General features: G+C 59.9%; 94 protein-coding genes and 6 pseudogenes (1 of these 100 cut by a window edge). 50 read left to right on the top strand and 50 right to left on the bottom strand.

Translation table 11 applies throughout. From position 1 onward, the window contains the following. On the top strand, positions 1-105 hold the 3' portion of the coding sequence (locus EX00_RS31660; protein ID WP_202903672.1) for a hypothetical protein. Its footprint begins 39 nt before the window's first position; only the last 105 of its 144 coding nucleotides appear in the window; the start codon falls outside the window, past its left edge; it ends in the stop codon at positions 103-105. Between the two features lie 72 nt (positions 106-177). Here the strand turns inward: EX00_RS31660 and EX00_RS00785 are convergent, their stop codons facing one another. From EX00_RS00785 to EX00_RS00815, 7 genes are read right to left on the bottom strand one after another with little or no spacing between them, the layout of a single operon-like run. Continuing rightward, positions 178-1,587 carry a M20 family metallopeptidase gene (locus tag EX00_RS00785; RefSeq protein ID WP_047453159.1) on the bottom strand — a complete coding sequence of 470 codons (1,410 nt, stop codon included), beginning with the start codon at positions 1,585-1,587 and terminating at the stop codon, positions 178-180. Between the two features lie 42 nt (positions 1,588-1,629). Further along, on the bottom strand, positions 1,630-2,640 hold the full coding sequence (locus EX00_RS00790; protein WP_047453161.1) for an ABC transporter ATP-binding protein: 1,011 nt from the start codon (positions 2,638-2,640) through the stop codon (positions 1,630-1,632). Further along, on the bottom strand, positions 2,637-3,623 hold the full coding sequence (locus EX00_RS00795) for an ABC transporter ATP-binding protein (RefSeq protein ID WP_047453163.1): 987 nt from the start codon (positions 3,621-3,623) through the stop codon (positions 2,637-2,639). Before EX00_RS00795 ends, EX00_RS00790 begins: the two co-directional genes overlap by 4 nt. Further along, entirely contained in the window at positions 3,620-4,549 is a 930-nt protein-coding gene (locus tag EX00_RS00800; protein ID WP_052210611.1) for an ABC transporter permease, read from the bottom strand. The genes EX00_RS00795 and EX00_RS00800 overlap by 4 nt, the downstream gene beginning before the upstream one ends. Continuing rightward, on the bottom strand, positions 4,549-5,520 hold the full coding sequence (locus tag EX00_RS00805; protein ID WP_047453166.1) for an ABC transporter permease: 972 nt from the start codon (positions 5,518-5,520) through the stop codon (positions 4,549-4,551). Before EX00_RS00805 ends, EX00_RS00800 begins: the two co-directional genes overlap by 1 nt. Positions 5,521-5,532: 12 nt before the next feature. Next, positions 5,533-6,684, bottom strand: coding sequence for an acetylornithine deacetylase (gene argE, locus EX00_RS00810; protein ID WP_052210612.1), 1,152 nt, complete (start codon positions 6,682-6,684; stop codon positions 5,533-5,535). After that, positions 6,684-8,276, bottom strand: coding sequence for an ABC transporter substrate-binding protein (locus EX00_RS00815; RefSeq protein WP_052210613.1), 1,593 nt, complete (start codon positions 8,274-8,276; stop codon positions 6,684-6,686). Before EX00_RS00815 ends, argE begins: the two co-directional genes overlap by 1 nt. A gap of 334 nt (positions 8,277-8,610) precedes the next feature. Between EX00_RS00815 and EX00_RS00820 the strand changes: the two genes are divergently transcribed. Beyond that, a complete protein-coding gene (locus tag EX00_RS00820) occupies positions 8,611-9,543 on the top strand; it encodes an alpha/beta hydrolase (protein ID WP_047453170.1) in 933 nt (310 codons plus the stop codon). A 30-nt stretch (positions 9,544-9,573) separates the two neighbouring features. Here the strand turns inward: EX00_RS00820 and EX00_RS00825 are convergent, their stop codons facing one another. Genes EX00_RS00825 through EX00_RS00835 form a run of 3 tightly spaced genes read right to left on the bottom strand, consistent with a single transcriptional unit; the run spans position 9,574 to position 12,830 of the window. Then, entirely contained in the window at positions 9,574-10,800 is a 1,227-nt protein-coding gene (locus EX00_RS00825; protein ID WP_047453172.1) for an amidohydrolase family protein, read from the bottom strand. A 55-nt stretch (positions 10,801-10,855) separates the two neighbouring features. Next, the gene (locus EX00_RS00830) at positions 10,856-12,058 is read right to left on the bottom strand and encodes an amidohydrolase family protein (RefSeq protein ID WP_080761177.1); all 1,203 of its coding nucleotides are present in this window, start codon (positions 12,056-12,058) and stop codon (positions 10,856-10,858) included. 58 nt (positions 12,059-12,116) lie between these two features. Then, positions 12,117-12,830, bottom strand: coding sequence for a GntR family transcriptional regulator (locus EX00_RS00835; protein WP_047453175.1), 714 nt, complete (start codon positions 12,828-12,830; stop codon positions 12,117-12,119). A gap of 267 nt (positions 12,831-13,097) precedes the next feature. Between EX00_RS00835 and EX00_RS00845 the strand changes: the two genes are divergently transcribed. The 5 genes from EX00_RS00845 to EX00_RS00865 all read left to right on the top strand — a co-directional run bounded on the left by EX00_RS00845 (position 13,098) and on the right by EX00_RS00865 (position 18,068). Further along, entirely contained in the window at positions 13,098-14,186 is a 1,089-nt protein-coding gene (locus EX00_RS00845; RefSeq protein ID WP_047453179.1) for an ABC transporter ATP-binding protein, read from the top strand. Between the two features lie 36 nt (positions 14,187-14,222). After that, complete coding sequence (locus EX00_RS00850) at positions 14,223-15,521, top strand: ABC transporter substrate-binding protein (RefSeq protein ID WP_047453180.1); 1,299 nt, start codon at positions 14,223-14,225, stop codon at positions 15,519-15,521. Between the two features lie 76 nt (positions 15,522-15,597). Beyond that, positions 15,598-16,509, top strand: coding sequence for an ABC transporter permease (locus EX00_RS00855; RefSeq protein WP_047453182.1), 912 nt, complete (start codon positions 15,598-15,600; stop codon positions 16,507-16,509). A 1-nt stretch (position 16,510) separates the two neighbouring features. Beyond that, on the top strand, positions 16,511-17,332 hold the full coding sequence (locus EX00_RS00860) for an ABC transporter permease (protein WP_047453184.1): 822 nt from the start codon (positions 16,511-16,513) through the stop codon (positions 17,330-17,332). 4 nt (positions 17,333-17,336) lie between these two features. Beyond that, complete coding sequence (locus EX00_RS00865) at positions 17,337-18,068, top strand: aspartate/glutamate racemase family protein (RefSeq protein WP_047453186.1); 732 nt, start codon at positions 17,337-17,339, stop codon at positions 18,066-18,068. Positions 18,069-18,090: 22 nt separating this feature from the next. On the opposite strand, the gene EX00_RS00870 is transcribed toward EX00_RS00865, so the two are convergent. Beyond that, positions 18,091-18,426: a DUF6665 family protein gene (locus EX00_RS00870; RefSeq protein ID WP_047453188.1), complete on the bottom strand. Its 336-nt coding sequence runs from the start codon at positions 18,424-18,426 to the stop codon at positions 18,091-18,093. 17 nt (positions 18,427-18,443) lie between these two features. Further along, positions 18,444-18,596 carry a hypothetical protein gene (locus EX00_RS31665; RefSeq protein ID WP_202903673.1) on the bottom strand — a complete coding sequence of 51 codons (153 nt, stop codon included), beginning with the start codon at positions 18,594-18,596 and terminating at the stop codon, positions 18,444-18,446. 277 nt (positions 18,597-18,873) lie between these two features. On the opposite strand from EX00_RS31665, the gene EX00_RS00875 reads away from it, so the two are divergent. The 8 genes from EX00_RS00875 to EX00_RS00915 all read left to right on the top strand — a co-directional run bounded on the left by EX00_RS00875 (position 18,874) and on the right by EX00_RS00915 (position 27,940). Next, entirely contained in the window at positions 18,874-19,866 is a 993-nt protein-coding gene (locus EX00_RS00875; protein WP_047453190.1) for an LLM class flavin-dependent oxidoreductase, read from the top strand. 26 nt (positions 19,867-19,892) lie between these two features. Beyond that, positions 19,893-21,242 carry an LLM class flavin-dependent oxidoreductase gene (locus EX00_RS00880; RefSeq protein ID WP_047453192.1) on the top strand — a complete coding sequence of 450 codons (1,350 nt, stop codon included), beginning with the start codon at positions 19,893-19,895 and terminating at the stop codon, positions 21,240-21,242. Between the two features lie 18 nt (positions 21,243-21,260). Next, positions 21,261-22,448, top strand: coding sequence for a M20 aminoacylase family protein (locus EX00_RS00885; protein ID WP_047453194.1), 1,188 nt, complete (start codon positions 21,261-21,263; stop codon positions 22,446-22,448). Between the two features lie 22 nt (positions 22,449-22,470). After that, positions 22,471-22,995 (top strand): GNAT family N-acetyltransferase, encoded by a 525-nt coding sequence (locus EX00_RS00890; protein ID WP_047453196.1) that lies wholly within the window; start codon positions 22,471-22,473, stop codon positions 22,993-22,995. A gap of 39 nt (positions 22,996-23,034) precedes the next feature. Then, positions 23,035-24,813, top strand: coding sequence for an amino acid ABC transporter permease/ATP-binding protein (locus EX00_RS32200; protein ID WP_080761178.1), 1,779 nt, complete (start codon positions 23,035-23,037; stop codon positions 24,811-24,813). Between the two features lie 76 nt (positions 24,814-24,889). Next, positions 24,890-25,834 carry an ABC transporter substrate-binding protein gene (locus tag EX00_RS00905; protein WP_047453198.1) on the top strand — a complete coding sequence of 315 codons (945 nt, stop codon included), beginning with the start codon at positions 24,890-24,892 and terminating at the stop codon, positions 25,832-25,834. A 78-nt stretch (positions 25,835-25,912) separates the two neighbouring features. Then, positions 25,913-26,854, top strand: coding sequence for an ABC transporter substrate-binding protein (locus EX00_RS00910; protein WP_047453326.1), 942 nt, complete (start codon positions 25,913-25,915; stop codon positions 26,852-26,854). Between the two features lie 30 nt (positions 26,855-26,884). Next, positions 26,885-27,940: an LLM class flavin-dependent oxidoreductase gene (locus tag EX00_RS00915; RefSeq protein ID WP_047453199.1), complete on the top strand. Its 1,056-nt coding sequence runs from the start codon at positions 26,885-26,887 to the stop codon at positions 27,938-27,940. 36 nt (positions 27,941-27,976) lie between these two features. Here the strand turns inward: EX00_RS00915 and EX00_RS00920 are convergent, their stop codons facing one another. After that, complete coding sequence (locus EX00_RS00920; protein ID WP_047453201.1) at positions 27,977-28,660, bottom strand: helix-turn-helix transcriptional regulator; 684 nt, start codon at positions 28,658-28,660, stop codon at positions 27,977-27,979. Between the two features lie 134 nt (positions 28,661-28,794). On the opposite strand from EX00_RS00920, the gene EX00_RS00925 reads away from it, so the two are divergent. After that, positions 28,795-29,931, top strand: coding sequence for an aminotransferase class I/II-fold pyridoxal phosphate-dependent enzyme (locus tag EX00_RS00925; protein WP_047453203.1), 1,137 nt, complete (start codon positions 28,795-28,797; stop codon positions 29,929-29,931). A 255-nt stretch (positions 29,932-30,186) separates the two neighbouring features. Next, the gene (locus EX00_RS00930; RefSeq protein ID WP_047453329.1) at positions 30,187-31,251 is read left to right on the top strand and encodes a glycosyltransferase family 2 protein; all 1,065 of its coding nucleotides are present in this window, start codon (positions 30,187-30,189) and stop codon (positions 31,249-31,251) included. A gap of 27 nt (positions 31,252-31,278) precedes the next feature. Here EX00_RS00930 and EX00_RS00935 read toward each other — a convergent pair whose 3' ends face one another. The 3 genes from EX00_RS00935 to EX00_RS00945 are packed head-to-tail and all read right to left on the bottom strand — an operon-like array spanning position 31,279 to position 35,258. After that, a complete protein-coding gene (locus EX00_RS00935) occupies positions 31,279-32,676 on the bottom strand; it encodes an LLM class flavin-dependent oxidoreductase (RefSeq protein ID WP_047453205.1) in 1,398 nt (465 codons plus the stop codon). 36 nt (positions 32,677-32,712) lie between these two features. Beyond that, positions 32,713-33,780, bottom strand: a complete 1,068-nt coding sequence (locus EX00_RS00940) for an ABC transporter permease (protein WP_047453207.1) — start codon at positions 33,778-33,780, stop codon at positions 32,713-32,715. Then, positions 33,777-35,258 (bottom strand): sugar ABC transporter ATP-binding protein, encoded by a 1,482-nt coding sequence (locus EX00_RS00945; protein WP_047453209.1) that lies wholly within the window; start codon positions 35,256-35,258, stop codon positions 33,777-33,779. Before EX00_RS00945 ends, EX00_RS00940 begins: the two co-directional genes overlap by 4 nt. A 225-nt stretch (positions 35,259-35,483) precedes the next feature. Between EX00_RS00945 and EX00_RS00950 the strand changes: the two genes are divergently transcribed. Next, complete coding sequence (locus EX00_RS00950) at positions 35,484-36,530, top strand: substrate-binding domain-containing protein (RefSeq protein WP_047453332.1); 1,047 nt, start codon at positions 35,484-35,486, stop codon at positions 36,528-36,530. 86 nt (positions 36,531-36,616) lie between these two features. Continuing rightward, a complete protein-coding gene (locus tag EX00_RS00955; protein WP_047453211.1) occupies positions 36,617-37,828 on the top strand; it encodes an acyl-CoA dehydrogenase family protein in 1,212 nt (403 codons plus the stop codon). Positions 37,829-37,962: 134 nt separating this feature from the next. Here EX00_RS00955 and EX00_RS00960 read toward each other — a convergent pair whose 3' ends face one another. Together EX00_RS00960 and EX00_RS00965 are read right to left on the bottom strand one after the other, a co-directional pair. Next, a complete protein-coding gene (locus EX00_RS00960; RefSeq protein ID WP_047453213.1) occupies positions 37,963-39,180 on the bottom strand; it encodes an SfnB family sulfur acquisition oxidoreductase in 1,218 nt (405 codons plus the stop codon). Positions 39,181-39,390: 210 nt separating this feature from the next. After that, entirely contained in the window at positions 39,391-41,724 is a 2,334-nt protein-coding gene (locus EX00_RS00965) for a glucose/quinate/shikimate family membrane-bound PQQ-dependent dehydrogenase (RefSeq protein WP_047453215.1), read from the bottom strand. Positions 41,725-42,080: 356 nt separating this feature from the next. Here EX00_RS00965 and EX00_RS00970 point away from each other — a divergent pair, with 356 nt between their 5' ends. Continuing rightward, positions 42,081-42,269, top strand: coding sequence for a hypothetical protein (locus tag EX00_RS00970; RefSeq protein ID WP_047453217.1), 189 nt, complete (start codon positions 42,081-42,083; stop codon positions 42,267-42,269). Positions 42,270-42,326: 57 nt separating this feature from the next. Here the strand turns inward: EX00_RS00970 and EX00_RS00975 are convergent, their stop codons facing one another. The 3 genes from EX00_RS00975 to EX00_RS00985 are packed head-to-tail and all read right to left on the bottom strand — an operon-like array spanning position 42,327 to position 45,277. Beyond that, entirely contained in the window at positions 42,327-43,055 is a 729-nt protein-coding gene (locus EX00_RS00975) for an esterase family protein (RefSeq protein WP_047453218.1), read from the bottom strand. Further along, a complete protein-coding gene (locus tag EX00_RS00980; RefSeq protein WP_047453220.1) occupies positions 43,052-44,011 on the bottom strand; it encodes an acetylxylan esterase in 960 nt (319 codons plus the stop codon). Before EX00_RS00980 ends, EX00_RS00975 begins: the two co-directional genes overlap by 4 nt. Positions 44,012-44,071: 60 nt before the next feature. After that, positions 44,072-45,277, bottom strand: coding sequence for an ROK family transcriptional regulator (locus EX00_RS00985; RefSeq protein ID WP_047453222.1), 1,206 nt, complete (start codon positions 45,275-45,277; stop codon positions 44,072-44,074). A 276-nt stretch (positions 45,278-45,553) separates the two neighbouring features. Between EX00_RS00985 and EX00_RS00990 the strand changes: the two genes are divergently transcribed. The 5 genes from EX00_RS00990 to EX00_RS01010 all read left to right on the top strand — a co-directional run bounded on the left by EX00_RS00990 (position 45,554) and on the right by EX00_RS01010 (position 52,001). Beyond that, positions 45,554-46,825, top strand: a complete 1,272-nt coding sequence (locus EX00_RS00990) for an ABC transporter substrate-binding protein (RefSeq protein WP_047453223.1) — start codon at positions 45,554-45,556, stop codon at positions 46,823-46,825. Positions 46,826-46,890: 65 nt separating this feature from the next. Further along, positions 46,891-47,775: a carbohydrate ABC transporter permease gene (locus tag EX00_RS00995; protein ID WP_047453224.1), complete on the top strand. Its 885-nt coding sequence runs from the start codon at positions 46,891-46,893 to the stop codon at positions 47,773-47,775. Next, entirely contained in the window at positions 47,775-48,626 is an 852-nt protein-coding gene (locus tag EX00_RS01000) for a carbohydrate ABC transporter permease (protein ID WP_047453225.1), read from the top strand. Before EX00_RS00995 ends, EX00_RS01000 begins: the two co-directional genes overlap by 1 nt. Before the next feature lie 67 nt (positions 48,627-48,693). Then, the gene (locus EX00_RS01005; RefSeq protein ID WP_047453226.1) at positions 48,694-49,839 is read left to right on the top strand and encodes an ABC transporter ATP-binding protein; all 1,146 of its coding nucleotides are present in this window, start codon (positions 48,694-48,696) and stop codon (positions 49,837-49,839) included. Next, positions 49,836-52,001 (top strand): beta-galactosidase, encoded by a 2,166-nt coding sequence (locus tag EX00_RS01010; RefSeq protein ID WP_052210614.1) that lies wholly within the window; start codon positions 49,836-49,838, stop codon positions 51,999-52,001. Before EX00_RS01005 ends, EX00_RS01010 begins: the two co-directional genes overlap by 4 nt. Before the next feature lie 67 nt (positions 52,002-52,068). On the opposite strand, the gene EX00_RS01015 is transcribed toward EX00_RS01010, so the two are convergent. Continuing rightward, positions 52,069-52,548, bottom strand: a complete 480-nt coding sequence (locus EX00_RS01015) for a GNAT family N-acetyltransferase (RefSeq protein WP_047453228.1) — start codon at positions 52,546-52,548, stop codon at positions 52,069-52,071. A 272-nt stretch (positions 52,549-52,820) separates the two neighbouring features. Here EX00_RS01015 and ftsZ point away from each other — a divergent pair, with 272 nt between their 5' ends. Continuing rightward, positions 52,821-53,831 carry a cell division protein FtsZ gene (gene ftsZ, locus EX00_RS01020; RefSeq protein ID WP_047453336.1) on the top strand — a complete coding sequence of 337 codons (1,011 nt, stop codon included), beginning with the start codon at positions 52,821-52,823 and terminating at the stop codon, positions 53,829-53,831. A gap of 249 nt (positions 53,832-54,080) precedes the next feature. Here ftsZ and EX00_RS01025 read toward each other — a convergent pair whose 3' ends face one another. Then, on the bottom strand, positions 54,081-55,139 hold the full coding sequence (locus EX00_RS01025; RefSeq protein WP_234708941.1) for a LacI family DNA-binding transcriptional regulator: 1,059 nt from the start codon (positions 55,137-55,139) through the stop codon (positions 54,081-54,083). A gap of 157 nt (positions 55,140-55,296) precedes the next feature. Here EX00_RS01025 and EX00_RS01030 point away from each other — a divergent pair, with 157 nt between their 5' ends. The 5 genes from EX00_RS01030 to EX00_RS01050 are packed head-to-tail and all read left to right on the top strand — an operon-like array spanning position 55,297 to position 59,980. Beyond that, complete coding sequence (locus EX00_RS01030; protein WP_047453340.1) at positions 55,297-56,340, top strand: ABC transporter substrate-binding protein; 1,044 nt, start codon at positions 55,297-55,299, stop codon at positions 56,338-56,340. A gap of 24 nt (positions 56,341-56,364) precedes the next feature. Next, positions 56,365-57,414: an ABC transporter ATP-binding protein gene (locus EX00_RS01035; RefSeq protein WP_047453230.1), complete on the top strand. Its 1,050-nt coding sequence runs from the start codon at positions 56,365-56,367 to the stop codon at positions 57,412-57,414. Beyond that, complete coding sequence (locus EX00_RS01040; RefSeq protein WP_047453232.1) at positions 57,411-58,280, top strand: ABC transporter permease; 870 nt, start codon at positions 57,411-57,413, stop codon at positions 58,278-58,280. The genes EX00_RS01035 and EX00_RS01040 overlap by 4 nt, the downstream gene beginning before the upstream one ends. Continuing rightward, on the top strand, positions 58,273-59,073 hold the full coding sequence (locus EX00_RS01045; RefSeq protein WP_047453234.1) for an ABC transporter permease: 801 nt from the start codon (positions 58,273-58,275) through the stop codon (positions 59,071-59,073). The genes EX00_RS01040 and EX00_RS01045 overlap by 8 nt, the downstream gene beginning before the upstream one ends. Before the next feature lie 10 nt (positions 59,074-59,083). Further along, positions 59,084-59,980, top strand: coding sequence for a phosphorylase family protein (locus tag EX00_RS01050; RefSeq protein WP_047453235.1), 897 nt, complete (start codon positions 59,084-59,086; stop codon positions 59,978-59,980). A gap of 221 nt (positions 59,981-60,201) precedes the next feature. Here EX00_RS01050 and EX00_RS01055 read toward each other — a convergent pair. After that, positions 60,202-61,398, bottom strand: a pseudogene (locus EX00_RS01055) (carboxylesterase family protein); the annotation flags it as partial. Positions 61,399-61,816: 418 nt separating this feature from the next. On the opposite strand from EX00_RS01055, the gene EX00_RS01060 reads away from it, so the two are divergent. The 11 genes and pseudogenes from EX00_RS01060 (at position 61,817) to EX00_RS01110 (ending at position 73,928) form a co-directional block, all read left to right on the top strand. Further along, on the top strand, positions 61,817-62,809 hold the full coding sequence (locus EX00_RS01060) for a LysR family transcriptional regulator (RefSeq protein ID WP_052210615.1): 993 nt from the start codon (positions 61,817-61,819) through the stop codon (positions 62,807-62,809). Between the two features lie 137 nt (positions 62,810-62,946). Beyond that, positions 62,947-64,032, top strand: a complete 1,086-nt coding sequence (locus tag EX00_RS01065; protein ID WP_234708943.1) for an ABC transporter substrate-binding protein — start codon at positions 62,947-62,949, stop codon at positions 64,030-64,032. 2 nt (positions 64,033-64,034) lie between these two features. Further along, positions 64,035-65,120 (top strand): ABC transporter ATP-binding protein, encoded by a 1,086-nt coding sequence (locus EX00_RS01070; RefSeq protein WP_047453239.1) that lies wholly within the window; start codon positions 64,035-64,037, stop codon positions 65,118-65,120. Continuing rightward, positions 65,120-65,998, top strand: a complete 879-nt coding sequence (locus EX00_RS01075; protein ID WP_047453241.1) for an ABC transporter permease — start codon at positions 65,120-65,122, stop codon at positions 65,996-65,998. The genes EX00_RS01070 and EX00_RS01075 overlap by 1 nt, the downstream gene beginning before the upstream one ends. Further along, complete coding sequence (locus EX00_RS01080; RefSeq protein WP_047453243.1) at positions 65,995-66,792, top strand: ABC transporter permease; 798 nt, start codon at positions 65,995-65,997, stop codon at positions 66,790-66,792. Before EX00_RS01075 ends, EX00_RS01080 begins: the two co-directional genes overlap by 4 nt. Beyond that, positions 66,789-68,303 (top strand): NAD(P)-binding domain-containing protein, encoded by a 1,515-nt coding sequence (locus EX00_RS01085; protein ID WP_047453244.1) that lies wholly within the window; start codon positions 66,789-66,791, stop codon positions 68,301-68,303. The genes EX00_RS01080 and EX00_RS01085 overlap by 4 nt, the downstream gene beginning before the upstream one ends. Then, a complete protein-coding gene (locus EX00_RS01090; protein WP_047453246.1) occupies positions 68,300-69,118 on the top strand; it encodes a creatininase family protein in 819 nt (272 codons plus the stop codon). Before EX00_RS01085 ends, EX00_RS01090 begins: the two co-directional genes overlap by 4 nt. Positions 69,119-69,120: 2 nt before the next feature. Beyond that, positions 69,121-70,785, top strand: coding sequence for a CocE/NonD family hydrolase (locus EX00_RS01095; RefSeq protein WP_047453248.1), 1,665 nt, complete (start codon positions 69,121-69,123; stop codon positions 70,783-70,785). After that, positions 70,775-71,241 (top strand): annotated as a pseudogene (locus EX00_RS01100) (tRNA-specific adenosine deaminase). The gene EX00_RS01095 and the pseudogene EX00_RS01100 overlap by 11 nt, the downstream one beginning before the upstream one ends. Before the next feature lie 69 nt (positions 71,242-71,310). Further along, positions 71,311-72,360, top strand: coding sequence for a questin oxidase family protein (locus EX00_RS01105; protein ID WP_047453250.1), 1,050 nt, complete (start codon positions 71,311-71,313; stop codon positions 72,358-72,360). Then, positions 72,357-73,928, top strand: a complete 1,572-nt coding sequence (locus EX00_RS01110; RefSeq protein WP_047453252.1) for an amidohydrolase family protein — start codon at positions 72,357-72,359, stop codon at positions 73,926-73,928. The genes EX00_RS01105 and EX00_RS01110 overlap by 4 nt, the downstream gene beginning before the upstream one ends. Positions 73,929-74,390: 462 nt before the next feature. Here the strand turns inward: EX00_RS01110 and EX00_RS01115 are convergent, their stop codons facing one another. Both EX00_RS01115 and EX00_RS01120 read right to left on the bottom strand, forming a co-directional pair. Further along, positions 74,391-74,909, bottom strand: coding sequence for an NUDIX hydrolase (locus tag EX00_RS01115; RefSeq protein WP_047453254.1), 519 nt, complete (start codon positions 74,907-74,909; stop codon positions 74,391-74,393). 75 nt (positions 74,910-74,984) lie between these two features. Beyond that, positions 74,985-75,992: a LacI family DNA-binding transcriptional regulator gene (locus EX00_RS01120; RefSeq protein WP_047453256.1), complete on the bottom strand. Its 1,008-nt coding sequence runs from the start codon at positions 75,990-75,992 to the stop codon at positions 74,985-74,987. A gap of 183 nt (positions 75,993-76,175) precedes the next feature. On the opposite strand from EX00_RS01120, the gene EX00_RS01125 reads away from it, so the two are divergent. From EX00_RS01125 to EX00_RS01145, 5 genes are all read left to right on the top strand, one after another. Next, the gene (locus EX00_RS01125; protein ID WP_047453258.1) at positions 76,176-77,204 is read left to right on the top strand and encodes an ABC transporter substrate-binding protein; all 1,029 of its coding nucleotides are present in this window, start codon (positions 76,176-76,178) and stop codon (positions 77,202-77,204) included. 91 nt (positions 77,205-77,295) lie between these two features. Further along, entirely contained in the window at positions 77,296-79,533 is a 2,238-nt protein-coding gene (locus EX00_RS01130; RefSeq protein WP_047453259.1) for an ABC transporter permease, read from the top strand. Then, positions 79,530-80,594 carry an ABC transporter ATP-binding protein gene (locus tag EX00_RS01135; protein WP_047453261.1) on the top strand — a complete coding sequence of 355 codons (1,065 nt, stop codon included), beginning with the start codon at positions 79,530-79,532 and terminating at the stop codon, positions 80,592-80,594. The genes EX00_RS01130 and EX00_RS01135 overlap by 4 nt, the downstream gene beginning before the upstream one ends. Before the next feature lie 28 nt (positions 80,595-80,622). Then, positions 80,623-81,423: an inositol monophosphatase family protein gene (locus EX00_RS01140; protein ID WP_047453262.1), complete on the top strand. Its 801-nt coding sequence runs from the start codon at positions 80,623-80,625 to the stop codon at positions 81,421-81,423. A 100-nt stretch (positions 81,424-81,523) separates the two neighbouring features. Beyond that, the gene (locus EX00_RS01145) at positions 81,524-81,829 is read left to right on the top strand and encodes a hypothetical protein (protein WP_047453264.1); all 306 of its coding nucleotides are present in this window, start codon (positions 81,524-81,526) and stop codon (positions 81,827-81,829) included. Between the two features lie 445 nt (positions 81,830-82,274). Here the strand turns inward: EX00_RS01145 and chrA are convergent. The 10 genes and pseudogenes from chrA to EX00_RS01190 all read right to left on the bottom strand — a co-directional run bounded on the left by chrA (position 82,275) and on the right by EX00_RS01190 (position 92,595). Then, positions 82,275-83,436, bottom strand: a pseudogene (gene chrA / locus EX00_RS01150) (chromate efflux transporter). 288 nt (positions 83,437-83,724) lie between these two features. Further along, the gene (locus EX00_RS01155) at positions 83,725-84,981 is read right to left on the bottom strand and encodes an arsenic transporter (RefSeq protein ID WP_047453266.1); all 1,257 of its coding nucleotides are present in this window, start codon (positions 84,979-84,981) and stop codon (positions 83,725-83,727) included. Between the two features lie 45 nt (positions 84,982-85,026). Beyond that, positions 85,027-85,365: pseudogene (locus EX00_RS30895) on the bottom strand (MFS transporter); the annotation flags it as partial. 77 nt (positions 85,366-85,442) lie between these two features. Further along, positions 85,443-86,175, bottom strand: a pseudogene (locus EX00_RS01165) (type II toxin-antitoxin system HipA family toxin); the annotation flags it as partial. A gap of 319 nt (positions 86,176-86,494) precedes the next feature. Further along, complete coding sequence (locus EX00_RS01170; protein ID WP_047453270.1) at positions 86,495-88,120, bottom strand: ABC transporter ATP-binding protein; 1,626 nt, start codon at positions 88,118-88,120, stop codon at positions 86,495-86,497. After that, positions 88,117-89,034 (bottom strand): ABC transporter permease, encoded by a 918-nt coding sequence (locus EX00_RS01175; protein ID WP_047453272.1) that lies wholly within the window; start codon positions 89,032-89,034, stop codon positions 88,117-88,119. The genes EX00_RS01170 and EX00_RS01175 overlap by 4 nt, the downstream gene beginning before the upstream one ends. 11 nt (positions 89,035-89,045) lie before the next feature. Continuing rightward, positions 89,046-89,960 (bottom strand): ABC transporter permease, encoded by a 915-nt coding sequence (locus EX00_RS01180; RefSeq protein ID WP_047453346.1) that lies wholly within the window; start codon positions 89,958-89,960, stop codon positions 89,046-89,048. A 77-nt stretch (positions 89,961-90,037) separates the two neighbouring features. Next, positions 90,038-91,546 carry an ABC transporter substrate-binding protein gene (locus EX00_RS01185; protein WP_052210616.1) on the bottom strand — a complete coding sequence of 503 codons (1,509 nt, stop codon included), beginning with the start codon at positions 91,544-91,546 and terminating at the stop codon, positions 90,038-90,040. 87 nt (positions 91,547-91,633) lie between these two features. Next, positions 91,634-91,783: a hypothetical protein gene (locus EX00_RS31375; RefSeq protein WP_155293994.1), complete on the bottom strand. Its 150-nt coding sequence runs from the start codon at positions 91,781-91,783 to the stop codon at positions 91,634-91,636. Between the two features lie 92 nt (positions 91,784-91,875). After that, positions 91,876-92,595: a FadR/GntR family transcriptional regulator gene (locus EX00_RS01190; RefSeq protein WP_047453350.1), complete on the bottom strand. Its 720-nt coding sequence runs from the start codon at positions 92,593-92,595 to the stop codon at positions 91,876-91,878. Between the two features lie 213 nt (positions 92,596-92,808). Between EX00_RS01190 and EX00_RS30900 the strand changes: the two are divergent. Then, positions 92,809-94,321: pseudogene (locus EX00_RS30900) on the top strand (ISL3 family transposase). Between the two features lie 46 nt (positions 94,322-94,367). Here EX00_RS30900 and atzF read toward each other — a convergent pair. From atzF to EX00_RS01235, 7 genes are all read right to left on the bottom strand, one after another. Next, complete coding sequence (gene atzF, locus EX00_RS01205; RefSeq protein ID WP_047453276.1) at positions 94,368-96,200, bottom strand: allophanate hydrolase; 1,833 nt, start codon at positions 96,198-96,200, stop codon at positions 94,368-94,370. Between the two features lie 9 nt (positions 96,201-96,209). Next, a complete protein-coding gene (locus tag EX00_RS01210; protein ID WP_047453278.1) occupies positions 96,210-96,845 on the bottom strand; it encodes a cysteine hydrolase family protein in 636 nt (211 codons plus the stop codon). Next, positions 96,838-97,464, bottom strand: coding sequence for a cysteine hydrolase family protein (locus EX00_RS01215; protein WP_080761181.1), 627 nt, complete (start codon positions 97,462-97,464; stop codon positions 96,838-96,840). The genes EX00_RS01210 and EX00_RS01215 overlap by 8 nt, the downstream gene beginning before the upstream one ends. A gap of 56 nt (positions 97,465-97,520) precedes the next feature. Next, positions 97,521-98,669: an ABC transporter ATP-binding protein gene (locus tag EX00_RS01220; protein WP_047453282.1), complete on the bottom strand. Its 1,149-nt coding sequence runs from the start codon at positions 98,667-98,669 to the stop codon at positions 97,521-97,523. 10 nt (positions 98,670-98,679) lie between these two features. Further along, positions 98,680-99,501 carry a carbohydrate ABC transporter permease gene (locus EX00_RS01225; RefSeq protein ID WP_047453284.1) on the bottom strand — a complete coding sequence of 274 codons (822 nt, stop codon included), beginning with the start codon at positions 99,499-99,501 and terminating at the stop codon, positions 98,680-98,682. A gap of 4 nt (positions 99,502-99,505) precedes the next feature. Then, positions 99,506-100,405, bottom strand: coding sequence for a carbohydrate ABC transporter permease (locus EX00_RS01230; RefSeq protein ID WP_047453352.1), 900 nt, complete (start codon positions 100,403-100,405; stop codon positions 99,506-99,508). Between the two features lie 140 nt (positions 100,406-100,545). Further along, a complete protein-coding gene (locus EX00_RS01235) occupies positions 100,546-101,844 on the bottom strand; it encodes an extracellular solute-binding protein (RefSeq protein ID WP_047453286.1) in 1,299 nt (432 codons plus the stop codon). A 185-nt stretch (positions 101,845-102,029) separates the two neighbouring features. Between EX00_RS01235 and EX00_RS01240 the strand changes: the two genes are divergently transcribed. Continuing rightward, a complete protein-coding gene (locus tag EX00_RS01240) occupies positions 102,030-103,712 on the top strand; it encodes an FAD-dependent oxidoreductase (RefSeq protein ID WP_234708945.1) in 1,683 nt (560 codons plus the stop codon). An 18-nt stretch (positions 103,713-103,730) separates the two neighbouring features. Here the strand turns inward: EX00_RS01240 and EX00_RS01245 are convergent, their stop codons facing one another. The 5 genes from EX00_RS01245 to EX00_RS01265 all read right to left on the bottom strand — a co-directional run bounded on the left by EX00_RS01245 (position 103,731) and on the right by EX00_RS01265 (position 108,981). Continuing rightward, positions 103,731-104,792, bottom strand: a complete 1,062-nt coding sequence (locus EX00_RS01245; RefSeq protein ID WP_052210617.1) for a questin oxidase family protein — start codon at positions 104,790-104,792, stop codon at positions 103,731-103,733. Positions 104,793-105,008: 216 nt separating this feature from the next. Then, positions 105,009-105,842 carry a DeoR/GlpR family DNA-binding transcription regulator gene (locus EX00_RS01250; RefSeq protein WP_047453288.1) on the bottom strand — a complete coding sequence of 278 codons (834 nt, stop codon included), beginning with the start codon at positions 105,840-105,842 and terminating at the stop codon, positions 105,009-105,011. A 141-nt stretch (positions 105,843-105,983) separates the two neighbouring features. After that, complete coding sequence (locus EX00_RS01255; RefSeq protein WP_052210618.1) at positions 105,984-106,661, bottom strand: HAD family hydrolase; 678 nt, start codon at positions 106,659-106,661, stop codon at positions 105,984-105,986. Further along, positions 106,658-108,166, bottom strand: a complete 1,509-nt coding sequence (locus tag EX00_RS01260) for an FGGY-family carbohydrate kinase (RefSeq protein ID WP_047453290.1) — start codon at positions 108,164-108,166, stop codon at positions 106,658-106,660. The genes EX00_RS01255 and EX00_RS01260 overlap by 4 nt, the downstream gene beginning before the upstream one ends. Positions 108,167-108,180: 14 nt before the next feature. Further along, entirely contained in the window at positions 108,181-108,981 is an 801-nt protein-coding gene (locus EX00_RS01265; protein ID WP_047453359.1) for a BtpA family protein, read from the bottom strand. Positions 108,982-109,224: 243 nt separating this feature from the next. Between EX00_RS01265 and EX00_RS01270 the strand changes: the two genes are divergently transcribed. After that, positions 109,225-110,010 carry an SDR family NAD(P)-dependent oxidoreductase gene (locus tag EX00_RS01270; protein ID WP_047453292.1) on the top strand — a complete coding sequence of 262 codons (786 nt, stop codon included), beginning with the start codon at positions 109,225-109,227 and terminating at the stop codon, positions 110,008-110,010. Positions 110,011-110,175: 165 nt separating this feature from the next. Here the strand turns inward: EX00_RS01270 and EX00_RS31380 are convergent, their stop codons facing one another. Together EX00_RS31380 and rsgA are read right to left on the bottom strand one after the other, a co-directional pair. Then, the gene (locus EX00_RS31380) at positions 110,176-110,544 is read right to left on the bottom strand and encodes a hypothetical protein (protein WP_155293995.1); all 369 of its coding nucleotides are present in this window, start codon (positions 110,542-110,544) and stop codon (positions 110,176-110,178) included. A 56-nt stretch (positions 110,545-110,600) separates the two neighbouring features. Next, the coding region (gene rsgA / locus EX00_RS01275) for a ribosome small subunit-dependent GTPase A (protein ID WP_047453361.1) at positions 110,601-111,266 on the bottom strand (666 nt) is incomplete at its 5' end.

A 111,266-nucleotide genomic window follows, 5' to 3' on the forward strand; every position in this document is an offset into this window, starting at 1 on the left:
CGTCGCCGGCAGCGGGCGGATCGCGAGGCTATTCAGTATTCCGCTGACGACCCATGGGTCCTTCAGCAGATCGAGGAATTCGAGCGGGAACTGAAGAAGAAGTAAGCCCGCCCTTGGTGGGACCTCGCCATGAACCGCGCTTCAGCCACTTGTCGAGCCCACATTCTGGGCATGCTTTCAATCCGCCGGTGCCAGCGCTTTATTGCCTAGATCAGAATAGAGTCCGGCCATGATCGCAAGGCCTTCGCGGGCGATGTTGATCGGCAGATGCTCGTTGGCGGCATGTTGCAGGCAGCCAGGATAGGAATGCGGTATCCAGATCGTGGGAAGGCCGAGCAAATCGGAGAAGATATTGTTCGGCAGTGAGCCGCCGAGATTGGGGAGAATCGCCGGTGGCCTACCGAGCGTCTTTTCGATCGAGGCCGCAACCATGCGTACCCAGGGATGATCCGGGTCAAGACGGCTGGCGAGAAAGGTCGCATCGGTCGGGTCTTTTACCTTCACGCGTTCGAAGCCCGCATCCCGCAGAGCGACCCTTACGGCCGGAATCACAGCCTTCGGATCGACGCCGACCGGAAAGCGAAGCTGGACGCGAGCGCGGGCGCGTGGGGGAATGGCGTAGAGCGGCTGGGCAAGATTGCCGCATTCCATCTCCATGATATCGAAAGAACTCCAGGCGAACACTTTTTCTTCGGGAGTAAGGCCCGGCTCGCCCCACCATTCCTCGACCGCCGGATCGCCGGCTGTCGGTACGATCTTGCACTCCTTGAGCGCGGTGCGGACATTGTCCGGAATACGTCCCGGTGTCATCTCCGGCACCTTGATGCGGCCCGCGCGGTCGACCAGCGCTGTTATGGCGTGGCACAACTCTATACCCGGATTGGAAAGGATACCGCCCCAGTTTCCCGAGTGCTGAAAATTCTCGCGGGCTTCGATCTCCAACTCAAAGGACATGCCGCCGCGCGCGCCGAGAAAAATCGTCGGCCGCTCGAGCGCAAGGCGAGGGCCATCGGAAGCGATGAAGACATCTGCCTTCAGGTCCTCCCGATGGACCACACAAACCTCTTCCAGGCCCAACGAACCGGATTCCTCGCCCATCTCGATCAGGTATTTCAAGTTGAAGCCGAGCGAGCCGCGCACCGCAAGCAGGGCCTCGATCGCCATGATGTTGACGGCGTGCTGCCCCTTGTTGTCCGCAGTGCCGCGGCCATACCATCGGCCGTCCTTCTCCGTCGTGGCGAAAGGCGATAGGCCTTCATGCCACTGCTCATCGAGACCAGCGACGACATCGCCGTGGCCATATTGCAGGATCGTCGTGAAGCCGGGATCCTCGATCCGCTCGGCAAGGAGGAAAGGACCGGGTGCAAGCTCGTTCTCAAGGATGCGCGTCTTGAAACCGAGACGCTCGAACAACGGCTGCATCTCTTCGGTGATGTAGCGCCAAAGATCCGGCCTGTTGGCCGCCACACGGCTCGCGGATGGAATGGCCACCCACCGACGAAGTGTTTCTTCGAACACGCCGCTAAGCAGGAAACCCACGGCCTCCTCAATCGCGGCATCGCGGGAAGCGGAGAGGGTAACGGACATATGTGGACCTTTCGGAACAAAAACGGATGACGAGGCAGACGGTCAGGCCGTCTTTCGTCTCTCCGGCAAAGACGGCTTGATAGTGGTGCCGGCAAGATCGAGATCGAAATGGCAGCGGAACATCCCGCCCGTCGGCGTGTGGCGCTGCGGCGGCGCAGTGCCACGACAGATGTCCTTGGCGAAGGGACAGCGTGTGTTGAACCGACATCCCGCCGGCGGGTGAGCGGGATTCGGCAGCTCGCCGGCGATCGGATGAAGCGACCGGTCGCTGACATCGAGATCCGGCGCCGCGTCGATCAGCAAGCGGGTATAGGGGTGGTGCGGCGTGGTGAAGAGCTCTTCCGAACCTGCTTCTTCGACCAGCTCTCCGAGATACATGACGCCGATGCGATCGGCCATGATGCGGACAACGGAAAGATTATGGGTGATGAACAGGCTCGTTAGATGAAGATTAGCCTGCAAGTCACGAAGAAGGTTGAGGATTTGTGCTTGCACGGAGACATCAAGCGCGCTTGTCGGTTCATCCAGAATAAGGAATTCCGGTTCTCCGGCCAAAGCGCGGGCAATCGAGATGCGCTGGCGCTGACCGCCCGAAAACTCCTGCGGATACTTCTCGCCGTCGACGCTCGAGAGCCCGACCTGTTGCAGGAGTTCATCGACGCGGGTGCGAATGGCGCTCCGGCCATGTCGGAGTTTGTGCACGACGATCGGCTCAGCGATGATATCGGCAATCTTCCAACGCCCATTGAGGGAGGAGTAAGGATCCTGGAAGATCATTTGCAGGCGCGGTTTTGCGCCGTTTGCGGAGCGGAAATCGATCGTGCCATCCGTTGGCTTCATTAGGCCGGAGACAAGCCGCGCCAGCGTCGACTTCCCGCAACCGCTTTCGCCGACAAGTCCCATTGTTTCGCCGCGATGGATGGTGAGGCTGACCTCGCTCACGGCCTTGGTGCCCTCTTGGCCGGGACTTTTCTTCAGGCGTTCGAAAACGCCCTGCTGGCGTCGGTAGACCTTGCTCAGGCGATCGAGAACCAGAAACTCCGGGGTATTCATTGGACAACCTGCCTTTCCAGTGGGTGGAAACAGGAATAGGCGCTGCTGCCATCGCTCGACAGGGAAGGCACCCCCGCGCGACAGTCCGCCTCCGCCTTGAAACAGCGTGGATGGAAGGCGCAGCCGGCCGGAACCGCGCCAAGACCGGGCATCGCGCCGGGGATCTGATCAAGCCGGATAGCACCGCCCGCCGCCGGCATCGGCGTCGCATTGATCAGTCCGCGCGTATAGGGATGGCGCGGTGAATGGAAGAGTTCGGCCACCGGGCCTATTTCCGCAATACGGCCCGCATAGAAGACGGCGACGCGATCCGCCATCTTGGCGACGACGCCGAGATCATGGGTGATCAGCAGCATGCTGCCCTTGCTTTCGCGATGCAGGTCACGCAGCAATTGCAGGATATGCGCCTGCACCGAGACATCGAGCGCCGTCGTCGGCTCATCGGCGATCACAAGGGCCGGATCGGCGCAGAGCGCGAGCGCGATCACCACGCGCTGCCGCATCCCACCCGAGAGCTGATGCGGATAGCGTTTGAAATTCAATTGGGGGTCAGGCAGGCCCACCCTATCCAACCATTCAAGTGCTTTCGCCTTGGCCCTGTCGTTGCCGATCGTCGCATGCGAACGGATCGTATCACAAAGCTGGCGACCGATCGGGATGACGGGGTTGAGGCTGGTCATCGGGTCCTGAAAGACGAAACCGATGCGGCCACCGCGAATATTGCGGAGCGCCTTGCCGCTCAATTGATCGATCCGCTGCCCCTGCAGCGTGATGGTACCGCCCGTTCTTTTCAGCGGCGGAACGAGCAGATCGATGATCGCGGCACCTGTGATCGATTTGCCGGCGCCGGATTCCCCGACAATGCCGAGCACCTCGCCGGGCGCGACTGAAAAGGAGACATTATCGAGCGCGGTAATCTCGTTGCCGTCCCGATTGATCTTGACGGTGAGATCGCGAACATCCAGCAGCGGCGTGTCGATCATGAGCGACCTCTCAGGCGCGGATTATAGACGTCGCGCAGATGGTCTCCGAGGATATTGACGGAGACGACGAAGAAAACGAGGAACAGGCACGGCCAGACGGATATCCACCATTCACCCGATTGCAGGAAATTGTTGCCGTTGCGGATCAGCGTGCCGAGCGAGGGAGTGATGATCGGAATGCCGATCCCAAGGAAGCTCAGGGTCGCCTCGGTGATGATGGCGATGCCGAGGTTGATCGTTGCGATGACCAGCACCGGCGCCATGACATTGGGCAGGATGTGCAGCAGAATGATACTGAAATTGCTCCTGCCGGTGATCCTTGCGGCGGAAACGTAATCCTGATCCCTCTCCACCATCACGGAAGAGCGGATAGTGCGGGCATACTGGACCCAGAAGGCGATGCCGATGGACAACACGATGATGGCGATCGCCGTGAAGACATCGCGGTCCTGGCCGAGCACCGCGCGTGCCGCGCCATCGATGATCATGGCCAGCAGCAGGGCCGGATAGGCAAGCTGCACGTCCGCCGCCCGCATGATGAAGGCATCGACCTTGCCGCCCGCAAAGCCCGCGATCAGACCAAGGCCACCGCCGACGACAAGCCCGATCAGCACGGAAAGGATGCCGACGATGATGGAGGTGCGCAGGCCATAGGCAATTGCGGTCAGAAGATTGCGGCCCTGGTCATCGGTTCCGAGCGGAAAGGCGGGGTTGCCATCCGGCGTCCAGACCGGCGGCGTGAAGGAATCCATCACCGACATGCCCTCGAACTCGAAGGGATTGACGGAAAACAGCGGGACGACGAAGGCATAGGCGAAAAGGGCGAGGATGATGGCGGCGCAGAAGGTCGGCCCCGGAGAAGTGCGCATGGCGCGCAGCAGCGCACTGCGTCTTTTGGGGGTGACTGGGGTGTTCACGACGGACATCAGGATTGCCTCCTCAGTACGCGCGGATCGATCAGCGGATAACAGAGTTCGACGGCGAGATTGATGATCATGAACACGACGCCGACAAAGATCAGATAGACCGCGATCACGGGAATATCGGCGGACTGGATCGATTGCAGGAAAAGCGAGCCGAGGCCGGGCCAGGCAAAGACATTTTCCGTGACCACCGAAAAGGCGATGATGTTGCCGAGTTGCAAACCAAGCATGGTGATGACCGGCAACAGCGTGTTCTTGATGGCATAGACATACCAGATGCGTGCTTCCGAAAGGCCGCGCGCCCGTGCAAACCGGATGTGCTCGCTCTGGCCGACCTCCATGAGCTGCGTGCGCAGGATGCGAATGACGAAGGCGACCTGGAAGGTGGCGAGCGTTGTCGCGGGAAGGATGACGGCGCGCCAGCCCGAGGTGGTCAGAAGCCCGGTCGTCCAGAAACCGAGATCGACCGTCGTGCCGCGACCGAAGGAGGGAAACAGACCGAACCGGACTGCGAAAATCGCGATCAGCACGATCCCCACCACGAAATTAGGCAGGGTGATGCCGGCAGTCGACACGACCATGATCAGCCGTCCAAGGACAGACTTAGGATGAACGCCGCAATAGATACCGGCGGGTATGCCGACGGCCAGCGTGATCAGCAGGCTGACGACGGCAAGCTCCATGGTCGCCGGCAGCCGTTCGGCAATCAGATGGGCAACGGGATCCTGCGTGCGATAGGAGAGACCGAAATCGCCCCGCAGGAAATTGCCGATGAAATGCAGGAAGCGTACCGGCAGCGGCTGGTCGAGACCGAGCCGGGCAATGAGATCCGCTCGCTCGGCCACGGTCGAATCCGCGCTCAGCAGCGCCGCCAGCGGATCGCCGATATTGGCGACCAGCAGGAAGGCGATGAAGCTGATCACCAGCAGGACGATAATGGTCTGGGCGACCCGAGAGGCGGCATAGGCAAACAATGCGGATCCCCCTCAGCAGCAGCTATCACCAAGTTTGTCGAGGAAGACGACGCAACGCTCGAGCTCGTCGGTAGCGATCGATTCATCCGGTTGATGCGCGTCGGCGATGTCGCCCGGGCCGATAACCACCGAAGGGATGCCGGCATTCTGGAAGATGCCGGCCTCGGTTCCGTAGGGCACGTAGTGCGGCTCCGTGCGGCCGAGAAGCGCGAGCAACTCTGCTTCAAGCGCGGCATCACCGGTTGGCTTTAGCCCCGGTATGCGCGCCTGCACTTCGAAACTGATGCCGCATGCCGGATCGATGGCTTTCATCGCCGGTTCAAGCGATGCGGCGAAACGCTTCATCCGCTCCAGAACGGCCATGTCGCTTTCGCCGGGGATGATGCGCATCTCCCAGAAGAAGTCGCAATTTTCGGAGACGATGTTGCCGTGCAGGCCGCCCTTGATGACATTCACCTGGGTGGTGGAATAGGGCGGATCAAAGCCCTCGAACTGCGGGCCGTTGCGCATATCCTCGCGGATACGATTGATCTCCAAAATCACTTCGGCCGCGATCATGACCGCGTTGACGTACCGATCGGGCTGCGATGAATGGCCGGGCTTGCCCTTGACGCGCGTCCAGCCGATCAGCCCGCCCTTGTGTGCGGATATTAGGCCCATGTTCGTGGGTTCGCCGATCACCGCCAGCCTTGGCTTCAATCCGCTGGCTCCGATCCACTCCGCCATCGATCCGACGCCGGTGCAGCCGACTTCCTCGTCATAGGAGAAGGCGAGATGAATCGGCTTCTTAAGCGGCTTGGCGATAAGGCCCGGCAGTGCCTCGAGACAGCAGGCGAGAAAGCCCTTCATGTCCGTCGCGCCGCGACCGATTACGCGGTCGGCTTTCTTTCGCAAGGTCCAGGGATCGGCGCTCCAGGCTTGGCCCTCTACCGGCACCACGTCCGTGTGACCGCTGAAGATAATGCCACCCGGTTCCTCCGGCCCGATGCTGACCAGAAGATTGGCTTTGTCGCCTTCCGGACTGGCAAATCGGCGGACGCGCCCACCGAAAGGAGCAGTCTGCGTCTCGATATAGTCGAGCAGGGCTAGATTGGAGGCCGCGCTGACGGTCGGGAAGGACACCAGTTTCGCAAGTTGGCCGGTAATATCAGCAGCAAGAGTCATCATTTCACCGTGAAATAGCGCAGCGGATAGGCAAGGTCGGCGGGCTGCACGACAGCGATGTTGTTCTTCACGCCCCAGAGAATGTTCAGCTGGTGGAGCGGAATGAACGCCACGTCGTCCTTGATGATTTTGAAAGCCTGCTGGATGAGACCCTTGCGTTTTTCCTGATCCTTCTCCCTGGCAATCTCGCCGATCAGGCGATCCACATCGGGATTGGAGTAGCCGCCGATATTGAAGGCACCACGTCCGCTTTTCGGGTCGCGCGTGGCCGCGATCGAGGTCAGGAAGAGTTGCGCGTCATAGGTCGCTGGCGAATAGCCGAGCAACGCCAGGCTGGTATTGTATTCCGGCGGATTGATCTGTGTCGCCCAACGACTGGTGGCCTGCGCACGGGGCTCGACCTTGATGCCGATCTTCGCTAGTGAGCCGGCAATGGCAATGCAAGTGGCTTCGTCGTTCATGAAGCGATCGTTGGTGCAGTCGAGCGTTACAGAGAAGCCTTTGTCATAGCCGGCTTCCTTCATGAGCCCCTTGGCCTTGTCGAGATCCGGTTTCACCGGCTCCCCGATTGCCGGATCAAAGCCGTTGACCTCGCGCCCGATCGGCAGGCCGACGGGTACGGAGAAATTGCGCATGATGCGCTTCTTGATCGCCTCCGTATCGATCGAAAGCTGCATCGCCTGGCGAACCCGGACATCCTGGAAAGGATTCTTGTCCTTCTGGCTGCCGAAGATCAGAGCGTTGCGCGCTACGTCTGGCTGCAGGTAGATCGTGCGCAGATCCGGCCCCGCCTGAACACGAAGGCCATCGGTCTTGCCGACCCGGTCGGCGTCCTGCGGCGGAAGGCCGTCGATCATATCGACCTCGCCGGATATCAGCGCCGAGACGCGGGTGGAGGGGTTGGGAATGACGAAGAAGGTGGCACTATCGACATTGCCGCTTCTCTTGTCCCACCAGCCAGGATTGGCCGCGAAAACGGTTTTCACACCGGGGTCGCGCGCCTTGATGACATAGGGGCCCGTGCCATTGGTGTTACGGTTGGCGAAGGTTTCCGTGGTGTTGTTGGCGCTTCCCGGCTGCACCGCGCCGTTCGCCTCGGCCCATTTCTTGTCCATGATCAGCCAGTTGACGATCTCGTTCGGCAGGATCGGATCGGCGGCGACAGTCTTCAGGCGGATCTTATGGTCGTCGATCTTTTCGATCGAGGCGATGGAGGCAAGGTTGGCCTTGACGCCGCCGGCCTTGGCGCGCGTGAGCGAGAAGACCACGTCATCGGCGCCAAAATCATCGCCATTGGAAAATTTCACGCCCTGCCGAAGTGTGAACTCCCAGGTCGTGTCATCAACCTGCGACCAAGCCGTTGCAAGAGCCGGTTGCAGCGAAAGATCGGGGCCTCGGCGTACCAGCGGCTCGTAGACGTTGCTGAGCACCGCGAAAATCAGTGTGTTGGAGACCGCGTGAGGATCGAGCGTATAGGCATCGAGAGGGCCGGCAAACTTGAAATCCGCCGCCTGTGCGGCACTCGCGACAGAGATAAAGGCGGCGCTGGCAATAAACAATTTTCTTCTGAATGCACGAAACGACAGGGACATCTAAGCCTCCAGGAATCTGCCTCGGGAAGTGGCCGCCAAGTTTCACGTGGATGGCGGAAAATACTTTAAATCTAAAATATATTTGTCCGCGGAATTCCTCGGAGTCAATTCCATGTTTTCGTTCCCGGTGATTTTTCTGAGGATTGAGCGCCCGTTCCTTGGGCGTCGATCAAAAATTAGGCACGATCATATGAGATGCAAGTGATTTTGAAAGCTGATTTTCCCGCGCGCCATGCGTTCGTTAGAGGGGCGGATGTTGCGAGCATTTGCTTTTGAAACGTTGCTATAAGGCCTGGACCATTGCGAATGGCGAAGGCTCTTGCGAGGATTGCGAATGTTGACACGCCGATCGATACTGACAGCACTCGGTGCCGCAGCCCTTTCCGGTAAGGTACTGGCTGCCCCCGCGCCCGTTCCTGCCACCGCTTCGCTCCCGCTTTGGCCCGGACCACCGCCCGGCGGCGGCGGCCCGGTCGGTCCGACCTCGGAAAATGCCTGGGGAGCGCTCACCGATATCGCGATCCCGTCCATCCACGTCTACACGCCGACGCGTCCAAACGGAGATGCCGTGCTAGTCGCGGCGGGGGGCGGCTACAAGCGGATCGAAGAGGGCCAGGAAGGACTCCCGGCGGTTTCATGGCTGAACGATCGGAGTATCACGGCCTTCGTCTTGCGCTATCGGCTTCCAGGCGAGGGATGGACCAACGGTCCTTTCGCACCGCTGCAGGACGCCCAGCGCGCCATCCGCCTCATTCGAGCCAATGCGAAGAGCTTTCGCGTCAATCCGAAAAGGCTCGGCCTTCTCGGTTTCTCGGCGGGCGGTCATCTGTTCGGCCTCGCGGCGACCTGGTCGGCTGTTGCTTCCTATCCCGCCGTCGATAAAAGTGATGCTCTTTCGGCGCGCCCGGATTTTGCGGCCTTGATCTATCCGGTGATCACGCTGGAGCCGCCCTACGATCGCACGTCGACCCGGCGCATCTTCGTCGGAGACCACCCGAGCCCCGAGATGAGTGCGATGTGGTCGGTCCAAACGCATGTTGTCCGCGATTGCCCGCCAATGTTTCTCGTTCAGGCGGAGAATGATCCGGTTTCCAATCCGGCCAACACGCTGATCATGCAGGCCGCGTGCGAACGAGCCGACGTGCCTGTCGAACTGCACCGTCTCGCAAGCGGCGGGCATGGGTTCGCCATGGGCAAGAAAGGAACGCCTTCCGGCGAATGGCCGGACTTCTTTGACACATGGCTGCGCAAGACTCTCCGAAGCTAACGGGCGAGACTATTGTCCATGCGTTGCTCCTCAGGCCGATGGATGAAGCAGGCGCGCCCGTGGACGGCTGAAGGTTTGCAGACCGTTTTTCCAGCCGGCGATCGGAAGGCGGACTTCGCGGATGGCGGAAAGCGGATCGGCGGCATCGAGTATGACGATGTCCGCCGACGCTCCCTGCTGGAGAGCATATTCGCGGCGCATGAGCCGGGCGGCATTGCCGGTGACCATATCAAATGCGGTGGCGATGTCTTCATTGCGTGAAAGCTGTGCCGCATTGGCAAAGAGATTGGCCATACGGCCGAGCGACGCATCGCCGTATGGCGTAAACGGATTGAGCACATTGTTGGTTGCGGCCGTCACCGTGACGCCATGGGCGGCGAGAAAGAGTGCGGGAGCTATTCCGCGCGGCACGAGATGATCCCGGTCCCGGCCAAGCAGAAACATGTCGGTCGCCGGAAGAACCGTCACGGCGATGCCAGCGTCGGCGAGGCGCGTGGCGACCTCGACGACCTCGTTTCTTGGCATTGCGGACAGCTTGGTGACATGGCCTATTGATACGCGCCCGCCATAGCCGTGCCGCTGTGTTTCGGCGATGACGGCCGGAATGGCCGAGTTCGCCGGATTGAGATCGAAATCCAGATGGAAATCGACATCGACGCCATGGCGCTCGGCGAGATCGAAAATCCCCCGGATATGTGCCTGCGGGTCGGGATCGGTATAAGGGCAGCCGCCGATCAGATCGGCGCCGTTGCTGAGCGCCCGATCCAGCATCGATGCCGTCTCCGGCTCGTTGGTCAGTCCTTCCTGCGCGAAAGCGCAGATCTGGATATCGATTGCCCAGCGATAATCGTGTCTGATCTGCTGGATGGCCTCGAACGACCGAAAGCCGGCGCGCGGATCGACTTCCACGAAGGTCCGCATCGCCGTCGTGCCGTTGACGATGGCGCTTTGCACGACACGCGCGGCTCGCGCATAGACATCCTCGACCGTGAAGGCGGATTTGGCCTTGGCGGTCTCGCGCACGGCCTCTTCCAGCGTGCCTTCGCAGATAAGGCAACGATCGAGAATGCATGCCTTGTCGAGGTGGATATGGCTGTCGATGAAGCCGCCGAATGCGAAGCAGCCGCACATGTCCTCGCGCGGCGCCTCGGAAACCACACCGGTTTCAAGCGCGGCGATCCTGCCATCCTTGATGCCGATGTCGAGCGACTGATCGCGGCCGGCGATACGCACGTTCGAAATCACCAGATCAAGCATTATGACACCTTTTCAATCATCTATGAGGAAGTTTGAATTCTAAAAATGAGGCATGTCACGCCCGAATGACGGCACTGTTCCTGGCGACGAGCCGGCCGGACTTATAGACCGAGCGCTCCCTGGGAATAGAGACGACCGCTTCGGGTACATGCTCCGCCTTCAATGTAACAAAATCCGCCTTCGCGCCGATCTTCAATCCATAGCCGTCGAGACGCAACGCCTTGGCGCCGCTGTCGGTAACGACGTCGAAGGCTGCCTTCAATTCATCGTCGGTATAAAAGCCCGAGCGATAGCCGATCATCATCGCGCGACCCAGCATGTCGCCATCGCCATAGGGCCACCAGGAATCCCGAATATTGTCGCTGCCGCTGAAGACCGTGACGCCCGCCGCGCGAAGCAGGGCGACCGGCGGGAAGGCATGATTGCCGGGTGCGTTGGTCATGATGGAAACGCCGCTGGCCGCGATGATCTCGGCGGCGCGCTTGGCTGCATCTACGGGGAGATCACCCAGCCCATAGGCATGGCTGATGGCGACATGTCCGTTCATGGATAGGGCGCGCGTGCGGGCGCAGATTTGTTCGATGGTGAAAAGGCCGAGTGTACCGCCGTCGTGAAGGTGGATATCGACATCGACGCCGTGCTTTTCGGCAATGCCGAAGACGACATTCAGATGCCCCTCCACATCGCGGTCGAAGCTGGCCGGGTCGAGTCCGCCGACGAGATCGGCACCCATCGATATGGCCTCGTCCATCAATTGCGGCGTACCGGCGCTTTTCAGGATGCCACTCTGCGGGAAGGCGACAAGCTGGATGTCGATATAGTCGCGATAGTCCTCGCGGACGGCGAGAATGGTTTCCAGCGATTTCAGCCCGACCGATCCGTCGACCATGACATGGCTGCGCATCTCAGTGCTGCCATTGGCGATGCAGAGATCCAGCTGATGGCGGGCGCGCGCATCCATGGGGGCAGCCTGTGCCATGTTCTGCGCCTGGAATGCGACGCGCTCATGCACATCGAAGCCGTTGGTGCAGGGCTTGTGCGGTATCCAGGCATCGCCGAAAAAGCTGGTGTCGAGATGGATATGACCTTCGACGAAGCCGGGTACAACGAGCGCGCCGCCAAGATCGACGCTTTCGGCAAGCGGGGCTTCCGCACTTGATGGCTCGATCGAGATGATACGGCCGCCGGATACGCCGATGTCCTTGAGGGAGCCATCGGCGAGCTTTGCTCGGGTGAAAAGGGTTTCAATCGGGCTCAAATCTATCTCCATGGCATGTGATGAGGAGGAAATCCCGAGACGCGAACCATTGGTCGGCCTATTGCTCGAAGGCTTCTCTCAGGCCGACGCTCTTGCGCTCGCGCAGATCGAGATCGGCTTCAATATGGGAAATATGGTGGAGCATCAGATGGCAGGCCGTCTCGATGTCCTTGCGCTCGATGGCGGCGATGACATCGCCATGCTCCGCATGACCGCAGCTCGACACGCTCGATTGGCCATAAAGCGCGATCACCAGGGATGAACGGGCGACGAGTTCTTCCATGAAGCGCTGCATGATCAGGTTGCCGGAGATCGAGGCAAGCATGAGATGAAAGTCGCCGGAGGCCTTGATCTCGGCGCGGCGCGCGGTCTGTCCACGCTCCGCCATGAGCCGGCCTTCTTCGAGCAGAAGCTGCTTCAGGTATTGAATCTGCGAGGGCGTGATCCGTTCGGCCGCTTCCTTAAGAATGCCCGGCTCCACCAGACGGCGGGCGGCGAAGATCTGCCGGGCTTCCTCGGGCGAGGGATAGGCAACGAATGCGCCGCGGTTCTTCTCGACGCTGACAAGCCCTTCATAGGACAGGGCCTGCAGGGCGGCACGCGCCAGCGTTCGGCTGACATTGAACAGATTGCCGACATCGCTCTCGGAGAGCTTCGTGCCGGGAGAAAGCCTGCGCTCGACGATCGCCTCACGAATGGCGTCGCGGATCTGCTGCGCGCCGGTTTCAGTGGAATCGCTGGTCGTCTGGAGCGCGTCGGCTGTGGAGTTCATGAGATGGGATACCTGACAATCGACGGAATGATATCCGCGTTCATCGCAAAAGTTAAACGGAATTTGTCGCAAAAGGAAAGCATAATTGTATACGATCTAGTGCACATATTGCAGACAAAAGCCTATTTCATGTGCAAACACCCGTTTGCCTTATATAAGGCAACTTGTTCAAGCGGCGCCGAAACTCCATGATTCACAAAAGGTTAGCCCCGCGCAACGGACTTGGCACGCCAGATGCATCGTCCTTCCCAAACAGAGGGAGATACGATGTCGAAAGCGGCAGAGATCGATATAGCATCCGTTTCGAAGGTCTATGGCACGACGACCGCGGTCCACGCCATAAGCCTGAAGATACCGGCCGGCTCCTATTGCTGCTTTCTAGGCCCTTCCGGCTGCGGCAAGACCTCCACGCTCCGCATGATTGCCGGGCATGAGAGCATTTCGTTGGGTGATATCCGGCTCGGGAACGTCGTCGTCACCGATTTTCCGCCGGCCAAGCGCGGCACGGCGATGATGTTCCAGTCCTACGCGCTCTTTCCGCATCTCGACCTCATCGACAACGTCGCTTTCAGCCTGAAGATGAAGGGCGTGGACAAGGACGAGCGCCGCGCCAAGGCGCTTGAGATGCTGAAGCTGATGCAGATGGAAGCCTATGCCACGCGACGTCCGGCACAGCTTTCCGGCGGCCAGCAGCAGCGTGTGGCGCTTGCCCGCGCGCTGATCACCGATCCCGAGGCGTTGCTGCTGGACGAGCCGCTGTCGGCGCTCGATCCGTTCCTGAAGATCCGCATGCGCGCGGAGCTGAAGAAGCTGCAAAAGACGCTTGGCATCACCTTCGTGCATGTCACGCACAGTCAGGAAGAAGCGATGGCGCTCGCCGATATCATGGTCATCATGAATGACGGCAAGATCGAGCAGGCGGCAGCACCACGCGAAGTTTTCGAGCGTCCGGCAACGGCCTTCGTCGCCCGCTTCATGGGAGACCACAACGTGCTCTCCGGCCGGGTGACATCCAGCGAGGACGGCGTGCTGACATTGACCGTACCGGAAGGGCAGAGTTTTTCCGTGCGCGGCACCGGCAGGGAAGTCGGTGAGGCCATTGATATCGGCATCCGCACCGATCGCGTACGCCTTGCGGCGACATCCGACAAAGGGCTCGGTTTCAACGGCATCGTTTCCAACGTCGAATATCGGGGTGCCTCGGTGAAGATCACCGTCATCGGCGCGGGCAGCGACGACTTCACGGTTATCGCAAGCGACAGCGATTACTTCGTCAAACTCGTATCAGTCGGCGATGCGGTGTCTCTGAGCTGGGCTCTGGGAGACGCCGTCCTTCTCGGCCGTGTTTCCGCATGAATCTTTAACACCACACATCAAAAAAGGGGAACTGACATGACGACTGAGAAGAAGACAACCAAGGCAGCAAAGGGCATCTCCCGCCGCTCACTGCTGAAGACCGGAGCCGCCGCCGCTGGCGCCATCGCCGGCTCCGGCCTGATCACCGGCTTTCCGACCGTCTGGGCGCAAACGAAGATCACGCTCCGCCAGTTCGGCACCGGCGTTTCGAACATCAACGCGATCGCCGAGAAGTGCAAGGCCGATCTCGGCATCACGCTGGAGATGACGGCGACCGATTCCGACGCCGCCGCCCAGCGCGCGGTCACCCAGCCGAACAGCTACGACATCGCCGACATCGAGTACTGGATCGCCAAGAAGGTGTTCCCGTCCGGCGTCCTGCAGCCGATGGACGTCAAGAAGCTGAAATATTATGACAAGATCGTGCCGCTGTTCATCAACGGCAAGCTGAAGCCGGACAGCGTTATCGCCCAGGGCACGGCGCCGCACACGGTCGGATTCGTCGAAGCACAGGGCTCGAAGAAGTTCGCCAAGGAGCCGACGCAGTGGATGACGATGGTTCCGACCATCTACAACGCCGATACGCTCGGCATTCGTCCCGACCTCACCGGCCGTCCGATCACCAGCTGGGCCGACATTCTCGATCCGGCCTTCAAGGGCAAGACCGCCATCCTCAACATCCCGTCGATCGGCATTATGGATGCCGCGATGATCATGGAAGCCACCGGCAAGATCAAATATGCCGACAAGGGCAACATGACGAAGGCGGAAATCGACAAGACGATCGACTTCCTGATCAAGACCAAGGGCGAGGGCCAGTTCCGCGCCTTCTGGAAGTCCTTCGACGAAAGCGTCAACCTGATGGCGTCTGGAGAAGTCGTCATCCAGTCGATGTGGTCGCCGGCCGTCGCTGCCGTCCGCTCGAAGGGCATCGCCTGCACCTTCCAGCCGCTGAAGGAAGGCTATCGCGCCTGGGGCGGCGGTCTCGGTCTTGCCTCGCACCTTAAGGGCGCGCAGCTCGACGCCGCCTATGAATACATCAATTGGTACACCTCCGGCTGGGTTGGCGGCTACCTCAACCGCCAGGGCTACTATTCCGCCTGCATGGATACCGCCAAGGGCTTCATGTCGGCCGACGAATGGGGCTACTGGATCGAAGGCAAGCCGGCGCAGGGCGATATCCTGTCTCCGGAAGGCAAAGTCATGGAGAAGGCCGGCGCCGTTCGCGACGGTGGCTCCTTCGAAGCCCGCATGGGTGCTGTCGCTTGCTGGAACTCGGTGATGGACGAAGACCGCTACATGGTCCGCCGCTGGAACGAGTTCATCGCTGCCTAATCGGTATCGCCTCTATCCATCAAATCCTCTCCCCGCCCAAGTGGGGGGAGGAAGCCGCTAACGGAGAAACCGGACCATGGCGACGATCGCTTCATCAGAAACGGACCAGGCAACAGCAAAATCAGGGCGTGGCTTTCGCGTGCCCCTGGGGCTCGTGTCCTATCTTCAGGCGGCACCGCTGTTTCTGATTCTTGGCTTCTTCTTCCTGCTGCCGATCGCGATGATCGGTGTCGTCAGCTTCTGGGACTATGATTTCGCGAGCCTCTATCCCGCTTTCCTGACCACGAACTATACCGACACGCTGGGTTCATGGGTTACCTGGAAAACCTATCTCAACACATTGAAATTCACCGCGATTGTCTGGTCATTAACACTGTTCATCGGCTTCTGGGTCGCCTATTTTCTTGCCTTCCACATCCGCCGCACGTCGATGCAGATGATCCTCTTTCTCGTTTGCACCGTGCCGTTCATGACGTCGAACATCATCCGCATGATCTCCTGGATTCCGGTGCTCGGACGCAACGGTCTCGTCAATTCGACGCTGATCGAGATGGGTCTCATTCCAAAGCCGATCGAATGGCTGCTCTATTCGGACTTCGCTGTCGTTCTGGCGATGGTGCATCTCTATACGCTGTTCATGGTGACGCCGATCTTTAACACGCTGATGCGCATCGACCGCTCGCTGTTTGAAGCGGCGCGCGATGCTGGCGCCAGCGGGTGGCAGGTTCTCTGGAATGTAGTGATCCCGCTTGCCAAGCCCGGCATCGCGATCGGCTCGATCTTCGTCGTCACCCTGGTCATGGCGGATTTCTCCACCGTGCAGGTCATGTCCGGCGGACAGAGCGCCTCGATCGCGCTGCTGATGAAAAACCAGATGTCGCTGTTGCAATATCCTGCGGCCGCCGCCAACGCCGTCGTGCTGCTGGTCCTCGTTCTCCTGATGGTCTCCGCTATCCTGCGGGTCGTCGATATCCGCAAGGAGCTTTGAGATGAACCACGAGAAACGCGGCCTGGAATTCTACGTCCTGGCGATCTTTTTCATTGTCTTCGTGCTGTTTCTTTATGGTCCACTTTCGGCAATCGTCATCCTTTCGTTCCAAGGGCCTGACGGTGGCCTGACCTTCCCGCTGAACGGCGTCTCAGTGCATTGGTTTGCAAACCTATTCGAGAAACAGGCGGTCGGCGATTTCGGCGCCTCGTTCCAGCGGTCCTTCATCCTTGGCCTGATGGTCATGGTTGTCACGGTCGTCGTTTCACTGCTGGCGGGCCTGGCCTTTCGCCGCCGCTTCCGCGGATCGTCGCTACTGTTCTACGCGACCGTTGCCAGCCTCGTGGTGCCGTCCATCATCATTTCGCTCGGCATCGGTGTCGTCTTCCAGCAGGGCGGCCTGCCTCCGGCCTGGTATTCCTCGGCCTTCGGCGCTCACTTGACCTGGACGTTGCCCTTCGGAGTGCTGATCATGTTCGCCGTCTTCAACCGTTTCTCGCCGGCCTATGAGGAAGCTGCGCGCGATCTGGGTGCCAGCTCATGGCAGACCTTTCGCCACGTCGTGCTACCGATGATCGCGCCGAGCCTGATCGGCGTCGGCCTGTTCGGCTTCACGCTGTCCTATGACGAGTTCGCGCGCACCTTGATGACCTCGGGCACCTACAACACGCTTCCCCTGGAAATCTATGGGATGACCACCAACGTCACCACGCCGGTGCTCTATGCGCTCGGAACGGTGACGACACTCTTCTCCTTCACCATCATTCTGGTGGCGCTCGGTATCATGACCATGCTCGGTCGCCGGCAGGCCAAGAAAAGCTGAGAACATGCGCTTATTGCTGATCAATCCAAACACCACCGCATCGATGACGGAAAAGGCGGCGGTTGCCGCACGCGCCGTCGCGGCCACTGGGACGGACATCATTGCTGCCACGTCACAGATGGGGCCGCCTTCCATCGAGGGATATTATGACGGCGCTCTTGCCGTCCCTGGCTTGCTGAGCGAACTCAAGGAACAACGTACGGCGGGCTACGATGCAGCTATCATCGCCTGTTTTGACGATACGGGACTGGAAGCGGCGCGTGCCTTTTCGGATGTGCCAGTTCTTGGGCTCTGCGAATCCGCCGTCGTGACGGCCGGCTTTCTCGCCCAGCGCTTTACGGTCGTGACGACGCTGGAGCGCTCCCGTGTGCTGATCGATAATCTTGTCCAACGCTATGGCATGGGCGGGCGGGCGAAGGTGCGGGCGTCTGATATCGCGGTGCTGGAGCTTGAGGATGCCGCATCGGGCGCCATCGGCAAGCTACGGGCGGAAATCGACCGGGCGCTCACTGAAGACGGAGCGGAGGCGATTGTACTCGGCTGTGCCGGCATGACCGATCTGGCGCGCGAGCTGCAGCAGATCTACGGCGTGCCGGTGATCGACGGCGTTGCGGCGGCGGTCAAACAGGCCGAGGCGCTGGTGTCTCTGGGCCTTACCACCAGCAAGCGCGGCTCCTACGCCGCGCCGCTGCCCAAGTCCTTTATCGGCGCGATGAGCGCTTTCTCGCCGGCTTGAACCCTATTTGACAGGGAGCACTTCACTCCTGACGACGCACCACGCCGACTTTCGCAAGCACCTCGTTGGGGATCCCATAACGCTGGATGACATCGCGGCCGTTTTTCAGGCCGCAGATTTCAAGCTGAATGAAGAAGGCCCAGACGGCGTCTGCAGCCTTGTTCACTAGGCTTTCGCGTTCTGTTGCGCTGTGACGTTCCGGGCTCCACGCCTGCAATTCCGCCAGCGCGGTTTCCACCTTCAACCCGTGGCGTCCAAGAGAACTGGCGCGCTCGGCCATCAGTTCATATTCGAGAACGTTGAAACCGCTATCGGTTGAATGAAACTGCCTGAGAGATTGCGGTGGGCGAACGCTCATCGGAATTATCCTCAGCCTTAGCGGGCCGGTGAACCAACGATCTGAAAATATCCCCAGGCAGCGGCGAACACCGCAAGCACGACAATGACGACAAGCAATTTGCGCAGCCCGGGACGCGGTGCCTTGGGCGGCGGCTTCGGCTTTCGAAACTTGATGACGTTGTCGTTCATGGGTCCTCGGCTATCGAATATGTTCCAATGCCTAATTCGCCCGAATCCCTTTGAGGATCAAGAGAGTTTCCCGGCAATTCAACGTGTATCAAACATGCCGTCGACTGGCGACTTTTGATCAGGAATCTCACGTTCGCCTCGTGTGCATGCTTTGCAACTTATTTCCTCACTTGGGCGCAGGAAGAGAAAGTCGTTTCTTATAATATAAGCAATCTATGTATTTTATAGACTATTGAAGCGGTGCTGTAGCGCCGATGCGATAATCGGATGACCCCACATGTCCTATCTCCTGAGCCTTCTCGACAAAAGCCCCATCGAAGCCGGTAAGAATGCCACGGATGCGCTGCGGGCAACCGCCAAGCTGGCCATCCGCGCCGAAGAGCTTGGCTATCACCGTTTCTGGGTGGCCGAGCATCATAATATGGCGAACCTGGCGAGTTCCGCACCCGAGGCTTTGATTGCCTATCTGCTTGCCAAGACATCGAAGATCCGCATCGGTTCCGGCGGCGTGATGCTGCAGCATTACAGCGCCTACAAGGTGGCGGAGACCTTCAATCTCCTGTCTTCGCTGGCGCCCGGCCGCGTCGATCTTGGCGTCGGCAAGGCGCCGGGCGGCTTTCCGCTATCCACACGGGCATTGCAGATAGCGGTCGACCCGGCGCGGAAGCCAAATTTTGCCGACCAGCTTGCCGACATCAACAGCTATCTTTCGACCGAACCCCAGGCGGATGCGGCCATCGCGACACCGCTCCCCTCGATTGCGCCCGATCGCTTTCTGCTGGGCGCTTCCGTGGAGAGTGCGGAGCTGGCGGCAGAGAAGGGCTGGGAGCTGGTCTTTGCCGGTCATCTGAACGGTGATCCAGAGAACCTGCGCAAGACCTTCGAGGTCTATGAGAAGGCCAGCGGTGGCAAGAGTCCGATCCTGGCACTGGCGGCCTTTGCCGCGGAGAGCGAGGAGCAGGCGCGCGAGCGTGTCGGCGATCTGCGCATCGTCAAGCTTTTCCTTCCGAACGGCCAGACCGTCAATGTCGGCAATGAGGAGCAGGCGGCCGAATTCGCCCGCCAGGCCGGCGTCAGGGACTACCGGACCGAAGAGAAGGTGCCGAGCGTGCTGCACGGCACGGCACAACAGATCCGCAAGGAACTTGACGAGCTGCATCGCCGCTACGGCGTCAAGGAATTCATTCTCGACACACCGGCACTGCCGGCCGCCGAGCGTCTCGCCTCCATCGAGCTGCTCGCCAAGGAGCGGCTATCGCTCGCCGCCTGACATTTGCTTTGAAAAGGACTGATCCCATGGCTCAGAAACACGTCACATTTGGCATCATGCTGCAAGGCCCCGGCGGCCACATGAACGCCTGGAAACATCCGAGCGGCCCGGCCGACGCCAGTGTCAACTTCGGTTTTTTCGTCGATACGGCGCGCAAGGCGGAGGAGGCGGGCATCGCTTTCGCCTTCGTTGCCGACGGGCTTTATATCAACGAGCAGTCGATCCCGCATTTCCTCAACCGTTTCGAACCGATCACGATCCTGTCGGCGCTTGCCGCCTCGACCTCGAAGATCGGGTTGGTCGGCACGCTCTCGACCTCGTACAGCGATCCCTTCACCGTCGCCCGGCAATTCGCCTCGATCGACCTGATCAGCGGCGGCAGGGCCGGCTGGAATGCGGTGACGTCGCCGCTCGAAGGGTCTGGCCGTAACTACAGCCGCGAACATCCCGAACATGAGCTGCGCTACGAGATTGCCGAGGAGTATATCGACGCGATCAAGGGGCTTTGGGACTCCTGGGATGACGATGCCTTTGTCCGCGACCGTGAGACCGGCGTCTATGCCGACAAGACCAAGATGCATCGCCTCGATCATAAGGGTCGTTTCTTCCGCATCGAGGGGCCGCTGAATATCGGCCGTTCCAAGCAGGGCCAGCCGGTCGTCTTCCAGGCGGGCGCCTCGGATTCGGGCATCCGGCTCGCCGGTAAGCATGCCGACGCCGTCTTCACCAATGGCGGGCCGATCAAGGATGCACAGGTCTTTTACCGCCAGCTCAAGGATAGTGTGATTGCACAGGGTCGCAGCGCTGCGGAAGTGGGCATCTATCCGGGCATCGGGCCGATCGTCGGCGCGACGAAGGAAGAGGCGGAAGCGAAGTATCAGGCGATCCGCAATCTCGTCACCATAGAGGAGGCGCTGCTCTATCTCGGCCGCTTCTTCGATCATCATGATTTCAGCGTCTATCCGCTGGATGAGCCGTTCCCCGACCTTGGCGATATCGGCCGCAATAATTTCCGAGCTACTACCGACCGCATCAAGAAGACCGCGCTCGAGAAGGGGCTGACACTGCGCCAGGTCGCGCTGGATTCCGCAACGCCGCGCACCGCCTTCATCGGCACGGCGGAGCATATCGCCGACGAGATCATCCGCTGGGTGGATCAGGATGCCGCTGATGGCTTCATCCTCGGCTTCCCGGTGATCGCCGAAGGCTTCGACGACTTCGCCAAGCATGTCCTGCCGATCCTCACTGAGCGCGGCTATTTCGATCCGGTGCTGAAGGGCTCGACGCTGCGGGATCATCTGGGGCTGCCCTATCGCGAAAGCCGCTATGCGGGCGCGAAAGACGAAGCAGAACAGGGAAGGGCGATCCGCGCCTGAGGCGCGGACGATCAAGCCATGAACGTCATTTCCCAGCACCATCGACCGGCGGATGACATCGAAAAGGGGATCGCCTCCTTTATCGACGAGATCATCGAGCTTCGCCATGATCTGCACCGCTATCCGGAACTTGCCTTCCAGGAACTGCGGACCAGCAAGATCGTCGCCTCTCTCCTTACCTCCTGGGGTTACGAGGTGACGACTGGTGTCGGTGGCACCGGCGTCGTCGCTACCCTTCGGGGCGGCGACGGCGAAAAACGCATCGGCATCCGGGCGGATATGGACGCCCTGCCGATAGAGGAGGCGACGGATCTTCCCTATGCCAGCGATAATCCGGGTGTCATGCATGCCTGCGGCCATGACGGGCATACATCGATCCTGCTGGCAGCGGCACGCTATCTCGGCGAGACCCGGCATTTCTCCGGCGTGCTGACGCTGATCTTCCAGCCAGCCGAGGAGATCGGCGCCGGTGCGCGCAAGATGATCGCCGACGGGCTTTTCGAACGCTTTCCGGTCGACGCCGTCTTCGGCCTGCACAATTGGCCAGGCGTGCCAACAGGCCAATTCGGTTTCGTCGCCGGCCCGGCCATGGCTTCGGTGGACCAGGCCGTGATCCGCATCGTCGGCAAGGGCGGCCATGGGGCCGAGCCGCACAAATCGGTCGATCCGATCCTGGCGTCTGCGTCCTTCATCACAGCGCTGCAGAGTGTGGTGTCGCGCAATGTCGACCCTCAGGACATGGCGGTCGCCACCGTCGGTTCGATCCATGCCGGCTCGGCATCGAACGTGATCCCGGAAAGCGTCGAGCTGAAGTTGACCATGCGCGCCTTCAACGAGACGGTCCGCCAGCAATTGCAGGAGCGTATTCCGGCTCTTGCCCGCGCCCAGGCCGAAAGCTTCGGCGCGCAGGCGGATGTGAACTACCGCCTCGGCTTTCCGGCCCTCATCAACCATCGCGACGAGACGGCTTTTGCTCGCTCGGTCGCACTGGAGGCCTTCGGTGAGGCGCAGGTCGCCGAGGATTTTCGGCCGCGCACGGCAAGCGAGGATTTCGCCTTCATGCTGCTGGAGCAACCGGGCAGCTACCTCTTCGTCGGCAATGGCGACAGCGCCCCTCTGCACAGCGCCCATTACAATTTCGACGACACGATCATCGCGCCCGCCGCCCGTTACTGGGTGCGGCTGGTCGAAACCTTTCTTTCATGATGACGATAACAGGACGGATGAGATGAGTGACAGCTTTCTCTACACGACCCCTCTCGACCCACGCGCCAAGCCGCTGATCGATGAGCTAATCCATGAATATGACAGCCGCTACGGCAATTATTTCAGTGCCGAAGGCGCGGCGGCCGAGCTTAATCGCTATCCGCCAGAGTATTTTGCGCCGCCGAATGGCAATTTCGTGCTCCTGATCCGCGACGGCGAAACCATCGGCGGCGGTGCCTTCAAGCGCTACGACGAGCGCACTGCCGAGTTCAAGCGCATCTGGACCCGTCACGATCTGCGCCGGCAGGGACTGGCGCGCAAGGTTCTGGTCGAGCTGGAATCGCAGGCGGCCCGTCAGGGCTATTCCCGCATTTATCTCACCACCGGCTTTCGCCAGCCGGAGGCCGTCGGTCTCTATCTCGGCTACGGCTACACCGCGCTTTTCGATCAGACCGTCGATCCGGAAATCCACAAGACGCTGCCCTTCGAGAAGGATGTCAGCCATCTGGCAGAACCGGAACTGCGCGTGGCCGGCGGCAACAGGTGAAAGCGGCAACAGACCGATAATCCATAAAAGGGAAATATCATGGCACTGACGACAGATTTCGCCGGGATCGATCCCGGCAGCCGGATCGCCGATCAAAAGCAGGATCATTCTCGCTACCGGATCGTGCCGGCGCGTCATCCCGCCCGGTTGGCGGGGACCATTTTTGCTGCTGTCGTCATCGCCACCGTGCTTTATTCCACCTTCACCAATCCGCGCTGGGGTTGGGACGTCTTTGCCGAATGGTTCTTCGCCGAGCCAGTTCTCGTCGGCCTCGGCAGGACGCTGCTCTTGACGGTGCTGGCCGCCATTTCCGGCTCCATACTCGGTACGGCACTGGCGCTTGCTCGCGTCTCCAAGTCGCCGCTGCTGTCGGGCCTCTCCTGGGGCTACATCTGGCTGTTGCGCTCGATCCCAATGATCGTATTGCTGTTGGTGCTGAACAATCTCGGTTATCTCTATGAGACTATCAAGATCGGCATCCCCTTCACCGATGTGGTCTTTCTCGACTATCCGACGGTGCAGTTGCTGACACCTTTCGCCGCCGCCTTCCTGGGGCTGACGCTCAATCAGTCGGCCTTCTTCGCCGAGATCGTGCGCGGCGGCATTCTCTCCGTGGATCAAGGGCAATTGGAGGCGGCCTCCGCGCTTGGCTTGTCGCGCCGCCGCCAGGCTTTCCGTATCGTCTTGCCGCAGGCCATGCGCTCGATCCTGCCGACCGGCTTCAACGAGATCATCGGATTGGCGAAGAGCACGTCAATGGTCTACGTGCTCGCCCTGCCGGAACTCTTCTACACCGTCCAGGTCATCTATCGCCGCAACCTCGAAGTCATCCCGCTGCTGATGGTCGCGACCGTCTGGTATCTGATCATCATGACGGTACTGTCGATCGCGCAATACTATATCGAACGCTATTTCTCCAAAGGCGCATTGCGCAATCCGACGCCGCTCCCGTTCCAGGCCTTCTTCACCAGCTTCCGGCGCCCGCTGCCCGCGCTTGAGGCAACGACCGATATCGCGCGCAAAACCGGCTTCAGCGATGTCGCAAGCCTCAGAGCGTCCGGCGGTGCCGTTCGAATTCACGGCATTTCTAAGAGCTTCGGCGCGCTGAAGGTGCTCGATAATGTCGAGCTAAACCTGCCGCCCGGCAGCGTCACCGCCATCCTCGGCCCCTCCGGCTCCGGCAAGTCGACGCTGTTGCGCGCTATCAACCATCTGGAGCGAGTCGACAGTGGGTTCATCTCCATCGACGGCAGCTTTATCGGCTATAGCCAAAAGGGCGACACGCTCTATGAGCTGAAGGAGAAGGACATTCTCAAAAGCCGCGCCGATATCGGCATGGTCTTCCAGAGCTTCAATCTCTTTCCCCATCTGACCGTGCTCGAAAACCTTATCGAGGCACCGATCCAGGTCCGTGGCGTCAGCCGCGAGGAAGCCGTGCAACTGGCGCAGGAACTGCTCGCCCGCGTCGGCCTCAGCGACAAGATCAACGCCTATCCGCGCCAATTGTCCGGCGGCCAGCAGCAGCGCGTCGCCATCGCCCGCGCATTGGCGCTCCGCCCCAAGGTGCTGCTCTTCGACGAGCCGACCTCGGCGCTCGATCCGGAACTGGTCGGCGAAGTGCTCGACGTCATCAAGGAGCTGGCCCGCACCGGCACGACGCTCGTCATCGTCACTCACGAGGTCGGCTTTGCCCGTGAGGTCGCCGACACGGTGGTCTTCATCGAAGGCGGCCACATTCTCGAGGTCGGCCCACCATCCAGAATCTTCAATGACGCCGAACATCCGCGCACCCGCGAGTTCCTGGCAAAAGTTCTCTAGCGAAAACCGGCCCCACTTCGCGAAAGGAAGAAAGCATGCGCAACCACAACCCTGGAATGAAAAGAAGGTAAGCTACATGACTGTCTTCAAGAAAACGACATCCCTGGTGGCCGGCGTGATTGCCGTGGCCGTTCTTGGGCTCGGCTCCGCCTATGCGGCGGAAAAGTTCAATCTCAGCCCTGATACATCGAATCGGATCCGTACCGAAAAAGACGAGACCGCGATCAAGGCGATCGCGCCGGGCTTCAAGTTCGTCAGTCCCGGCAAGTTCACCGTGGCTATCAGCCCGTGGGATCCGCCGGTCGCGACCTATGCCACGGACGCCAAGACCGTGGTCGGCACCGATCCTGAAATTGCGCAGTTGGTCGCGGATTCGCTCGGACTGCAGCTGGACCTTGTCCCGGTTGCCTGGGAGGATTGGCCGCTCGGCGTCTCCTCCGGCAAATATGATGCCGTGATCAGCAATGTGACCGTCACCGAGGAGCGCAAGCTGAAGTTCGATTTCTCCACATACCGCAAGGATGTTCTCGGCTTCTACGTCAAGGCCGACAGCAAGATCACCGCGATCAAGGAGCCGAAGGACGTCGCCGGCCTGAAGGTCATCACCGGCGCCGGCACCAACCAGGAGAAGATCATCCTGGAGTGGGATCGGCAGAATGTCGCCGCTGGTCTGAAGCCGGTTGAGGTACAGTATTACGACGATCGCGCCGCCGCCAACCTGGCGATCCAGTCCGGCCGTGCTGATGTCGAATTCAACCCGAATGCCACGCTTGCCTACAGCGCTTCCATCAAGGGCAGCACCAAGCTGGTCGGCACGGTCAGCGGCGGCTGGCCGCTGACGGCCGAGATCGCGGTGACGACGCGCAAGGGAGCCGGTCTTGCCGATGCGGTCACCATCGCGCTCAACGACCTGATCAAGGACGGCAAATACGGCGAGGTGCTGAAGCACTGGAGCCTTACCTCTGAGGCCATCGACAAGTCTCAGACCAACCCGCCCGGTCTGCCAAAGAGCGGTTCCTGATCGGTTCTGACACAACTAGCGGCCGGCTCCGCGAAAGTGTGAGCCGGCTATTCATGAAGACGGGATATGGAGACTTTCATGACAGGCATACCGGCCATCCGGGCATGTTCATTCGTTCTGATGATGACGGCGCTGACATCTGTCGGCGTGGCCCATGCCAATGATCTGAGTTTCGACCTGAGCCCGGAGCAGCCGGGCCGCATTCGTGTCGAGCAAGATGCGAAGGCCATCGCCGCCATTCCCAAGGGCTTCAAGTTCGTGACGCCAGGCACCCTTACGGTCGCCGTCGCGCCTGGCGGTCCGCCGCTCGCCACCTATGCGACGGATGCCAGGACCGTGGTCGGCGCCGATCCGGATATCGCCACCGCCATCGCTGGCAGCCTCGGGCTGAAGCTCGAGCTCGTGCCGGTCGCCTGGATCGATTGGCCGTTGGGCCTCACCTCGGGCAAATATGATGCCGTTATCTCCAATGTCGGCGTCACCGAACAGCGCAAGGAGAAGTTCGATTTCTCCACCTACCGTCAGGGCCTGCACGGCATCTATGTCAAGTCGGACAGCAAGATCGGGCCGATTAAGGAGCCAAAGGATGCGGCGGGTCTTCGCTTCATCGTCGGTGCCGGCACCAATCAGGAGCGCATCCTGCTCGAATGGAGCAAGGAGAATGTCGCCGCCGGGCTGAAGCCGCTGGAGCTGCAATATTACGACGATGATGCCGCGAGCCTGCTGGCGCTGGCGTCGGGCCGCGCTGACGTGATCGTCCAGCCGCATGCGCAGCTCGTCTACATCGCTGCCCGCGACAAGAACATCAGGAGCGTCGGCACGCTGAGCGCCGGCTGGCCGGATCGCTCGGATGTAGCCGTCACCACACGCAAGGGAAGCGGTCTCGCCGATGCCCTGACAGTCGCCACCAACGATCTCATCGCCACCGGCACCTACGGCAAGATCCTCGACCACTGGCATCTGGCGGAGGAAGCCTTGCCGAAGTCGGAAACCAATCCGCCCGGCTTGCCGAAATACTGATCGCCAGAAGGCGTAAATGGGAGTGATGACATGAGCGGCCGCAAGATCTCGATTAACCATATCGGTTTCCTGACCCCCGGCAATTATCCCGACGATGATCCGCTGGCGGGATTGGAGCAGACGCTGCAACAGCTGCGGTATGGTGAGGAACTAGGCTTCGACAGCGCCTGGGTCCGGCAGCGGCATCTGGAGCCCGGTATTTCGTCGGGCAGCGCCTTCCTGGCGGCGGCAACTCAGCGCACCAGCCGCATCCAGCTGGGAACGGCGGTCATTCCTATCGGCTATGAAAGCCCTTATAGACTGGCCGAGGACCTCGCCACTGTCGATGTCCTGTCGCGTGGACGGCTGAATATTGGGGTCAGCGCCGGCCGGCCGCTGCATGCCGACCTCATCGCACCACTGGTTTTCGACGGTGATTGGGAGAGCAACGATTTCTCCCATGATCGCGTCTTGCGTTTTGCCGACAATCTGCGCGGCACTCCTCTCGGTGACGACCAGACCTTCATCAAGACGCCCTTCGGCCCGATCCGCCCGCGCCTACAACCCTATGCCAAGGGGCTAATCGACAGGATCTGGTATGGCGGTGGATCGCAGCGCTCGGCCGAATGGGCCGGCCGCAATGGCTTCAACCTGCTGACCGGCAATGTGATAACGGGCGAGGGAACCGATGACTTCCTCGTTGCCCAATCGCGGCTGATCGAGACCTATCGTGCAGCCGCCGGAACCCGGGGCCGTGTCGCGCTGGGGCGCGTCATCGTGCCGTTCGACAGTGCCGATGCCGCCACGCGTCGCCGATATCAGGACTATGCCGCCGGCCGCAATGAGCGGACGCTGACGCCACAAGGCGAGCGGAGGACCCTGTTTGCCCGTGACATCATTGGTACCTCGGAGGAGATTTTGGAGCAGCTTTTCGCCGATCCGATCCTGCCCAAGGTCAGCGAGTTGCGGCTGGAGCTGCCTTATGAGTTCGAGCACGAGCAATACCGCCAGATCCTCCATGACTTCGTCACGCGGATTGCGCCGAAACTGGGCTGGTCAGGCGCGGGTTGGGCTGCATCTGGCAAAGACGAAAAACGCTACGCCTGAGCAAGACGCTCCCCCGAGGTTCTCGTTCCGGCATGTTCACGACGGGCCAGGGTCGAGTCGCCCTGCCTCAGTTTTCTTCTGCCTGGCCTCTCGCAGATGCTTGTAGACGGTCGCTCGCGAGATTCCGAGCAACCGCGCCAGATAAGGCACGAGATTGCGGATGGCGAAATAACCCTCCTGTTCCAGCGCTTCCACCAGACCGACGTGATCTTCCTTCGCAAGCGCCGATGCCGCTAGCCCGCGCTCGGCGAGGAAGCCGGCGATCGCGGCGTTGACCGTCTCCTGCCAATCCGATTGAAAAAGCGCTGCCGGCTGTGCGCCATTCCCTTGAAAAGCCGTCAGCAGGCTGAGCGCCTCGCGCGCTGATTCCATCGGATCGATATCGAAATTGATGCAGAGCAACCCGATGGGGAACCCGTCCTGCCCACGCAGGACCGAGGTGACGGATTTGAGCCGCCGCCCGTCGAAATTGGTTTTCCGATAGGGGCCGATCACATCGTCGTCGAGCGAGCCTATGTCCTTGAGGTCGGTCAGTGACGAACCGCCGATCTGCCGCCGCGAAATATTGTTGGCGATATAGGCGATTTTTTCCGTCTTCAGGTCGTGAATAACGACTTCAGCATGCGGCTTGAGCAGTATTGCGATCGCCTCCGCGACCGGAACGTAACGCGACAGTTCTTCGGTCAGTGCTGGCACGGCAATCGCAGCCTTCTTTGACATGGCCTCGCATTCCTATCCTCGGCGGAAATGACAAATTCTCTGTATTTGACAAAATGTCAACATACTTTTACCCTGACTTTCCCGAATGCAAAACGCGCATGAGCGCGTGATTGTCTATGCTGGAGACACCAATCATGCCGGTACTGCCCGATTTCAAGCTCGAGACCTATTTCTCGAAATGGGAATTCACGGCGCGCTATCACATGACGGCGTCCGATGTGCAGAGCATGACGATGGCCGAGCTTCTGGCGATGGGCTCGGAAGAGCAGCGGGCGGCGTTCCAAAACCTATGGCTCGGCTATACCGAAACCTTCGGCGACCCGGCGCTACGGGAAATTATCGCCGGCCTTTATGAAGGGATGCAAAGCGCGGATGTTCTCTGCTTTGCCGGCGCGGGCGAGGGGATCTACATCGCCATGCATGTGCTGCTCGAAAAGGGCGATCATGCGATCGTCGTGACACCGAACTACCAGTCGGCCGAGACGGTCCCACTCAGCATCTGCGAGGTCTCCGGGGTGGCGCTCGATCCCGCTGATGGTTGGTCGCTGGACATTGACGCGGTGCGGGCGGCGGTCCGGCCGAACACCAAGCTGATCTCCATCAATTTCCCCCACAATCCGACCGGCAAGGTCCTCGAAAGAGGCCGCTTCGACGCTCTGGTGGGTCTATGCCGTCAGCATGGCATCTGGCTCTTCAGCGACGAGGTCTATCGCGGTCTCAGCGTCGACGGCAAACCGCAATTGCCCGCGGTTGCCGATGTCTACGAGCGTGGTCTTTCGCTCGCGGTAATGTCCAAGGCCTACGGGCTCCCCGGCCTGCGCATCGGCTGGATCGCTTGCCAGGATCGCACCGTTCTTTCGCGGATGGAGCGAATGAAGCACTATATTTCGATCTGCAACTCCGCTCCGAGCGAAAGCCTGGCAAAGATCGCATTGCTGAATGGCGGGCGGATACTTGAACGCAACAACCGACTGATCACCGCCAACCTCGGCAAGCTGAAGGCGCTCTTCAACGAATTCGAGGACCTGTTCGAATGGTACACGCCCGACGGCGGATGTGTCGGCTATCCGCGCTACAAGGGCGCTGATGGAGTGGAGAATTTCGCGCGCGATCTCGTGGAGAGCGCCGGCGTGCTGCTGCTGCCGGCCAGTCTTTATCGCTCCGAGCTCAACCCGACGCCCGACAATCGGTTCCGCATCGGCTTCGGCCGCGCCAATATCGAAGAAGGGATCGCTGCGATGCGGTCCTATCTGCTGAGGAACCATCGCTAAGACATCCCCGGAACGCAATTCGAGCGAAGTCAGATCATGGCATTTTCGAAGCCAAGGCCATTCAAAAGCCACAAAGCTGCCGAGGCTGGCAATGGTACAGACAAGTTTAAATTTCGTCTTCGCCACCCGTTGGGCAGCACGTCTGTGACAGCAGTTTCTCCATATTGAGGGGCTGTGCTTCCCGACACGGGTTTCCCCCAGGACCTGAATGAGAAGGTTCGCCGCGACCAAAGCAGAATTGCGAGGTTCAATGCGATGCACTCCATCCCAGACTGTGCTTCCGTTTCCATCATCATCTCGAACTACAATTACGCACGCTTCCTCCGCCGCGCTGTCGGCAGCGCACTGGAGCAGGATTACGACAATGTGGAAGTTATCGTCGTCGACGATGCGTCCACCGATGACTCAGCCGATGTCATTACCTCCTACGGATCACGCATCAAGGCGCGCCTGAAAGAGGCCAATGGCGGGCACGGCGCGGCGTTCAATACCGGTTTTGCCGCAAGCAGCGGTGAGATCGTCCTTTTTCTCGATGCCGACGACTATCTATACCCGAATGCGGTGTCCGAAATCGTCGATGCCTGGGAGGACGACACGGTCCAGGCGCAATTCCGATTGCACCTCGTCGATGAGGATCAGCAGGTAAAGGATGTCTTTCCGCCCCCTGAGCTACCGTTCGATTCCGGCGACGTCACTTCGAAACTGCTGCATAGTGGGCGCTATCAGACCACTGTTACCAGCGGCCTGGCCTTCAGGCGCGCGGTTCTGGAAACGGTGATGCCGGTTCCGGAAACGGATTTCCGGCAGGGTGCCGATGGCTATCTAGTCACCGTTGCGCCTCTCCACGGAAAGGTAACGTCGATCGAGACCTGTCTCGGCGCCTACCGCATTCATGGCGCCAATCATTCCGTCTTCGCCGAGAAGCTCGGTCAGCGCGCGCGCTGGCGCATGGAGCATGATTTTCACCGAATGGATGCCCTGTCGGATCGGGCCGCTGAAGTCGGCCTGACCGTACCACAGGATGTCAATCTTCATGACCCTGTCCATCTGGAAGAGCGCCTGGCATCGCTCTGCATAGACAGTTCAAGGCATCCCATGGTCAGCGATTCCAGATTTACCCTAGGAACCGCCGGTGCCGTGGCCAGTCTGGAAATGAATGCATCGCTCAGACGCCGCGCAATGCTGGCGGCATGGTTCCTGTCCGTCGGCGTCCTTCCCCGGCGCATGGCGAAGGCGATCCTGTCGTGGAAGCTCGTCGCCTCATCAAGGCCCGCCTTCCTGCTGCGCATTTCGAAAACCATCCGCCATGCGGTTGGGTAGACCAGAGATAGCGGTGCGCTTGCGCCGCTATCTCGCCACGGCCCTGGCGATCCGTTCCTCGTTCAAGTTCCGATAGCTGGCGCCGGGGTGCGGCGCTTGCAATCGAGGCCCCTTGCCACCGAGCTTTTCCCGCAAGGTTCCCTGACGATAATCCGTCTTATAGACGCCGCGCTTTTGCAGTTCCGGCACGAGCAGGTCGACAGCGTCCTCGAAGCTCTCCGGTGTGACGGCGTAGGCGAGATTGAAGCCGTCCACATCCGTATCCTCGACCCACTCCTGCAGGAGATCGGCGACTGTTTGCGGCGAACCGACGAAGACCGGACCGAAGCCGCCGATGCCAACCCAATCCGCCATCTCGCGCACGGTCCAGACCTTGTCGGGGTCGATGGTGGTGAAGGTTTCGACGGCGGATTGCACGGCGTTGGTATAGCGATGCCTGAGCGGTTCGTCGGGCGAGAACTGACCGAAATCGATGCCCGTCCAACCGGAAATCAACGCCTGCGCGCCTTCGTAGGAGACGTACTTTCGGTATTCGTCGAACTTCTTTTTCGCCTCAGCATCGGTCTCGCCGAGGATCACAGTCTGCAGGTTGAAGGCTAAGATCTCGCGCGGATTGCGGCCGGCTTTGGCTGCCGCCTCGCGGACATTGGCGACATAACGCTTCAGCACCGGCTTCGATGGCGCAGCGACGAAGATGCATTCGGCATGCGCGCCGGCGAAATCCTTGCCACGGCTTGAGGCGCCAGCCTGATAGAGCACCGGCGTCCGCTGCGGCGACGGCTCGCTCAGATGAATGCCCGGCACGGTGAACTGCTTGCCGGAGTGATGGATCGGATGAACCTTTTCCGGATGGGTGAAGATGCCGGCCTCGCGATCGCGCACCACGGCATCGTCCTCCCAGCTGCCTTCCCAGAGCTTGTAGCAGACCTCGAGATATTCCTCGGCGAGATCATAGCGATCGTCATGCTTCGTCTGTGCCGCCTGGCCGACATTCAGCGCGCCACTGTTCAGATAGGAGGTGACGATGTTCCAGCCGACGCGACCTTTGGTCAGGTGGTCGAGCGTCGAGATGCGGCGGGCGAAGGTATAGGGATGCTCGAAGGACAGCGACGCCGTCAGTCCAAAGCCGAGATGCTCGGTGACATAGGCCATGGTTGGAATGAGCTGCAGGGGATCGTTGACCGGTACTTGTGCCGAATGGCGAAGGGCCGCATCGACATTGCCGTTCAGCACATCGTAGACGCCGAGCACATCGGCGATGAACAGACCGTCGAACTTGCCACGTTCCAGCGTCTTGGCGAGATGGACCCAGTAGTCGAGATCCTTGTACTTCCACGACTGATCGCGCGGATGCCGCCAGAGGCCGGGCGACTGGTGACCGACACAGTTCATATCGAAGGCGTTCAGCCTGATTTCGCGGCTCATTTTCAGCTCCTTGTGGGGTCGGAGGTAGGCAGGATGTCAGGAGTTGGCGCGGCCGAGGCCGTAGGTCAGGGCGAGCGCTCCGACGAGCACGGCGCCCTTGACGAAATCCTGGGTGTAATAGGGGGCGTTCAGCATGGTCAGCCCGTTGAGCAGTACGCCGACGAAGACCGCGCCGACGAGCGTACCGAGGACATTCGGACGGCGCAGGCCCAATACGGCAAAGCCGATCAGCGAGGCGGCGACTGCGTCCATCAACAGCGACCCACCGGAAGAGACATCGCCGCGGCCGACGCGCGCGGCAATGACGATGCCGCCGAGCGAAGCGAGCGTGCCAGATATGACATAGGCCAGCGTCTTCAGCCGTGTCGTGGAGGCGCCTGCTAGCCGCGTCGCCACCTCGTTGCCGCCGGTGGCAAACAGCAGGCGGCCAATGCGGGTCCGCTCTGTCAATACGAAGAGCACTAACGCCACTAGGATCATCAGAACGACGGAAACCGGCACGATGCCGAACAGGCTGTAGCGTCCGATCAGCAGAAATTGCGGATCGTAGCTGCCGGCGGCCTTGGAACCATCGGGCAGGATCAGTCCGGAGGAGATCGAGCGGCCGGCGGTCGGGATGAGCTGTAGGCCGGAGAGCAGGAACATCATCGACAGCGTCGCCAGCAGGTCCGGCACGCGCAGCCGGACAATGATGAAGGCATTGATCAGCCCGATCGCGGCGCCGAAGGCGAGCACCAGCGGTACGGTGGTATAGACATCGAGCTGCCAGACGATCATCGCATAACTTGCGGCCATGACGCTTGAGGCGGCGACCGCGCCGATAGAGAGATCGAAGCCTCCGACGGCAAGCGTCACCGTGACACCCGCGCCAAGGATGGCGACGACGGAGACCGCCTGCAGGATGCTCATGAGGTTGTTGATGTTGATGAAGGCCGGCTGGGCGGCGGTGAAGCCGATGATAAGTGCCACTAGCAGGATGAAGACCGCGCCGGAACGCAGGATGGTGCTGGCGCTGGTGAGCCAGCCGATTATCGGATGGGCGATTGCCGCCGTCTCGGTCCGTTCCGCCGGCTGTGGGAAGCTCTCATTGTCAACGGATGTCATGCGGGGATGTCCTCAAGGGCGTCTGGGGTTGTCGCGCTGGCGACAGGGCTCAGGCTATGCCGGTCGATCACGAGAATGCGGTCGGCCACTTCGTAGGCTTCCTCCGGGTCGGAGGTGGCAATCAGCGTGGCGCGATCGCTGCGGCTGCGTATGGCCTGGATGATGTCGTGCCGGGCGCCGACATCGACGCCCTGAAAGGGTTCATCGAGTAGCAGCAACCGGCTCTGCTCCGCTTCCCAGCGCGCCAAAACCACCTTCTGCTGGTTGCCGCCCGAGAGCGTCCAGACGGAGGCGAGGGGACCCGGGGCCTTGATCCGCAGACGGTCAATCGCCTTTTCCGCCTCCTGCCGCTCGCGATTGCCGAAGAGGAGACCATTGGGGTACCAGCGGCTGAGATGCGGCAGGCTGATGGTGGCGGCGACCGAATTGCCGGGCCAGGCGGCAGGCATCAGCGAAGAGCGGTGACGGTCCTCCGCTGCCATGGCGACACCAGCGGCGATGGCCTGCGCCGGATTTTTTGGCCGATAAGGCTTGCCGTCGAGGTGCATCTCGCCTTCGGCAAGCTGGTTGAGGCCGAAGATTGCCGAGAGCAGGCGGCTCTTGCCCGCGCCGAGCACACCGGTAATGGCGACGACCTCACCCTCCCTAAGCGAGAGATCGAATGGAATGGCGTTCGGCACCAGGCGTGCATTGCGTATTTCGAAGACCGGCTTCCCGCCGATATCGCGTGCGCCCGGCCGCGCCGATTCCAGTTTACGGCCGATCATGGTCTCGATGGCGGCGGGAAAATCGATCGGGCGCGTGAAGGAGCCGACAACGCGGCCACCGCGCATGACCAGTGCACGATCGGCGATCGCATCAAGATCCGCCGTACGATGGGAGATATAGAGGATAGCCAGCCCCTGGCTTTTCAACCGCAGCAAAATATCGAACAGCCGACGGCTTTCCTGCCCCGAAAGGCTTGCTGTGGGTTCATCGAGGATCAGCAGGTCGGCTTGATCGGCCAGTGCACGCGCAACCGCCACCAATTGCCGATCTGCTGCCGGCAGGTCGCCGAAGTCCCGGTCGAGTGGCAGGGAAAAGCCCGCGACGTCCAATATGGCTTGCGCTCTGGCGCGGATGCCGGCGCGCGAAACGAAGAACGGCATCCGGCGATCCGCGTAGCGCGGTAGCAGCAATGCGTCCGCCACCGTGAGACCGGGAGCGCCGACAAGGTCGGTCGACTGATGGACGGTGACAACACCGGCTTTGGTCGCCTCTGCGGGGGTCGCCGGCGCGAAGCCATGTCCCTTGAACCGGATATTGCCTCCGTCAGCGGCCAGCGAGCCAGCCAGTATCTTCACCAGCGTCGATTTGCCGGCGCCGTTTGCGCCCATCAAGGCGACAATCTCACCGCGATCGATGGACAGCGTCGCATCGGCAAGCGCACGCGTCGAACCAAAGTTGCGCGTCAGATTTTCGACTTGGAGCAGGGGCATGCAGTCTTTCCGGTTTCACCCGATAATGCCCCGGGGCGCCACCGAACTTCCAGGCACGCCATTTCCGGGACAAAGCCGAAGATGGAACAAAGAATCTCCGGAAGCGGCAAAATTCAGATCATTTACTCTACTAAAAACATAGAGATTATTTCTAATAGATTGACGCGTCGCCGGGAACACGTTGCCCATCAGACGATGCTTTCGATCGACCAAAGGAACACGACGATGAAATCTCTCGCACGGCTCGCTCTGTCTGCTGCCGTCATTCCATTCGTCTTCTTGCAGCCGGCCCATGCCGATGGCATCGCTGGCGCACCGGCCCCCTTCGACAAGGGCGGCGTCAAGCTGGCGCTGATCAGCTATATCTCCGCCGGTGACTTCTTCCAGGCCTATCAGGCGGGCGCGGAAGCGCAGGCCAAGGCGCTCGGCATCGATCTGCGCGTGTTCCCCGGCCGCCAGGATGCAGCCGAACAGCGCGAGCAGATCCTCCAGGCCGTCAATCTTGGCGTCAGCGGCATCGTCATCGATCATGGCCTGCCGGAATCGCTTGGTGACGTCGTGCAGCAGGCGCTCGACAAGGGCATCAAGGTCGTCGCCTTCGACGTCAACCTCAACAATCCGAAGATCCCGCAAGTCGAGCAGAGCGACCATGAGCTGGCGCAGCAGGCGCTCGATCAGGTGGTGAAGGACAACGGCAAGAGCTTTGCTGCCGGCTATGTCTATGTGGCAGGATTCGCGCCACTCGACCGTCGCAACGAGGTCTGGGACAAGTTCAAGGCCGCCAATCCCGGTGTCGTCGAAAAGGCGCGCTTCGGCAATGTCAGCGACACGACCGCCACCAGCACCGCCGATCAGGCCAAGGCCGTATTGACCGCCAATCCGGATATCAAGGTGGTGTTCGCGCCCTATGACGAATTCGCTCGCGGCGTGAAGCTTGCCGCGGGCGACCTCGGCATCTCCGACAAGATCAAGATCTATTCCGCCGACGTTTCGACGGCCGATATCCAGGAAATCGTCGAGCCGGGTAGCCCCTGGGTCGCGACGGCCGCCACCAATCCCGCCGTCGTCGGCGCGGTTTCCATCCGTGCGGCAGCCCTGCAGATTGCCGGACAGGATGTTCCGCACCAGATCACCGTCAAGCCGACGCTCCTGACGCAGGAAAGCCTGCGCGCGGCCGGCGTGAAGACCATCGAGGATCTGGCTACCAAGATTCCGGCCTTCAGCACCAGCGACGCGGTAACGGCAAGCTGGATTCCAGCCAAGCTGTTCTAAGCACGGCAACAGGACTTATGCGGCGGGTCATTTTCGGTTCCGCCGCATCCATCACTTCAAGCGATCGATGGATCGGGAGTTCCCACATGAGCAAATCCAATGTCGTCTTCGCCACCAGCCATGGCACCGGACGGGACGCACTATTTTCAACCGCAACGGAGATTTCCGCCGATTTCGCCAAGCGTGCGGCCGAACTCGATCGCGAAGGGCTGCCGCCGCTGAAGGAGATCATCCGGCTCAAGAACTCCGGCCTCCTCAACGCGCTGCATGCGCCGCAGATCGGCGGCGGCGGACTGAACTGGGTCGACGCGCTGAAGCTGGTGCGCATCATCTCGCGCGGCGAAAGCTCGCTCGGCCAGCTTCTCGGCTACCACTTCGTCAATAGCCAATATATCTATTGGGCGCTCGACGATGCCGAACGCGCTCATGCGCTCGGCGCCGAGACAGTGGCGAAGAATTACTATTGGGGTGCCGCCGTCAATCCGCGTGATCCGGGCCTCGAGCTTACGCGGCGTGGCAGCGCCTATGTGCTCAACGGCCGCAAGTCCTTCTCGACGGCGGCCCATATCTCCGACTACATCAACGCCAATGCAGCACTTGACGGCAAGGTCGCCAGCTTCGCCGTGCCGACCAATCGGCCGGGCTATATCGCCAATGACGATTGGGACAATATCGGCCAGCGGCTGTCCGACAGCGGCACCGTCGAGTTTCGCGATTTCCCTGTTTATGAAGAGGACTTCATCGCGCCGCCCGCCGCACCGGATGCACCGCCGCCGGTGTTGTCGACCTTCAACACCCCGCTGATCCAGCTCGTCTTCGTCAATTTCTATCTCGGCACGGCCGAAGGTGCGCTCGAAGCCGCACTCGACTATGTACGCACGACGACGCGGCCCTGGATCACCTCCGGCGTCGAGAGGGCTTCCGATGATCCTTATATTCTTGAGCGGGTCGGAGAGTTCGCTGCGGCGCTGAAAGCTTCGGCCGCCCTTGCCGACAGCGCTGCCGAAGCCGTCCAGGCGGCTCTTTCTCGGGGCTGGGATGTCACAGCTCGGGAACGTGGTGAAGCGGCGGCGGAAGCCTATGCGGCAAAGGTGCATGCCACCAATGTTTCGCTCGACATCACCTCGCGTGTCTTCGAACTGACCGGCGCCCGGTCCACCGCGTCGAGCTACCGGTTCGACCGCTTCTGGCGCAACGTCCGCACCCACACGCTGCACGATCCAGTGTTCTACAAGGCCAAGGAGGTCGGTGAGTTCGTCTTGAATGGCAAGATCCCGACCGTCAGCCTCTATAGCTGATCAGCATCCTCCCAAGATGCATGAAGAAAGGCCCGTTCCGGTTTCCGGAGCGGGCCTTTTCGTTGGGAGCTTAGAAGAAATTCCAGGAAAAGTGCGTAGCGGTTTTCCGTCCGGAATTGCGTAAAAACAAAAGGCTAGAGCGCACCGTTCTTCGGCGGTGTCACGCCGTTCAGGTGATAATTGCCGACCACATGATATTTCCAGCGCACGGGATCGTGCAGCGTGTGAGTGCGCGCATTGCGCCAATGGCGATCGAGATTGAGACCGACGCGGACGGACGACGTACCGGCGAGCTCGAACAGTGTGTTCGATGCCTCCAGCGCAATCTCCGTCGTCAACACCTTGGCGGTCGCAACAGCAAGCGTCGCCGCCACCACATTCGCTTCGCTCGGGTCGATCTGGGCGATGTCGACCTTCCGTCCGGCGCGTTCGACGACAGCCGTGGCCGCCTCGAGGCGAATGGCGATCTGCCCGACCTTCGCGATAGTCAGTGGATCGTCGGAGGCACGCTCGACACCGCTATTCATCCAGGGACGTGCGTTCGTCTTCACGAATTCGACCGTCTCTGCAAAGGCGGCGCGGGCGATACCGAGATCGATGCCGGCATGAATAATCTGCCCGACGGAACCAATCGTTGTGGGACGTTCGAAGCCCTTGTGATGGGAGACGACCGCGTCGGCTCGCACATAGACATTGTTGAGGATCGTGGTGCCGCTGCCGGTTGTCCGCTGGCCGAAGCCATCCCAATCGTCGACGATCTCAATACCCTCGGTGCTGCGAGGCACGAAGGACATGGTCAGCCGCTCCTCATCGTCCAGCGCGAATACCGTGATCCAATCGGCGAAGATGACGCCGGTTGAATAATATTTGCGGCCATTGATCCTGTAGCCAAGCCCCTCGCGGGTAATGCGGGTATTGTAGTGGCCGACGGTCTTGGTCCCCTTTTCGGACAGGGCATTGCCAAAGCGGTCGCCCGCAAGCGCCCGACCGAAGAAGAAGCGCTTCTGCTCCTCGCTGCCGTCCACTCGCAGGGCTTCCAGAATATAGAAATGATTTTGCGGTATCTGCCCGATCGAACCGTCGGCTTCGGCGAGAATGGCAGTCACCTCGGCCAGGATCGCGTTGGAGACATCGAGCCCGCCATATTCGGAGGGGACGGTGATCGAAAGCAGGCCAGATTGCGATAGCGCGTCGAGCTCGGCATGCGGCAGCAGCCGGTCGATATCGCGGCTGGAGGCGGATTCGGCGAATTGTTTCGCCAGCACGCGCGCCGTCGCGATCGCCTCTTCCTCGCTCGCCAGTCGGACTGCCACGGGGCGAATTCGATCCGTCTGTTGCACCGCTAGATCCATCTGAGCTCTCCTAATTTCAGCGGCCTATGGGTGCAGGATGTCAGCGCCGAAGATAAGGGCGTAAATTCTATAGATATACTGCATTATGAAAAGTTTTTCGGCCGACAGCGCCGAGAATCATCTGCACGCATTGACGGCGGTGGATTGCTGAAAAATGGCTCGTAGCGTTGGCAGCTGGAGAGCAAACGATGTTTGCCCTCCAGTTACAATTTAAGGCAAGCGATAGGCGATGACATAGTCGCCGGGCTTGGTGCCGACCGAACCATGACCGCCCGCCACCATGAGGACATATTGCTTGTCGCCAGCCGTATACGTCATTGGCGTCGACTGGCCGCCGGCCGGCAGACGGGCCTCCCAGAGCTGTCGTCCGGTCGTGACGTCATAGGCGCGCAGATAATTGTCGACTGCGGCCCCTAAGAAGGCGACGCCGCCCTTGGTGACGATCGGCCCGCCGATGCCGGGCACACCGACCTTGAAGGGCAGTGGCAGCGGCGTCATGTCATGCACCGTGCCGTTCTTGTGCTTGTAGGCGATCTTGCCGGTCTTGAGATCGGCGCCGGCGACATAGCCCCATGGCGGTGCCTGGCAGGGAATGCCGAGCGGTCCGAGGAACGGACCCATAAAGACCCCGTACGGCGCGCCATCGTTCCGGTTCAGGCCCTGTTCGCTGCCTTTCTGGTCCTGACCTCTCGGCGGAATATCCGCGCGGGGAACGAGCCTCGAGGTGAAGGCGAGGTAGGTCGGCATGCCGAACATGATCTGGCGCTCGGGGTCGACGGCGACACTGCCCCAGTTGAAGGTGCCGAAATTGCCGGGATAGATGATCGAGCCTTCAAGCGACGGTGGCGTATAGCGGCCCTCATATTTGTAGCGGTGGAAGGCGATGCGGCAAGCGAGCTGATCGAACAGCGAGACGCCCCACATGTCCTTTTCCTGCAGCGGCGGCGGCGAGAAGGTGAGGTCCGAGATCGGCTGCGTCGGAGCGGTGTGATCCTCGGGGATGGCGCCGCCCGGAGCCGGTATCTCCTTGAAGGGGATGAGCGGCTCGCCGGTACGCCTATCGAGCACATAGATGTCGCCCTGCTTGGTGGAGGCGACGAGTGCCGGCACCACCGAACCATCCGATTTGGTCATGTCGAAGAGCACGGGCTGGGCCGGCACGTCCATGTCCCAGAGATCATGGTGCACGAATTGCTGTACCCATTTGAGCTGGCCGGTGTTGATATCCAGCGCCACCACGGAGGAGGAGAAGCGCTCGACATTCGCGCTGCGGCCCATGCCCAGCTGATCGGGAACCTGGTTGCCGAGCGGGATATAGATCAGGCCCAGCGCCTCATCGACGCTCGATACCGACCAGCTGTTCGGCGAATTGGTGGTGTATGTCTGTCCTGCCGGCAGGGGCGTGGTTTGATCCGGGTTACCGGAGTCCCAGTTCCAGACACGCGCGCCGGTCTTGATATCGAAAGCGCGAATGACGCCGGATTGCTCCTGGGTGGAGTAATTGTCGTTGACGGCCCCGCCGACGATAATCTTGCCCGCCACGGCGACAGGCGGCGAGGTCGAGTAGTAGTAGCCGGCCGGATTATACTTCATCCCGGTTTCGAGATGGAGCACGCCCTGATCGGCGAAGCTCGTGCAGACCTTGCCATCGGCCGCGTCCAGCGCGATCAGCCGCGCGTCTGAGGTCGGCAGGTAGACGCGGTCGGCGCAGGGCGCACCGGCTGCGGCGGCCTGATCATGATAGTATGTGACCCCTCGGCATGTCTGATGCTGGCGATCCGGGTTCATTCCGGAATTGGAGTCAAACCGCCATTTTTCCTTGCCGCTGACCGCATCGAGCGCGATCGCCAGATTATGCGGCGTGCACAGGTAAAGCGTATCACCCACCTTGAGCGGCGTCACCTGATAGGTCGTCTCGCCGATATCGTCGGGGCGCTTCACGTCACCGGTTTGATATCGCCAGACCTCCTGCAGGTTGGCGACATTCTGGACATTGATCTGGTCGAGCGGCGAGTAGCGCTGGCCGTAAGGCGTGCGGCCATATTGGTGCCATTCGCCATTCGGCACATCGCCGCCCATGGGTGCGTTGGCCGCGACAGTGGTCGGCAGATCTCCGGAAAGATCGTGCGGATCGGTGGTCATCGAGTAACCGGCGACGACGATAGCCGCAAGCAGAGGTATCGCAAGCGGCCAGGGACTGGAGGCATATTGCACGCCGTCGAGGCTGCGGAAGCCGAGCGGGCGCCGGATCCAAGGCGTCAACAGCCAAAGACCGATCAGAATGACCAGGCCGCCGCGCGGGCCGAGCTGCCACCAATCGAAACCAACTTCCCAGATCGCCCAGCCAAGTGCCGCCAGTACAAAGATCGCATAGAGCCAAAGAGCGGCAGCCTTGCGCATGAACAGCAATATCGCTGTCAGGAGGAATATGACGCCGGCAAAGAGATAAAAGAAACTGCCGCCAAGCAGGACGAGCCACAGCCCGCCGCCGCCGAGCGCCAGTCCGATAAGCGCCAGAACTAACGATGTGATTCCGATGGCCATGATCTACTCCAGTCTATCCGCCGAATTGACAGTGATTGATCGAGGGTAAGCGGCAACGATTGATCATGATCCCTGTCGGGATCGAATGTCCGGCGTAGCCGAAGGTCGCAAGGCAATGAAGGCGTTGATTCGAGTGTGACGGCCCTCAGCGATTTCGAATCGATCCATCGAATTCCCCAAAACGGAGTTTGAACGCCACGAGTGCAGAAATGTTCCATCCCAGCGGGTAATTCAAGCGCGACGAGCCACGCTCGAATCTATTAACAGACGTAGTTAAATTTTTAACAACTTTTGCGAATACTAATGGAAGCAGAGGCAGGATCAAGGGGTTCTGCGTCACTGCTGGAGGAAACGCGATGAATTTGAAGATCGTCACCGCTCAGTCGGAAGTGGAAACCGATGATACCGGAACCTATCCGGACGGTCTGGTCGAGGAAAATCGTGTTGACCTGTCTTTGAGCCGCGAAAGACTGCACCGCAGATCCCATGAGCGCGACTACGGCGCTGGCAAACGAACCGCGCCGCTTCCGGTCGGCCTGGTATAGAAAGATACGCGAGGGAACTCCGCCGCCTGCGCGCATAAGTCCGGCAAAGTCTCTTCGTCATATATACAGCGGCATCATCTTGCGCCAGGCGCCCGCCCGATGGGCACGTCCATCCCAGATATGCAGGTGATGATCGATCCGTTTGTCGGCCAGAAGCCGGCTGAGATGACGATTGTTGTCGAGAAATGGATCGGCGTCGCCGATGACAAGCACGATGTCGATCTCGCGCAGCTTCCGCAGCCGCCATTCGCAGGTAAGGCCTGGTAGAAAATGCGTCGGAGTGTGGAAATAGACCGCATCATCGTAATAGCCGTCGAACAGATCTCCAAAGGATTCGACCTTCATCGTCAGATCGTAGCGGCCGGAAAAGGCGACGAGCTTGCGAAAGAGGTGAGGGTGACGAAAGACGAGGCTGGCGGCCTGGAATGCGCCAAGGCTGCAGCCGTGCACGATGATGCAATCATTAGGATTTTTCTCTGCCATCAGCGGCAGCACTTCGTGCAGGATATAGTCCTCGAAGGCAGCGTGCCGGCGAATGCGTTCAGCCGGATGGCGTTGGAACCCATAGAAGGTCTCGGTAGCCAGGCCCTCGATACAGTAGAGCTGCAGATCTCCGGCTTCCAGTTTGTCGGCAAGGCTGGCGACGATGCCCAGCTGTTCATATTCCCAGAACCGCCCATCCCGAGTCGGAAACATCAGCACCTTGGCGCCGGCGTGACCAAACACCAGCAGTTCCATCTCTCGATGCAGTCGCTGGCTGTGCCAGCGCAGATATTCGCGGTTCATGGCACCTTGAAAAATTGCCCCACCTTTTCGCGGAGATGCAGGCTTTGCTCAGCGCTGTCAGGATAATCGAAATGGCCGGCCTCGAGAATGAAGATTTCATTAAATTTCGGCGACGCGTTTGCCACGGCGAACTGACAGGGCGGCGCCACAGCCGGATCGAAGAGGGCGGGCGCAATGAGCATAGGCACCTTGATGCGGGTCGCCGCGCTTGCCGCATCGAACAGGCGCAAGCTCTCGAGCATGCTTCCGTGTTCTTTTTGGTAAGCCTGGACGGAATCGGCGCTGCCGACCGTCGGCAAACTCAGCCATAAGGGCCGGTGCCCGAAGGTCGGGACGACCAGGTGCCCGCGATCGATCCGGTCATCGAACGGGATCGCCAGCGCCCCGATGCCGCCGCCGAAGCTGATGCCGCTATAGCCGATATGCCCCGCGAGCCACGGATAGAGATCGACAAGCGTCGAGACGGCAATACACAGATCATCGACGCAGCCGCCGATAATATAGCGATCGGGCTTGTCGATATCGTAGAGCACATGCCCGGCCGGGTCCGACGGTATCGGCGGACGGGCGCTGCGAGACAGGCCGCGACAGCAGGGAAACAATATGGCCGTCTCTTTCACCGGCAGATCGAAGTCGGGCAGATCCCTCCCACCATAGCCATGGCCAACGACAAGGCCGCGCCGCACCTGTCCCTTGCGAGGAAGCAGCAGCCAGCCACCGATCGGAAACGAGCCGGTCGACGAATAGGTGATGTCGAAAACATGCCAGTCGGGATGATGGGTCTTGCTGCGGCGAAGCTGCGGCTGCGGGTCGACGGCGATCGCACGACGATACCGCTCCTTCCAGAAATCATCAAAGCCCGGCGGCGCCTTCGGCGGCTTGATGGCAAGAAGCTGCTCAAGCTGCATGCCGTAGGTGGGGTCGAAGGCAAAAGGATGGGTTATCGGAACGCTCATGCGACGGTTGTCTCGTGAAAGGGCAGGCGGTGCAAGGCCGAAGCTGCACCCCTCCGGTTTCTACGCCGCCGTCGTATTGGCCAGCGCCTCGGTATTTCCCGTCGTGCCGCTTGATGTCTCGAAGTCGAAGAATTTCTGCGTAACGAGGGCGGCCGCTCCCCGCGCCCAGGAATTGTCCTCCCAGTCCGGAAGCAGAGGTGGCGATGTGCGAAAAGTGTGGGCGGCCAGGGTCGACCTCAGTGGTCCTAAAAACCCCTCACCAAACGACACAGCTTCACCGCCGACGACGATCACTTCGGGATCGGTGACATTGACGAGGTTTGCCAGGGCCTTTCCGATCCCGACGCCCGCTTCCCTAAGAATATTACCAACGGCTGGCTCACCCTCTTCAATCGCCTTAAGCATCTCCGGTAAGCCACCGCTATCGTTGCGATTTGTCGATTCACGCCATGTCCTCAGCATCGACGTCTGAGAATGATAGGCCATGAGACAGCCGCGCTTACCGCATTCGCAAACACGGCCATTTTCTTCATGCAGCGTATGGCCGAACTTACCGGCGGCGCCATTGGCGCCGCGATAGAGCTTGCCCTCGATGATCAGCGCACAGCTGATGCCGACGCCGATGGCAAGCACGGCCATATTGCGATGCTGCCGCCCCACGCCGAAGAGCTGCTGGGCGATGGCATAGGCGTTCGTGTCGTCCTCCAGCCAGACAGGCACCTTGACCTTCTGCGCCAATATCGAGGCGAGGGGAACGTTGTTCCAGTTGAAGCGATGGCTGCGCACGCAGGTTGCCTGATCATTGCCGATGACGCCGGGCATGGAAATTCCGATGCCCGCGAGCTGTGCACTTGGCCGGGCGGCATATTGCACGAGCAAGGGAACCGCCGCGGCAAGTGTTTTCGCGACGTTTTCCGGATCATGGTCTGCGAGCGTCAGCCGCATCGATCCGAGGGGGTTGGTGGCAAGGTCGGTGATAACGCATTCGACCGAGCCAACCATTAGTTTAAAACCAATCGCCAACCCATTGGTATAATTGATTTCGACAGGGATAGGGCGACGCCCTGAGAACCCCGCTACGGCCTTGCCTTCGGTGACATGGCCCTCCTCTATCAGGTCGGCGATGACGAAGGTCACGGCTGCCGGGCTGAGGCCGGTAATCGTCGCGATCTCCGCGCGGCTCCTCGGTCCCTCCTGCCTCAACAGGTTGAGAATGAGCCGCCGGTTCATGGCGCGCGAAGTGCTTTGGTCGCCTTTCAGCTTCACGGTTTCTCTTTCTTAATTTTGTAAATTAATTATTGCGTCTGTTTCAGACTTATGCATAACTTCACCCGTCGATCAACATCCGGCCGTGTGCAAGCACGAAGAAGTCAGAAAAAGGGACTCACAGCTTCACGAACCCAAATATCCGGGCAGCACATTCGCTGCCTCGGCGGGTTTATTGCGGCCATGCGTCCGGAGGTAAACGGAAAACGCTCGGAGGGCGTCCCGCTGGCTCATCGGCTGAGGGTGGAGACAGGCGTTAAAACGGGAGGAATTCACATGACTTTCAATTTGCTTGGAAGGCCGTCGAGCCGACGCACCTTTTTAATGGGGGCAGGGGCGGTTTCCGCCACGGCTCTGGCAGGCTTTCCCATGCCGGCGATTGCGCAGGCGCAGGATATCAATATCATTTCCGACGAGAACAATGCCGACGCGCTGGCGATCCTGCGCAAGATCGGCGATGACTTCGGTAAGCAGGCCGGCGTCAAGGTCGTGATCAACAATATGGACCACGAGGCTCATAAGACCGCGATCCGCAACTATCTGGTCGCCGGCGCGCCGGATATCTGCTTCTGGTTTTCCGGAAACCGCATGCGGGCCTTCGTCAAGCGTGGCCTTTTCGACGACATTTCCGATCTCTTTGAGAAAGAGAAATACAAGGATGTCCTCGGCCCGACGGCAGGTTCCGTCACCGTCGACGGCAAGCAATATGGCCTGCCGACCGGCGGCACGCTCTGGGGCATGTTCTATCGCAAGGATGTCTTTGGCCAACTCGGCGCAACGGCGCCGGCGAACTGGGATGACTTCCTGGCATACGGCGCCAAATGCAAAAGCGCGAACCTGACGCCGATCGCCATGGGTACCAAGGAATTGTGGCCAGCGGCCGGCTGGTTTGACCAGATGAACCTGCGCATCAACGGCCTCGACAAGCATATGGCGCTGATGAACGGCGAGATGAGCTATCTCGATCCGGCGCTGAAGCCCGTCTTCGACCAGTGGGAAACATTGATCAAGCAGGGCTTCTTCACACCGGACAATACCTCCTTCGGCTGGCAGGAGGCGGGCGCGCTTCTGGCACAGAAAAAGGCGGGGATGATGAACCTCGGTGCCTTCGTCCGCTACGCCTTCCCGAAAGAGGATCTCGAACAGCTTGCTTTCGCGCCGTTCCCGACGATCGACCCGAAGGTCGGCCGTTTCGAGGAGTTTTCGCTGAATTCGGTTCATATTCCGGCAAACGCGAAGAACAAGCAGGGCGCGCGCGAGTTCCTGGCCTACTTCTACCGCCCGGAAAATCTCGGCCCCTATCTGGAACCCGGCGGCAACGTCCCGCCGCGCAATGACCTGCCGCCGAGCAAGGACCCGCTGGTCAACGCCGCCGTCGATGTACTGAAGACGCTGCAGGGCACCTCGCAATATTACGACCGCGACAGCGATCCCGACATGGCGCAAGCCGGCCTCTCCGGCTTCCAGGAATTCATGGCGAAGCCGGAACGGCGCAACGCCATCCTGCAGCGGCTCGAAGGTACGCGCAAGCGTATCTACAAGCTCTAGCTTTTCCTCCCAGCGACCGAGAGGCGGGGCCGCGGCTCCGCCTCCCCATATCGATAGAGGATAAAATGACGACATTTTGGCGCTACCATCGCTGGTGGCTCACCCCGACTTTGCTGATTTTACCGGCCGCCATTCTCTTTTCCGTCGTGATCCTGTGGTCGGCGATCGAGAGTATCTGGATCAGCTTTCACGATTGGGATGGCTTCAGCCCGATGGTCTGGATCGGCCTCGGCAATTACGCCGAGCTGTTCAACGACCCTCAATTCTACGTTTCCCTGAAGAACAATGTCATCTGGCTGGTCATGTTCATGGCAGCACCACCCTTGGGGCTGGCGATCGCGCTTCTCGTCAACCAGAAGATCCGCGGCATGCGGCTGATGAAGTCTCTATTCTTCATCCCGCTGGTGCTGGCCTCCGTTGCCGTCGGCGTCGTTTTCACCTGGGTTTATACTCCGCAACTGGGGCTGCTCGCCCTGATCTTCGGCTTCTTCGGTGCGACGGCACCGGCGCTGCTCTCCAATGAGCATCTCGTGACCTTCGCGATCGTCATCGCCGCCCTCTGGCCACAGATCGCCTTCTGCATGGTTCTCTACCTCGCCGGCCTCAACAATCTCAGCGAAGAGCTGATCGGCGCGGGCAGGGTGGATGGGGCGAGGGGCTGGAACATGCTGCGGCATATCGTTCTGCCGCAGCTGACACAGGTCACCTTCATCGCCATTGCCGTCACAGTCGTAGGGGCTCTCCGGTCCTTCGACATGGTCTCGGTCATGACCCAGGGCGGACCGTTCGGCTCCTCCGAAGTGCTCGCCTATCAGATGTTCGAACAATCGATCTTCTCCTACCGCTTCGGCTATGGCGCAGCGATCGCTTCGGTTCTGTTCGTGATCATGGCGGTGTTCATCGTCTGGTACCTCACGCGGATCATCCGCATCGAAGAAAGAGGGGCCTGATGTATCCGCGCCCGATCCCCGAAGATGCCATCTGGCAGCGCCGCTTCTATTTCACCGCCGTCCTCGCCATCCTGATCCTGTGGCTGTGCCCGCTGTTTGCCGTCATCCTCACCTCGTTCCGCTCGACGCAGGACGTCATGGGCGGCAATCTCTGGGGCTGGCCGACGCAGTTCGGCCTGATCGACAACTACACCTCCGTCTTCACCCAGACGCCGATGGCGCGCTATTTCCTCAACAGTTTGATGATCACCATTCCCTCGGTCATCGGTGTGCTGATCATGAGCACGCTCGCCGGTTTCGTTCTGGCGCGCTACCGCTTTCGCGGCAATATGCTGGTTTTCGCGCTCTTCGTCGGCGGCAATTTCCTGCCCTATCAAATCATGATGATACCGGTGCGCGATCTGATGGTGCGGATCGGCCTTTATGACACACCGGCAGCGCTGATCATCTTCCATATCGCCTTTCAGACCGGCTTTGCGACGCTGTTCATGCGCAACTTCATCGCAGCCTTGCCGGATGAATTGTTCCAGGCGGCAAGGGCGGAGGGAGCGTCGCCGTTTCAGACGCTCGTGCATGTGGTGATCCCGCTGGTTCGCCCGGCGCTGGCAGCACTTGCGATCCTGATCTTCACCTTCGTCTGGAACGACTATTTCTGGGCGGTGGTGCTGACGGTGAGCGATACGGTCAAGCCGGTGACCGCCGGGCTTGCCAATCTGCGCGGCGAATGGGTCTCCGCCTGGAACCTGATCTCGGCCGGCACGATTATCGTCGCTGTGCCGCCCGTCATCATGTTCTTCCTGATGCAGCGGCACTTTATCGCCGGGCTCACCATGGGGGCGGTGAAGGGATGATGATCTTGTCCGACGCAATCGCCCATCTCGCCCTTTGTGCCAATCCTTTCTTTGCGAGCCGAAAAGCATGACCAGTCTCGAACTTCGACACGTCAACAAGAATTACGGCGCCTATCATGCATTGCGCGGTATCGATCTTTCCGTCGAGCAGGGCGAGTTTATCGTCATGGTCGGCCCCTCCGGCTGTGGCAAGTCCACGCTGCTGAAGTCGATCGCCGGTCTTGAAACGATCTCCTCCGGCCAGATCATGATCAACGGCCGCGATGTCACTACGGCGGAACCGGGTGATCGCGGCATCGCCATGGTGTTCCAGTCCTACGCGCTCTATCCGCATATGACAGTCGGCGAAAACATGGGTTTCGGCCTGCGCATGGCCAAGCGGCCGAAGGCAGAGATCGACGCGGCCGTGGCGCGCGCCGCCAAGATTCTCAGGATCACCGACCAGCTCGACAAGCGACCGAAGCAGCTTTCCGGCGGCCAGCGCCAGCGCGTCGCCATCGGCCGTGCCATTACCCGATCACCGGAAGTCTTTCTGTTCGACGAGCCTCTATCCAACCTCGACGCCGCGCTGCGGACCCAGATGCGCGTCGAGCTGAGCGGCCTGCATGCCGAACTCGGCGCGACCATGGTCTATGTCACGCACGACCAGGTCGAGGCGATGACGATGGCAAGCCGGATCGTGGTTCTCAATCGCGGCATCATTGAGCAGGTTGGTTCGCCGCTGGAACTCTACCGCAACCCGGACAATCTCTTCGTCGCCGGCTTTCTCGGTGCGCCGCGAATGAATTTCTTTCCGGTGACGGTCGATCAGGTCTCTGGAAACAGCGTTACCGTCTCTGCTCCGGGCCTTGCACCGATCGCTGTGGATCTGGCAGCCGGCGCCTCGGTCCAGAAGGGCGCGCCCCTTATCCTCGGAATCCGGCCGGAAAACATCGCCGTTTCGGACGCTGCATCCGCAGGTGCTGCGATCTCCGGCCAGGTTCGTCTCGTCGAGCATCTCGGACGAGAGACCATCCTCTATGTCGATGCCGGAGAGCTGCAATGCGTCAGCTCCGAAAGCGGCACCGGCAACATCACCGTGCAAATCGGCCATGTCACCGGCGTAGCCGCCGACGCACCGATCAGCCTGCGCATCGATCCGCGCGAGGTCTACCTGTTTTCTGCCAATGACGAGCGGACCATCACCGTCCGCAAGCCAATTCTCGACAAATGATCCTTCAGGAGCCTGATACCGTGTCAGTCAATACCAGCACCAAAGACCTTTCCGTATGGCGCACCATCAAGACCGACAGGTTTCTCGTCGGCACGCCGCATTATCCGGAACATGTCGATGAAAGCTATTGGGAGCGTGATGCCAAACGCATGGCCGAAGCCGGCTTCAATGTCGTGCGTCTCGGCGAATTCGCCTGGCATATCTTCGAGCCGAAGCTCGGAACCTTCGACTTCGATCTCTTCGATCGCGCCATCGCGATCCTGGCGCGTCACGGCATCAGCACCATCATGTGCACGCCGACGGCCACACCGCCGCGCTGGCTGACGGTTGCCCATCCGGAAGTCCTCCGTGTCGACGGCAACGGCCGGACGATGAGCCATGGTTCACGCCAACATGCCGATACGGCAAGCCCGGTTTTCCGCGAGCACAGCAAGCGTATCACCAAGGCTATGGCTGAACACTATCGCGACAATCCCGATGTCATCGGCTGGCAGACGGACAACGAGCTCAACACCAGCATGCCGGAATCCTTCTCTGCCGCCACGCTGAAGGAATTTCAGTCCTATCTTGCAGATAAATACGACACGATCGACAAGCTCAATTTCGCCTGGGGCGGCGATTTCTGGGCGACTGCCTATGACGATTTCGGCCAGGTCGTGCTTCCCATCGATTTCGGCCCGACCTTCCCGAGCCCGGGACATGTGCAGGACTACCACCGCTTCCTGGCCTTCTCGACGGCACGGTTCCAGCATGATCAGGTGGAAATCCTGCGGGCGACCAAGGCCGACTGGTTCATCTTCCACAATCTCGGTGGCTTGCGCGATATCGACTTTCGCGGCCAATTCTCCACCGATCTCGATTTCGTCGGCTATGATATCTATCCGATGCTCTATGACGAGTTCCAGCGCATCGGCAACCACGCCAAGGTGCAGGCGCTGCATCTCGACATCTGCCGCGGCTTCTCGGGCAATTACATCATCCCCGAACAGCAATCCGGCTTCGGCAGCCAACCCGGCTTCTGCACGCTGACGCCGGAGCCCGGCGAGATGCGCCGCATGGCAATGTCCTCGGTCGCACGCGGCGCCGATGGCTTGATGTTCTTCCGCTGGCGGCCGGCGCATTTCGGTGCTGAAATCTACTGGATGGGTATTATCGACCACGACGACGTGCCGCGTCATCGCTATGACGAGGCAAAGCGGTTTGCCATCGAGATGACGGCGCTGAAGAACAAGATCCTCGGCACTCATGTCCGCATGGATGTCGGCATTGCCGGCTCCGATTTCGACAACCAGGAGGCGCACAAGACCTATTCGATCGGCCTGCCAAGCCCGCAGGACGACGCCGTGCTGCTGCACCAATATTGCTACGACCGCGGCATCGCCTGCGGCTTTATCCATCCCGAAGACGATCTTTCGCGGCTAAAGCTGCTCTATGTCCCGCATTGGGTGATGTGGAAGGATGGCTGGACCGAGCGGCTGGAGGCATTTGCGCGGGGCGGGGGCACCGTGATTATCGGCGCGCGTACCGGCACGCGCGATGAAAACAACCACGTCATCCGCGAGGCCGCGCCGGGTTCGTCGCTGACGCGACTGACCGGCGTCACGGTCGAGGATTTCGGACGGCTGGCGGCACCTGGTGCCAATGGTCTCTTCGATGTCATGTCGCGCTCCGGCGGATTGGTGATGCCCCCCAACCGCCCTGCCGAATCCCATAACCGCGTTCGCCGTTTCACGATCGGCAACCGCGAGCTGGAAGGTGCTCACTTCTATGAGAACCTGGCAGTTGCCGACGATGTCGAGATAGTGGCGACCTGGTCGAACCGCTATGCCGAAGGCGTGCCGATGGCAACGTCGCGCCGCGTCGGCAAGGGCAGGGTGCTCTATCTCGGCACGTACCTGACAGCCGAGCTGACGGCAGCACTGTCCGACCGCACCTTCGCGGATGCAGGCGTCGAACCGTTGATTGCCAATCTGCCGGATGGCGTCGAAGTGACGATGCGCCAGAACGATGAAAGGCATCTTCTGTTTATTCAGAACTACACGGACCAGCACGCGGAACTGATCAGCGTCCCGCGCGGCGTCAATCTCCTCGACGACGGCAAATCGGTGACCGGTGCACTGTCGCTCGAAGCCTATGGTTGCGCGATCGTCGAGTTGAGCTGACAAGGAGCCGGCGAAGCGAGCGGCTGGTTCGTGGAGCCTGCCGCTCGCTTCGTGACGTCATAAGCATTTAGCTATCGGCAAAGGCCTTCAGCGTGTCGCCGGTGAGCCGATAGCGTATCCATTCGTCCTGCGGCTCGGCGCCGATGGAACGATAGACGCGGATGGCCGGTTCGTTCCAGTCGAGCACGCTCCATTCGAACCGGCCGCAACCTTTCTCGACCGCGAGCTTTGCCAGATATTTCAGCAGGGCCTTGCCCGCGCCCGATCCCCGCTTTTGCGGGGTGACGTAAAGATCCTCGAGATAGAGGCCATTGCGGGCAAGCCAGGTGGAATAGGTATAGAACCACACCGCGAAACCCACCGGCTCGCCATCGACCTCGCAAATGGCTGCATGGGTCACGGATTGAGGACCAAACAAGGATTGCTCAATGGAGGCCGTCGTCGCCTCGACCTCGTGAGCCGCCTTTTCATATTCCGCCAGTTCGCGAATAAATCGCAGGATGAGCTCTGAATCGGATAGCTGCGCCGGGCGTATTGTTATCGTCATTTTCGTTCATCTATCAGTTCGTGAATATAGTGAATTGCGTCTAAGTCTTCCGACTGCTGAAGGCAAGCCCGTGAGGCTGGGGCCGGAGAGGGCCGTCCAACATCGAGATGACCACCGTGCGCCAAACTCATTATCTTGTGGAAGGCGGCCAGAGCATGCCGCAATACTGACGTGTTACCCACTAGGATCGCTATGTTCACGCGAATCGCACTAATGTCGGTTCCAACAAACGGCAGTTGACTGCGACTGAGATTGATTCAATGGAGACCTTCATGACCGATATCCACACGCCGCTTTCCGGAGTGATACCGAGGATTTCCGTCGTCGGTGTTGGAGGCGGTGGCGGCAACGCAATCAACAATATGATCGCAGAAGAGCTTCAGGGCGTTGAATTCATTGCGGCAAACACGGATGCACAGGCGCTCGCGACCTCGAAGGCCGCTCGGCGCATTCAGCTCGGTACTCAGGTGACTGAAGGTCTCGGCGCGGGCTCCTTGCCAGAAATCGGACGAGCGGCCGCTGAGGAATCCATTGATGAAATCATGGACCACCTCCGGGGCACACACATGTGCTTCATCACAGCCGGAATGGGTGGTGGCACCGGCACCGGCGCTGCCCCGATCATTGCTCAGGCGGCACGACAGGCGGGGATCCTTACGGTGGGCGTCGTCACCAAGCCCTTTACGTTTGAAGGCAATCGACGCATGCGCACTGCCGACGAGGGCATCGAGCGGCTTCGCGAAAGTGCCGACACTGTTATCGTCATTCCAAATCAGAACCTGTTTCGCATTGCGGATGCCACGACCACCTTCGCGAATGCTTTTGTGACTGCGGACCGGGTCCTGTTTGCAGGCGTCAGCTGCATCACGGATCTGATCGTCAAGGAAGGTCTGATCAACCTCGACTTCGCCGACGTCAAATCCGTCATGCGTGGAATGGGTCGAGCCATGATGGGAACGGGCGAGGCGACTGGACCGGGTCGTGCGCTGAGGGCCGCAGAGGCCGCCGTTGCCAACCCGCTTCTTGACGACATGAGCATGAAGGGCGCGCGGGGCGTGCTGATCTCCATTTCGGGCGGGATGGACATGACACTGTTCGAGGTCGATGAGGCCGCCAGCCGCATACGCGACGAAGTCTTCGATGATGCCGATATCGTTGTCGGCGCGATCTTTGACAGAAGCCTCGATGGCGTGTTCAGGGTATCGGTCGTTGCAACGGGTCTGGACGGGTTCTCGGGGTCCGGCAGTCTGTTGGGAGGCGTGAATGACCAAGCCGCTCAGTAGAGATTATTATCGCCTGCGTCCCAGTCGCTTATAACGCGGGGACTGCAACATTCCTATTTTGCAGAAGCAGGACACTTCAACTTTGTGGCTACAGCAAATTGTTTCATAAGGTTTATTATGGAACTAAAACCGACATCCGAAAAGCCAATGCAATCTGAAGCTGCCACAACAGCTTCAGCGTTTCGTCTCAATCCGTAGTTGATAACGGTACAGTGCCCGAGGCACAGCACTGAGAAGCCAAGCACGGTGTCATAGGCTGGCGATGATCTCGACCTTGCCTTCAACGACATGCTGCATTCGCGGCGCTTCAGGTTCCGTGATCTGCTGGATCAAACCTTCGACCAGACTGCGGCCGACCACGACCATATCGACGGTGTGAGCGGCCAGCGGAACCGAGAGATAGCGACATATGTGCGTGCTGTCGCGCACAACGATGTGGAAGTCGCGTCCGACGACAAGGCCCTTTCTGCGTGTCGCGCTGAGCGCGCCGAGCAGGCCAAGCTCGTTCGCACAGACAAGACCAGTGGGCGGGTCCGGCAGATCGAGCAGACGAGAAATCCAGCCTTCGCTGGCTTCCATGGTGAAATCTTCCTGGCCTATCAATTGTAGATCGATTGGTAGGCCCGCTTCTTCGGTCGCCTTGGTGTAACCTGTCATGCGCGCCGCGCTGTATTGATCATCGCGGGCAAGGAGTTGCAACGCGACCCGCCGGCAACCCCGCGCGACAAGCATTCGGGTCGCCTCAAACGCGATACCCTCATTGTTCACGTCGACGAAGGAATAATCGAGCGCGCTGCCGCTGCGGCCGAAGGCGATGAACGGAATCTTCCGCTCAAGAAGAAAGGGAATGCGCGGATCCTCCGAGACCATGCGCGTAATTATGATCCCGTCCGTGCCGCCGGTGTGGATAAGAGTGCTGAGGTTTTCCTGAGGATCCTCTTCCGGTGTGGTGGAGAAGACGGACAGATTAAAGCCTCTTTCGCGCGCGGCAAGTGTCATGCCCTCGATCAAGGGAAGCTTTGCGATGTCTGATAAATAGTCCCTTGTTTCCATGGGCAGAATGGCGGTGAGCGTACGGGTGAGGCCCATGCGCAACGCGCGACCGTGCAGATTGGGGACGTAACCGGCGGCGTTTGCTGCCGCCTTTACGCGCTGGATGGTATCAGGATGCACCTCCGGCCCATCTTTCAGCGCGCGAGAGACCGTGGTTACCGAGAGACCGAGTTCCGTAGCGATCTGCCTCAGATTGGGTCGCGAATTGAATGCCATGTCGCCAGTCAGTCTCTCATCGTTCGGCCTTTCGAACATACTGCCTCTTCCAATACGAAAATGGAAGCGGGACCGGGGTCGATCAGATTCCGCTTGACGAAATGCCTCAATCTAGCAATCGTAACGTTACGATTGGCAAATTTGGCGGAAAAAGAACCGAAAGCTATCGTCCAGAGGTGAACAAAGGAGACTGATGATGCTTCGCATGCTGCGTCTAACCGTGGCCATTATTGCCATGAGCGCCACCGGTTCGCTGGCCGCGCAAACACTGACCATTACGACAGCCGGTGGCGACTACGGCGCTGCCATGAAGAAGGCGATGTGGGGACCCGCAGCGGCCGAGCTGGGTTTCGATGTCCGAGAAGAAACTCAAAGCGATGGTTTCGCTGCCCTCAAGATGCAGGTTACATCCGGCGCGGTGACAACCGACATCATCCATCTCGGATCGCCTGAGGGCGCGCAGGCTGCCGCTCAAGGTTTGCTTGAGCTATTGGATTACTCCATCATTGATCCGAACTCTGTGCCAGCCGGTGCCGAGTCCGCCTATTGCTATCCTTTTAGCTCCTATGGCACGGTGATGGCCTGGAACACCAAAACTCTCGGCAACAAGCCGCCAAAGACATGGGCCGAGTTCTGGGACGTGAAGGCTTTTCCCGGAACGCGGGCGCTTCGCGCAAATGCGCAGGACCTTATTGAAATCGCCCTGCTTTCCGAAGGGGTTGCTCCCGGCGAGATTTACAACGTGCTCAGTACACCCGATGGCCTGAAGCGAGCTATCGCTCGCCTGGCCCAGTTGAAGCCGAATGTCTCGGTGTGGTGGACTTCTGGCGCCCAGTCGGCTCAACTCCTGAAGGATGGCGAAGCGGACCTCGTCGTCACCTGGAACGGTCGTGCCCAGAGCGTCAAGGCCGATGGTGGTGCTGCTGATTACAGCTTCAAGGGCTCCGTCATTGGAACTGATTGCCTCGCTGTTCCGAAAGGCTCTGCAAACAAGGCGGCTGCAATGAAGCTGATTGCTGCGATGACCACACCGGAACGCGGCGCCAAGCTGACCGATTTCCTTGCCTATGGCCCAATCAACCCGAAGGCTTACCAGGGAAATCTCATCCCGGCTGATCGCCTTCAGCTTCTGGCGACTGCACCCGGCAATGTCGGGACCTCCGTCTTCTCGAAAGCGGACTGGTGGGTAAAGAACGGCGATGCAGCCCAGGCCGCATTCGATGAGATGATGAACCGCTGACTATCTCCTGGAGCCGCTGTCAAAATGGCAATTACCTCGCTTCCCATATCGATCGAGCGTGTTCGAAAAACCTTCGGTAACTATGTCGCACTGAGCGATGTTTCGCTGGATATTTCCGCTGGCGAATTCCTGACGCTTCTGGGCCCGTCCGGATCGGGGAAGACAACCCTCCTGATGGCATTGGCGGGTTTTGTCCGTCCCGACAGCGGCTCCCTGATCATCGGCGGTCGGGATGTTACCCGACTGTCTCCTGACAAACGCGACATTGGCATCGTTTTTCAGAATTATGCGCTCTTTCCCCATATGAGCGTACTGGCCAACGTCGCCTATCCACTCCTCTTGCGGCGGGTCCCGAAAGCCAAGGCGCAAGACCGTGCTCTGGCAGCCCTCGCCCGCGTGAAGCTTGAGGGCTTCAGTGATCGGAACATCGCCGCGCTCTCGGGTGGCCAGCGGCAACGCGTGGCGTTGGCACGCGCAATCGTTTTTGAACCTCGCGTCATGCTGATGGACGAGCCGCTGTCTGCACTCGACAAGAACTTGCGAGAGCATATGCAGTTCGAAATTCGGCGACTGCATGACGATCTGGGTATCACCACGATCTACGTCACGCATGATCAGCGCGAAGCGCTGACCATGTCGGATCGCATCGCCGTCATGGATGCGGGGGAAATACAGCAAATCTCGACTCCCTTCGACATCTATCACCACCCAAGAAACCGGTTTGTGGCGGAGTTCATGGGTGAAGCCAACATACTTCCTGCGTCCAGCCTGACGCGCATCGAGGGGTCGGTAGACCCTGCCCTAGGGCTGGCAATGATCCGCGCGGAAAGCTTCTATCTGGATGCGGGCGAGCTCGGCGCCGATGCGATCGCCATTAGCGGCGCACTGACCGCCAAGGCATTTCGCGGCGAAAACTGGCTGCTCAATCTTCGAACCGCATCCGGCACTGAGGTTATATTGAGCGTGCCGGCGACCCGTGCCGGAATTTGCGCCGGGATGGAAACCGGCAAATTGGTGACCGCCTATGCCGCAGCCGCAGCCGTTCATGCCTTGCCCGAAGGGATGGTCGGATGAGCACCGCCGCCTACCTGAGGGACGCCAGGCGCGAGCGTCAATTCTATCTTGCTTTGGCGCTGCCAGCACTGCTCTTGATTGGCCTTGCGGCTATCGTTCCGGTTCTGTGGATTCTGCGTCAGTCCTTCCTGACCATCGGCGGTTCGTTCTCGACCATCAACTACGAAAAGGTTCTATTCAGCAGCCTCACCTGGTCCGCGCTGGGAACCACGCTCGCTCTATCCGGCACGACGCTGCTCATCTGCATGATCCTGGGAATCCCCCTGGCGCTGACGCTCGCAAGCACCAGCAAGCGGATCGCAAACAGGGTGCTGATCCTGATCATGTTGCCGCTGTGGACTTCAATCCTGGTGCGGACCTATGGCTGGCTGGTGCTCCTGCGCAAGGATGGACTTGTAAATTCAACCCTGAAAAGCCTGGGCTTGATCGACGCTCCGATGCCGCTGGTCTACAACTTCAACGGGACTCTGATCGGCATGGTTCACTACATGTTACCGCTCTTTGTCTTGCCGGTTTACGCGGCAATGCGTGACATTGACGGCAATGTGATCCGCGCGGCGGCAAGCATGGGTGCAAGCCTCTGGCATTGCGTGAGAACGGTGATCCTTCCCCTTTCTGCTGGCGGAATCCTATCCGGTTCAACGATTGTGTTTATCTACACTCTCGGCTTCTTCATCACACCGGCGGTTCTCGGCGGAGGGAAGGTCAATCCGATATCGATCCGCATCGACCGGACATTATCCACCTTTCAGGACTGGGGGTCTGCAAGCGCTCTCGGCATACTCCTTCTGATTCTGGTCCTGCTGACTGGTGGCATGCTTTACGTCACACGCTGGTATCTGACGCGGGATACATCCCATGCTTGATGCCTATCAGGACAAAAGGTTCAGCAGAATCCTGCTGTGGATCTATTCAGCCATCGTGCTCATCTTCCTTATGCTGCCGACCCTCATCGTTGTGCCGCTGTCATTTTCCTCTTCCGATTTGCTGGAGTTTCCGCCCAGGGCCTGGTCGATGCGCTGGTATGAAGCCTTCTTTTCCTCACCTGCGTGGATGGCAGGGCTTCGCACCAGCCTGCTTCTCGGCGTCTCGACGGCGGCGATTGCTGTGCCTGTCAGTTTCCTCGCCTGCTTCGCCCTGAACAGGATTGGGGGGCGCCGCGCCGCCGCCATTTACGGTCTGCTGCTATCGCCTTCGGTGACGCCGGGCATTCTGCTTGCAATAGGACTTTTCTTCGTTCTTGCGAAGCTCGGCCTCCTCGGCACCCTTTTGGGGGTCCTTGCGGGCCATGTGGTCCTGGCCATACCCGTGGCCGTCATTGTTCTCCATCCCGCACTGGAGAGGTTCGACTGGGCTCAGGCACAGGCAGCCCGCAGTCTGGGTGCCGGCTGGTTCCGGACTATGATCGGGATCATTCTGCCCCAGCTCGGGCTGAGCCTTGCGACAGCAGGATTGATGGCCTTCCTCACCTCCCTCGACGAGGTGGTGATTTCCGTTTTTGTGGCGAACGGGCCCAACAGTACCTTGCCGAAGCTGATGTTTATTTCTCTCCGGGATCAAATCGACCCTACCATCGCGGCTATTTCCACACTCTGGACCGTGCTGATCTCGGCAATAGTCCTGTTCCTCAACTTGCGCGAACGCGATCAGACAGCCTGAAAGAGCCTCTATGACATATACATCAATCGGCGCAGTGATCCCGAAAACGGATATGGCCATCATTACGGGCTCCGCCAATTGGGGTCTCGCCTTTCCCGAAGATGTGGGAATGCCGGGCGTTAGCGTTCTGGCGCGCGATCTTTCCTTCGACACGCCTTATGGCGCTTCGGACAACTGGAAGCTCCTGGAATTCGACGCCAGCATCACGCCGGAAGGCCGAGCCAGACGGCTGCTTTGCATGTATTCCCACGGCAACCCGCGGGATCAAATCGACCATTCCTGCCACCGCCGCGCATTCTGGGTGTTGATGGAATCCGGCGTACGGTATGTGCTCGCCTGTTCGACCATCGGTGCGGTGAACAAGGCCATCCAGCCGGGCGACATGGTCATCCCGGCCGATATAATCGAGCTGACCCAGACCCCCTACTCGCTTCTGCCCGGTCGTCAGCGTTTCGATTGCTCCGGCAAGCAGATCGTTTGCCCGCATGGCGCGAAAATCCTTGCTGAAACCGCAAGTGCAATCTGGCCGACGTCATGCCGTGTGCATGGACTAGACCAAGGGCTGGCGGCTGCACATGCGTATGGCCCTCGCCTTACCACGCCCGCGGAAGCTCTTGCGTTCCGCACCGTGGGAGCCGATGTCATCAATCATTCGATAGCACCGGAGGCGACCTTGTCACGCGAAATCGGCGCCTGTTTCGTGCCCTGCGCCTTCGTGACCGCTGGCTTCAACGACTATATGGATCGCAGCCGAGGCACCTTGCTCCAGGAGGATGTCTTGCCAAGTCTTTCCATGCTTGCCTCCCGCGTTGCACTGCAAGCCGCCGCCCGGATCCCGATAGAGTCTCCATGCGGCTGCCAGACACTCAAGTCGCCGCAGCCAGAGGCTCGCTATCTGCGCTACTGACAATCATTGGCGTTTTGGCGCTGCCCATCCGCAGTCCGCCACTCTCATTGGCGACTGTTGCCCCGGCAGCGCTCGTCTCTAAACTACAAGCCTCCAGCCCCCGAGGCCACTGTCTGGCCTAAAGGAAGTGGACCAGCGTCAACACCAACAGCGGCGGCCAACGATGTCGCCTTCAAGAGTGTGCGTTTCGGGATCCGATAACCCATGTTTCAACTCCTCAGTTATGCCTCATACTTATAGAGGGCTGCGCGGTTGAACGGGTCGATCTTGAGATCGGCAATGGCGCGGCGTGCTTCGCCACGCCAGCCGCTGGCCGCTTCGCAGCGGCTGTCGATCAGCATCGAGGCCCGTGTGGTAGCGTCGTAAGGCTTCCATTCCGGCATACGGGTGTTGTTGGGATTGCCGGTCCGCGCGAAGCTCAAGAACGCCGACATCATGTTCATCGCCGCTTCCATTGCATGATCGCCCGGTCCGGTCATCTCGCCGGCCTCGTTCACCGTGCCGAAGGCGAAGGGGATATCGACTGCGTGCGGTGAACCGAGCACGCCGCCCTCCCAGGGAATCGTCCAGGTGAAGTTGTACATGTAGACTGGTGCCTGGCCAGCCGCTCCCGACTTCATCTCGGCTGCGGCTGCGGCTGCGGCTGCGGCGGTGAGCGGACGGCGGAACTGGACGTCGGACGCAACGGCAACGAGGATCTCCGACGGGGTCATGTCGGGCGCATCCTTGCGGTAGCTGGCCATAATCGTGTCGATCTTGGAGTCATTGATCTTGAACACAGAGCGCATGCGGCTCCGCATCTGTTCTTCGGTGAGTTTGAAATTGCGCATATCGCTCTGGAAAAACAGACTGGCTTCGGTCTTCGTGCTGCCCAGCAGCAATGGTACGCTGGCATGCATCGCCAGGCCCTCTGGCGCCATCGGCCGGGTGACGATGTGCTTGCCGTCGATCACCGGCCGGACGCCTTCAAACGATGAGGCTACGGCACGGTTGCGGGCATCGAGGACGGTCTGCATCGGGATCTGCTGTATCACTGCGAGGTTCTTCGGGTCGACCCCGAGCTCCTTGACGAAGGCATTTGCATAGGGCTGCATGTCCGCCGCAGGAGCCACATTGAGGCCGGCTGCCCCACTCATGCTGATGGCGCGATGGAACAGGCCCTTCGCCTTCGGCATGGCCAGCAGGATCATGATCTTCGATCCACCCCCGGATTGGCCAAAGACGATTACGCTGCCCGGGTCGCCGCCAAAAACAGCGATGTTGTCGCTTACCCATTCCAAGGCAGCAACGATATCGAGGTTGCCGGCATTGGCGGCGTCGCCGAAGTTGATGGGATCGAGATGAGAAAGGTTGGTGTATCCGAAGGCGTTGAGGCGGCGGTTGATCGTCACCACGACAACGTCGCCGTAACGGGCGAGATTGCTGCCGTTCGGTCGCCTGCGCGTAACCCGTCACGAAGCAGAGCAGCACTGCAATTCCCAGGCACTTCATGTGCTACCTCTTTCAGAAGATGACGTTGCCGGTCACTTGACGGCCGCGCATTCGCGAATAGTGCGAAATGTGTCGAGCGCTTTCGGGATGGAGCCGCATGGCATACCGAGAACGGTGGAGCATCTGCATCAGGCGCCAAGACTGTCTTCACGGATGCAGTTTCACTCGGAGATTGGACTCTGACGGATCAGGGCGGGCAAACATATTCCATCGACCGGCCTGTCCTCCGGACTTCGAAATCTTGGTATCGCAATAATTACAGGTACGACCAGCGAGCTCCCCGGCTGGCATGAAATATGCTTGTCATAAAGCTTGTTGCACCGTTCGACGAGGGGAAGGCCGATCATGACGCGACAGGCGAATGGTATGATGGATGTGCGTCTGATGCGCACGCTCCTGACCCTGCTGACGGAATGCAGCGTTTCGAAAACCGCCGATATCCTGGGCCAGGCGCAGCCGACAGTGAGCCTGACGTTGAAACGGCTGCGGGAAATGCTGGACGATCCGCTTTTGGTCAGGTCCGGAGGCGCGCTAGTGCCAACAGAGCGAGGTCTCGCCCTGAAGGAGACGTTGCGCGATATCCTCGGCCAGATCAACGCGCACCTCTCTCCTGATGCCACTTTCGACCCGAACAGTGCGACGCGAAACTTCCGCATCATCGCAGATAATTGCCTCGGAGCCGTGTTTCTGCCGCAGCTCGTCGGCAAAATCGCACAAAAGGCACCCAATGTTCGCGTCGATGCGTCTCACATGCCGAGCTATGATGAACTCATCAGCCAGCTTGCGGACGGATCTATCGATGCGGTCATCGGCAACTGGCCGCATCCGCCGGAGTATTTGCGGATGTCGCCCCTACTGACCACCGATATCGTCTGTGTCGTACGTCCAAGCCATCGGCTGGCAAGTCAATGCGAGCCAATCACGATGGGTGAGTTCCTGAAAGAGAAGCATCTTTCTCCGACCTCAGATAAGCGAGCCCAACTTAGTCCGATCGACGGACGGCTGATCGAACTCGGCCTCAAGCGTAATATCGCCGTGTCGGTGCCCGAATATGCGATCACACCTTATGTACTGACGCAATCGGACATCGTCTTCACGACGGGGCGGATTTTTGCCGAGCAAATCGCTCAGGCTTTTCCACTCGTCGTTCTGGAGGCGCCGCGCGAACTTGGACAGATGCAGTTCTACATGCTCTGGCATGAATGCAAGCACCAGTCGCCTGACCATGTCTGGTTGCGACAGATGATCAAATCTGTTGCGGCCGACGTTCGCGCTTGTGATGCGACAGCGCCTGTACCGATCAAATTTCTCCCACTCCAGGCGTCAGCCTATAACTAAGGCTGTTGCGCCTGTTTGGTGACGTCGGCCTCGTGAAAAACTGGCAAAACGCAATATAGTCTATTTGAGTTGCGTAATAGGTTTTCGCGATGAAACAGCCCACACTGGTGCCGGTTTAACAGCAACCAGATGAGGGCATGATGGCAGGTTCAGGAATTACCCGGCGTGAAGCGCTTGCAGGGATCGCCGCTGGCGCGGCAGCAGGGATGTTCGGTTCATTGAGCAGTGCCCGAGCCGCCGTTTCCGAGATGGTATGGGCGACCTGGGATTCCAACGGGCATCCTGAATACATCGCCGCATTTGAAGCGCAGACCGGCGTCAAGGTTAAGCTGTCCTATCTTTCCAGCGAGGACGCGCAATTCGCGGCGCTGAAAACCGGCACGGCTTCCGACTGGGACATGATCAACCCGTCGCTGAATGGAAGCTGGCGCTACATCAAGGCGGGACTGCTCGAAGAAATCGACGTGGCCAAGATCGCCAACGCCGCCAAGATGTACGATGTCTTCAAGACGACGCCCAAGGTTCTGGATGCCTCGGGCAAGCAGTTCGCGGTTCCCTATCTCTGGGGTCTCAACCCGATCGTCTACCGCAAGGACAAGTTCGACAGCGAGCCTGACTACACGACACTGTTCAACGAGAAGTACAAGGGCCAGCTTGCGATGCGCGACTATGCGCTGGAATCCATCGCCATCGCCGGTCTGGTCGCCGGCGTGCCGCGCGACAAGGTCTTCGTCATGGAGACCAAGGAGCTGGCGGAAGCCAAAAAGCTGCTGGTCGCGCAGAAGCCGCTGTTGCGCACCTATTGGCAGACGATCGGCGATCTCACCAATCTGTTTGCCACGGGCGAGGTTTCCTGCGCATTTTCGTGGCGGGTTCCCTATGATGCACTGAAGGACAAGCTGGCGATGGGGATGGCCAAGCCGAAAGCGGGTATCATGGGCTGGTGCGACTGCTTTGCCATGCCGGCGACGCTGTCTGCTGAAAAGAGCGAGATCGGATACAAGTTCATCGATTATCTGCTCGGGGCGGAATTCGCGACCCAGATCGCTAAAATCGGCAACTATGCGACCACATCCTCGATCATCCGCGACGAATTGTCGAAAGAGCAGCAGGAGGCGATCTTCATCGACGACATGGATGTGATGAAGTCGTTCATGTGGCCGGTCGCTCCGGAGAATTATTCCGAGTGGCTGAAGATCTGGAATGAAGTCAAGGCAAGCTGATCATGGTGAATACGCCTGACAGGGCGCCAGATCTCTCCGGATCGGGATTGTTGCTATCCGCCCGTGGCCTGACCAAGAACTATGGTGGGCAGCGCGTGGTCGATGGCATCGATCTCGATATTCCGGAAAGGGCGTTCACGACCTTCCTTGGTCCTTCCGGCTGCGGCAAAACGACAATTCTGCGGATGATTGCTGGCTTCGAAACGCCGGACGCGGGATCGATCGTGCTCGACGGCCGGTCGCTGTCCGGGGTTCCGCCGGAGCGCCGGCCGGTCAATACGGTGTTCCAGAGCTACGCCTTGTTTCCGCACCTGACGGTGTTCGACAACGTTGCATTCTCGCTGACCCTGCGTCGCCAGAGCAATGTCGATGTAGCAGCCCGCGTAAAAAGGGCTCTGGATGCCGTGCATATGACCGAGTTCGGCGACCGATATCCCCACCAGCTCTCGGGTGGCCAGCAGCAGCGGATTGCGGTGGCGCGCGCTATCATCGCCGAGCCGCATCTCCTTCTGCTGGACGAACCCCTTTCCGCGTTGGACAAAAAGATGCGCGGGCATTTGCAAATCGAACTGAAGGATTTGCAGCGACGTCTCGGTATCGCCTTCGTCTACGTCACCCACGATCAGGAGGAGGCCTTTGCGCTCTCCGACATCGTCGTCGTCATGAACAAGGGACGCATCGTTCAAAAGGCTGCGCCGCTGACAATCTATGCCCGCCCTGCCAACGCTTTCGTTGCTGACTTCATCGGAGCCGCGACCCTCATTCCAGGCGAAATCATCGATGGCGATGGGGCCACCGGATTGGCTGCGATCAATACGGCCGTCGGTATCGTGCAATGCCCGGCAGTGGAGGGATTGGCGAAAGGAGATAAGGCGGTACTCGCCATTCGGCCGGAACATGTCCGTATTGGCACGGACGGCCTGAGCGCGACGATCCGGCATGTGGTGTTCAAAGGGGATCGTTACCTTGTCGAGGCCGAAGTTAACGGCTTCATCTTGCAGTTCCTAGCGGATAATCCGCTGACGCCTGGAACGAATATGGGGCTTGTTGTCGATCGGGAACGCGCCTTTATCACGAGGATCGACTGATGGTTCCGGTTTTTCACCGGGCACAGCTCGCGGTGCCCGTCGCATGTATTTTGATCCTGGGGTGCATTTTACCGCTTACTGTGCTCATGGTTTTCAGCGTCTTCGAGGTGGATCTCGATGCGTTCACGCTCGTTCCGGCTTTTTCCGGACAGAGCTGGGTTCAGATGTTCACCAATCCGGTTTTCGCCTTTCTGATAGGTAAGGCGGTCGTCTCCGGCGCGGGCACGGCGGTGCTGGCAGCATTTGTTGGATACCCGATCGCCGTTTCGATGACGCGCCTTCCCGTTCTCTGGAAGGGGGTCGGCAGCATCGTCCTTCTGACGCCGCTCTATACCGGCGAGATCGTCCGGATTTATGCCTGGCGGGTCGTTCTCGGCTCCGAAGGCCTGATTAACGCAGCTTTGGAATGGTTTGGCGTGATCGATGAGCCTTTGAAATTTCTGTTGTTTTCGCCGTTCACGACGCATCTCGTGCTTCTCTACAACAATTTGCCATTCATGGTGCTGGCAATCTGGATATCGGCTGAACTGATTGACAAACAGTTGATCGAAGCCGCACGGGATCTCGGGGCTCGCCCGATAGATACGTTCGTCAAGGTCATCTTGCCTTTGACGACGCCCGGACTGGCTGTCGGCATCTTCACGGTCTTTGCGCTCGCCGCCGGCGACATGATGACGCCGAGCCTTCTAGGCGGGACGTCGGGCGCGACCCCGATGGCTATGATCGACAACCTGTTCGGGACCGCGTTCGACTGGCCGCTGGCCTCCGCACTGTCCCTCAGCCTTCTTGTTGTTCTGTTCGCCTTTGCCACCGGGTTTGTGACCATCCTTCTTCGGTTTGATGGTGCGCGGGCGGTCCTTCAACGGGGGACACGATGAGCCGCCTAGTCGTTTTCACGCTCGGTCTTGCTGTGTGTTTTTTCTATCTGCCAATCGTGGTTCTCGGAATTTTTTCCTTCAACGCCGCGAGCACGATGGCTTTCCCGCTAAGCGGTTTCACCCTCTCCTGGTATGCCGATCTTTTCGGAAACGAAGCGTTTCTGGGCGGCTTCATCACCAGTTTTCTGATTGCGCAGCCCGTCGGCTTGCTGGGCGCGCTGATCGGAATGATGGCAGCGTTAGCCGTAACGTCGCCACGCATGAAGTTGCGGGCCGCATTCGCCATACTCGTTCTCGTTCCCTTTCTGGTGCCGAAGACGGTGCTTTCCATTGCGCAGGCCATGCTCATGAGTTGGGTGGGACTGGGACGCGGGGCAACGGCGCTCATCCTGGCGCAGACCTTGGTCGTCATTCCCTTCACCACAACCATCCTTGCCGCCGTGATGGTCCGGCTCGACCCTCGGCTTGAGGAAGCGGCACGGGATCTCGGCGCCACCCCATGGCAGAGTTTCCGGCGTGTTCTGCTGCCGCAGTTGAGCGTCGCCCTGAGTGCCGCCTATTCCATCGGGGTTATCCTGTCGCTGGCCGATCTCACCATATCCATGTTCTTGGCCGGCCGCACGCAGCCCCTGTCGCTGATCGTCGCGTCGGAATTCCGGCGCGAGCTGAAGCCCGACCTCAATGCCATGCAGGTGTCCGTCCTCGTGTTGACGGCCTTGATTGTGGCGCTGACCGAAATCAATCGCCGACGCCGCCTGCGCGGACGGTTGGCCCATGTACGAGATGACCTATGATGATTGCCCCGATCGACACACCACGCATGACGCTTGACGACCTGAAGCATGCAGCGCTTGCCGATCTTGCGGTGCTCGGCTATCCGAGCGCTCCGTGGCTCGGTGATCTGCCCAGACAAGACGCGGCTGATATCGCCGATGCGATCATTGTCGGCGGCGGCCAGTCCGGCGTCACGATCGCTGCCGCCCTGAAGTGGGACGGACTGCGTCGTGTCCGTGTTCTGGACAGCGGTGCGCCGGGTGCCGAGGGGCCATGGCTGACCTTTGCGCGCATGGAAGAATTGCGGACCCCAAAAACCCAGGTCGGCAACGAATTCAACGTCGTCAACCTGTCTGTCCGCCGCTGGTTTGAAACACGCTACGGGCAGCAGGCCTGGACCGATCTTTCCCGTATTCCACGAACGGACTGGAAGGCCTATCTCGACTGGTATGCCGACGTCTTCGAGATCGCCATCACCAATCATTGCGAGGTCGTGGACGTCTCCCCGGATGGCGACCTGATCGCCGTTACCACGATTATTGGCGGCAAAATTGAAAAATCCCTGGCGCGCACCGTGGTGCTTGCCACCGGCTACGATGGCGCAGGCGCATGGCGTGTTCCGCCTTTCGTCTCTGCCGCGCTCGCGCCCGAAAAATTCGATCACACGAACGGCCCGGTCGATTTCGACGCGTTGAAGGGATTGCGCGTCGGCGTACTCGGCCATGGTGCCTCTGCGTTCGACAATGCGATCAAGGCGCTGGAAGCCGGTGCTGCATCCGTCGATCTCTGCTTTCGCCGTGCGCGCCTGCCGCGCACCAATCCTCACCGCGCGGTCGAAACGCCCGGCATGATGACGCATTATCCTGACCTCTCCGAGACCACACGCTGGGATATCGCCCGGTTCTTTCGCAGTGCCGATCAGCCGCCGCCGGTTCGCAGTTTCGAAACTGCGACGCGCCTTGAAAATTTCACGCTTCGTCCCGCAACACCATGGCTGGAGGTCTCTCAACAGCCTGATTCGATCCGTGTCACGACCCCCGACGGCGTTCTGGAGTTCGATCACCTCCTTCTTGCGACAGGCATGGATGTCGATCTGACCGTCAGGCCCGAACTTAAAACCATTCATAACAAGGTTGCCCTTTGGGGCGAGCGCTACACGCCGCAGGACGGCAGCGCGGATGCCCGGCTTGCACGGTTTCCCTACCTCGATAGCTTCTATGGATTCATCCCAAAAGATCCGGATGAGACGTGGGTTAGCCGGGTGTTTGCCTTCAACAGCAGCAGCTTCGTCAGTCACGGTCCGCACTCCACCTCGATCAGCGGGCACAAGCATGCCGTGCCACGGCTCGTGCGCGGTGTCCTGCGCCGGCTGCTGCTTGATCGGGAAGCGGTCATCCTGTCGGAACTCAAGTCCTATGTCTCACCGGATCTGCCGATCCCCGACGATTTCGAGATGCTCCTGGCCGAAGCCAATCGGCAATCGGTAAGCTCGCCCGAGACCGGCAAGTCGGCCATTCGGGGTGGCGCATGACGCATTCCTTTTACTGGGCCGATTATTCGACCACCGATTTTGCGTGCCGCGATCTAAGCGAGACCGTCGTCATCCTGCCGATCGCGGCTGTCGAGCAGCATGGGCCTCATCTTCCCGTGCAGGTAGACGCGGCGATCAATGCGGCCATCCTCGATCGGATGGTGCCCCTGCTTGACACTAATACGGACGTCCTCATCCTGCCGGCGCTTAGCGTCGGCAAGTCGGATGAGCACCTGGCCTATCCGGGAACGCTGACCATATCTGCGCAAACTCTGCGGCTTATATGGCTCGATATTGCCAGAAGCGTGAAGCGGGCCGGTGCCCGCAAGATGATCCTGTTCAATTCGCATGGCGGGCAAATCTCGCTGATGGAGATGACCTGCCGTGATATCCGTGTCGAACTCGATATGCTCGCGGTCGCCTGCTCCTGGTTTCGGATTGCGCCGGTCGACGATCTGTTTTCGTCCGCGGAGATCGTTCACGGCATTCACGGCGGAGATATCGAAACCAGCATGATGCTGGCCATCGCGCCGCAACTGGTTGCCATGGACAAGGCCGAAAATTTCGTGCCGCTGACCGTCGAAATCGAGCAGTCCGGCAGCCCGTTGACCGCGGAAGGCGCGGTCGGCTTCGGTTGGCAGGCGCAGGATCTTCATCCCGCAGGCGTCAGCGGAAATGCCGCCAATGCCGATGCCGTCAAAGGCGCGCTGGTGCTTGACCGGGCCGCCACGGGGTTGATGCGCCTGATCGAGGCGACGCACAATTTCGACATGAACAGACTCACTTCTGAAACCCGCTTTTCGACCAGGAGATAACCATGCTGGCACTCCGCGACATCGAAACTCTTCGGATGCGCATGGCGGACGGTGTCCATCTGGCGGCAGACGTCTATCGTCCCGTTGGTCGGGAGCGCTATCCCGTTCTGGTCATGCGCCTGCCCTACGGGCGAAAGGTCGCCTCGACGGTCGTTCTTGCCCATCCCGCATGGTATGCAGCGCACGGTTATGTCGTTCTGGTGCAGGATGTTCGCGGCCGGGGAGATTCTGAAGGGGGCTTCAGGATTCTCGAAGACGATGTCGCAGACGGCGCGCAGACGCTTTCACTGGCGGCCGATCTTGCCGGTGGCAACGGTATGGTGGCAAGCTATGGCTTCAGCTACCACGGCATGAATCAGTTCCTGGCCCTTGCCGGCGCTCGAAAATACGGCGGGAAGGTGCCCGATGCGATGGCAATCGCCATGGCGGCGTTCGATGTGCGCAACCACTGGGCCTTCGAGGGCGACGGGTTCCGGCTGCAGTCCAATCAGATGTGGGCGTGCCAGATGGCCGTCGAAAATGCCCGGCTGGCCGGCGATCTCGATGCCGCCCATATGTTGCATGCCGCTTTGCCTTCTCTGCATTCCGGCGCGATTTCGGCACGGCCGGAGGTTCTGGAGCAGGCATCGCGATACACCCATTACCATGACTGGCTGGCCGACGATCCGTCCTATTGGCGGGCAAGATCGCCGCAATCGCTGCTTGAGGGCGTGACGCTCGACGTTCCCGTCCTGCATGTCGGCGGATGGAACGACATTATGCTTGATGGCACCTTCGCTGCCTTTAAGGCATTTTCCGCGGGCGGCAATCTGCAGCGGCTCTCCATCGGACCATGGTCGCATATCCCCTGGGGCCGACGGGTCGGGGCACTGGATGCCGGAGCTGGCGCGGCAGACGGTATCGACCGCGAGATCATTGCATTTTTCGACGAGGCTCTTAAGGGCTGCGAAAATCCTTACCCGAAGATCCGGCTCTTTGATGTGGTCAAAAAGACATGGGCCGGGTTCGAAAGCCTGCCGACAGCCGAGACGCTGGTGCTTCATCTAGCATCGGACGGCCGGGCGGCCGCGACGAGCATCGATGGAACGCTTGCGGAGGAGCCGGGGCTTGCGAGTGCCGATTATCTCGTCCACGATCCATGGCGGCCGACCCCGAGCGTCGGGCTGCATCTCGGCACGCCTCCTGATTTCACCGACCGGGCGGCGATCGACGACAGGGCCGATGTGCTTGTCTACACCTCCGATCCACTCGACCGGCCGCTCCTTTTGATCGGAGCCACAAAAGTAGACCTCTTCGTTACCGCCGACAGGCCGAGTTTCGACCTGGATTGCACCTTGAGCACGCTCGTCCCCAACGGAACGGCTATCAGCGTGACGTCGGGACATAAAACCGTAAAGGCGGACGGCGGAGGATCGCCAGTTTCCGTCACCCTGCGGCCTATGCATATGACGGTGCCGGCGGGGCATTGCCTGCGTCTGTCCGTACAGGCGGCGTCGTTCCCCGCTTTTCCCGTCAATCCAGGCACCGGGGCGCGGCCCCAGGACTCAGCCGTAACGGATCGGCTGGTCACGACCCTCGTGCTCCGGTCAGGCGATGGCTACCCTTCCGCCCTGCGATTGCCCGTGATGGAGCCCCATGGCGTAGAGGAGAACGGACATGAGCATTGATCACGAAAGCCTTCTCAGATTGACCTTCGAGATTGCGCACCGGTCGAAAGCGCATGGCAATATGCCCTTCGACGCGCTGCTGGCCAGTCCTGGCGGTGAAATTCTCCTTGAGGAAGAAAACGGATACTTTCCCGACCTCGATGCAACGGCCCATCCAGAGCGCCTGCTGGCGACGCGTGCCTCGAAGCTCTATCGCGAGCCGTTTCTGGCGGAGCGTACGCTGTACAGCTCGGCGGAATCCTGCGCCATTTACTGGATTGGTATCGGCAGGGTCGTTTATGGCCCTTCCGAACATCGGCTGAAGGCCATGACAGGGGATCACCCGGACAACCCGACAATGGATCTGCCATGCCGCATGTGTTTTCGGCGGGCCAGAAAAGCATCGAGGTCATCGGGCCCTTGATTGAGACGGAAGCCGAGGCTGTTCACCGGGACGCCTGGCAACCAACCGTGTGAATGCAAGCGGGCATTCCGTTCTCAACAAGGTCAGACATGAGCCGCCGGTTTCAAGGAGGATTTAGATCCATGGTTCCAAAAGAAAGCACCTCGGAAGAGCTGGAAACTCTGCTGGCCGACATGCCGGCATGGGGTTCAGAATTTTCGCGTACATTCGCCAACCACGCGCCCATGGTCCTCGTCGCGTTGGACCGGATCGGCGGTGGGCCGACTCAGCTTCGGCGGTTCTTCCATCACTACAGGGACGCCAAGCAACTTCTGCCCTTCGCCAAGCCACTGAAGCGCTTGGATGGCAAAAGCTGGAAGGCCGCCATCGGAATGCGTGAGCGCGAACCCGATCTGCGCGTTTTTTTTGCCGACGAGGTGACGCGGCTCGGGATACATGATGCTCTGGAGCTTTATCTTCCCGATCTCGCAGACGGCATTGCCGCGAGTGCCTTTCACGCTCTGATGCGAGCAGCCTACGGGGTGCTTCGCGCCGACGAGACCGATGTCGCCATTGCGCTCGCCTACTGGGCCGCCACCTATCTGCCGCTTCCGGAGTCGCGGAGAACGTCACCGATTACGCGCGACCCGGCCAAAGTCTTGGCCCTGACCGCTGCGATCAAGCCATTGCATGGCATGAAACTTCACGACCTTCTCTGGCAGAACATGCGCGATGCCGGCAACGTGCCTGAATTTGCGCCCGTCGTCGATTGGCTCGACATTGGGCCGGATACGATGGAAAAGATGGCGGCGACTGCGCTCGCCATATTTGCCGCGACCCAGCATTTCGCCGCCTTGCACATCATCACAGGGCTGCACTGGATCCGTCTCCTTGAGCCGTATTGCGATGAGGCGACCCTCCATCGGATATTGCGGGTGTTCTGGCAGGGGATCGCCGCGCTGATGGGCGAGCTCGGGTTTCCCGAGATGCCGCACACAGCAGTGGTCGATCGCTGGCGTCATATTCAGGTGCCGGATTGGCCCGCGATGCATGCGATCGCAGCGCAAAGCTACGACGAGCACGATATCAGCCTCGCCTTCTCCGCCAGCGAGGAAATGAAAATTTATGGAGATCCACTCTATCGCGTCGTGGTCGCGCGCCGCCTCGGACTGATCGGAGACTACACGAAATGAGCCTGGAAGCGCCAATAACAGGTGACTGCATTATTGAAGCCGGGACCGTGCTGTGCGGACTTTCGGCCGATGGCACCATGTCCATGCGCCACGATGTCGGCATCCGCGTCGCTGCCGGCATGATTGCGCAGATCGGGCCGCTTGCCGCCGTTGGCTATGGCAACGATCATCTTGCCCGCTTCGGATCTCCCGACATGGTCGCCATGCCGGGGCTGGTCAACAGCCACCACCATTTCGGGATCACGCCCCTGATGCAGGGTGTGCCCTTCGCGCCTCTGGAATTATGGCTGCCGCAGTTCCGGGCGATGCGGCAGATCGATGTCCGGCTCGATACGCTCTATTCAGCGATCGAGATGTTGGAAAGCGGAACGACGATGGTGCAGCATATCAACAGCGGATTTGCGGGCGCACCGGAGACCTGGATGGTGACGGCAAACGCTACGCTGGAGGCCTATAGCGAGATAGGCATGCGAGCCGGATTTTCCTTCATGATCCGCGACCGCAATATCCTGACCTATGACGAAGACGCTAAGGTGCTGGCCGCCCTTCCAGAAGCCGTTCGCAGCTGGATTGCTCCCAAACTCGACGCGTCGAACATCCCCATCGCAGACCTTATGGCGTTTTACCGAGCGCTTAGGGAAAGCTGGCTCGATGCACGGCCGGATCATGTGCGCATCAATCTTGCCCCCGCTAATCTGCACTGGTGCACTGACGAATGCCTCCAGGCGATTTTCGAGACGGCGAGGGAGACCGACGCGCAAGTCCATATGCATCTTATGGAAACCGAACGGCAATCGCGCTTTGCCCAGAATAAATTTGGCCATAGCGCGGTCCAGCATTTGAAGGCACTTGGATGCCTCGGGCCAAACGTCACCCTCGGGCACGGCAACTGGATGAACCGCGAGGATCTCGACACCTTGGCCGATTGCGGCTGCAATATATGCCACAATGCCTCATCCGGCCTGCGACTCGGCAGCGGCATTGCCCCCGTCAACGAGATGCGCCGTCGTGGCATAGCGATGGCGCTCGGCATAGACCAGTCGAACATCGCCGACGATCGCGACATGACGCTCGAAATGAAGCTGGTCTGGGCACTACACCGCGAAACTGGTCTGTGGAATGACCGTCCCGATGCCGGCGCCGTGCTGCAGATGGCGACGGAATATGGCGCCAGAACCATCGGCTTCGGCGGCTTTACCGGTCGGCTAGAACAAGGTCACCAGGCCGATATCGTGCTGATGGACCGCCGCAAGATTGGACGACCGCATGTGAACTCCCGGACGTCCGTGGCGGAGAGCGTTCTGCACCGCGGCGGACGGCATGCCATCACGCAGGTGTTTGTCGGCGGCCGACTCGTCGTCAATGACGGAAAGGTTGTCACGATCGACAGGGATGCGGTTCTTGCGGAAATCGGCGAGCGGCTGGAACGGCCCGACACGCAAGGTGAAAGGGAAGCCTGGAGTATGATCGGTGTCCTTCTTCCCCATATTGAGGCGTATCACCGGAAGTTCACACCGACAGCGGGATATCGCCCCTATCGTTATAACGCGATGGCGGACGACGAGTAGAGGCGACCTTGTGCATAAAGGCAGATTCTCGGAGAATATACAGAGGCCTCGAGAAGGCTCAGCGCATCGCCAAGAATACAACTTGCCCTGTCCTGCATATGGCATGATACCGTTCCGTATGCGTCCGGCGAATGGGGCTTATGATTTCGTCTCGTCTGCCATAATGCGCTCAATCTTTTCCGGATCGTATTGCTCGTCGATGACGAACTGTCTAACACCGCCGCACTAGGTACGGATGTTGGCGACGCAACGTTGCCGTTATTGGTCGATCGCTTGAGCGATGGCAGGTGGCCGTTGCTATCGACTACTGCATGCCAAATTAATAGGCACTGATCCCAGCATCCGTCGCCTTGAAGGGTTTCGAACACGCGTTCGATTTCAGACATCAGCGCGTAAGCCACTACTCAGCAATGTGGTTCAGCTGTCGGCGTCATAGGAAGCTCAGTAAAAAGGTCACCCACGTCAGGAAGTCTTCTTATTCGCTCGGAAGGAGTTATGAAGCACACCCTCCATCATGTTCAAAAGGCTTTTGAGTTCCGGCTCCCGCACCAGAGCTGCTGCCTCGTATGGCGGATGCCAGGCGATCGAACGCTGGCCCTTTTCTGGAAATTCAGCATAAACGCCCGTTACATCGAGAAGATGGACTTGCACAAGCGATGGCACCCTTTCGCCGGAATCCAGCGACTTGAGATAGGTGTAGTAACCAAAAGGCTTCTTCTTGGCCTTTCCCCTGATGCCCGCCTCCTCCCAGGCCTCCTGCTCAGCGACCTGATGGGCCAGCTTTCTGTCCATCGGCCATCCCTTGGGTATGACCCATCTGCCGCTGTCGCGTGAGGTGATCAGCAGGACTTCAATGTCGTCGCCTGATGGCTGCCTCCTATAGCAGAGCGCAGCATACTGCTCGATCGTTCGCCCGCTGAAAAGCTTCGTGGCCTCGCTCGCCAATTGTCCCAGATATGTCTTGCTCTTCTTCCCAGACATTGGTTCCCATGACATCGATTATGCAGGTTCCTCATCCCGCGTGGCGATAATTCGTCCTATATCGGCAGGCAAGGGTCACCCTCCCCGCACCGAGCCACGCCAGACCAAATCAGCATGCAGTTTCAGCGATTGGCCGTCGGGCGCATTCTTTCGCCCTTCCACCAGCCATGTGACGGCCTCACGCGCGATTGTGCCGACCGGCTGCGCAAATGTCGTCAAATGGTATGACGTCCACGATGCCTGCTCGATGTCGTCGAAGCCGACGATACAGAGCTGATCCGGGATCGACAAAGAAAACTGGTGGCGCGCTGCGTCCATGAACCCGCATGCGAGCAGATCGGTCGCGCAAAACACCGCATCGGGCCTTTCCTTCCTGGTCAGCATCCGCTGTGCAACAATCTTGCCGGCCTCATATCCAGTCCAGCCATATCGCTCTACGATCACGTCCAGTCCGTGCTCCCTGGCCGCGGCGATGAAGCCTTGTTCCCGCGCCATCAGGCTCGGCGTTCCCGCTTCCGAATTTGCGAATGCGAGCCGGGTGCAGCCGGCGCGCAGGAAGGCAGACACAACACGACCCGCCGCGTCGCGATCATCGAGATTGATGCGCAGAGGCCCCGGCTGATCATCATCCCGATTGATCAGAACGAGCCGTTGGCCGTTTCGCAAGCAGAGTTGGGTGATGGATTTGTCCGGCAAGCCGGACAGGATAATCGAGGCATCGGCCCGATATCGTATGGCCTGGCGCAGCGCCCGGTCGACACTCCCGTCGGAACGATCGGTATTGATCAACATGGCCACCTTGCCGGCAGCCTGCAAGTGCTGTGTCAGCTCTCGCAGCAATGCGGAGCGATAAGGCGTGGCGACCTCCGATACGATGAGGCTGACAATGCCGCTTTCATTGCGCATCAAACCACGGGCAAGATGGTTGACATGATAGCCGAGTTCTTCGGCCGCCTCCATGACTCGACGTCTCGTCGCCTCGGAGACACTCGCTCCCGGCGTGAAGGTGCGGGAAACGGCCGAACGCGAAACGCCCGCTTTCCTGGCGACCTCATCGGCGCTCACAAAGACCTTATCTGACACAACCTGCCCTCAACATCCGATCGCATTTGCGCATGATTTGCAATCGTGTGCAAGTTTTGTGAAGCAACATATGTGACAGTTTTATGACATTAGTGGTTGACACGGATAACTAGCTCATGCAGCATTTGCACACGCTTGCAAAAGCGGATGGCGTGGAGGCGTCGTCGTCACCAGGAGGACACTATGCGATCAATTAAATTGGCTGCGGCATTGCTTGCCGCGGGGGTATCTTTTGCTGCCTATTCCGCTCATGCCGCAGGCGATCTCAACGTCATCTGCTCGGCTGATCCCGAGGTCTGCGATCTGATGAAGGGATTGTTCGAGAAACAGTCCGACATCAAGGTCAACATGGTCCGGCTCTCGGCGGGCGAAACCTACGCCAAGATCCGCGCCGAGGCGCGCAACCCGAAGACGGATATCTGGTGGGCCGGTACAGGCGATCCTCATCTGCAGGCCGCGACCGAAGGCCTGACCCAGGAATATAAATCCCCACTCTTCGACCAGCTTCAGGATTGGGCGAAGAAGCAGGCCGAAAGCGCAAATTACCGGACGGTCGGCGTCTACGCCGGCGCGCTCGGCTGGGGCTACAATACCGCGATCTTGCAGAAGAAGGGCCTGAAGGAGCCGAAGTGCTGGGCCGATCTGCTCGACCCTTCCTACAAGGGAGAGATCCAGATCGCAAATCCGAACTCCTCGGGTACGTCCTACAACACACTGGCGACGCTGGTGCAGATCATGGGCGAAGACAAGGCCTTCGATTATCTGTCGAAACTCAACGCCAACATCTCGCAATACACCAAATCGGGGTCGGCACCGGTGAAGGCCGCCGCGCGCGGTGAGGCCACGATCGGCGTCGTCTTCATGCATGACGCCGTCGCACAGACGGTCGAAGGTTTCCCGATCAAGGCTGTCGCGCCTTGTGAAGGCACCGGCTACGAGATCGGCTCGATGTCGATCGTCAAGGGCGCCAGAAACCTTGAGAACGCCAAGAAATGGTACGACTGGGCGCTCAGCGCCGATGCACAGTCGCACATGAAGGATGCGAAATCCTACCAGCTACCTTCGAACAAATCGGCGGAGATCCCGAAGGAGGCGCCGAAGTTCGAGGACATCAAGCTCATCGACTACGATTTCAAGAAGTATGGCGACCCCATGGTTCGCAAGGCTCTTCTTGGACGTTGGGACAAGGAAATCGGCGCAAAGGCGAATTGACGCCCTGTTTCGACCATTTGCGCGGCCGGAGCGAAACTCCTCCGGCCGGCGTCAATTCCAACAGACATAGAACGGGACGCGGAATCCAACCATGATCAAAAGCAATCGCCGGCTGGATATCGTGCTTCTCCTCGGCATAGCCGCCCCGATACTACTCCCATGGTATCGGATAGAAGGCAGCTTCTTCGGCTTTGGCTGGCTTTCCAGCTTTCCGGGCGATCCCTCCACAGCGCCCGGACTATTGGAAATCGCCCAGCACGGCCGATGGTGGCTCGCGGCAGCCGTCGTGCTGCTTCTGCTTGGCGGCGTCGCGCGCTTCCTTTCCAATCCACTGCACCGCGGTGCGCTGCTTGCCTGGGCGGGAGGCCTTGGTATTTTCTTTCTGACGCTGCAGGGCCTGGCAATCGTCGCCTCCGGCTGGAGCTGGACGATCAGTGAAACGCTGTTCGGCGCCCTTGCGGATGGGCAGCCGCCGATGGGCGCGGGCGCCGTCCTCACCGGCGTCGTCTTCGTCCTGCTGTTCTCCTTTGGCCTTGCCGAACGCGGCGTCATGAAGGGCGATGCCTTCGTCGTCAGCGCGATTGCCATGCTGATCATCCTGGTCGCGATCTTCGTTTTCTACCCGGTCGGCAGCATGTTCGTTGGCGCCTTCCAGGCTTTCGATGGATCGTTCAACCCGGATGGCTTCATTACCAACATTCAGGATCCCTCGGTATGGAGCTTGAGTTGCCTCGTTGGCGGTGACCGCTGCGGCGTCGCCTGGCGTACGCTCTGGCTCGCGATCATGACGGCCAGCGGCGCAACCCTGCTGGGTCTTTGCTTTGCGTTGGTTGCGACGCGGACCCGTTTTCCGTTCAAGAAGGGGCTGCGGCTCCTGACGATCCTTCCCATCATCACGCCGCCCTTCGTTGTCGGCCTTGCCCTCACCTTGCTTTTCGGACGTGCCGGTGTCGTCACGCAAACCCTCGCCTCTGTCTTCGGAACGGAGCCTGGCCGTTGGCTCTACGGCCTGACCGGCATCTGGATTGCCCAGGTCCTGTCCTTCACTCCGATCTCCTTCCTTGTCCTGATCGGCGTCGTAGAGGGTGTCAGCCCATCCATGGAGGAGGCATCGCAAACACTCAGGGCCGATCGCTGGCGCACGTTCTGGCGCATTTCCCTGCCCTTGATGAAGCCCGGCCTCGCAAACGCCTTCCTGATCGCCTTCATCGAGAGCATGGCCGACTTCGGCAATCCCATGGTCCTTGGCGGCAGCCATGGCGTGCTGTCGACGGAGATATTCTTTGCCGTCGTCGGCTCGCAGAACGATCCGTCGCGGGCAGCCGTCCTGGCCATGATCCTGCTGTTCTTCACCATGTCGGCCTTCATTGCCCAACGTTTCTGGCTGGCGGGCAAGAGCTTCGCAACTGTCACCGGCAAGGGTGATTCCGGTGCCCATATCGCCCTGCCCCGCGGCCTGTCCGTCGCAGTCCATGCGATCGTCATCCCCTGGATGCTCTTCACCATCATCGTCTACACGATGATCCTCTTCGGCGGGTTCGTGCGGACCTGGGGTCTGGATAACAGCTTGACGATCCAGCATTACGTCAAGGCATTCTCGATCGGCTGGCGTGATGACGGCGGTCTCGCCTGGACAGGCGTTGCCTGGAATTCCTTCTGGACGACAATGGAAATCGCCTTGATCTCCGCGCCGCTGACGGCAGCCGTTGGCCTGCTCACCGCCTATCTGATCGTCCGCCAGAAATTCGTCGGCCGCAATCTTTTCGAGTTTGCGCTGATGATGAGCTTTGCCATCCCCGGCACCGTTATCGGCATCAGCTACATCATGGCCTTCAATCTGCCGCCGCTGGAGATGACGGGAACGGCGCTGATCCTGGTTGCCTGCTTCGTCTTTCGGAACATGCCCGTCGGCGTGCGCGGTGGCGTCGCGGCCATGAGCCAGCTCGACAAAAGCCTGGATGAAGCATCGCTGACGCTTGGCGCGGACAGTTTCCGGACGATCCGGAAGGTGATCCTACCGTTGTTGCGACCGGCGATCACCGCTGCGCTGGTCTATTCATTCGTGCGGGCAATTACCTCGATCAGCGCGGTCATCTTCCTGGTCAGCGCGCAATACAACATGTCGACCGCTTATATCGTGGGCCTTGTCGAAAACGGCGAATACGGCGTTGCCATCGCCTACTCCTCCGCGCTCATCGTCGTGATGATCGCCATTATCGCAAGCTTCCAGCTTCTGGTCGGCGAGCGGCGTCTGCGGCGCGAGAACCGCGTCGCGACCACAGCGACCGCCGTATCGTCCGCACCTATCCGTCAGGAGAAAACCGCATGAACATGAACTCCCCCGGTTCCGTTGTCTTTGAGAACGTCGCCAAGACCTTCGGGGCATTCACCGCCATACCGGACCTGTCCCTGACCATCGAGCCGGGTACTCTCGTGACGCTGCTTGGTCCTTCGGGTTGCGGCAAGACGACGACGCTACGCATGCTCGCAGGCCTCGAACATCCCTCCGCCGGCCGCATCCTGATCGGCGGCAAGGACGTGACGATGTTGCCGGCCAACGAGCGCGATGTGTCGATGGTCTTTCAGTCCTACGCGCTCTTTCCGCATATGACGGCGTTGGACAATGTCGCCTACGGGCTGGAATCCTCGGGCATCAAGCGCAAGGAGGCGCGCGAGCGGGCCGAAGACGGGCTCAAGCTCGTGGGCCTTGCCGGAATGGGGCAGCGCCTTCCTGCCGAGCTATCCGGCGGCCAGCAGCAGCGCGTCGCGGTCGCCCGCGCGCTTGTGCTGGAACCGCAAGTGCTGCTTCTCGACGAGCCGCTCTCCAACCTTGACGCCCGCCTGCGCCGGCGTGTCCGCACCGAAATCCGCGAGTTGCAGCAACGCCTCGGCTTCACCGCAGTCTACGTTACCCATGATCAGGACGAGGCTCTCGCCGTTTCCGATCGCATCATCATCATGAAGGAAGGCAAGGTTGCCCAGCAAGGCACACCGCGGGAGCTGTATGACGCGCCGGCATCCGCCTTCATCGCGGATTTCATGGGTGAGGCCAATGTCGTGCCCTGCGACATCATCGGCATCGAAGACGGCCGCGCCACCATCAATATCGAGGGCCTCGAGCATCGCGTGCCCGGCCGCAATCTCCGCACGGGTCCGGCGCAACTGGCGATCCGCCCCAATGCCGTAACCTTGGCTCCCTACGCACCGGAAAGCTCGTTTAACGGCCGGATCACCCACGCCGCCTATCTCGGCGATCATGTGGAATATGAAGTCAAAATCAGCGGCGGCACGCTGTTCGTCGTCGATCCCGCGGTGGAAACGCCGTTTGAGCCTTCGACCGAAGTTGCAATCCGCTTCAAGGATCGCGGGATCGCCATCATCGGTGGTTGAGAGCCGCCATTTCTAAAGAGGAACTTGCATGACAGAGCATGTTGTCGCCGGCCTGAAAGCGCGTCTTGCGCGGGCGGAAGAGGTTGGACGCGAAGCGGGAGCGCTAGCGATCGATTATTTCAACCGCCGCGAAACGCTGATCATCGAAACCAAACGTGACCTGCAGGATGTGGTGTCGATCGCCGACCGGGATGTCGAAAACCTCATTCGCAGCCGGTTTCACGAGACCTATCCCAACGACGGCATTCTGGGCGAGGAATATGGGCTGGAGACCGGTACGTCCGGCTTCACCTGGGTCATCGATCCCATCGATGGCACAAGCCCCTTCGTCAATGGCATGCCAAACTGGTGCGTTTCCATCGCATTGCTGCATGACGGTGTCCCCGTCATTGGCGTCATATCCGCGCCGTGCCACAATGAACTCTATGCCGCAGCCCTCGGCATGGGCGCGACCCTGAACGGCAAGAGGCTGACGCTGGACGCCGCTCGCAACATTCGCAATGCAGTGACAGGCATTGGCGCCAACAACTACGTCACACCTGCCTTTGTTGGGAAAATGGTCGAAAATTTGCTGGAAGCGGGCGGCAACTTCATCCGCAACGGGTCTGGCGCCCTGATGCTGGCCTATGTCGCCGCCGGCCGTCTCGTCGGCTACTACGAACCCTATATGCATGCCTGGGATTGCATGGCCGGATATTGCCTCGTGAAGGAGGCCGGCGGCTGGTACCACCCCTTCCCAACCGAAGGCGAAAGATTGACCAAGGGATCGGCCGTTCTGGCCGCAGCACCCGGCGCGATCGATGATCTGCGCCGGATTGCCGGTCTGTGAAAACTATCATCGATAGAGAATTGCGTGTGCGAAGTTTGAGTTGACCGTTTTCAATGGCGAGGCGACACTCGCAATCGGCAGCAAGGTAGGAGGAAAAACGATGGACGAGCCAGACCGCTGGCGCCACATGGCAAGCGCGCCGAGAGATGGCAGTCGAATCCTCGTCACGATCCGCCCGTCCGAACAAGGGCCGGCAGGAGTTGACCTTGCATATTGGTCGAATGGCGATCAGTTTGGCGTAGAAGGCTGGCGTGCCGCTGACTCTTCGCCGGGCTGCATCATCGAATATGCCGAGCCTGAATTGAAGTGCTGGATGCCCATGCCCTCGGCCAATCTCACTCGGACTTCGATGCCCTCCCCCTGGCAGGGCGACGACGCCCAGCAGCTCGACGGGTCAGGGATTTAAGAAATCGCTTCGCCAAGTTGCGAAGATTCGATATGCGGCCGACAGCAGAATTCAGTTGAGCAACTCGCTGAAGCCGGCCTGTTGAATTCTATGCGAAACTTGCCCCGTTTGCCATTTCACATAGCCCGCAACTGGGTTCAGAATAGTGAAGCACTTCATAGGCCTGTCTCCGACTAGCAGGGTCAGCGCCAAGCGGAAAGACGAGTCAAATCACGGTGGAGTTCAACAGCCTCAGGTCTTGGTGAGTGCGTTCATTGTGTTTCCGAACTAGTGCCAGAGTTGGTGCCGACACATTGCTATCAGCGATTGGCCGAGGCCTCCATATCGTTCTTTCGGGGCGGTGCAATACGTCAGCTGCGCCCCGCGCCCGGGCGGACGGCCTGGACGTGCTGGTTCGCCGTTGAGCCGGGCAAAAATACAGCCAGCGATCAATGCCGGACCTCGCCTAAAGAAGCGCCAACCCCATCCTGGCGATACTCATCGTGACGACGACGGGCCAGGGTGGCGCTTTCCAAACGGTGAGCAACAGGAACCCGGTCGTGGCCAAAGCAAAGTCGTAGGGCCGCATGACTGCACTCGTCCAAACCGGACTATAGAGGGCAGCCGCCCAGAATGGCAGTGCACCAAGCAGCCGCTAAGAAAAACCGCAACAAGTGCTATTCCCGCACCAGCTAATCCATTTGGTTCAGGCCCCACGACCGCCCCGAGATAAGCGGCGAAAGTGAACAGCGGGCCTGGCATTGCCTGGGTAATCCCATAGCCGGCCAGGAAAGCATCGACGCTGACCCAGCCGGGATCGACGACTTCCGCCTGCAGCAAAGGCAGGACAACGTGGCCACCGCCGAAGACAAGCGCGCCAGAGCGGTAAAACGCGTCGAACAGCGAGGTGCCCGGTAATCCTGAGGACGCAACAAGCGGTAAAAGCGCAAGCAGGGCGAAAAATGCGACGAGGCTCATAACGCCGACCCACCGCGGCACTCTGAATGCAAGTTCGCTTGTGCCGACAGTCTCACCGCTTCGACAGAACATCAAGCCGGACGGCCCCCGCCGAGGACGATCGCCGCGACCTGCCCAATGGCGTTGGATACGAAGATTACGGTCAGCATCGCCGCCAGAGCGATAGCGGCTCGTTGCCGGTCCGGCGTCAGGCTACGTGCCATACCCCAGACCGCCTGAGCGACGACAGCGACGGCTACGATCTTGAGACCATTGAGCAAGCCTGCGCCGACCGGCCCAATGAATGCTGTGGCCGTCATGGCTAAGACGACCAGCAGAAAGGCAGAGGGAAGCGTGAATGCCGTCCAGGCCGCGAGCGCCCCCAGAGGTCCTGCTCGCAGAAGGCCCAGAGCAAACCCAACCTGGCGGGAAGCTGGACCTGGCAGGAACTGACAGAGAGCAACCAGATCAGCATATCCGGCCTCGTCGATCCATTTCCGACGTGTGACCAACTCGTCGCGGAAGTATCCCAAATGCGCGATCGGGACCCCAAAAGACGTGACGTCAAGCTTCAGGAAGGCAAAAAAGGCCTCACTAGCGGTCCCTTGTGGTTGCCCAGCAACAAGATCAAGGGTTGTCTCAGTCGCGGGCTTCACAACAGTTCCTTTCATAGTTCGCGCCCTCATCAAATCTTGCTGTTATCCTGACCTTGCGTGACACTTTCATGAAGGCGGCGTCAACGTTAGGCCCCGCTCTCTGGTTCACCGATGCGATCCGCCTTAGAGAGACGTAAACCTATTAGTATCTGCGATCTGAACAGCTTGAGGTCAATGAAGGGGCGTCCTAACCGGAGCTCTTGAAAGGGACCGAACCATCGACAGGGTGATCATCGGAGAAAAACCCGCTGTTATTTCGCTACTATCCGAAAGTCGAGCCGCAAGAATTTGCCGAACCGAATGCTATTGGATCGCAAGAACGGCAATTGATGCTGCCAGCGAAGGCAGCATGACCACGACGCCGATCTTCATGAATGCCCAGGCTCCGATCTGTAGACCCTCGCGGCGAAGCGCGGTCAGCCAGAGTATCGTCGCGAGCGACCCGGTGACGGAGAGATTAGGCCCGAGATCGATGCCGATCAGCACGGCGCCAGCAATCTTATCCGAGACTTGCGCCAACTGGATCGCGCTTCCGGCAACAAGCCCGGCTGGCAGATTGTTGACAAGGTTGGAGACCAGAGCGGCCAACGCCCCGGCACCAGCAGCAGTCCACGTTGGAGAAGACGAAGCATTGTCGGAAATGGACTGTGCGAGAGTGTCGATCAGACCCGTGCGGTTCAATGCCTCGACCACGACAAACAGTCCGGCGACGAGTGGCCACACACTCCACGACACACCTTTCAACGTCCCGGCGGGACTTTGCCGCGTGACGATCAGGACAACCGCAGTTGCCGCGCAACCGGCAAGGAATGTCGGAAGCCCGAGATCGAAATGCAGGGCCGATGCGCCAAGCAGAATGACGGCCGTCCCACACAATGCAAAACCAGCAAGCTTCGCGCTGCGCGACAATGGTACAGTCTGCACATCGGAGGCAACGCTGTCGGCCACGATGGTGAAGCGCTGCGTCCAGTACAACGCAAGGAACGTCACGACGATAGAGACGATCGAGGGCAGGCCAAAGGTTGCAAGCCATCGTGACAGCGGCGGCATGTCCCCACCCCCGAAAATCACCAGATTGGCTGGATTGGAGATGGGGAGGACAAAGCTCGCTGCGTTGGCGATGAAAGCGCAGATGAGCAGATAGGGCATCGGGTCCCGCACCTTCGCCGTCCGGCAGGCGGCATAGACCGCAGGCGTCAGCACCACTGCCGTCGCGTCGTTCGACAGAAACACGGTGACAACGATCCCGACGCCATAGATCAGGACGAACAGGCGCTTCGGCGACCCCTTGGCGTGGGTGGTCGCAATAGAAGCCAACCAGTCAAACAGCCCCTCCTGACGCGCGAGCTCGGAGAGCAACATCATGCCGATCAGAAAGAGATAGACGTCCATACCCTTCGCAACGCCCGTCAAGGCATCGGTCGGACCGATCAGACCGAGGACTACAAGCGAAACCGCGCCGACAACCGCCCAGATGGCTTCCGGCCAGGCGAAGGGCCTGGTGATCACCCCGAGTGCGGTTAGCCCGGCTATGCCCCAGGTCATGGTCAGTGCGTTCATCGTATTTCCAAACTGAGTTTCGGAGTGCATTCCACCTTATCGCCATCAGCGATTGGCCGCGGCATCCATATCGTTCTTTTGCGGCGGCGCAATACTATCTCTGCCGATCAGGAAGGCGGCCACAGCTAACACGGCAACGCCACCATGGACCCAGTATGCAAGTCCATAGCCGCCGATGTCCGTCAGGCAACCGGCGACGATATTGCTGAGCGACGCTCCGACGCCCTGTACGGTCATCACGGCGGCGAGGCCAACGTTGAACCGTCCGGTACCGGCAGGAATGCGTTCCGCAGCGATCGGGATTGCGATGACGATTAGGCCGGTACAGATGCCATCGAGAATCTGTACAGGGAAGATGACGGCAAAATCCGTAAACGATCCAGAATATTGAAGTTGTTCGCTTCATCCGGCCGGTGAGTTGGTGTTCTGAGGATGGCGCCCTTCCCTTCGACGGCTTTCCGTTACGTGCATCCGCGATAAAGTTCGATCGACGACGCGTGCGCACCGATCATCCCGCGCACCTTGCCGGCCATCGGCCGGTTGTTCTTCTCCGCGTCCCAGACCGCGCGGAAGCGCTCCACTGTTTCGCGCGCCGTGTCGAGCACCAGCTTTTCGGACAGCTCCGCCTTTGCGGCAAGATGCGCGAGCTCGTCCATCGACAACGCCGTTATCTTCTTTGTGCGCGAGAAATTCAGCGCCGCCGTGTCTTCGCCCTCGATATAAGGGATCGTCGATGGCAAGTCATAAGCGGGGGGAACGCGCTGGTGTTCGCCTATCGGGATAGATGATCGACCAGTTCTTCAGGTGCATGTCGCCGTTACCGATCAGGGTACTGAACACGAGCCGCCGGATGAACTCGGCGACATCGGCCGCACCCGTCTCGATACCCAGCACGTGGCCGATCATGCGGTAATTGCCTTTGTCGTATTTATGGTCGGGAAACACGCCGAATAACTGCGCGAAATCCTCGATATGAACCGGTCCGTCCGGCATGCGATCAAAACGGCTGATCGCCAGCGCCTGCCCCTGCAACTCGCCGATGCCTTGCGGCAGACCGCTGACGGCATCGAGATCGACCAGCTGGATCTCGGGTACATTCATGCCCATCATGCCGGCGATCGTCATCATCGCGAACTCGTTCTCGGGCGCGCCGCTATATTGCTGCGACGGTAGCTTCACGAGCCATGAGCCGCCGGCGTCGATACTACAACGAGGATCGTCCTCACTCGGCAATCGGATATAACGTCCCGATTGCCATGCATAATCCCGGTGGCGCAACCAGCCCGTCATCGTGAAAAAAGCCCGGAACCTCCAATGTCCGGCGATCCAAACTTCGGTCTCAGAGCAAACTCATTGGCAAGTTCGATCTGTCTCATCTGGAAGCCAGATTCACCGAACGTGGTCAATCCGGTCATCTCACCAGTCAAAGGTTAAAGGTGTCGATGAATTGAGGCTTCGGCCAAACGTGAACATCGCTGCGCTCACGGGAAACGAGTGAAGAAGCGTTACCTCGTCATGCCCACTTCGGCCGGGGCACGGAATTTAGCAGCGATTTCGTGTAGTCGTGCTTCGGGCACTCGAATAGCATCTCCGTATTGCTTTCCTCCACGACCCTGCCTTGCTGCATCACCAGTATCCGGTCGGCGAACTCGCGTACAATTAGCAGGTCATGCGTGATGAAGACGTAGGAAAGGCTCAGCCTGCTGCGAAGATCGGCCAGCAGTGCGATGACCTGCATCTGGATCGACACGTCGAGCGCGGAGACCGCCTCGTCGCAGACGATCAATTCCGGTTCGCTGGCCAGCGCGCGGGCAATCGCGATCCGCTGGCGCTGCCCCCCGGAAAACTGGTGCGGATGACGGTCGGCGTGCTCCGCTTTCAGACCGACAAGTTCCAAGAGTTCCACGACCCTGTCGTTCCAGCGCCGCCGGGGCAGGATGTCTCGATGGATGGCCCAGGGCTCCGAGATGATCGAGCGCACGTTCATGCGTGGGTTCATCGAGCCAAACGGATCTTGAAACACCATCTGTACCCGACGACGGAAGCCATTCAGGGCCTTTCCCTCCAGCTTGAAGATGTCCTCTCCGGCAAACAGCGCCTTGCCGGAGGTCGGATCGTTCAGCCGAAGCAGCATGCGCGCGATACTGGACTTGCCTGAACCGGATTCTCCCACAATGCCTACCGTCTCTCCACGGCGGACAGTAAAACTGACGTCGTCGACGGCCCGGAATTCCCGTTTGGGCGAGAAAGGCCCGGAACCGAGCATATAATGCTTGCTCAGGTGTTCGATCTGCAACAGGATTTCACCCTTGAGCTCGGTGCGCTGTTTCGGCGACGAACCGGCATGCGGCATGGCCGACATCAGCCGGCGCGTGTAGGCATGACCCGGATTGATGAAAATGTCCTGCGCAGGACCGCTCTCGACCACCTTGCCGCCACTCATAACGATGATCCGGTCCGCCATGGCCGCCGCAACCTCAAGATCGTGGGTGATCATGATCAGCGCCATGCCGGTTTCGCGCTGCAGGTCCCGTAACAATTCGAGGATCTGCGACTGGACGCTCACATCCAGCGCCGTGGTCGGCTCGTCGGCGATCAAAATATCCGGTTTCAGCGCAATTGCCATCGCGATCATTACACGCTGGCGCTGGCCGCCGGAAAACTGGTGCGGATAATAGTCGATCCGCCTTTCCGCATCCGGAATACCAACGCGTTCCAGCAGGTGGACGACCTTGTCTCGCACAGGACCGTCTCCGACGCCACCATGACTTTCGAAGACTTCGGCGATCTGTCGCCCTACGGTGTAGACAGGGTTTAGATAGGCCAGCGGATCCTGAAAGATCATGGCGATGCGTCGCCCATTCAACTGGCGCCGCCCCTCTTCGTCGAGCCGGGACAGATCGGTTCCGTCGAAAATCAGCGAGCCGGAAACGATGTCGCCCGGCGGGCAGTCGATAAGGCCCATGACGGTCCCAGTACTGACGCTCTTGCCGGAGCCGCTTTCACCGAGAATCACCAGGGTTTCCCCCGGGCAGACATCGAAGGACACGCCATCGACGGCACGAACCGGGTCGCCTTCAGACAGGAAATCGACCGTCAGGTTGTCGATCTTAAGAATGGGCTTGTCCGACGGGGTCATCGCGGGGCCTTTCGCAGCGATTGCAGGCGCCAGCGCTGCAACGGATCGGCAACAGTCCGTGCCCAACTGGCGAGAATATTGAGAGAAAGGGTCGTCAGCAGGATGGCGAGACCTGGCCAGAAGGCAATCCACCACGCTGATGCCAAATAGCCGCGGCCATTCGCAACCATGGCGCCCCAGGTGAAGTCCGGGGGCTGAATGCCGAGTCCGAGAAAGCTCAAGGAAGATTCCGCCAGGATGACTGTGGCGAAATCGATAGCCGCTATCGTCACCAATGTCGGCAGCACGAGCGGCGCTATGTGCCGGAAGAGGATGCGCCCGGTGCCGGCGCCCATGGAGCGCGCCGCGCTGACGAACATTCGCTCACGCAATTCCAGCACCTCGGCTCGCGCCGTGCGGACGAAGATCGGCATACGCGTGATTGCCAGGACGATGACCAGGTCCGTCATGCTGGGGCCGAGCGTGTAAAGCACGATCAGCGCCAGAAGCAGCGACGGGAAACTCATGATCACGTCGGCCAGACGCAGAATGACATGGCTGTACCAGCGCTCGGAATATCCAGCAATCAGCCCGAGGATGCCGCCCGCGACCATGGAGCAGAAAACGGCGGCGGCGGCGATGCCGAGCGTATTCCGCGCCCCGACGATCAGCCGTGCCAGAATGGGCCGCCCAAGTGTATCGGCACCGAGGATGTATATGAAACCATGCTCCAAGGAAAACGGCGCCAGATTGCGCTGCCGCAGCCCGAGCTTGCCGGCGAGATCACCCACCAGAAGCGGCCCGACCAGAACGCAAGCGACGAGCACCAGCAGGAAGAGCGCCGCGCACAGCGCCAGCTTGTCGCGCGCAAGATAAATGGCCAGCTGCCGGAGGCTGCCGGGCGACTTCACGGATACCACCGTCACATCGGCCATGGTCCGCTCCTTCAATACCGGATGCGCGGATCGAGCGTGACATACAGCAGGTCGATCGCGATGTTGACGATGAAGATGGCGATGGCGGTGACGAGGATCGTCGACTGCACGACGGCGAAATCTCGCTGGATGATGGAATCGATCATCAGCTTGCCTATGCCCGGCCAGCCGAAAATGGTTTCGACGACAACGGCCCCGTTTATCAGTCCTGTGGCCAGATCCCCCGCCACCGTGATGACCGGAAGCAACGAATTCCTCAGGGCGTGACCGAAGATGATCTTGCCGCGCTTCATGCCTTTTGCATGAGCCGTCTTGATGTAGGGCGCGGCGAGCGCGGAGATCATTGTGCCGCGGACCACCTGCACCAGAAGACCGAAAGGGCGTAGCATCAGCACAGCGATCGGCATAATCCAATGCAGGCCAGTACCCGTGCCAGACGTGGGTAACAACCCGAGCCCAACCGCAAAGACGAGAATCCCAACGATCGCGATCCAGAAATCCGGCGTGCTGGCACCGGCCAGCGACACAAGGCCGGCGATACGGTCAAACAAGCTGCGGGGCCGGGCAGCCGCCAAAGCTCCCACGACGATGGCGAGCACCGTTGCGAGCGTCATTGCGACGAAAGCGAGTTTCAACGTGGCCGGAAAGGCTTCGAGCGCTATTTCGATGGCGGACCGGTTCTGGCGTAGCGACTGACCGAAATCCATCGACAGCAGATTCTGCAGGTATTGCAGGAACTGTATGTGAATGGGCTGATCCAGACCGTTCAGCCGCGCGAAGGCTTCTCGCGCCTCAAGGCTGGAATCGAGCGGCAGATAGAGCGCCGACGGATCACCGGTCAGGCGTGTGAGGAAGAAGACGAGTGTCAGCAGACCGATCAGCGATATTATGCTATGATACGCCCGCCGGCCGATATAGCCGAACATCATGCGGAACCTCTGGTTTTACCTGGAGTTCAAACGAGCGCGGAAAGGCTCTTCCACGCTCGCCGGCATATTGCGGCTCAGTTCTTGAGGCCGATATTTGCAAGCGGAATCTCGCTGTTGGTCGTTATGTCCGGTTTCCAGTCAAGACGCGTGCCGACACGGGTGTATCCGATCATGTGGAACATCGGGATGTCGAGGGCCAGTTCGTCATGCACCTTCCTGAAAATCGCCTTGAACCTGGCCGTGCGGTCCCCTCCAGTGGCCGACATGGCACCGGCGATCTCCTTGTCGAGCGCAGCATCGCTTACCGTGGAATAGCTGCCTTTCGAGGTATAGAAGATCGGAATGGTGAATGCAGCGTCGCCCTTGTTGTTGTCGTGCATCATCTGCAGCAGGTTCGGACCACGGCCTTCCGGAAACGGCTTCTGCAGGTAACGCAGCCAATCGTTCACATCCAGCATGGTGAGCTTCACATTCAGGCCGACGTCCTGCCACATGGCCATCATGGCTTCCATGGCTTCCGTGCCGTTCGGATAGATGCCGTTGCGGCCGATCAGCTCGATTTCAGTTTCTACGGGGACGCCGGCTGCCTTTGCCTCGGCAACAAGCGCGCGTGCCTTCTCGGCATCAAAAGTCCAGGGCGCGAGCTTGTCGTCGTGTCCGTTGATGCCGACGACAACCATTTGCGAGGCACGTTTGGTGTCGTCTCCGAAGAGCTGCGCAAGACCTTCCCAGTCGATCGCAAGGTTAAGCGCCTTGCGAATACGGACATCGTCAAGCGGAGCAAACCCGGCATCGATGCGCATCGCAGTCGTTTCCGAATTAAGATAGGCGAAATCCGTTTCCGGATTGGTCGCGTCCTGGATCGCGATGGACGGCGTCAGGTCGGCCTCGCCGGTTTCGACCATCGCTGCACGAATCGAGGATTCCGGACGCCAGACATAGCTGGCCTTGGTGATGGCCGGCTTCTTGCCCCAATAACCATCGAAACTGTCCAGTACAACCGTCTGGGGCGTGAAGCTCGCAAGTCTGAAGGGGCCGGTGCCGATCGGATCGTTGACCGCCTTGTCTGCTGGCGTGTTCGGGGAGACGACCATGACCACACTGAGCAGCGTCGGCAGAATCGGCTGCGGCGTATCCGACTTGATCTCGACCGTCAGGTCGTCGACCGCCGCCACTGTGAGTTTGGCGGCGCCGAATTTGGCGATATTGCTGCAGGTTACCTTGCCGCCGGTCATGCGCTCGATCGAGAACTTGACAGCTTTGGCGTTGAAGGCGACACCATCCTGGAACTTCACGCCTTCGCGCAGCTTAAGCCTCCATGTATTCGGATCGGTCTGCGTCCATTCAGTCGCTAGGCTGGGCGCGGCCTGACCGCTTGCCGGATCGATGACCGTAAGTGGCTCGACAACGTTGCGGCTCAGGATCTGGCCGACATTGGTGATGATGGTGCCGCATGGCTCAAGGTTCGCCGGCTGCTCCGGCAGGACGATATTGATTTCGGAGGTGTTTTGCGCCGTGGCATGCCCGGCGAAACCGGCTATAGCCATCGCGCCTGCGACGAAACGAATAGACTTTATTGCCATTTGCACTCCTCCCAAAGTGAAACGATGATGATCAAGTCATGATTGTGTCAGCGGCACCGATCTTCGGGCGCCCGCCCCGTGCTCACATCAGCCGCGCGCGCAGCATTTCACGCTCCTCGCCCGAGTAGCGAGGGGCCGATATCGACCATCGACCTTGATGATGGAGACGACGTCGCTCGCCTTGCGATGGCGAAGCGCCGCAAAGGGAAGAAGACCGTAATGAAGAACACTTTCCATCGTCTCCTCCCACGCTGAAAGCCATCGAAGAAAATTCATATTATGACTTTCACGATGAGTCAACCGGCCTCATCCTTTTTCAGCGCAGCTTCTCACAACGTTAAAGAGCGGTAGCGCTTGATGCCCGTGACAAGATGGCGCCGCATCGCCTCGCGCGCGCGATCGGGATCGCGGGCGAGGATAGCCTGCGCTATCTCTCGATGCTCGTCGAGAATGGGAGCGTCCCTGTTGGGCAGAGGGTCCACTCCACCCATGACCGTACGGAACTTCACGCGCGGAATCATGCGCCGCCCGACATGTTCGAGGAACGTGCGAAAGCGGGCGTTATTGGTCGCCGTGGCAATGGCCATATGGAACTGGAAATCGGCCTCGTCCGTCGGTTTTCCTTCCGCAACGAGACGCGAAAAACGTTGGACCTGCTCCTGAATTTCAGCCTCTTGCGCCGGAGAGCTGCGCGCCGCCGCAAGGCCGGCCGCCTCCACTTCGATGCCGATGCGAAGCTCCAGCTCTTCGATAATGTCAGAGATTTTGTCCGTTTCGCCCGTGAATAACCGAAGTCCCGCATCGCCCTGCCGCGGACCGATCACGAAGACGCCCGAGCCCTGCCTGGGCTCGACGAGACCATCTGCACGTAATGCCGCCATCGCTTCACGCACTACGGTCCGGCTCACACCGAACTTATCGACCAACGCAGGCTCTGTAGGCAACTTGTCTCCGGACGCATAATAGCCTGCATCAATCTGCGCTCGAAGTGCGTCTTCAACCCCTGCCGACAAAGATCTGCGGCCACGCGGACGTTTCAGTTCAGACATCTGCCCTCCTACAATCATCCGGAATTCATCGTATGATGATAGCATATACCTAAGCGTATTGCGAACGATTAACCAGAACAACGGCGCGGCGTTCGATGGCATGGGGCTTGCCCGGCTTCCCATAGGCTGATTCGGCATCGAATGCGGGGTCTGACTCATTCTCGATGATGTTTTGGATTCCACTGGCCTGGTTTCTGAAGGAGAATCAGCGCCATGCGAGCCCATTTTCGGCTTTCCGATCTGATCCCTGCCAAGTTGAACGTGGAGGCAGTGCATCACAGACCCGACGTGATCGTCGTCGTCACATATGGTAAGTCCCGAGATTGCAGGTGTCCCGAATGCGGTACGACCTCCCATCGTGTTCATAGTCGCTACCCTCGGATGATTTCCGATCTGCCGTGTGCGGGTCGAAGGATCGAATTGCACCTGACCGTCCGACGCTTCGTCTGTAGTGCCGACCATTGCCGCCGAAAGATTTTCGCCGAGCGTTTCGGTGATGACATAGTCCGCCCCATGGCCCGCCGGACAGCACGTCTGGACACCTTGATCGCCATCTCGCTCTTGCATTGGGTGGTCGTCCGGCAGCACGGTTCGTAGATCGTCTCGGGTTTCCGGTTAGCAATGACACGCTGCTTCGAACCGTTCGCCGGTATGATCGCCTGCCGCCAACGCCGCCGAGCGTTATCGGCATCGCACGATCATCTGCGACCTTGAGCGGCGAAAGGCGATCGTCTTGCTGCCCGACCGGGAACCGGCGACTGCCAAGACCTGGTCCAGCAGCCCCAGATCGAGATCGTCGCACGAGACCGCGGCGGCAGATATGCGCAGGCCGCCACACAGGCCCTGCCACATGCCGATCAAGTCGCCGACCGCTGCATCTGATGGAGAACGCTAGCCACGCCTTTCTCGACGCTGTGCGCAAGTCGATGCGGCAGGTCCGCACGGCAGTCGGCACAGCAAGCGTAAATCCTAAGCTTCTGACTGCCGCCGAGCGCTTGCAATACGAGGGATATCTGCGACGTGAAGAGGCAAACGCTGTCATTCGTGGGCTCGTCGGCGAAGGCGTGCCCATCAAGGAAATCGTGCGCAGAACCGGGCACAGCCGGAAGCTGGTTCGCAGCGTTGTTCGTGGTCAACGGACCGACATCTTCCGAGTCCAGCAAACTTCGCTGGAACCACACCTGCCGTGGCTTGAAGCATAATGGGATGCCGGATCACGAAACGGCGCTGAACTGTGGCGGCAGCTTCGACTGGCTGGGTTTGGCGGAGGTCTCCGTGTTGTCACGGAATGGGCAACACGACGAAGGCAGGCCGAAAAGGCTGAGAACGGGCTCGGCCACGCGCCGGGCGCACGCACCATCGCCCGCCTGATGACCCTTGAACGCAACAATTTGACCAAGGCTCAAACGATGACGGTTGCCGCAATCGAGGAGCAATTGCCGGACCTTGTCGAGGCCAGGGATGTCGTCGAGAGCTTTTACGATTGCTGCGCTGCAAGTTGAAAGATGATCTGCAGGCTTGGATCGACCGCGCAGCAAGAAGCTTGGTCGCCTCATTCGCAAACGGCGTTATCCGCGACAGAGCAGCAGTTCAGAATGCAATAACTTCAGTGTGGTCGAACGGCCAGACAGAGGGCCAGATCACTAAGTTGAAACTCATCAAGCGCCAGACGTACGGGCGCGGGAAACTCGATTTGCTTGAGGCACGTATCGTCGGAGCACCCTGATGTCATCGAGATTGCGTCAGCCCCCAATTTCACTCTACAAGGGGGTTCAATGGCTCTCCCTTGTAACGTAATCGCGCCAACCACCGTATGCGCTGATGTCCGGCTGAGCTTCTGTTGCGGCTGTCTCGCACAGGAACCCGGTGACCATCGAACCATCGTTGAGTGAAACCTTGCCGACGCCAAGCGGTGCCGGAATGCGCCCGACGAAATCGCCAAAGCCGGCAACCGGCAGCGCCCAGACCTCGACAGCAATGGATGCACCATCTTTGGCGACGCGAATAAGGCCGGGTTTCGGGGGCACGGTGCCCGTTAGCGCGAACAGGCGGTAGTCTTCTGTGGTCCCAGCTGTCCGCCGAAAGAAGCCGCCCCGCTCTTTCAGTTCACCGTTGAGCGGCATGCCGGACAGATGCGCGCCGACGACGGCGATCTCCCGATAATCATCGGGCAATGCCGGCTCTTCGGCATCCGGATAGGAATTTTCGAACTTTGCGAGGTTGAGGCCGGTCGCCTTGTGAAAGGCTGCCGCGATACCGGCGGCACGCGCCTCCTCGAACCCAGGCGCGAGGAAGGTTACGCCGAGCGGCAGGCCATCCTCGCGAAAACCATTCGGCACAGCGATGCCACACAGGCCCATCAGATTGACGAAGTTGGTGTAGATGCCAAGGTTGCTATTGAGCTGGATCGGATTCGCGGCGATCTCTTCCTTGGTGTAGATCGTTGGCGTCGTTGGCACCATCATCACGGCAATGTCCTGCCAGACGGCACGCGTATCGCGCTTCAGTTCGGCGATGTGGTGGATCGCAGCGAAGGTGTCCACCGCGGAGAAATTGCCGGATCGAGATAGTATCTGGCGGGTGACGGGGTGGATCGCCTCGCCATGTTTGGCAAGCACGGTGTCGAGGCTGAGCGCCCGCTCGGAAATCCAGGGTCCCTCATAGAGAATGCGCTGGGCGTCTTCGAACGGCGTAAAATCGATTTCGACCTTTTCGCCGCCCATGGCGATCAGCCGCGCGATCGCTTCGTTGAACAGACGTTCGGCTTCCGTATCGCCGAAGAAGCGGAGCGCGGCACCGGCCGGCACGCCGAAGCGAAAATGCGGTGGTGGAGCGACCGGGGTCAGTGGCACCGCATCGGCTTCCGGCTTGGAGAACGGGTAGGATGAATCGTAGCCGGCGATGAGATCGAGCACCTTCATGCCGTCTTCGACCGTCAGCGAAAAGACCGAAAGCGTCTCGATGGTCTTGACGCAGCCGCCACCGGAGACACAGGCGTTGCTGACAAGCCCCGGCGTCGGCTTGATACCAACGATATTGTTGAAGCCGGCCGGGACGCGGCCAGAGCCGGCGGCATCGTTGGCGATCGAGAAGCTGCAAAGCCCGGCGGCGACCGAGACGCCGGAACCGGAGCTCGAACCACCGGAGATGAAGCGGTCGTCGAACACCGACGAGCAGGCGCCATAGGGCGAGCGCATACCGACAAGACCGATACCGAACTGGTCCATGTTGGTCTTGCCGATCAGAAGCGCGCCGGCATCGAAGATGCGATCGAGCGCCTGGCCGCTGGAGGTTGCGATATAGGCGCCTTCCTTCAGCGCATTGGTGGTCGGCAGGCCGATGATGTCGTTGCAGTCCTTCACCGAAAAAGGAATGCCCCAGAGCGGACGTTCGTCATAACCCTGCGCTTCCAGTTCCTTGGCGGCGTCGAGTGCCGTCTCCCGCGAAACAAGGTGAATCCAGACGTGGTCTTCGCCACGGGCGGCAATGCGATCGTATATCGCATTGATAACGCGGGTTGGCGTCAACGCGCCGCTGGCATAGCCCTTCGTCAGGGCAATGAGATCAAGGCTGCCGGTTGCATCGGACCAAGGCATTGCGGACATGATGTGCTCCTAAAGACTGCTGAGGGCCGAATGAATGTCGGCTGACGTGGCGACCGTGCCGAAAAGGCCGTTGCCGAAGGTGGTGATACGAAGTTGGGCGTCGTGGCGCGCTTGCGAGGTGCCCTTGCAGGCATCGGCAACAGCCAGGCATTCGAAACCCATATCGTTCGCCCCGCGCTGGGTCGCGTGCACAAGACCTTCGGTCGGCAGCCCGGTGACGAGAAGATTGCGGATGCCGCGTTGGCGCAACGTCTCTTCGAGGCCGGTGCCGAAGAAGGCATTGTCGCCGGCGCAATCGACGACGATGGCGTCCGGCGGCGGCACAAGGCGCGCGCTTAACGTCCAATCGGCACTGCCGCGTTCGGGAATGGGATCGCCAAGCAAGCGCCTGCGAGCGGCGATCGGATTTTCATCAGGACCGTAGCCACGACGGGCAGCGACAATCGTCACCCCAAGGGCCGACGCGGCCTCGAGCAGGCGGAGCGCCACCGACAGTTCGGCACCGGCGTCCAGCGTGACAACCGGCGCCTCTTGGAAGCCGAGCAGCAGCAATGCGGTATCGGTGGCCGACCAATTGCCGTCAAACGGCCAAAGATATGGCTTGGCGGCGATCGGCTCGAAGGATGCCTTGCTCATCTCAACCATCTGCCTTCTCCAGCATGTCGCAAAACGCCGCGCGGTTGGAAACACCGCCCCATCGCCCGCCGTAGGCCTTCAGGATTTCGAGAGTCGCCTCGTGATTGCGACTTTCGACGGCTGCCGTGCAATCTTCGAGCAAGACGCACTCGATGCCGTGCTCATAACCATCGCGAACAGTCGACTGGACGCAGCAATCGGAAGTCACGCCCGCGACCACCAACCGCGATATGCCGCGTCTTTCCAGTTCAGCGGCAAGTTCCGTGCGGTGGAAAGACGATTTTCCCGGCTTGTTGATGACGAGTTCGTCTGGCTGTGGCGCCAGTTCCGGGATGATCTGCCAACCGGGCTCCCCGTGAACGAGGATGCGACCGTTCTTGCCGCTGTCGCCGATGCCGAGGCCGTGGACACGCGTCCGCCACTGCTTGTTGGCATGAAGATCGGAAAGATCGCCAATATGTCCTTCGCGTGTATGAATGACGGCGATGCCGGCGGCGCGTGCCGCATACAGGGCTTCGCTGATCGGGCCGATCACGGCGCGGGTATTGGTGACATCCTCCCCAAGCTGGTCGATCCAGCCCCCAGGGGCGCAGAAATCCACCTGCATATCGATAATGATCAGCGCCATGCGCGCCTTGTCGACCGGGCCGCCGAGCGGCCAGAAGTCCTGGTTCTCCGTGGTGCTCACAGTGTCACTCCGGTTTCCGGGTCGAAGAAGAGGACGAGCGAAGGATCGACGGTGAAGGCGACGGCGTCGCCGCGCGAGATTCGGTGACTGCTGTCGACCAATGCCTTGAGTTTGGGTGCGGTCTTCATCAGATCGCGTTCGTCCTCCACCATGTTTGCGTGACCGATCGCGATACCGTGGCCGTCCATATGAAGAAGCAGCGTGGCGCCAAGGTCTTCGACGAAGCTCGCTTCGGCGGCCAGTATTCCCGTCGCTCCTGGCTGTTGCGCGACTTTCAGATGCTCCGGCCGAATGCCGAGAATGACCTTCCCACCGATACACGGCGACAAGCGCTCGCCGGAAATACCCAGCGGCAACATGAAATCACCGCAGGAGACGGCCGGGCGGCCGTCCTGAGAGACCACTGCCGCCTCCATGAAGTTGATCGGCGGCGAGCCGATGAAGCTCGCGACGAACATGTTGGCCGGGTTGTCGTAAAGCCGACGCGGCGTATCAAGCTGCTGGATCGTGCCCTTGTTCATGACCGCGACACGGTCGCCCATCGTCATAGCCTCGACCTGATCATGGGTGACGTAAACGGTAGTGACCGCCGTCATCCGCTGGAGACGGGATATTTCCGCCCGCATCTGGCCGCGTAGGCGCGCGTCGAGGTTCGAAAGCGGCTCATCCATCAAAAATGCGTTGGGCGAGCGCACAAGGGCGCGTCCCATTGCGACGCGTTGGCGCTGACCGCCGGAAAGCCTTGCTGGCTTGCGGTCCATGAACTCTGTCAATTCCAGGAGATCAGCCGTTTCCCGAACCTTTTTCGCGATGACGTCGGCCTTGACGCCGCGTACCTTGAGACCAAAGGCGATGTTTTCGGCGACCGTCAGGTGCGGGTAGAGCGCATAGGACTGGAAGACCATGGCAATGTCGCGGTCTCGCGGCGCCTGATCATTGGCGACGGTGTCGTTGATCCGAAGCGTCCCGCCGGAAATATCCTCTAGCCCTGCAATCATGCGTAGGGCCGTTGTCTTGCCACACCCCGATGGGCCAACAAGCACGATGAACTCGCCGTCCTTGATGTTGAGGTTGAAATTGATCAGCGCGGCGGCCTTGCCGCCCGGGTAGGTTTTCGAAACGTTTTCGAACGAAATCTGGGCCATGCTGTCAGTCCTACTGTACGCCGTTTGTCGCGCCCTGAACGAAATAGCGGTTCATGAACAGCGCCATCAGGACAATCGGGATCGTTGAAAAATGAGCGAGCGCCCCGAGCGTCCCCCAGGTGATATCCTTGGTGCCATAGGCGGTCAGCAAGGCGACCGAGATCGGCTTGGAATCAAGCGTGGTCAGGAACATGGGATGCAGGAAGTCGTTCCACGAAAACATCATGCAGAACAAGGCGCATGCGATGACGCCGGAGCGAACGGCGGGCACCGCGACCTTCAGGAAAGCGCCCATCTGCGTGCAGCCATCGGTGAGTGCCGCCTCTTCCATATCCGGCGGCAATGCCTTGAAGTAAGAGAACATCATCCATGTCACGAAGGCGCAGTTGAGCATTGTGTTGAAGACGATGACGGCCCACCATGTGCCCAGAAGCCCGATGTCGCGCATCAGCAGATAGAACGGGATCAGCGCTGCGATCGCCGGGATCATGCGGATCGCCAGAAAGAAATAGGCGAATCCGGCCGAGAAGCGGGACCTCGAGCGGGCAAGCGCGTAGCCGGCGGGAACGCCGAGAATCAGCGACAGCACCGTGGTGCCGATGCTGATCACCAGCGATGAGCGCACCAGGGAGACCACGTCGAAGATAGCGAAAGCCTGCCGGAATTGGTCGAGTGTGGGCTCGAACGAAAGGCGTGGCGGCACCGAGAAAATTTGGTTCGATGGCTTGTAGGCCGTCGAGATCAACCAGAAGACCGGCAGGAGAAAAGTGACCGCGATGATAAGGATTGTCGTTCTTTCGAGAGCGACGCGGCGCGTTGAAACCTTAGCCATTGATCTACTTTCCGTTGATCCGAACGTCGGCTCGCCGAACCACCAAAAGCAGCATCGTGGCGATAAGCGCAATGAACAGAAGCGTGACGTTACCGACCGCCGAGGCGAATCCGACATTGAAAAACTGCAGGCCCTCCTTCACCCCGAGCAGCATCAGCGTGTTGGTGGCATCATTCGGACCGCCGCCAGTCGTCACGAAAACCGAGTCGAACACGCGGAAAGCGTCCATGGTTCGCAGCGTCAATGCTAGGAACACCGAAGGCAGCATCAGCGGTAGGATGAGCATGCGAAACCGCTGCCAAGCAGTCGCGCCATCTACCCGTCCCGCCTCCAAGACATCGCCCGGCAGCGCCTTCAGTCCGGCGAGCAAGATCAGCGTCATCAGCGGCGTCCACTCCCAGCAATCAATCAGGATGAGCATCCAGAGCGCCGTGCCGGCATCCGTCAGCAGACCGGTCCGAGGCCCGATACCCGCTTCCGAGAGAAAGAAGCCGATGATGCCGTAATCCGCGCCGAGCATTGCCTTGAAGATCAGGCCGACGACGAGCGGTGTGATCGTGGAGGGAATGAGAAGGAAAGCGAGCACAGTGCGATTGAAGCGGCTGTCGCGCCAAAGAAGCAGGGCTAGCGCGAAGCCGAGCACCAGTTGCAGCCCGACGCTGAAGAAGGTGAACTGGAACGTGTTCAGGATCGCCTTGCGAGTCGTGGCATCTGAAAAGATATCGATGTAGTTCTGCAGGCCCACGAACTGGGTGCGTGCGGGCCGCAGAAGATTGTACTTGTAGAAGCTGTAGCCGATGCCCTGTGCGAGCGGCCAGAGGCCGACGACCGCCACGTACAGAACGGCCGGCGTGGCCATGAAGAACAGGAAAAACCTGCGACGATTGGCGAAGTTATAGTGCATGGTCGGACTGCGGCTCATTCAAGAAAAGGCCTTTACGTGGCGTCTCATTCCCACCGGATAAGACCGGCTCGGACAAGCAGGTCAAGACAAAGCGCCCGGCTCTCGCACGCCGCTGGTTGATTGCGGCGCGCGAGACGATATCAGAACAGCTTCTTGGCGGCTTCCTGCGCCTTACCAAGGGCGTCCTGCGGCGTCGCGGCGCCCGCGAGCACGGAGTTGACCGCGGTTCCAAGCAGGTCCTGGATCTCGGGATACTCAGGAATACGCGGGCGGAATTCGCCGTTGCCGTGCTCGTAGGTCTCTGCGATCACGGGCAGGAAGTCGTACTTCGCGAGGAGATCCGGATCGGTCATCTGGCTCTTGCGCATAAAGCCACCAGCACCCATCATATTGAATTCCTTGTGGATCTTCTTGCTGGTAATCCACTTGATGAACGTCCAGGCAGCTTCCTGCTTGGCTGTGTCGATATCGGCGTTGATCGCGAGGCCCCAGCCGCCGACGCCATACTGCGGCGTCATGCCCTTGGCGACGGGCGCAACAGCTATGCCGACCTTGCCGACGACGTTGGACACTTTCGGATCGGAATAGGCGGCGGCGCCGACCGACCAGGTTTGCATGAACGTCGCCATACCCTGGCGGAAGCTTTCTTCGCGTCCACCCCAGTCGTACTCTATGGCACCGGGCGGTGCGGCTTTCGTGAACAGTTCCTTGTAGACGGCCAGGCTCTTGATGTTTGCTTCCGAGTTCAACGCCGGCTGGCCGTCCTTGTCGACGATCGAGCCGCCGAGCTGGTTGTTGTATTGCATCCAGTCCTGCGCCACAGCCGGACCCTTCTGGCCGTTCGCGACGAAGCCGTAGATCTTTTTGGATGGATCGTTGAGCTTCTTGGCGTCTTCCACCAGCTCTTCCATGCTGGCCGGTGGCTTGAGGCCTGCCGCATCAAGCACGTCCTTGCGATAGGCCAGCACGTTGGCGTAGGCGGCGAAGGGGAAAGCGACATACTTCCCCTTGTATTGACCGAGCGATTCCAGCGCGACGGGATAGATGTCGTCGAGATCAAGCTCAGCGGCATCGCGCTTCACCCAATCCGTCAGGTCGACGGAGTATTTGTTCTCCGCGTATGCGCCGGCCCAGACCACGTCCATGGTCACGAGGTCGTAACCCTTGGTGTCGCCGATGAAGTCGGCGGTGGTCTTGGTCAGGAGCGTACCGTAGTCCATGATCTCGACCTTGAGATCGGCGCCGGTTTCCTCCTTGAACTTGGGAGCAAGCTCGGTGAGCACTTTTGAGAAGCCGTCGTTCATCGAGGCGATAGTCAGGGTTACGCCATCGAGCGACTTCGCCTGCGCGTAAGCCGTCGTCGCCGTCAGCGCCAGGAAGGCTGCGGCCACCACATGCCCTGTCGATTTCAGCGTGAATGATGAAGAAACTTTCGCCATGACTGCCTACCCTTCCCGTTCTGGAGTTGATTGAAAATCAGACTATCCTGACGCTTGCTCAAGTCAAACAAAAATACACAAAAATAACATTTACTTCGCGCATTTGCATGATTTGCCTAATGGATCTGCATTGTGCCTAAAGGCTAGTCGCGGTGCTGTTGGTTTTTTCGGCATAAGGATACTAATTGTTTATCCTCCTGTTTTATTTGACCGTTTCCAAACAATTACATCTGATAAAACCCGGATGTCTTCGGGCGGCAGTTAACCCGGCATTGGATGAACCCTACAAAGGCCTCCCCCACCATGAATGCTTGCGCGGGATGCAAAATAACATATTCAAACACTTTACAACTTTTCGATGTTCGGTAGGCTGTGAAAAACACCGGAGTCTTGTCAACATGCCACAGACGCCACCAACCAGAAGCGTTGCATCCGAATTGCCGAGGCACGACCCCCCGGATACATCAGGCCTTACGCGCCTGGAGACACAGGTCCGGCGTGATCTCGACAGCATCGAGGCGTCACCACGTGCCTGGGTGCCGGAACGACGTGACGTTTTCGACAATGTAATTGCCGACGTCGTCATCGTCGGCGCGGGCTTGTCGGGGCTATCGCTGGCTTTCGGATTGAAGCGGCAGGGCATCGAGCGTGTTCATCTGATCGACGCGGCGCCACCCGGCCTTGAAGGGCCGTGGTTGACGACCGCGCGAATGCGGACCCTGCGTTCGCCGAAGACACTCAGCGGTCCGGATCTCGGCATACCGAGTCTGACCTACCGCGCCTGGCATGAAGCCGTTGAGGGGCAAGAAAGCTGGGAACGGCTCGACAAGATCGATCGCCAGGCCTGGATGGCATATCTCGCATGGTTTCGTTCAATCATCGGGCTCTCGATCGAGAACCATACCCGCTTGCTGTCGATCTCGCAGGAAAAAGACCATCTCCGTCTTCATGTCGAGAGAAATGGTCAAGGCTCCAGCATCGCGTGCCGCAAGGTGGTGCTGGCGACCGGGCTGGAAGGCGCCGGTGGGCTGAGCGTGCCACCTGGCGTCGGTGCGCTGTCGCGCGCGCGGTGGACACATAGCGGCGAACTGATCGACCCCAGCATTTTGTCGGGAAAACGCGTCGGCGTCATCGGTGGCGCCGCTTCGAGCTTCGATTGGGCCGTGACGGCGCTGGAAGCCGGAGCTGCCAGCGTCACCTTGCTAGCCCGCTCCCCCACGCTTCCGCGCACGGAAATTCTCGACTGGTCTAATTTCCCGGGCTTCCTGAACCATTTCGCGGATCTGGATGACCAAACGCGCTATCGCTTCACACGACGCATGTTCGCTTTCAAGACGCCGCCGACAAACGAGATGTACGAGCGTGCCATGGCGTTTCCTCAGTGCCGGCTGGCCACGGGAGCCGAAATCCGCTCCATGTGCATGGCAGGCGACGACATCACTGTAACAACGACTGCTGGTGAATTCGTCTTCGATCACCTATTGCTTGGAACGGGTTACTCCGTAGACTTATCGCGCCGACCCGAACTTGCGAGGCATATCGATCAGATCGCCACTTGGGCGGATCGCTTTGTTCCCGCGGTGGGCGAGGAGGATGCCGACCTTCTGGCCTACCCCTATCTGGGATCCACCTTCGAGTTGATGGAAAAAACGCCTGGTGCCTTACCAATGCTCGCCAACATCCACGTGTTCAACAGCGCCGCGGTGCCCAGTCTGGGACCGATCTGTAACGGCATCACAGGCTTGAAATCGGGTGTGCCGAAGCTTGTTTCCGGCATCTGCCGTGGACTGTTCATGCCCGAGGTGGAGCATTTCTACCGCTCGCTCGACAGCTACGACACGACGCATTTCCAGCCGGACCGCGTCTAGCCGCGAAACGTCGCGATCCTACGCGATCAACCCGACGCGTCGAGCGGCCACCACCTTGTAGAGCCTGTCACCCGTATGGCGGTACTCCTCGAACGCGGAGAAGACCAGCGAATGATCGTGCTCGTCGTTAGATGCGACAGCTGCTGCCGCGATCTCCTGGTCATCGGGAAGTGGCAGCGCGCTCCACGCAGCGATCACATCGGGCGATGGTGGAAGTGGCATGCCGATCTTGGTGTAGAGCGCCAGGACGACTTCCCAGAAGTGCACGGCAAGCTGCTGCGGTTCATCGACATACGGGCTGACCAGCCGCAACCAGTGGCAGCCAGTCACCGCATGCAGGGCCTCGAAACTCATCGAGGCTGAGTAGAGCAGAAGAGAAGCAGGACGAATCTGCTCCAGAAAATCCGGGCCTGCGACGAGACGACCGAGACGATCTTGAAACGCGGGCAACTTTCCCATCGCCTCTATCCACTTCCATAGCAGATGAGTGGGCGCCTCAACGTCCCGAAACGCTGCTTCCTCGCGCATGGCGAGAAGGTGGGCGAGTGGATCGGTCACCGTCGCGATACGATCGGAGGAGATGCCTTCATAGGCGAGATAGGTGGCTGCCCAATAGCCGAGTGCGTTCGCGACTTCACTGTCGTCGGCGCGCAGAAGCGAATAGGCAAGGCGCATCAACCCGTGGGTTGCGGATGCCGCGACACCGGGGGCGAGGATCGGAACATAGCGGCGAACCGCGGCCGGCCCACCGATTTGACTGATGATGCCGGCGAAGAAAAGCCGCAGGTCCGCTTCGCGTTCGCGGTCGCCAAGCGCGTCTTTCCAGCTTGCCTCGTCGAGCGGCGACACTGCGGGAGTTGGAAAGGGCACGGCGTGAACACGGATATAGTGATCTGCATACTCTTCAAGTCGTGCGGACGACGCGCCAAGCCGCGCCATGGCCTCAAGGACCATTGGAAGGTGATTGGCTAGACAGACCGGAAATTCACCGCTCCGCCGGCCAATCTGCGCAATCAACGACGCAACCGCGCGCCTATCGGCAGGACTCTGGAATGCTGGAATATTTGCAAGCTGCGGCATCGCGGATCCTGTCGCACCAACTCCCGTCACCGGGCGTCTTCGGTTTGAATTTTAAAGATATAAACAATATCAAACATAATGTAACAAATATCAACCGATATTCCGGCTTAACGTGGCAGCCAGCCACGGATAATGACAGGGGCCACTCCACTTCACCGCCAATCGTGTGGGCGTTGCGGTCACGAGGCTAGAGTGTGGACGAAGGAGCGCTGGTTCTTATCGGGCGACGATGATCTCGACGCCTGCCTTCTTCAAGGCGCTATCGAGTGCACCCGTCGGCGCCTCGTCGCAAATCAGGGTGTTGAACTCGCCAAGACCGGCGACCAGCACCAGCGACATGCGATCGAACTTCGTCGAATCGCAGAGCACGACCCTTCGGGAAGCACGCGTGAGATAGACGCGCTTCATGTCCGTTTCCTCGAATGAATAGTCGAAAATTCCATCCGCGGTGAGCCCCGATACCCCCACGAAGGCGATGTCGAACCACAGCGTTTCGAACTGGCCGACCGCGGAAGGCCCGCTGGTCGACATTTCCTCGCTGCGTATCTTGCCGCCGGCAAGATAGGTTTCCACGCCCCTGCTAGAAAGTTGACCGGCGCTGCGAATACTGTTGGTGAAAATCTTGGCCTGGGCGCGCGGGGCGAATGCCTCGGCGACAAAATAGGTGGTGGTTCCCACATCCAGCGCAATGCTGCGCGCCCCGTTCGCCAGCTCTGCGGCGACCGCGGCAATCCGTCGCTTGAGAGAGACGTTGCGGGCAAGACGAGCGTCGAAAGCTGGCTCTTCCCCGTCGAAATTGTCGGTCACGGCAATTGTCGGCGCGCGATCCGGCTTGACGGCGCCGCCATGCGTGCGGATCAGCCTGCCGTCCTTCTCCAGCTCGACGAGATCGCGCCTCACCGTCATCTCGGACACGGCCAACTGCTGGGCGAGATCACTGACCGTCACGGACCCGGCCCGACTGATCTCGCTGACGATCGCCGCCTGCCTGACCTGCGCAAGGAATTTCGGACGTTCATTCGGTTTCGAAGCGGACTGCTCGCTCGTCATCTGGCCCTTGTCTCGTTCTCGTTCTCACCAGCTGTCTGAGCGCCTCGGGACCGCCCCTTCAAACATGGTATGTTCGAATCAAACATACAACAGCGATTCAGGATACGCCTGAGCTTGCATTGATGTACAGACGCACATTTCTCACGCCTGTGGGGAAAGCGCATGTTCAGTCCCCAAAAGCTCTCGGAGAAGAAACAGATTGTCGATGACACGCGCCAGGGGGGCGTTTTCCGCGTGGCCAGCATTTTCGCCGGTACTGAGGAACACGGCGTAGAGACCGGCTGCATGCGCCGAGCGAACGCCCGTGCTGCTGTCTTCGACCGCGACCACGGTTTCGGGCACCAGATCAAGCCGCTCGGCGGCCATACGGTAGGGCACAGGCGAAGGCTTACCCTCGCTGACGTCATCGAGGCTGATAGAGAAGTCGATACAGGAGCTTACCCCGAGCGCCTCGAGATTGGCGTCTACAATCGCTCGACATGAATTGGAAACGCAGACCTGCGGTATTCCGAGAAGATGAAGGTCGCGGACAATGTCCACGGCCCCGGGGATGGCGACGAGAGAGTGCCGGCCGGCGACGTAATGGCGATTGATTGCAGCGATCCAATCGGCCTCCTGAAGTGTTGGCGGCAGCCTGTCGCGCAGCATGAGCCATACATTCCCCATATGGATTCCGCGAAACGCCATGTCGGGCAGATCACGAAGATCAGTGCCGAACTCCAACGAGGCCGCGACCAGTGCACGATGGTGCAGAGGCTCGCTGTCGACCAGCGTGCCATCTATATCCCAAGCGACGGCTGAAAATCGCGTCCGCGTCATGAACGGCGCTTCCAAGTCGGCGCAACGCGCTCATAAAGCTCGCGATAGCGGTGATAACCGGCCTCGTAAGTGGCAATGTTTTCGGCTTCTGGCCCCAGAACCTCGGAGAAGGTGACGAAACGGGTGACGCTACGCCAGTCACTTTCGAGACCCACGCCGACCGCCGCAGCCCAGGCCGCGCCGATGCAGGAGCCGGGATGGCCGGAAAGCCGCTGCAACGGTGCATTGAGCACATCCGCCACGATCTGCATCCAGACAGTGCTTTGGGATCCACCATCCGACACTAGGAAACGCTTCGGTTCGTGGCCCATGTCGACCAGCACCTCGACATGATGGCGGATCGCGTAGGCATAGGATTCGAGCAGCGCCCGCCATATATGGCCAATGTCGTGGGACAGTGTCAGGCCCTCAATCACGCCCCGCGCCGCCGGATCATGAATCGGCGTCTTCTCGCCGAGAAGATACGGTAGGATCGTCAGGCCGTCGGCGCCGGCCGGCTTGCTACCGGCAAGCACGTCGAGATGCTGGTGAATGCTACGCCCAGCCGCCAGTGCCGCCGCCCGTTCTCCACCGGCAAAGGTTTCGGCGAACCAGTTCAGCACCGAGCCGCCGGTCGACATGCAACCGTTCGGCATGTAGAGCCCGGGCACGAGATGATAGTCGAGAAAGAGCCGTGGATCCGGCTTGACGACGTCGGTCGCCGTCAGAATATCCACCGCACCGCCGAATTTCAGTAGCACGTCGCCCGCATCGATCACGCCGGCGCCGAGGGCGGACGCAATCATGTCCGCCGCGCCGCCGACAACCGGCGTGCCGACGGCGAGCTTTGTCTCGGCCGATCCGCGGGCATCCACATGCCCCATGATTTCCGAGGAGGCACGCTTTGGCGGAACAACGTCCCGGTTGATATGCGCCAGGAGCACCAGTTCGTCGTCAATGGCATCAGTCGCGACGTTGACGAAACCGGCCTCCAGCGCCCAGTTCTGCTCCACCGCGCGCATGCCGGTCAGCCGGTAATTAATATAGTCGTAGGAGCCGAACACAGTTGCGACCCGGGCAAACACATCCGGCTCGTTCTTTTCGATCCAGCGCAGCTTGGCTGTAACGAGTTGCTGATTGATGCCGTTGCCTGCCCTGGCTAGAAAGTCGGCTTCATCCCATTCCGCCCGCAGGTCCTCGACCTCGGCGCCGCAGCGGCCGTCGCTTTGCTGAATGCTCGGCCGAAGGACGGCACCTTCCCTGTCGAGAAGAACAACGGCGGGCAGCATGCCCGTCACCCCGATGCCCGTGATGTCGGATGCGGCGAGACCGGAAACCTCCAAAAGCTCGGTGATGATGGCGCAGGCATTCGCCCACCAATCCTGAGGATTTTCCTCGGCCCAGCCGGCCTGGGGCGAGGAAAGTGTGACCGGCCGTGACGCCATGGCAAGGATCCGATCCGGTAGGCCGATGAGAATCCCGATGGTGGACGTCGTGCCGATATCCAGCCCAATGACCGCAGTCATGATAACTTCCTGTATTAGCGTAACGATTCCACGACATCCATGAAGCGCTTGACGCGGCTTGCGTCAACGGCGTTCCACGTATTGCCATCGACTTTGAAGTGGGTGCCGATCACACAGCCCTGCGCCATGGAAAAGATGTCGCGGATGTTGTCGATATTGACGCCGGTATTGGCGAAAACAGGCACATCCTTGACGGCTTCGCAAACCTCGCGCAGGTCTGACTGATTGGCCGGCTGCCCGGTGATCGGGCCGGAAACCAGGATCGCGTCGGCAACCGACGAGAACACCGCGCTCTTGGCACGCAACGCGATCGGGCGCTGATCGAGCGAGTGGGCGAACTCGGCGTTGATGTTAAACAACATCTTCATGTCACTACGGCCGAGATTGGCGCGAAGACGGGCAGCGCTGGCGCAATCCGGCTGCCAGAGACCCATGTCGGATGCGAACAGGCCGGTGAAGATTTCGCGCACGAAGCTTGCGCCTGTCACCGCGCCGATCGCGACGCTCGACAGCGGATCCCAGAGATAGTTGACGCCGAAAGGCACCTTCAGCGAAGGCTTTGTGGCCTGCACGATGGCGGTCATCGCCGCGATGCTCTCCGGCGATCCCTTGAAGACGTAAGGGCGATCGTTCTCGTTTCCGAACATGATCGCATCGACACCGCTGGCCTGAAGCTTCTCGACGTCGGAGGCAACGTCATCGATCAGCTTCTGAAGTCCGCCATCGGCGTTGTAAAGCGGCGAACCAGGAAGGGCGCCGATATGGGCCATCGCTATGACAGCCTTCTTGCGATCTCCAAAACATTCAAAAACCATTATCAAATCCTTCGGCGGCACCATGTTGTACCGCCCGATTTCCATGGGCGGCCTCTGTTATGTCCGATAGACCCCACAGGCGCGGGAGCTTCGAGCACGGACCGACCGGCATTTTGCATCCGAGCCGGGCCCGTCATCTGCCCGGAACATAAACAGCCAAACGAACTTAATCAAACAAAAAAAACATTTGCGAAGTTAGATTTTGTTGGATACGTTTTCAAAAAATGACAATAAGGAGCAGCCATGCAACAACCCGTTTTCCCCGAGCTTGAGGGGCGTCGCGCCTTTCTGACCGGCGGTGCTACCGGCATCGGTTTTGCGATCGCAAGGGCGCTGGCGGCGCAGGGTGTGACCATCGCGATTGCCGATATCGACTTCGCCGCGGCAGAACGGGCGGCGCAATCCATCGGCGGCGGTTCGGTGGCTGTCGAGATCGATGTTCGTCAGCGCGTATCCGTCGAAGCCGCGTTCGCTAAGGCGGTCTCGTTGATCGGAGGCTGCGAGATCGTCATTGCCAATGCCGGCGTCTCCACAATGCAGAAGGCGCTGGAACTGACTGACGAGGAATGGGATTTCAACTTCGACGTCAACACCCGCGGCATTTTCCTCACCAACCAGATCGCCGGGCGCCATCTGGTGGCACAGGGAAGCGGCTGCATCGTCAACACGGCATCGCTCGCCGCAAAGGTCGGAGCGCCGCTACTGGCACACTATTCGGCCAGCAAGTTTGCGGTGCTGGGATGGACGCAGGCCTTCGCGCGCGAGTTGGCGCCGACCGGCATTCGGGTGAATGCGGTGTGCCCCGGCTTCGTCAAGACTGGCATGCAAAGCCGCGAAATCGAATGGGAGGCGAGTTTGCGCGGCATCAGCGCCGAACAGGTGTTCAATGAATATGTAGGGCAGACGCCGTTGGGGCGCATCGAAACGCCGGAGGATGTCGCCGACGTGGTGGTCTTCCTGTGCTCGAACAGCGCCCGCTTCATGACCGGTCAAGGCATAAACGTGACCGGCGGCGTCTACATGACCTGACCGGCATCGGGGTCCGTGGGCGCCCCGGGCCTACATTCCTTACAGAATCAGACGAGAATCGACGAATGGTTTGCCTCCTGAAAAGTGATTCTTCTTGAGGTATCAGAAGGACGTTGAAATTCGATCCACGCACCAATGCCGAACAGTTACAGAATCGGGCCTTCGTTAAACACTCACGCGTCGCCCTTCCTTGTCGGCCGACTTTCGGTCTGAACCGTGCTTTTCAATGATAGCCTTTGCATCCTCCACGGATATGCGGTGCTTTTTGGCAAAGGGAATCGGCTCGTAAGGCTGCTGTGCTGCCACAGCGCTTGTTTTCTTGTCAGACATGGAAGTCTCCGATCTTGTTGGCTGCAGCGGAGTGCTGAAGCCTGTTGGATTGAATGGGATAGTCAGCGTACAAACTTGGCTGAATGCTCTTGCGGCATCGCCGCAAATCGCCGCCTCGGCGTTTTTCTTATCTGAGTCTGAGGGGCGTTTATTTTCGATGACGAAGAAGGTTGGGCAAGGGACGTCATCAATCGATGCAGCCACCCCCAACCCACATGGCAGCCCCTTGAAAGAACGGGTATCTGAGGCGTGATGTCCGTTCAGTATTTATTCTTCCGGACAATCTTGTTGCCCCGCGGCCCGGTAAGCACCGGCGTTCTGCCGCGGTTTTCCTCAAGCAAGTTACGCCAACGTTCCAGTCGATCGGCGGCCAACGCGCCGGTGGCAACGGCCGCCTGTACGGCACAGCCCGGCTCGTGAGCGTGCGTGCAATCGCGAAATCGGCAAAGCGGAGCCAGATCGGTGATTTCGCTAAACAAGGTATCGATGCCGTCGGTAACATCACTCACATAGAGCGTTCTAATTCCGGGCGTATCGATGACCCAACCGCCGCCGGCAATCGCATGCAGGGATCGCGCCGTTGTGGTGTGCCTGCCCTTCGCATCATGTTCGCGGATGTCTCCGGTCTTTTGTAGGGTTTCAGACCCCGCCCCAGCCAAGGTGTTCACCAGCGTCGATTTTCCGACGCCGGAGGATCCCACCAGCGCCACGGTTTGCCCGGCGCCGCACCAAGGCTTCAGCGCGAGAATTGCGTCTGCCGACCGCGCATTCAAAATAACGACCGGCAAACCGCGCTGTAACGCCATGGCTTGCTGCTGAAATGTGTCGGCATCGGCGACGGTGTCGGCCTTGGTCAGCACCACCACCGAAGTGGTCCCCGCCTGGTTGGCCATGATGAGGTAGCGTTCCAGTCTTGCAGGGTTGAA

The sequence above is a fragment of the Martinezella rhizogenes genome (assembly GCF_000799715.1).
GTDB classification, from domain to species: Bacteria; Pseudomonadota; Alphaproteobacteria; order Rhizobiales; family Rhizobiaceae; genus Rhizobium; species Rhizobium rhizogenes_C.

Bases quoted from the DNA above. Each gene is read 5' to 3' on its own strand.
- EX00_RS01220 (WP_047453282.1), bottom strand. From the start codon at position 98,669: ATGGCCCAGATTTCGTTCGAAAACGTTTCGAAAACCTACCCGGGCGGC.
- EX00_RS01170 (WP_047453270.1), bottom strand. From the start codon at position 88,120: ATGACCCCGTCGGACAAGCCCATTCTTAAGATCGACAACCTGACGGTC.
- EX00_RS00825 (WP_047453172.1), bottom strand. From the start codon at position 10,800: ATGCTTGATCTGGTGATTTCGAACGTGCGTATCGCCGGCCGCGATCAG.
- ftsZ (WP_047453336.1), top strand. From the start codon at position 52,821: ATGACCGATATCCACACGCCGCTTTCCGGAGTGATACCGAGGATTTCC.
- EX00_RS01085 (WP_047453244.1), top strand. From the start codon at position 66,789: ATGATGATTGCCCCGATCGACACACCACGCATGACGCTTGACGACCTG.
- EX00_RS01125 (WP_047453258.1), top strand. From the start codon at position 76,176: ATGCGATCAATTAAATTGGCTGCGGCATTGCTTGCCGCGGGGGTATCT.
- EX00_RS31375 (WP_155293994.1), bottom strand. From the start codon at position 91,783: ATGGAAAGTGTTCTTCATTACGGTCTTCTTCCCTTTGCGGCGCTTCGC.
- EX00_RS01235 (WP_047453286.1), bottom strand. From the start codon at position 101,844: ATGGCGAAAGTTTCTTCATCATTCACGCTGAAATCGACAGGGCATGTG.
- EX00_RS01060 (WP_052210615.1), top strand. From the start codon at position 61,817: ATGACGCGACAGGCGAATGGTATGATGGATGTGCGTCTGATGCGCACG.
- EX00_RS01135 (WP_047453261.1), top strand. From the start codon at position 79,530: ATGAACATGAACTCCCCCGGTTCCGTTGTCTTTGAGAACGTCGCCAAG.
- EX00_RS01140 (WP_047453262.1), top strand. From the start codon at position 80,623: ATGACAGAGCATGTTGTCGCCGGCCTGAAAGCGCGTCTTGCGCGGGCG.
- EX00_RS00790 (WP_047453161.1), bottom strand. From the start codon at position 2,640: ATGAATACCCCGGAGTTTCTGGTTCTCGATCGCCTGAGCAAGGTCTAC.
- EX00_RS00915 (WP_047453199.1), top strand. From the start codon at position 26,885: ATGAGCGGCCGCAAGATCTCGATTAACCATATCGGTTTCCTGACCCCC.
- EX00_RS01245 (WP_052210617.1), bottom strand. From the start codon at position 104,792: ATGCCGCAGCTTGCAAATATTCCAGCATTCCAGAGTCCTGCCGATAGG.
- EX00_RS01190 (WP_047453350.1), bottom strand. From the start codon at position 92,595: ATGTCTGAACTGAAACGTCCGCGTGGCCGCAGATCTTTGTCGGCAGGG.
- EX00_RS00950 (WP_047453332.1), top strand. From the start codon at position 35,484: ATGAAATCTCTCGCACGGCTCGCTCTGTCTGCTGCCGTCATTCCATTC.
- atzF (WP_047453276.1), bottom strand. From the start codon at position 96,200: ATGTCCGCAATGCCTTGGTCCGATGCAACCGGCAGCCTTGATCTCATT.
- EX00_RS00955 (WP_047453211.1), top strand. From the start codon at position 36,617: ATGAGCAAATCCAATGTCGTCTTCGCCACCAGCCATGGCACCGGACGG.
- EX00_RS01130 (WP_047453259.1), top strand. From the start codon at position 77,296: ATGATCAAAAGCAATCGCCGGCTGGATATCGTGCTTCTCCTCGGCATA.
- EX00_RS00860 (WP_047453184.1), top strand. From the start codon at position 16,511: ATGAACCACGAGAAACGCGGCCTGGAATTCTACGTCCTGGCGATCTTT.
- EX00_RS00925 (WP_047453203.1), top strand. From the start codon at position 28,795: ATGCCGGTACTGCCCGATTTCAAGCTCGAGACCTATTTCTCGAAATGG.
- EX00_RS01270 (WP_047453292.1), top strand. From the start codon at position 109,225: ATGCAACAACCCGTTTTCCCCGAGCTTGAGGGGCGTCGCGCCTTTCTG.
- EX00_RS00845 (WP_047453179.1), top strand. From the start codon at position 13,098: ATGTCGAAAGCGGCAGAGATCGATATAGCATCCGTTTCGAAGGTCTAT.
- EX00_RS01070 (WP_047453239.1), top strand. From the start codon at position 64,035: ATGGTGAATACGCCTGACAGGGCGCCAGATCTCTCCGGATCGGGATTG.
- EX00_RS01050 (WP_047453235.1), top strand. From the start codon at position 59,084: ATGACATATACATCAATCGGCGCAGTGATCCCGAAAACGGATATGGCC.
- EX00_RS00905 (WP_047453198.1), top strand. From the start codon at position 24,890: ATGACTGTCTTCAAGAAAACGACATCCCTGGTGGCCGGCGTGATTGCC.
- EX00_RS00880 (WP_047453192.1), top strand. From the start codon at position 19,893: ATGGCTCAGAAACACGTCACATTTGGCATCATGCTGCAAGGCCCCGGC.
- EX00_RS01090 (WP_047453246.1), top strand. From the start codon at position 68,300: ATGACGCATTCCTTTTACTGGGCCGATTATTCGACCACCGATTTTGCG.
- EX00_RS01265 (WP_047453359.1), bottom strand. From the start codon at position 108,981: ATGGTTTTTGAATGTTTTGGAGATCGCAAGAAGGCTGTCATAGCGATG.
- EX00_RS00835 (WP_047453175.1), bottom strand. From the start codon at position 12,830: ATGAACTCCACAGCCGACGCGCTCCAGACGACCAGCGATTCCACTGAA.
- EX00_RS01080 (WP_047453243.1), top strand. From the start codon at position 65,995: ATGAGCCGCCTAGTCGTTTTCACGCTCGGTCTTGCTGTGTGTTTTTTC.
- EX00_RS00920 (WP_047453201.1), bottom strand. From the start codon at position 28,660: ATGTCAAAGAAGGCTGCGATTGCCGTGCCAGCACTGACCGAAGAACTG.
- EX00_RS01260 (WP_047453290.1), bottom strand. From the start codon at position 108,166: ATGACTGCGGTCATTGGGCTGGATATCGGCACGACGTCCACCATCGGG.
- EX00_RS01035 (WP_047453230.1), top strand. From the start codon at position 56,365: ATGGCAATTACCTCGCTTCCCATATCGATCGAGCGTGTTCGAAAAACC.
- EX00_RS00940 (WP_047453207.1), bottom strand. From the start codon at position 33,780: ATGACATCCGTTGACAATGAGAGCTTCCCACAGCCGGCGGAACGGACC.
- EX00_RS01185 (WP_052210616.1), bottom strand. From the start codon at position 91,546: ATGGCAATAAAGTCTATTCGTTTCGTCGCAGGCGCGATGGCTATAGCC.
- EX00_RS01095 (WP_047453248.1), top strand. From the start codon at position 69,121: ATGCTGGCACTCCGCGACATCGAAACTCTTCGGATGCGCATGGCGGAC.
- EX00_RS00820 (WP_047453170.1), top strand. From the start codon at position 8,611: ATGTTGACACGCCGATCGATACTGACAGCACTCGGTGCCGCAGCCCTT.
- EX00_RS00935 (WP_047453205.1), bottom strand. From the start codon at position 32,676: ATGAGCCGCGAAATCAGGCTGAACGCCTTCGATATGAACTGTGTCGGT.
- EX00_RS00785 (WP_047453159.1), bottom strand. From the start codon at position 1,587: ATGTCCGTTACCCTCTCCGCTTCCCGCGATGCCGCGATTGAGGAGGCC.
- EX00_RS01030 (WP_047453340.1), top strand. From the start codon at position 55,297: ATGCTTCGCATGCTGCGTCTAACCGTGGCCATTATTGCCATGAGCGCC.
- EX00_RS00945 (WP_047453209.1), bottom strand. From the start codon at position 35,258: ATGCCCCTGCTCCAAGTCGAAAATCTGACGCGCAACTTTGGTTCGACG.
- EX00_RS01015 (WP_047453228.1), bottom strand. From the start codon at position 52,548: ATGACGATAACAATACGCCCGGCGCAGCTATCCGATTCAGAGCTCATC.
- EX00_RS01105 (WP_047453250.1), top strand. From the start codon at position 71,311: ATGGTTCCAAAAGAAAGCACCTCGGAAGAGCTGGAAACTCTGCTGGCC.
- EX00_RS00815 (WP_052210613.1), bottom strand. From the start codon at position 8,276: ATGTCCCTGTCGTTTCGTGCATTCAGAAGAAAATTGTTTATTGCCAGC.
- EX00_RS00960 (WP_047453213.1), bottom strand. From the start codon at position 39,180: ATGGATCTAGCGGTGCAACAGACGGATCGAATTCGCCCCGTGGCAGTC.
- EX00_RS01115 (WP_047453254.1), bottom strand. From the start codon at position 74,909: ATGTCTGGGAAGAAGAGCAAGACATATCTGGGACAATTGGCGAGCGAG.
- EX00_RS01075 (WP_047453241.1), top strand. From the start codon at position 65,120: ATGGTTCCGGTTTTTCACCGGGCACAGCTCGCGGTGCCCGTCGCATGT.
- EX00_RS00885 (WP_047453194.1), top strand. From the start codon at position 21,261: ATGAACGTCATTTCCCAGCACCATCGACCGGCGGATGACATCGAAAAG.
- EX00_RS01250 (WP_047453288.1), bottom strand. From the start codon at position 105,842: ATGACGAGCGAGCAGTCCGCTTCGAAACCGAATGAACGTCCGAAATTC.
- EX00_RS01230 (WP_047453352.1), bottom strand. From the start codon at position 100,405: ATGCACTATAACTTCGCCAATCGTCGCAGGTTTTTCCTGTTCTTCATG.
- EX00_RS01010 (WP_052210614.1), top strand. From the start codon at position 49,836: ATGATCCTTCAGGAGCCTGATACCGTGTCAGTCAATACCAGCACCAAA.
- EX00_RS01025 (WP_234708941.1), bottom strand. From the start codon at position 55,139: ATGTTCGAAAGGCCGAACGATGAGAGACTGACTGGCGACATGGCATTC.
- EX00_RS00865 (WP_047453186.1), top strand. From the start codon at position 17,337: ATGCGCTTATTGCTGATCAATCCAAACACCACCGCATCGATGACGGAA.
- EX00_RS01180 (WP_047453346.1), bottom strand. From the start codon at position 89,960: ATGTTCGGCTATATCGGCCGGCGGGCGTATCATAGCATAATATCGCTG.
- EX00_RS01065 (WP_234708943.1), top strand. From the start codon at position 62,947: ATGATGGCAGGTTCAGGAATTACCCGGCGTGAAGCGCTTGCAGGGATC.
- EX00_RS00995 (WP_047453224.1), top strand. From the start codon at position 46,891: ATGACGACATTTTGGCGCTACCATCGCTGGTGGCTCACCCCGACTTTG.
- EX00_RS01255 (WP_052210618.1), bottom strand. From the start codon at position 106,661: ATGACGCGGACGCGATTTTCAGCCGTCGCTTGGGATATAGATGGCACG.
- EX00_RS00990 (WP_047453223.1), top strand. From the start codon at position 45,554: ATGACTTTCAATTTGCTTGGAAGGCCGTCGAGCCGACGCACCTTTTTA.
- EX00_RS01040 (WP_047453232.1), top strand. From the start codon at position 57,411: ATGAGCACCGCCGCCTACCTGAGGGACGCCAGGCGCGAGCGTCAATTC.
- EX00_RS00800 (WP_052210611.1), bottom strand. From the start codon at position 4,549: ATGTCCGTCGTGAACACCCCAGTCACCCCCAAAAGACGCAGTGCGCTG.
- EX00_RS00970 (WP_047453217.1), top strand. From the start codon at position 42,081: ATGAATTTGAAGATCGTCACCGCTCAGTCGGAAGTGGAAACCGATGAT.
- EX00_RS01000 (WP_047453225.1), top strand. From the start codon at position 47,775: ATGTATCCGCGCCCGATCCCCGAAGATGCCATCTGGCAGCGCCGCTTC.
- EX00_RS01155 (WP_047453266.1), bottom strand. From the start codon at position 84,981: ATGAACGCACTGACCATGACCTGGGGCATAGCCGGGCTAACCGCACTC.
- EX00_RS00965 (WP_047453215.1), bottom strand. From the start codon at position 41,724: ATGGCCATCGGAATCACATCGTTAGTTCTGGCGCTTATCGGACTGGCG.
- EX00_RS00795 (WP_047453163.1), bottom strand. From the start codon at position 3,623: ATGATCGACACGCCGCTGCTGGATGTTCGCGATCTCACCGTCAAGATC.
- EX00_RS00975 (WP_047453218.1), bottom strand. From the start codon at position 43,055: ATGAACCGCGAATATCTGCGCTGGCACAGCCAGCGACTGCATCGAGAG.
- EX00_RS01045 (WP_047453234.1), top strand. From the start codon at position 58,273: ATGCTTGATGCCTATCAGGACAAAAGGTTCAGCAGAATCCTGCTGTGG.
- EX00_RS01175 (WP_047453272.1), bottom strand. From the start codon at position 89,034: ATGGCCGATGTGACGGTGGTATCCGTGAAGTCGCCCGGCAGCCTCCGG.
- EX00_RS01225 (WP_047453284.1), bottom strand. From the start codon at position 99,501: ATGGCTAAGGTTTCAACGCGCCGCGTCGCTCTCGAAAGAACGACAATC.
- EX00_RS01110 (WP_047453252.1), top strand. From the start codon at position 72,357: ATGAGCCTGGAAGCGCCAATAACAGGTGACTGCATTATTGAAGCCGGG.
- EX00_RS00855 (WP_047453182.1), top strand. From the start codon at position 15,598: ATGGCGACGATCGCTTCATCAGAAACGGACCAGGCAACAGCAAAATCA.
- EX00_RS01145 (WP_047453264.1), top strand. From the start codon at position 81,524: ATGGACGAGCCAGACCGCTGGCGCCACATGGCAAGCGCGCCGAGAGAT.
- EX00_RS00875 (WP_047453190.1), top strand. From the start codon at position 18,874: ATGTCCTATCTCCTGAGCCTTCTCGACAAAAGCCCCATCGAAGCCGGT.
- EX00_RS32200 (WP_080761178.1), top strand. From the start codon at position 23,035: ATGGCACTGACGACAGATTTCGCCGGGATCGATCCCGGCAGCCGGATC.
- EX00_RS31665 (WP_202903673.1), bottom strand. From the start codon at position 18,596: ATGAACGACAACGTCATCAAGTTTCGAAAGCCGAAGCCGCCGCCCAAG.
- argE (WP_052210612.1), bottom strand. From the start codon at position 6,684: ATGACTCTTGCTGCTGATATTACCGGCCAACTTGCGAAACTGGTGTCC.
- EX00_RS00890 (WP_047453196.1), top strand. From the start codon at position 22,471: ATGAGTGACAGCTTTCTCTACACGACCCCTCTCGACCCACGCGCCAAG.
- EX00_RS00930 (WP_047453329.1), top strand. From the start codon at position 30,187: ATGCACTCCATCCCAGACTGTGCTTCCGTTTCCATCATCATCTCGAAC.
- EX00_RS00980 (WP_047453220.1), bottom strand. From the start codon at position 44,011: ATGAGCGTTCCGATAACCCATCCTTTTGCCTTCGACCCCACCTACGGC.
- EX00_RS00910 (WP_047453326.1), top strand. From the start codon at position 25,913: ATGACAGGCATACCGGCCATCCGGGCATGTTCATTCGTTCTGATGATG.
- EX00_RS00870 (WP_047453188.1), bottom strand. From the start codon at position 18,426: ATGAGCGTTCGCCCACCGCAATCTCTCAGGCAGTTTCATTCAACCGAT.
- EX00_RS01210 (WP_047453278.1), bottom strand. From the start codon at position 96,845: ATGGTTGAGATGAGCAAGGCATCCTTCGAGCCGATCGCCGCCAAGCCA.
- EX00_RS00850 (WP_047453180.1), top strand. From the start codon at position 14,223: ATGACGACTGAGAAGAAGACAACCAAGGCAGCAAAGGGCATCTCCCGC.
- EX00_RS01215 (WP_080761181.1), bottom strand. From the start codon at position 97,464: ATGGCGCTGATCATTATCGATATGCAGGTGGATTTCTGCGCCCCTGGG.
- EX00_RS01005 (WP_047453226.1), top strand. From the start codon at position 48,694: ATGACCAGTCTCGAACTTCGACACGTCAACAAGAATTACGGCGCCTAT.